The 115,343-nt window shown below is 35.8% G+C and carries 130 protein-coding genes and 7 pseudogenes (1 of these 137 only partly in view); 112 read left to right on the top strand and 25 right to left on the bottom strand.

Features of this window, described 5'->3' with window-relative positions; all coding sequences use genetic code 11:
* The 3 genes from pbpC to QUF93_RS12900 all read left to right on the top strand — a co-directional run.
* Positions 1–184, top strand: the 3' portion of a protein-coding gene (pbpC, locus tag QUF93_RS12890; protein ID WP_289359027.1) for a penicillin-binding protein 3. It extends 1,802 nt beyond the left edge of the window; 184 of the gene's 1,986 nt are visible here — the last part of the coding sequence; its start codon lies beyond the left edge, outside the window; its stop codon occupies positions 182–184.
* 393 nt (positions 185–577) lie between these two features.
* The gene (locus QUF93_RS12895) at positions 578–1,213 is read left to right on the top strand and encodes an FMN-dependent NADH-azoreductase (RefSeq protein ID WP_289359028.1); all 636 of its coding nucleotides are present in this window, start codon (positions 578–580) and stop codon (positions 1,211–1,213) included.
* Between the two features lie 111 nt (positions 1,214–1,324).
* Positions 1,325–2,044, top strand: a complete 720-nt coding sequence (locus QUF93_RS12900; protein ID WP_289359029.1) for a lysophospholipid acyltransferase family protein — start codon at positions 1,325–1,327, stop codon at positions 2,042–2,044.
* Positions 2,045–2,081: 37 nt separating this feature from the next.
* Here QUF93_RS12900 and trhA read toward each other — a convergent pair whose 3' ends face one another.
* Positions 2,082–2,738 carry a PAQR family membrane homeostasis protein TrhA gene (trhA, locus tag QUF93_RS12905; RefSeq protein WP_002118985.1) on the bottom strand — a complete coding sequence of 219 codons (657 nt, stop codon included), beginning with the start codon at positions 2,736–2,738 and terminating at the stop codon, positions 2,082–2,084.
* A gap of 213 nt (positions 2,739–2,951) precedes the next feature.
* On the opposite strand from trhA, the gene QUF93_RS12910 reads away from it, so the two are divergent.
* From QUF93_RS12910 to QUF93_RS12925, 4 genes are all read left to right on the top strand, one after another.
* A complete protein-coding gene (locus QUF93_RS12910) occupies positions 2,952–3,131 on the top strand; it encodes a twin-arginine translocase TatA/TatE family subunit (RefSeq protein ID WP_002012719.1) in 180 nt (59 codons plus the stop codon).
* A gap of 53 nt (positions 3,132–3,184) precedes the next feature.
* Complete coding sequence (gene tatC / locus QUF93_RS12915; RefSeq protein WP_012260868.1) at positions 3,185–3,928, top strand: twin-arginine translocase subunit TatC; 744 nt, start codon at positions 3,185–3,187, stop codon at positions 3,926–3,928.
* Positions 3,929–4,256: 328 nt separating this feature from the next.
* Positions 4,257–4,508, top strand: coding sequence for a DUF2535 family protein (locus tag QUF93_RS12920; RefSeq protein WP_002012715.1), 252 nt, complete (start codon positions 4,257–4,259; stop codon positions 4,506–4,508).
* A gap of 153 nt (positions 4,509–4,661) precedes the next feature.
* Positions 4,662–5,504: a fatty acid kinase binding subunit FakB gene (locus tag QUF93_RS12925; RefSeq protein ID WP_033712202.1), complete on the top strand. Its 843-nt coding sequence runs from the start codon at positions 4,662–4,664 to the stop codon at positions 5,502–5,504.
* 188 nt (positions 5,505–5,692) lie between these two features.
* On the opposite strand, the gene QUF93_RS12930 is transcribed toward QUF93_RS12925, so the two are convergent.
* Entirely contained in the window at positions 5,693–6,667 is a 975-nt protein-coding gene (locus tag QUF93_RS12930; protein WP_289359034.1) for an MBL fold metallo-hydrolase, read from the bottom strand.
* Between the two features lie 335 nt (positions 6,668–7,002).
* Here QUF93_RS12930 and QUF93_RS12935 point away from each other — a divergent pair, with 335 nt between their 5' ends.
* Positions 7,003–7,590 carry an SCO family protein gene (locus tag QUF93_RS12935; RefSeq protein WP_289359035.1) on the top strand — a complete coding sequence of 196 codons (588 nt, stop codon included), beginning with the start codon at positions 7,003–7,005 and terminating at the stop codon, positions 7,588–7,590.
* 35 nt (positions 7,591–7,625) lie between these two features.
* Here the strand turns inward: QUF93_RS12935 and QUF93_RS12940 are convergent, their stop codons facing one another.
* Positions 7,626–8,093, bottom strand: coding sequence for an Hsp20/alpha crystallin family protein (locus QUF93_RS12940; RefSeq protein ID WP_002119002.1), 468 nt, complete (start codon positions 8,091–8,093; stop codon positions 7,626–7,628).
* Between the two features lie 217 nt (positions 8,094–8,310).
* On the opposite strand from QUF93_RS12940, the gene asnB reads away from it, so the two are divergent.
* From asnB to QUF93_RS12990, 10 genes are all read left to right on the top strand, one after another.
* A complete protein-coding gene (gene asnB, locus QUF93_RS12945; RefSeq protein WP_002119005.1) occupies positions 8,311–10,212 on the top strand; it encodes an asparagine synthase (glutamine-hydrolyzing) in 1,902 nt (633 codons plus the stop codon).
* Between the two features lie 91 nt (positions 10,213–10,303).
* Positions 10,304–10,663 carry a GNAT family N-acetyltransferase gene (locus tag QUF93_RS12950; RefSeq protein WP_289359036.1) on the top strand — a complete coding sequence of 120 codons (360 nt, stop codon included), beginning with the start codon at positions 10,304–10,306 and terminating at the stop codon, positions 10,661–10,663.
* Positions 10,664–10,796: 133 nt separating this feature from the next.
* Positions 10,797–11,132 (top strand): hypothetical protein, encoded by a 336-nt coding sequence (locus tag QUF93_RS12955; protein ID WP_289359037.1) that lies wholly within the window; start codon positions 10,797–10,799, stop codon positions 11,130–11,132.
* Positions 11,133–11,238: 106 nt separating this feature from the next.
* Complete coding sequence (locus QUF93_RS12960) at positions 11,239–12,240, top strand: N-acetylmuramoyl-L-alanine amidase (RefSeq protein ID WP_002119010.1); 1,002 nt, start codon at positions 11,239–11,241, stop codon at positions 12,238–12,240.
* A 298-nt stretch (positions 12,241–12,538) separates the two neighbouring features.
* Complete coding sequence (locus QUF93_RS12965; RefSeq protein WP_289359038.1) at positions 12,539–13,501, top strand: ABC transporter substrate-binding protein; 963 nt, start codon at positions 12,539–12,541, stop codon at positions 13,499–13,501.
* A 132-nt stretch (positions 13,502–13,633) separates the two neighbouring features.
* Complete coding sequence (gene dat, locus QUF93_RS12970) at positions 13,634–14,509, top strand: D-amino-acid transaminase (RefSeq protein ID WP_002119018.1); 876 nt, start codon at positions 13,634–13,636, stop codon at positions 14,507–14,509.
* 98 nt (positions 14,510–14,607) lie between these two features.
* Positions 14,608–15,255, top strand: coding sequence for a nitroreductase family protein (locus tag QUF93_RS12975; RefSeq protein WP_289359039.1), 648 nt, complete (start codon positions 14,608–14,610; stop codon positions 15,253–15,255).
* Between the two features lie 260 nt (positions 15,256–15,515).
* On the top strand, positions 15,516–16,004 hold the full coding sequence (locus tag QUF93_RS12980; RefSeq protein ID WP_002119024.1) for a putative periplasmic lipoprotein: 489 nt from the start codon (positions 15,516–15,518) through the stop codon (positions 16,002–16,004).
* 65 nt (positions 16,005–16,069) lie between these two features.
* Positions 16,070–16,324, top strand: a complete 255-nt coding sequence (locus QUF93_RS12985; RefSeq protein ID WP_289359040.1) for a hypothetical protein — start codon at positions 16,070–16,072, stop codon at positions 16,322–16,324.
* A gap of 113 nt (positions 16,325–16,437) precedes the next feature.
* Complete coding sequence (locus QUF93_RS12990; protein ID WP_289359041.1) at positions 16,438–16,986, top strand: cysteine hydrolase family protein; 549 nt, start codon at positions 16,438–16,440, stop codon at positions 16,984–16,986.
* A 37-nt stretch (positions 16,987–17,023) separates the two neighbouring features.
* On the opposite strand, the gene QUF93_RS12995 is transcribed toward QUF93_RS12990, so the two are convergent.
* Complete coding sequence (locus QUF93_RS12995) at positions 17,024–17,473, bottom strand: NUDIX hydrolase (RefSeq protein ID WP_151627906.1); 450 nt, start codon at positions 17,471–17,473, stop codon at positions 17,024–17,026.
* 354 nt (positions 17,474–17,827) lie between these two features.
* On the opposite strand from QUF93_RS12995, the gene QUF93_RS13000 reads away from it, so the two are divergent.
* The 17 genes from QUF93_RS13000 to QUF93_RS13080 all read left to right on the top strand — a co-directional run bounded on the left by QUF93_RS13000 (position 17,828) and on the right by QUF93_RS13080 (position 37,789).
* On the top strand, positions 17,828–18,721 hold the full coding sequence (locus QUF93_RS13000; protein WP_289359042.1) for a mechanosensitive ion channel family protein: 894 nt from the start codon (positions 17,828–17,830) through the stop codon (positions 18,719–18,721).
* 187 nt (positions 18,722–18,908) lie between these two features.
* A complete protein-coding gene (locus tag QUF93_RS13005; protein ID WP_289359043.1) occupies positions 18,909–20,027 on the top strand; it encodes a GAF domain-containing sensor histidine kinase in 1,119 nt (372 codons plus the stop codon).
* Positions 20,028–20,041: 14 nt separating this feature from the next.
* Positions 20,042–20,677 carry a response regulator gene (locus QUF93_RS13010; protein ID WP_289359044.1) on the top strand — a complete coding sequence of 212 codons (636 nt, stop codon included), beginning with the start codon at positions 20,042–20,044 and terminating at the stop codon, positions 20,675–20,677.
* A 190-nt stretch (positions 20,678–20,867) separates the two neighbouring features.
* Entirely contained in the window at positions 20,868–21,722 is an 855-nt protein-coding gene (locus QUF93_RS13015; protein WP_289359045.1) for a MurR/RpiR family transcriptional regulator, read from the top strand.
* Between the two features lie 334 nt (positions 21,723–22,056).
* Entirely contained in the window at positions 22,057–23,094 is a 1,038-nt protein-coding gene (adhP, locus tag QUF93_RS13020) for an alcohol dehydrogenase AdhP (protein WP_000649108.1), read from the top strand.
* A gap of 339 nt (positions 23,095–23,433) precedes the next feature.
* Entirely contained in the window at positions 23,434–24,972 is a 1,539-nt protein-coding gene (gntK, locus tag QUF93_RS13025; protein WP_289359046.1) for a gluconokinase, read from the top strand.
* A gap of 14 nt (positions 24,973–24,986) precedes the next feature.
* The gene (locus QUF93_RS13030) at positions 24,987–26,336 is read left to right on the top strand and encodes a GntP family permease (protein WP_133059332.1); all 1,350 of its coding nucleotides are present in this window, start codon (positions 24,987–24,989) and stop codon (positions 26,334–26,336) included.
* 18 nt (positions 26,337–26,354) lie between these two features.
* Entirely contained in the window at positions 26,355–27,251 is an 897-nt protein-coding gene (gene gnd / locus QUF93_RS13035; RefSeq protein ID WP_002119040.1) for a phosphogluconate dehydrogenase (NAD(+)-dependent, decarboxylating), read from the top strand.
* A 145-nt stretch (positions 27,252–27,396) separates the two neighbouring features.
* Positions 27,397–27,933 carry an NADPH-dependent FMN reductase gene (locus QUF93_RS13040; protein WP_000780366.1) on the top strand — a complete coding sequence of 179 codons (537 nt, stop codon included), beginning with the start codon at positions 27,397–27,399 and terminating at the stop codon, positions 27,931–27,933.
* A 79-nt stretch (positions 27,934–28,012) separates the two neighbouring features.
* The gene (locus QUF93_RS13045; RefSeq protein WP_289359047.1) at positions 28,013–28,570 is read left to right on the top strand and encodes a YdcF family protein; all 558 of its coding nucleotides are present in this window, start codon (positions 28,013–28,015) and stop codon (positions 28,568–28,570) included.
* A 102-nt stretch (positions 28,571–28,672) separates the two neighbouring features.
* Positions 28,673–29,620, top strand: coding sequence for an ABC transporter ATP-binding protein (locus QUF93_RS13050; RefSeq protein WP_289359048.1), 948 nt, complete (start codon positions 28,673–28,675; stop codon positions 29,618–29,620).
* A gap of 3 nt (positions 29,621–29,623) precedes the next feature.
* Positions 29,624–31,135: an ABC transporter permease/substrate-binding protein gene (locus QUF93_RS13055; RefSeq protein ID WP_289359049.1), complete on the top strand. Its 1,512-nt coding sequence runs from the start codon at positions 29,624–29,626 to the stop codon at positions 31,133–31,135.
* Between the two features lie 211 nt (positions 31,136–31,346).
* A complete protein-coding gene (locus QUF93_RS13060) occupies positions 31,347–32,774 on the top strand; it encodes a basic amino acid/polyamine antiporter (RefSeq protein ID WP_289359050.1) in 1,428 nt (475 codons plus the stop codon).
* Positions 32,775–32,850: 76 nt separating this feature from the next.
* Entirely contained in the window at positions 32,851–33,111 is a 261-nt protein-coding gene (locus QUF93_RS13065; protein WP_002119050.1) for a hypothetical protein, read from the top strand.
* A 107-nt stretch (positions 33,112–33,218) separates the two neighbouring features.
* Positions 33,219–35,036 carry a DUF8727 domain-containing protein gene (locus tag QUF93_RS13070; RefSeq protein WP_289359051.1) on the top strand — a complete coding sequence of 606 codons (1,818 nt, stop codon included), beginning with the start codon at positions 33,219–33,221 and terminating at the stop codon, positions 35,034–35,036.
* A complete protein-coding gene (locus tag QUF93_RS13075; protein WP_289359052.1) occupies positions 35,026–36,876 on the top strand; it encodes a hypothetical protein in 1,851 nt (616 codons plus the stop codon). Before QUF93_RS13070 ends, QUF93_RS13075 begins: the two co-directional genes overlap by 11 nt.
* Positions 36,877–37,192: 316 nt before the next feature.
* The gene (locus QUF93_RS13080) at positions 37,193–37,789 is read left to right on the top strand and encodes a hypothetical protein (protein WP_002085820.1); all 597 of its coding nucleotides are present in this window, start codon (positions 37,193–37,195) and stop codon (positions 37,787–37,789) included.
* Between the two features lie 101 nt (positions 37,790–37,890).
* Here QUF93_RS13080 and racA read toward each other — a convergent pair whose 3' ends face one another.
* Positions 37,891–38,424 (bottom strand): chromosome-anchoring protein RacA, encoded by a 534-nt coding sequence (gene racA, locus QUF93_RS13085; RefSeq protein WP_289359053.1) that lies wholly within the window; start codon positions 38,422–38,424, stop codon positions 37,891–37,893.
* A 363-nt stretch (positions 38,425–38,787) separates the two neighbouring features.
* On the opposite strand from racA, the gene QUF93_RS13090 reads away from it, so the two are divergent.
* Together QUF93_RS13090 and QUF93_RS13095 are read left to right on the top strand one after the other, a co-directional pair.
* Positions 38,788–40,143, top strand: a complete 1,356-nt coding sequence (locus QUF93_RS13090; RefSeq protein WP_289359054.1) for a hemolysin family protein — start codon at positions 38,788–38,790, stop codon at positions 40,141–40,143.
* Positions 40,144–40,287: 144 nt separating this feature from the next.
* Positions 40,288–41,712 carry an aldehyde dehydrogenase family protein gene (locus QUF93_RS13095; protein WP_289359055.1) on the top strand — a complete coding sequence of 475 codons (1,425 nt, stop codon included), beginning with the start codon at positions 40,288–40,290 and terminating at the stop codon, positions 41,710–41,712.
* Between the two features lie 35 nt (positions 41,713–41,747).
* Here QUF93_RS13095 and QUF93_RS13100 read toward each other — a convergent pair whose 3' ends face one another.
* Positions 41,748–42,140 carry a YueI family protein gene (locus QUF93_RS13100; RefSeq protein WP_088058600.1) on the bottom strand — a complete coding sequence of 131 codons (393 nt, stop codon included), beginning with the start codon at positions 42,138–42,140 and terminating at the stop codon, positions 41,748–41,750.
* Between the two features lie 239 nt (positions 42,141–42,379).
* Between QUF93_RS13100 and QUF93_RS13105 the strand changes: the two genes are divergently transcribed.
* Complete coding sequence (locus QUF93_RS13105) at positions 42,380–43,513, top strand: BA2291 family sporulation histidine kinase (RefSeq protein ID WP_087946733.1); 1,134 nt, start codon at positions 42,380–42,382, stop codon at positions 43,511–43,513.
* Between the two features lie 33 nt (positions 43,514–43,546).
* On the opposite strand, the gene QUF93_RS13110 is transcribed toward QUF93_RS13105, so the two are convergent.
* Complete coding sequence (locus QUF93_RS13110; RefSeq protein ID WP_088058601.1) at positions 43,547–44,296, bottom strand: DUF4397 domain-containing protein; 750 nt, start codon at positions 44,294–44,296, stop codon at positions 43,547–43,549.
* 801 nt (positions 44,297–45,097) lie between these two features.
* Here QUF93_RS13110 and QUF93_RS13115 point away from each other — a divergent pair.
* The 10 genes from QUF93_RS13115 (at position 45,098) to yodN (ending at position 54,664) form a co-directional block, all read left to right on the top strand.
* Positions 45,098–46,408 carry an aspartate aminotransferase family protein gene (locus tag QUF93_RS13115; protein ID WP_289359056.1) on the top strand — a complete coding sequence of 437 codons (1,311 nt, stop codon included), beginning with the start codon at positions 45,098–45,100 and terminating at the stop codon, positions 46,406–46,408.
* The gene (gene atoD / locus QUF93_RS13120) at positions 46,405–47,103 is read left to right on the top strand and encodes an acetate CoA-transferase subunit alpha (protein ID WP_002085805.1); all 699 of its coding nucleotides are present in this window, start codon (positions 46,405–46,407) and stop codon (positions 47,101–47,103) included. The genes QUF93_RS13115 and atoD overlap by 4 nt, the downstream gene beginning before the upstream one ends.
* Complete coding sequence (locus QUF93_RS13125; protein ID WP_002119078.1) at positions 47,088–47,750, top strand: CoA transferase subunit B; 663 nt, start codon at positions 47,088–47,090, stop codon at positions 47,748–47,750. The genes atoD and QUF93_RS13125 overlap by 16 nt, the downstream gene beginning before the upstream one ends.
* A gap of 15 nt (positions 47,751–47,765) precedes the next feature.
* Entirely contained in the window at positions 47,766–49,034 is a 1,269-nt protein-coding gene (locus tag QUF93_RS13130; RefSeq protein WP_088058603.1) for a peptidase, read from the top strand.
* Complete coding sequence (gene ablB, locus QUF93_RS13135) at positions 49,031–49,930, top strand: putative beta-lysine N-acetyltransferase (RefSeq protein ID WP_289359057.1); 900 nt, start codon at positions 49,031–49,033, stop codon at positions 49,928–49,930. Before QUF93_RS13130 ends, ablB begins: the two co-directional genes overlap by 4 nt.
* 227 nt (positions 49,931–50,157) lie before the next feature.
* Positions 50,158–51,543: an arginine utilization transcriptional regulator RocR gene (rocR, locus tag QUF93_RS13140; RefSeq protein ID WP_087952667.1), complete on the top strand. Its 1,386-nt coding sequence runs from the start codon at positions 50,158–50,160 to the stop codon at positions 51,541–51,543.
* Between the two features lie 210 nt (positions 51,544–51,753).
* On the top strand, positions 51,754–53,175 hold the full coding sequence (kamA, locus tag QUF93_RS13145) for a lysine 2,3-aminomutase (protein ID WP_289359058.1): 1,422 nt from the start codon (positions 51,754–51,756) through the stop codon (positions 53,173–53,175).
* Positions 53,172–53,444 (top strand): YokU family protein, encoded by a 273-nt coding sequence (locus QUF93_RS13150; RefSeq protein ID WP_002119088.1) that lies wholly within the window; start codon positions 53,172–53,174, stop codon positions 53,442–53,444. The genes kamA and QUF93_RS13150 overlap by 4 nt, the downstream gene beginning before the upstream one ends.
* A 72-nt stretch (positions 53,445–53,516) precedes the next feature.
* The gene (locus tag QUF93_RS13155) at positions 53,517–53,732 is read left to right on the top strand and encodes a YozE family protein (RefSeq protein WP_002119089.1); all 216 of its coding nucleotides are present in this window, start codon (positions 53,517–53,519) and stop codon (positions 53,730–53,732) included.
* A gap of 269 nt (positions 53,733–54,001) precedes the next feature.
* Complete coding sequence (yodN, locus tag QUF93_RS13160) at positions 54,002–54,664, top strand: germination protein YodN (RefSeq protein WP_002119090.1); 663 nt, start codon at positions 54,002–54,004, stop codon at positions 54,662–54,664.
* A 4-nt stretch (positions 54,665–54,668) separates the two neighbouring features.
* On the opposite strand, the gene QUF93_RS13165 is transcribed toward yodN, so the two are convergent.
* Positions 54,669–54,824, bottom strand: coding sequence for a DUF3930 family protein (locus QUF93_RS13165; RefSeq protein WP_002018281.1), 156 nt, complete (start codon positions 54,822–54,824; stop codon positions 54,669–54,671).
* A 149-nt stretch (positions 54,825–54,973) separates the two neighbouring features.
* On the opposite strand from QUF93_RS13165, the gene QUF93_RS13170 reads away from it, so the two are divergent.
* From QUF93_RS13170 to QUF93_RS13190, 5 genes are all read left to right on the top strand, one after another.
* Complete coding sequence (locus QUF93_RS13170; RefSeq protein WP_002012644.1) at positions 54,974–55,153, top strand: YozD family protein; 180 nt, start codon at positions 54,974–54,976, stop codon at positions 55,151–55,153.
* 110 nt (positions 55,154–55,263) lie between these two features.
* A complete protein-coding gene (locus QUF93_RS13175; RefSeq protein WP_289359059.1) occupies positions 55,264–55,446 on the top strand; it encodes a hypothetical protein in 183 nt (60 codons plus the stop codon).
* Positions 55,446–56,267 carry a serine/threonine protein kinase gene (locus QUF93_RS13180; RefSeq protein ID WP_289359060.1) on the top strand — a complete coding sequence of 274 codons (822 nt, stop codon included), beginning with the start codon at positions 55,446–55,448 and terminating at the stop codon, positions 56,265–56,267. The genes QUF93_RS13175 and QUF93_RS13180 overlap by 1 nt, the downstream gene beginning before the upstream one ends.
* Positions 56,249–57,004 carry a sporulation protein gene (locus QUF93_RS13185; RefSeq protein WP_289375342.1) on the top strand — a complete coding sequence of 252 codons (756 nt, stop codon included), beginning with the start codon at positions 56,249–56,251 and terminating at the stop codon, positions 57,002–57,004. The genes QUF93_RS13180 and QUF93_RS13185 overlap by 19 nt, the downstream gene beginning before the upstream one ends.
* 77 nt (positions 57,005–57,081) lie before the next feature.
* Positions 57,082–57,717 carry a phosphatase PAP2 family protein gene (locus tag QUF93_RS13190; protein ID WP_289375344.1) on the top strand — a complete coding sequence of 212 codons (636 nt, stop codon included), beginning with the start codon at positions 57,082–57,084 and terminating at the stop codon, positions 57,715–57,717.
* Here the strand turns inward: QUF93_RS13190 and QUF93_RS13195 are convergent.
* The 5 genes from QUF93_RS13195 to QUF93_RS13215 all read right to left on the bottom strand — a co-directional run bounded on the left by QUF93_RS13195 (position 57,707) and on the right by QUF93_RS13215 (position 61,530).
* Positions 57,707–58,588 carry a cation diffusion facilitator family transporter gene (locus QUF93_RS13195; protein ID WP_289375346.1) on the bottom strand — a complete coding sequence of 294 codons (882 nt, stop codon included), beginning with the start codon at positions 58,586–58,588 and terminating at the stop codon, positions 57,707–57,709. The two genes, QUF93_RS13190 and QUF93_RS13195, sit on opposite strands and share 11 nt — an antisense overlap.
* Positions 58,589–59,015: 427 nt before the next feature.
* Positions 59,016–59,330 (bottom strand): thioredoxin family protein, encoded by a 315-nt coding sequence (locus tag QUF93_RS13200; protein ID WP_289359065.1) that lies wholly within the window; start codon positions 59,328–59,330, stop codon positions 59,016–59,018.
* 79 nt (positions 59,331–59,409) lie between these two features.
* Entirely contained in the window at positions 59,410–60,522 is a 1,113-nt protein-coding gene (locus QUF93_RS13205; protein WP_289359066.1) for a site-specific integrase, read from the bottom strand.
* A complete protein-coding gene (locus tag QUF93_RS13210) occupies positions 60,519–61,004 on the bottom strand; it encodes an ImmA/IrrE family metallo-endopeptidase (RefSeq protein WP_289359067.1) in 486 nt (161 codons plus the stop codon). Before QUF93_RS13210 ends, QUF93_RS13205 begins: the two co-directional genes overlap by 4 nt.
* Before the next feature lie 121 nt (positions 61,005–61,125).
* On the bottom strand, positions 61,126–61,530 hold the full coding sequence (locus tag QUF93_RS13215) for a helix-turn-helix domain-containing protein (RefSeq protein ID WP_242214914.1): 405 nt from the start codon (positions 61,528–61,530) through the stop codon (positions 61,126–61,128).
* A 195-nt stretch (positions 61,531–61,725) separates the two neighbouring features.
* On the opposite strand from QUF93_RS13215, the gene QUF93_RS13220 reads away from it, so the two are divergent.
* The 13 genes from QUF93_RS13220 (at position 61,726) to QUF93_RS13280 (ending at position 68,472) form a co-directional block, all read left to right on the top strand.
* On the top strand, positions 61,726–61,977 hold the full coding sequence (locus QUF93_RS13220) for a helix-turn-helix domain-containing protein (RefSeq protein WP_289359068.1): 252 nt from the start codon (positions 61,726–61,728) through the stop codon (positions 61,975–61,977).
* Between the two features lie 29 nt (positions 61,978–62,006).
* Positions 62,007–62,189 carry a hypothetical protein gene (locus QUF93_RS13225; RefSeq protein ID WP_289359069.1) on the top strand — a complete coding sequence of 61 codons (183 nt, stop codon included), beginning with the start codon at positions 62,007–62,009 and terminating at the stop codon, positions 62,187–62,189.
* The gene (locus QUF93_RS13230) at positions 62,186–62,455 is read left to right on the top strand and encodes a helix-turn-helix domain-containing protein (protein ID WP_289359070.1); all 270 of its coding nucleotides are present in this window, start codon (positions 62,186–62,188) and stop codon (positions 62,453–62,455) included. Before QUF93_RS13225 ends, QUF93_RS13230 begins: the two co-directional genes overlap by 4 nt.
* A gap of 10 nt (positions 62,456–62,465) precedes the next feature.
* Positions 62,466–62,633, top strand: coding sequence for a hypothetical protein (locus QUF93_RS13235; protein ID WP_289359071.1), 168 nt, complete (start codon positions 62,466–62,468; stop codon positions 62,631–62,633).
* Positions 62,630–62,950, top strand: a complete 321-nt coding sequence (locus tag QUF93_RS13240) for a hypothetical protein (protein ID WP_289359072.1) — start codon at positions 62,630–62,632, stop codon at positions 62,948–62,950. The genes QUF93_RS13235 and QUF93_RS13240 overlap by 4 nt, the downstream gene beginning before the upstream one ends.
* Positions 62,951–63,145 (top strand): hypothetical protein, encoded by a 195-nt coding sequence (locus QUF93_RS13245; protein ID WP_289359073.1) that lies wholly within the window; start codon positions 62,951–62,953, stop codon positions 63,143–63,145.
* 77 nt (positions 63,146–63,222) lie between these two features.
* Entirely contained in the window at positions 63,223–64,158 is a 936-nt protein-coding gene (locus tag QUF93_RS13250) for a YqaJ viral recombinase family nuclease (protein WP_289359074.1), read from the top strand.
* A gap of 15 nt (positions 64,159–64,173) precedes the next feature.
* Entirely contained in the window at positions 64,174–64,980 is an 807-nt protein-coding gene (recT, locus tag QUF93_RS13255; protein ID WP_289375349.1) for a recombination protein RecT, read from the top strand.
* Positions 64,981–65,151: 171 nt separating this feature from the next.
* Positions 65,152–65,982 carry a DnaD domain protein gene (locus QUF93_RS13260; protein WP_289359076.1) on the top strand — a complete coding sequence of 277 codons (831 nt, stop codon included), beginning with the start codon at positions 65,152–65,154 and terminating at the stop codon, positions 65,980–65,982.
* Positions 65,936–66,745, top strand: a complete 810-nt coding sequence (locus tag QUF93_RS13265) for an ATP-binding protein (RefSeq protein ID WP_289375968.1) — start codon at positions 65,936–65,938, stop codon at positions 66,743–66,745. The genes QUF93_RS13260 and QUF93_RS13265 overlap by 47 nt, the downstream gene beginning before the upstream one ends.
* 5 nt (positions 66,746–66,750) lie before the next feature.
* Positions 66,751–66,936 carry a hypothetical protein gene (locus QUF93_RS13270; protein ID WP_088058632.1) on the top strand — a complete coding sequence of 62 codons (186 nt, stop codon included), beginning with the start codon at positions 66,751–66,753 and terminating at the stop codon, positions 66,934–66,936.
* Positions 66,937–67,502: 566 nt separating this feature from the next.
* Entirely contained in the window at positions 67,503–67,904 is a 402-nt protein-coding gene (locus QUF93_RS13275) for a hypothetical protein (RefSeq protein ID WP_289360976.1), read from the top strand.
* Positions 67,897–68,472 (top strand): sigma-70 family RNA polymerase sigma factor, encoded by a 576-nt coding sequence (locus QUF93_RS13280; RefSeq protein WP_353050843.1) that lies wholly within the window; start codon positions 67,897–67,899, stop codon positions 68,470–68,472. Before QUF93_RS13275 ends, QUF93_RS13280 begins: the two co-directional genes overlap by 8 nt.
* A 488-nt stretch (positions 68,473–68,960) precedes the next feature.
* On the opposite strand, the gene QUF93_RS29035 is transcribed toward QUF93_RS13280, so the two are convergent.
* The 3 genes from QUF93_RS29035 to QUF93_RS13290 all read right to left on the bottom strand — a co-directional run bounded on the left by QUF93_RS29035 (position 68,961) and on the right by QUF93_RS13290 (position 72,409).
* Positions 68,961–69,554, bottom strand: coding sequence for a hypothetical protein (locus QUF93_RS29035; RefSeq protein WP_289359078.1), 594 nt, complete (start codon positions 69,552–69,554; stop codon positions 68,961–68,963).
* A gap of 173 nt (positions 69,555–69,727) precedes the next feature.
* A complete protein-coding gene (locus tag QUF93_RS28875; RefSeq protein WP_353050844.1) occupies positions 69,728–69,874 on the bottom strand; it encodes an exosporium leader peptide-containing protein in 147 nt (48 codons plus the stop codon).
* A gap of 2,256 nt (positions 69,875–72,130) precedes the next feature.
* Entirely contained in the window at positions 72,131–72,409 is a 279-nt protein-coding gene (locus QUF93_RS13290; protein ID WP_289359079.1) for a hypothetical protein, read from the bottom strand.
* A 1,538-nt stretch (positions 72,410–73,947) separates the two neighbouring features.
* On the opposite strand from QUF93_RS13290, the gene QUF93_RS13295 reads away from it, so the two are divergent.
* The 33 genes from QUF93_RS13295 to QUF93_RS13455 all read left to right on the top strand — a co-directional run bounded on the left by QUF93_RS13295 (position 73,948) and on the right by QUF93_RS13455 (position 101,227).
* Entirely contained in the window at positions 73,948–74,121 is a 174-nt protein-coding gene (locus QUF93_RS13295) for a hypothetical protein (RefSeq protein ID WP_289359080.1), read from the top strand.
* Positions 74,122–74,165: 44 nt separating this feature from the next.
* The gene (locus QUF93_RS13300; RefSeq protein ID WP_289359081.1) at positions 74,166–74,543 is read left to right on the top strand and encodes an ArpU family phage packaging/lysis transcriptional regulator; all 378 of its coding nucleotides are present in this window, start codon (positions 74,166–74,168) and stop codon (positions 74,541–74,543) included.
* A gap of 189 nt (positions 74,544–74,732) precedes the next feature.
* Positions 74,733–75,326, top strand: a complete 594-nt coding sequence (locus QUF93_RS13305) for an ABC transporter permease (protein ID WP_289359082.1) — start codon at positions 74,733–74,735, stop codon at positions 75,324–75,326.
* A gap of 473 nt (positions 75,327–75,799) precedes the next feature.
* Positions 75,800–76,069: a hypothetical protein gene (locus QUF93_RS13310; protein ID WP_289359083.1), complete on the top strand. Its 270-nt coding sequence runs from the start codon at positions 75,800–75,802 to the stop codon at positions 76,067–76,069.
* Between the two features lie 78 nt (positions 76,070–76,147).
* The gene (locus tag QUF93_RS13315; protein ID WP_289359084.1) at positions 76,148–77,035 is read left to right on the top strand and encodes a terminase small subunit; all 888 of its coding nucleotides are present in this window, start codon (positions 76,148–76,150) and stop codon (positions 77,033–77,035) included.
* Entirely contained in the window at positions 77,035–78,324 is a 1,290-nt protein-coding gene (locus QUF93_RS13320; protein WP_289360977.1) for a PBSX family phage terminase large subunit, read from the top strand. The genes QUF93_RS13315 and QUF93_RS13320 overlap by 1 nt, the downstream gene beginning before the upstream one ends.
* 10 nt (positions 78,325–78,334) lie before the next feature.
* A complete protein-coding gene (locus tag QUF93_RS13325; protein WP_289375350.1) occupies positions 78,335–79,912 on the top strand; it encodes a phage portal protein in 1,578 nt (525 codons plus the stop codon).
* Positions 79,909–80,904: a minor capsid protein gene (locus QUF93_RS13330; RefSeq protein WP_289375352.1), complete on the top strand. Its 996-nt coding sequence runs from the start codon at positions 79,909–79,911 to the stop codon at positions 80,902–80,904. The genes QUF93_RS13325 and QUF93_RS13330 overlap by 4 nt, the downstream gene beginning before the upstream one ends.
* The gene (locus QUF93_RS13335; protein ID WP_088058656.1) at positions 80,904–81,563 is read left to right on the top strand and encodes a phage scaffolding protein; all 660 of its coding nucleotides are present in this window, start codon (positions 80,904–80,906) and stop codon (positions 81,561–81,563) included. The genes QUF93_RS13330 and QUF93_RS13335 overlap by 1 nt, the downstream gene beginning before the upstream one ends.
* Before the next feature lie 13 nt (positions 81,564–81,576).
* Entirely contained in the window at positions 81,577–81,927 is a 351-nt protein-coding gene (locus QUF93_RS13340; protein ID WP_088058658.1) for a hypothetical protein, read from the top strand.
* Between the two features lie 15 nt (positions 81,928–81,942).
* Complete coding sequence (locus QUF93_RS13345; RefSeq protein ID WP_088058660.1) at positions 81,943–82,938, top strand: major capsid protein; 996 nt, start codon at positions 81,943–81,945, stop codon at positions 82,936–82,938.
* The gene (locus QUF93_RS13350) at positions 82,938–83,264 is read left to right on the top strand and encodes a hypothetical protein (RefSeq protein WP_088058663.1); all 327 of its coding nucleotides are present in this window, start codon (positions 82,938–82,940) and stop codon (positions 83,262–83,264) included. Before QUF93_RS13345 ends, QUF93_RS13350 begins: the two co-directional genes overlap by 1 nt.
* A complete protein-coding gene (locus tag QUF93_RS13355) occupies positions 83,261–83,617 on the top strand; it encodes a hypothetical protein (protein ID WP_088058665.1) in 357 nt (118 codons plus the stop codon). Before QUF93_RS13350 ends, QUF93_RS13355 begins: the two co-directional genes overlap by 4 nt.
* Positions 83,614–84,090 (top strand): HK97 gp10 family phage protein, encoded by a 477-nt coding sequence (locus tag QUF93_RS13360; protein WP_088058667.1) that lies wholly within the window; start codon positions 83,614–83,616, stop codon positions 84,088–84,090. Before QUF93_RS13355 ends, QUF93_RS13360 begins: the two co-directional genes overlap by 4 nt.
* Entirely contained in the window at positions 84,071–84,532 is a 462-nt protein-coding gene (locus QUF93_RS13365; RefSeq protein WP_088058670.1) for a hypothetical protein, read from the top strand. Before QUF93_RS13360 ends, QUF93_RS13365 begins: the two co-directional genes overlap by 20 nt.
* Positions 84,533–84,542: 10 nt before the next feature.
* Positions 84,543–84,734 carry a YqzN/YkzM domain-containing protein gene (locus QUF93_RS13370; RefSeq protein WP_088058673.1) on the top strand — a complete coding sequence of 64 codons (192 nt, stop codon included), beginning with the start codon at positions 84,543–84,545 and terminating at the stop codon, positions 84,732–84,734.
* A gap of 1 nt (position 84,735) precedes the next feature.
* Positions 84,736–86,127, top strand: coding sequence for a phage tail sheath N-terminal beta-sandwich domain-containing protein (locus tag QUF93_RS13375; RefSeq protein ID WP_289359088.1), 1,392 nt, complete (start codon positions 84,736–84,738; stop codon positions 86,125–86,127).
* Positions 86,128–86,140: 13 nt separating this feature from the next.
* Complete coding sequence (locus tag QUF93_RS13380) at positions 86,141–86,590, top strand: phage tail tube protein (RefSeq protein ID WP_289359089.1); 450 nt, start codon at positions 86,141–86,143, stop codon at positions 86,588–86,590.
* Between the two features lie 71 nt (positions 86,591–86,661).
* The gene (locus QUF93_RS13385; protein ID WP_289359090.1) at positions 86,662–87,120 is read left to right on the top strand and encodes a phage tail assembly chaperone; all 459 of its coding nucleotides are present in this window, start codon (positions 86,662–86,664) and stop codon (positions 87,118–87,120) included.
* A 177-nt stretch (positions 87,121–87,297) separates the two neighbouring features.
* Positions 87,298–90,720 carry a phage tail tape measure protein gene (locus QUF93_RS13390; protein WP_289359091.1) on the top strand — a complete coding sequence of 1,141 codons (3,423 nt, stop codon included), beginning with the start codon at positions 87,298–87,300 and terminating at the stop codon, positions 90,718–90,720.
* Positions 90,717–91,361 carry an SH3 domain-containing protein gene (locus QUF93_RS13395; RefSeq protein WP_088058682.1) on the top strand — a complete coding sequence of 215 codons (645 nt, stop codon included), beginning with the start codon at positions 90,717–90,719 and terminating at the stop codon, positions 91,359–91,361. Before QUF93_RS13390 ends, QUF93_RS13395 begins: the two co-directional genes overlap by 4 nt.
* Positions 91,362–91,381: 20 nt before the next feature.
* Positions 91,382–92,368 carry an XkdQ/YqbQ family protein gene (locus QUF93_RS13400; protein WP_434476096.1) on the top strand — a complete coding sequence of 329 codons (987 nt, stop codon included), beginning with the start codon at positions 91,382–91,384 and terminating at the stop codon, positions 92,366–92,368.
* Between the two features lie 8 nt (positions 92,369–92,376).
* Positions 92,377–92,820: a hypothetical protein gene (locus QUF93_RS13405; RefSeq protein WP_289359093.1), complete on the top strand. Its 444-nt coding sequence runs from the start codon at positions 92,377–92,379 to the stop codon at positions 92,818–92,820.
* Positions 92,813–93,268 (top strand): DUF2634 domain-containing protein, encoded by a 456-nt coding sequence (locus QUF93_RS13410; protein WP_088058688.1) that lies wholly within the window; start codon positions 92,813–92,815, stop codon positions 93,266–93,268. Before QUF93_RS13405 ends, QUF93_RS13410 begins: the two co-directional genes overlap by 8 nt.
* Positions 93,268–94,413 carry a baseplate J/gp47 family protein gene (locus QUF93_RS13415; RefSeq protein ID WP_088058690.1) on the top strand — a complete coding sequence of 382 codons (1,146 nt, stop codon included), beginning with the start codon at positions 93,268–93,270 and terminating at the stop codon, positions 94,411–94,413. The genes QUF93_RS13410 and QUF93_RS13415 overlap by 1 nt, the downstream gene beginning before the upstream one ends.
* Positions 94,400–94,963 (top strand): putative phage tail protein, encoded by a 564-nt coding sequence (locus QUF93_RS13420; RefSeq protein WP_088058693.1) that lies wholly within the window; start codon positions 94,400–94,402, stop codon positions 94,961–94,963. Before QUF93_RS13415 ends, QUF93_RS13420 begins: the two co-directional genes overlap by 14 nt.
* Before the next feature lie 12 nt (positions 94,964–94,975).
* Positions 94,976–95,590, top strand: coding sequence for a hypothetical protein (locus tag QUF93_RS13425; protein WP_289375354.1), 615 nt, complete (start codon positions 94,976–94,978; stop codon positions 95,588–95,590).
* Positions 95,590–96,654 carry a hypothetical protein gene (locus QUF93_RS13430; RefSeq protein ID WP_088058698.1) on the top strand — a complete coding sequence of 355 codons (1,065 nt, stop codon included), beginning with the start codon at positions 95,590–95,592 and terminating at the stop codon, positions 96,652–96,654. Before QUF93_RS13425 ends, QUF93_RS13430 begins: the two co-directional genes overlap by 1 nt.
* A gap of 58 nt (positions 96,655–96,712) precedes the next feature.
* Positions 96,713–98,797: a hypothetical protein gene (locus QUF93_RS13435; protein WP_289375356.1), complete on the top strand. Its 2,085-nt coding sequence runs from the start codon at positions 96,713–96,715 to the stop codon at positions 98,795–98,797.
* Between the two features lie 34 nt (positions 98,798–98,831).
* Positions 98,832–99,113 (top strand): hypothetical protein, encoded by a 282-nt coding sequence (locus QUF93_RS13440; RefSeq protein ID WP_088058700.1) that lies wholly within the window; start codon positions 98,832–98,834, stop codon positions 99,111–99,113.
* Position 99,114: 1 nt separating this feature from the next.
* Complete coding sequence (locus QUF93_RS13445) at positions 99,115–99,327, top strand: hypothetical protein (RefSeq protein WP_088058702.1); 213 nt, start codon at positions 99,115–99,117, stop codon at positions 99,325–99,327.
* Entirely contained in the window at positions 99,327–100,337 is a 1,011-nt protein-coding gene (locus QUF93_RS13450; protein WP_289359094.1) for a glycoside hydrolase family 25 protein, read from the top strand. The genes QUF93_RS13445 and QUF93_RS13450 overlap by 1 nt, the downstream gene beginning before the upstream one ends.
* A gap of 377 nt (positions 100,338–100,714) precedes the next feature.
* Positions 100,715–101,227: a ferritin gene (locus QUF93_RS13455; RefSeq protein ID WP_289359095.1), complete on the top strand. Its 513-nt coding sequence runs from the start codon at positions 100,715–100,717 to the stop codon at positions 101,225–101,227.
* A gap of 217 nt (positions 101,228–101,444) precedes the next feature.
* Here the strand turns inward: QUF93_RS13455 and QUF93_RS13460 are convergent, their stop codons facing one another.
* The 3 genes from QUF93_RS13460 to QUF93_RS13470 form a co-directional block, all read right to left on the bottom strand.
* A complete protein-coding gene (locus QUF93_RS13460; protein WP_088058708.1) occupies positions 101,445–103,100 on the bottom strand; it encodes a multicopper oxidase family protein in 1,656 nt (551 codons plus the stop codon).
* A gap of 448 nt (positions 103,101–103,548) precedes the next feature.
* Positions 103,549–104,013, bottom strand: coding sequence for a restriction endonuclease (locus tag QUF93_RS13465; RefSeq protein ID WP_133059337.1), 465 nt, complete (start codon positions 104,011–104,013; stop codon positions 103,549–103,551).
* Between the two features lie 36 nt (positions 104,014–104,049).
* The gene (locus tag QUF93_RS13470; protein WP_088058710.1) at positions 104,050–104,247 is read right to left on the bottom strand and encodes a helix-turn-helix domain-containing protein; all 198 of its coding nucleotides are present in this window, start codon (positions 104,245–104,247) and stop codon (positions 104,050–104,052) included.
* A 140-nt stretch (positions 104,248–104,387) separates the two neighbouring features.
* On the opposite strand from QUF93_RS13470, the gene QUF93_RS13475 reads away from it, so the two are divergent.
* The 4 genes from QUF93_RS13475 to QUF93_RS13490 all read left to right on the top strand — a co-directional run bounded on the left by QUF93_RS13475 (position 104,388) and on the right by QUF93_RS13490 (position 106,734).
* On the top strand, positions 104,388–104,690 hold the full coding sequence (locus QUF93_RS13475; protein WP_088058714.1) for a hypothetical protein: 303 nt from the start codon (positions 104,388–104,390) through the stop codon (positions 104,688–104,690).
* Positions 104,687–104,869 carry a hypothetical protein gene (locus tag QUF93_RS13480; protein WP_088058716.1) on the top strand — a complete coding sequence of 61 codons (183 nt, stop codon included), beginning with the start codon at positions 104,687–104,689 and terminating at the stop codon, positions 104,867–104,869. The genes QUF93_RS13475 and QUF93_RS13480 overlap by 4 nt, the downstream gene beginning before the upstream one ends.
* A 118-nt stretch (positions 104,870–104,987) precedes the next feature.
* Positions 104,988–106,172 carry an FtsK/SpoIIIE domain-containing protein gene (locus QUF93_RS13485; RefSeq protein ID WP_289375358.1) on the top strand — a complete coding sequence of 395 codons (1,185 nt, stop codon included), beginning with the start codon at positions 104,988–104,990 and terminating at the stop codon, positions 106,170–106,172.
* A gap of 31 nt (positions 106,173–106,203) precedes the next feature.
* Positions 106,204–106,734: a replication-relaxation family protein gene (locus QUF93_RS13490; protein ID WP_234812541.1), complete on the top strand. Its 531-nt coding sequence runs from the start codon at positions 106,204–106,206 to the stop codon at positions 106,732–106,734.
* Positions 106,735–106,917: 183 nt separating this feature from the next.
* Here the strand turns inward: QUF93_RS13490 and QUF93_RS13495 are convergent, their stop codons facing one another.
* Positions 106,918–107,118 (bottom strand): DUF1657 domain-containing protein, encoded by a 201-nt coding sequence (locus tag QUF93_RS13495; protein WP_088058722.1) that lies wholly within the window; start codon positions 107,116–107,118, stop codon positions 106,918–106,920.
* 346 nt (positions 107,119–107,464) lie between these two features.
* Here QUF93_RS13495 and QUF93_RS13500 point away from each other — a divergent pair, with 346 nt between their 5' ends.
* The 5 genes and pseudogenes from QUF93_RS13500 to QUF93_RS13520 all read left to right on the top strand — a co-directional run.
* Positions 107,465–108,691: a phospholipase D-like domain-containing protein gene (locus tag QUF93_RS13500; RefSeq protein WP_088058724.1), complete on the top strand. Its 1,227-nt coding sequence runs from the start codon at positions 107,465–107,467 to the stop codon at positions 108,689–108,691.
* 558 nt (positions 108,692–109,249) lie between these two features.
* Positions 109,250–109,558, top strand: a complete 309-nt coding sequence (locus tag QUF93_RS13505) for a gamma-type small acid-soluble spore protein (RefSeq protein ID WP_088058725.1) — start codon at positions 109,250–109,252, stop codon at positions 109,556–109,558.
* 81 nt (positions 109,559–109,639) lie between these two features.
* Positions 109,640–109,906: pseudogene (locus QUF93_RS13510) on the top strand (replication-relaxation family protein); the annotation flags it as partial.
* Positions 109,907–110,079: 173 nt separating this feature from the next.
* Positions 110,080–110,271: pseudogene (locus QUF93_RS13515) on the top strand (hypothetical protein); the annotation flags it as partial.
* Between the two features lie 299 nt (positions 110,272–110,570).
* Positions 110,571–110,819, top strand: a pseudogene (locus tag QUF93_RS13520) (replication-relaxation family protein); the annotation flags it as partial.
* A 170-nt stretch (positions 110,820–110,989) separates the two neighbouring features.
* Here the strand turns inward: QUF93_RS13520 and QUF93_RS13525 are convergent.
* The 3 genes from QUF93_RS13525 to QUF93_RS13535 all read right to left on the bottom strand — a co-directional run bounded on the left by QUF93_RS13525 (position 110,990) and on the right by QUF93_RS13535 (position 112,607).
* Positions 110,990–111,295, bottom strand: coding sequence for a WGxxGxxG family protein (locus tag QUF93_RS13525; RefSeq protein WP_088058729.1), 306 nt, complete (start codon positions 111,293–111,295; stop codon positions 110,990–110,992).
* 172 nt (positions 111,296–111,467) lie between these two features.
* Positions 111,468–111,983, bottom strand: coding sequence for a DUF3231 family protein (locus tag QUF93_RS13530; RefSeq protein WP_002119162.1), 516 nt, complete (start codon positions 111,981–111,983; stop codon positions 111,468–111,470).
* A 270-nt stretch (positions 111,984–112,253) separates the two neighbouring features.
* Entirely contained in the window at positions 112,254–112,607 is a 354-nt protein-coding gene (locus QUF93_RS13535; RefSeq protein ID WP_088058731.1) for a carboxymuconolactone decarboxylase family protein, read from the bottom strand.
* 205 nt (positions 112,608–112,812) lie between these two features.
* Between QUF93_RS13535 and QUF93_RS13540 the strand changes: the two are divergent.
* The 4 genes and pseudogenes from QUF93_RS13540 to QUF93_RS13555 all read left to right on the top strand — a co-directional run.
* A pseudogene (locus tag QUF93_RS13540) lies at positions 112,813–113,222 on the top strand (ferritin-like domain-containing protein).
* A gap of 172 nt (positions 113,223–113,394) precedes the next feature.
* On the top strand, positions 113,395–113,568 hold the full coding sequence (locus tag QUF93_RS13545; protein WP_002119171.1) for a hypothetical protein: 174 nt from the start codon (positions 113,395–113,397) through the stop codon (positions 113,566–113,568).
* Between the two features lie 94 nt (positions 113,569–113,662).
* Positions 113,663–113,818, top strand: coding sequence for a homing endonuclease associated repeat-containing protein (locus QUF93_RS13550; protein WP_232297175.1), 156 nt, complete (start codon positions 113,663–113,665; stop codon positions 113,816–113,818).
* Between the two features lie 137 nt (positions 113,819–113,955).
* Positions 113,956–114,141: pseudogene (locus QUF93_RS13555) on the top strand (Tn3 family transposase); the annotation flags it as partial.
* A 172-nt stretch (positions 114,142–114,313) separates the two neighbouring features.
* Here the strand turns inward: QUF93_RS13555 and QUF93_RS13560 are convergent.
* Positions 114,314–114,418 (bottom strand): annotated as a pseudogene (locus tag QUF93_RS13560) (thioredoxin domain-containing protein); the annotation flags it as partial.
* Between the two features lie 112 nt (positions 114,419–114,530).
* A pseudogene (locus tag QUF93_RS13565) lies at positions 114,531–115,028 on the bottom strand (site-specific integrase).
* Between the last annotated feature and the right edge of the window lie 315 nt (positions 115,029–115,343).

Below are 115,343 nucleotides of genomic sequence, written 5' to 3' on the forward strand. Positions count from 1 at the left end.
TGGTAAAACAGGAACAGCAGAATTAAAAGTATCAAAAGAGGCAGAAGGAAAAGAACTAGGTTGGTTCGCTGCGTTTGATTTAAATTCACCTGATATGGTCATTACAATGATGATTGAAGATGTAAAAGGTAGAGGTGGAAGTAATATTCCGGCTGAAAAAGTGAAACATGTTTTTCAAAAGTAGTAATTGATGAAGACTATCTCCATGAAATATGGAGATAGTCTTTTTATTTGGTTAAAACCTTAATATTTATATACAAAAACTAATTGAAATAATATAACTTATCCCGCTATTTGTGGGCAGTAAGACTCCCACCTCAAATTTCGGTAAATGCGAGGGAGTTAGGGGGGAATCGGACTGCCCGTAAAAGCCCGATTGGTGAAGGCTAATAATCAGTGGGAGATGGACAAAACCCCCACTGATTAAAGTTTCACTTTATTAACTTACGAAAAAAAAGTAACTATTTTTATTGACATCTATTGAGACTTTTTGTATTATACTTACATAAGGTAAGTTATTTACCATAAAATAATAAATCTCAAATTAAAGATAAATTAGAAAAAGGGAGATAATACAATGACAAAAGTACTATTTATTACAGCAAATCCAAATTCAGCAGAAGGTTCTTTCGGTATGGCAGTAGGGGAAGCTTTCATCGAAGCATATAAAAACGAACATCCACAAGATGAAGTTGTAACAATTGATTTATTCAATACAACTGTACCAGCAATCGATGCAGACGTATTCGCTGCTTGGGGTAAATTTGCAGCAGGCGAAGGATTCGAAACTTTAAGTGAAAATCAGCAACAAAAAGTTGCAGCAATGAACAATAACTTAGAAACATTTATGCATGCAGATCGTTATGTATTCGTGACTCCAATGTGGAACTTCAGCTACCCAGCAGTAGTGAAAGCATACTTAGATAACTTATCAATCGCAGGTAAAACATTCAAATATACTGAAAATGGTCCAGTTGGCTTACTAGAAGGCAAAAAAGCACTTCATATTCAAGCTACAGGCGGCGTTTACTCTGAAGGAGCATACGCATCTATGGACTTCGGTCGCAATCACTTAAATGCAGTATTAGGATTCATGGGTGTATCAGACACTGAATATATTGCAGTTGAAGGAATGAATGCAAATCCTGAAAAAGCACAAAACATTAAAGAAGCAGCAATTGTAAATGCACGCGAATTAGCAAAACGTTTCTAATATAGAAAACTTCAAAATGTCCAAACACTTGTTGTTTGGACATTTTTTCTTCTTTTTCCTTCGTTTGTCTAGTATAATGAAGGTCGGAATGATAATAGGTGGGGGTTCTGTATGATTCAAACGTTTTTTAAAATCTTTTATTTAATTTTAATCGTAATTGCGATTACACCAAGATTGTGGCGTATAAAAAGAAAAGCAAATGCGATGTCACCGCAAGAAAAAGATAGTGTTGTGTATAAAACAACAAACTGGTTTGGTAAGAAAATGGTACGTGTAACTGGATCGACTGTAGAAGTAAAGGGACTTGAAAATGTTCCGAAAGACAAGCCGGTGCTAGTTGTAAGTAATCATCAAAGTAATATGGATATTCCTGTTTTACTAGGTTACTTAAATAAGCCAATTGGATTCGTTTCAAAAGCGGAAATTAAAAAGTTTCCGGTTGTACCAACATGGATGGAACTAATGAATTGTGTGTTCATGGACCGTAGCGATCGCCGTCAATCTCTTAAGGCAATTAAAGATGGAATTGAGCTGTTAAAGAATGGACATTCTATCGTAATTTTTCCAGAGGGAACGAGAAGTAAGGGTGGCGAAATCGGTGAGTTTAAAGCAGGGAGTTTTCACCTTGCTGTAAAATCTGGCGTAGCTATCTTACCAGTAACTTTAGATGGTACATATAAGATGTTTGAGGCTAATGGAAATCGTATGAAACCAGCTCATGCAACATTAACAATTTCTAAGCCAATTACACCTGAAGAATATGCAAGTATGGATGCTAAAGAGTTAACCCAGCATACAAAAGATATTATTGCATCTCAATTACATACGTAATAAAAAAAGTTTCAGCTTATACAAGCTGAAACTTTTTTTATGCTGCGGGTAAGACATAAAACAGTACGCAGAAAAACATCATTGTACTACCACCTAGTACGAAGAGATGCCAAATGGCATGATTGAACGGAAGCTTTTCCCAAAGGAAGAATATAGCTCCGACAGAATACAAAATGCCGCCTATTAATAGTAGTGAGAAGCCGTGACCGGTTAAATTTTCATAAAGGGGTTTAATGGCAACGATGATGAGCCAACCCATAATGATATAACATAATGTTGATGTTTTAATAAAGCGACGAACAAAGAAGATTTTGAAAATAATGCCACCAATCGCAAGGGTCCAAATAATTGCGAGTAAAGTCCAACCGAGCGGACCACGCAGTGTAATGAGTAGAAATGGTGTATACGTGCCGGCAATTAATAAATATATGGCGGAGTGATCCAAAATGGTAAATAACTTTTCTACTTTTGGATGATGGATGCTATGTAACAGTGTAGAAAATAAGTATAGCAAGAACATGCTTACGCCATAAACGGTAAAGCCAACAACAGCAGATGCTGTGCCATGTTTGGAAGCATGAATAATTAATATGATTAAGGCAGGGATGCTTAAAATGGCACCGATACCATGGGTAATTGCATTCGCAATTTCTTCTTTTACAAATTGGGTCATTCTTGTGATTTTTTGCGTCATAATGTTAATCCCTTTCACTGTATTGAGATAAGTTATATTTTCCTTAACCATATCATATACAAAAGGAATAGAAAATGATATTTGTATAATTGATTTTATTTTTGAATTTTTTTGACAAAAGACAACGGATACATTGACGTTTACAAAATTTTTTGACAAAATGAACTTATGGAATAGTAGGACAAGGAATCTACTTATGAAGGGGATGGGGAAATGTTTTCAAATATTGGCTTTCCAGGGTTAATTTTAATTTTAGTTGCAGTGTTAATTTTATTCGGCCCAAAAAAGTTACCGGAAATTGGGAAAGCTTTAGGGGAAACGTTAAAAGAATTTAAAAAATCAACAAAAGAATTGACTGATGAGGCATTTCAAGAGAAGGAAAAAAATAAATAAAAGAATATGATGAAGTTTTTCTCGGAATGGATAAATAAAGTGTGGTGAACGAGATGGAAGATCGGGAAATGAGCGTAGTAGAACATATTGTTGAGCTTCGCAAACGAGTAATATATACAGTATTATCCTTTGTATTATTTTTAATTATTGGATTTACTTTTACGAAGGATATTTATTTTTGGCTTGTAAAAGATTTACCAATGAAATTAACTGTTCTCGGTCCAAGTGATGTGTTGTGGATTTTTTTCTCGATTGCTACAGTATTTGCTATCGTTTGTACAATTCCTTTTGCTGCGATACAAATTTGGCTATTTGTAAAACCAGGTTTACATCCCAATGAACAAAAAATGACATTAATGTATATACCGGTATTGTCTATATTATTTATAGCAGGCCTATCTTTCGGTTATTTTATCGTCATGCCATTTTTATTTCATTTCCTAACTACAATTGGTAATGAGATGTTTAATACAATGTTTACAACGGAAAAATATTTTCATTTTGTATTAAATTTAACAGTTCCGTTTGCTGTTATATTTGAATTACCTGTAGTTGTTATGTTTTTAACGAGTATAGGTCTTCTAACGGCAGAATTTCTTCAGAAAATAAGAAGATATGCTTATGTCGTGTTGATTATAATTGCATCATGTATATCGCCGCCAGATTTTTTATCACATAGTTTAGTAGCGGTACCGCTTATTTGTATTTATGAAATTAGTATCGCTTTATCAAAGATAGTTAGTAAACGAAAACAGAAAAGAGAAGAAGAAATACAGTCGAAAAGTGCCTCGTTATAAAGGCACTTTTTAATTTATTTGTTATACTCTAACTATAATTGTATACAATATATAGAAGAAAAAAATTATAGAATCTCCAAAATTTAGACAAACTTTTCATTTTTATAAGTTTATACTGAAGTTATAAAGCTATATATGGGTAATAAGACTCCCGTCTCAAAGTATATATAGGACAGGATTCGAATTAGGTGGATATAAATGAAGTAGTAACTTCTAAACGGGGCAGCTTAAGGATATTTTAGTATTCATAGGAAACCTACACTAAAAAAGGTGTTAAAGAATAAAGTGGAGGAAGTTCAAAAATCCAACGAAAAAGAGGATTGATATTGTGATTACGAAAAGTTTTTATTTCACTCATGCAACAGGGAATTGTATTAAAATATTTGAAATCCCTGTCCTACAAACACAGCATCCATTAGCATTTCTAATTCAGTCTCGTCTTCAATTGTTTATTGCAAAAATTCAAAAACATAAAAACCCAAGATTCTCGTACTCTTTCCGTGAATATTTACAAAGTTGTTTGAAGTGGAATGATTATTCAAATGTATATAAAACAAATACTCTTGAAAAGAATGCATAATACACAGTAGGGACAGAGTTAGGTAGACTCTGTCTTTTTCATTTTAGGTATAAAAATATAATTAATTTGGTGAAATTTATCCGAAATTGTTGAAAGCGTCGGGAATGCTAGTATAATAACAGGGAGAGCGTATTGGAAAGGGAAGAATATAATATGCAAAAAATTAAAATTGTAACAGATTCAACGGCAGATTTATCTCAAGAAGTGATTGAGAAGTATGATATTCATGTTTTACCATTATCTATTTCTGTAAATGGACAAACATACTTAGATCGCGTTGATTTACAACCAGATGAATTTATTGAAGAAATGGCGAAATCAGAAGAATTACCAAAAACATCACAACCAGCTATGGGTACATTTGTAGAAATGTATGAAAAGTTAGGGGAAGATGGAAGTGAAGTACTTTCCATTCATATGACAGGTGGAATGAGTGGTACAGTTGCAACGGCAAATAGTGCCGCATCAATGACAGACACAAAAGTAACGGTTGTTGATTCTCAATTCATTAGCCATGCTCTAGCATATCAAGTAATTGAGGCTGCAAAAATGGCAAAAGAAGAGCGCTCACTAGAAGACATTATAAATCGAATTGATGAAGTGAGAAAAAATACTCGTTTATACGTAGTCGTAGATACATTAGAGAACTTAGTGAAAGGTGGACGTATTGGTAAAGGGAAAGCATTTATCGGTTCTTTACTGAACATCAAACCAATTGCAAATCTGGAAGGTGGAGCATACAATCCAGTGACAAAAGTTCGTAGTCAAGGACAGATTGTAAAGACGTTAACAAAATTATTTGAGCAGGATACAGCTGGGAAAGTTGTAAAGGCTGTTGCGATTCCTCATGCAAAAGCAATTCCTTTAGCAGAAAGTGTAAAAGCTGCTGTTGAAAAAGTGAATGGATTCACTCAATCAGAGATTTTCTATACAACACCAGTTATCAGTACTCATACAGGACCAGGAGCAATTGGTTTTATGTATTTAGCAGAGTAATAAAAAAGCTACTTGAAATGAATTTTCAAGTAGCTTTTTTATCATTTCAGGACAAAAAATAAGAAATGAGAAAGGCAATACAGGCGCTACAGCTAATTATATAGCGAGTCTGTAAATAATCTTTCATGGAAAACACCCTTTTCAATTTTTTAAAGTATATGATAAATTACTCGCAAAAATTAGTTCTATTATACATGAGAGGTTTCTATGATTTTTACTGGTTCTTTATCTGGGACAATAGGGCTATAAGTGAAAGTTTGGCCTAAAAAGAGAACATGTAGTTGTTCCCACGGTAGCATTCGTAAATTCCAGTTGTTTCGTAGTCGTGTTACTGCTTCCCTTGGTGTTTCATCTGCTAAAGCAAAAGTACCGTAGTGCATTGGAATGAAATGTGTAGCTTGTATATCTAGATAGGCTTGCACAGCTTCTTCTGGTGAAACGTGAGACACTTTCATAAACCATTCTGGTTCATAGGCACCAACTGGCATAAGTGCAATATCGATTGAAAACTGTTTGCCGATCTCTTTAAATCCTTGGAAATAACCACTATCACCAGAAAAATAAATGGTTTCTGAAGAAGTCATATTATCAATGATCCATCCTCCCCAGTGAGAGGTGTTCATATCAAATAATGTTCTTCTCGTCCAGTGCTGGGCAGGTACGAAGTGAAAAGAGACGTCATCAATTGTTGTACTTTCCCACCAGTTGTATTCTTCTACATTGGTGAATTTTTTACGAGTAAATAATTTTTTTAGCCCAATAGGAACAAGGTATAAAATATCATCGTTTAGTTGGCGGAGAGATGAAAAGTCTAAATGATCGTAATGACCGTGTGAAATAAGAACGATATCGATTTTAGGCAGTTCTTTTATAGTGAGCCCTGGCTCAGTAAGTCGTGGAACTAACTTTAATTTATTAGCCCATACTGGATCTGTTAAAATATTTAAGCCGTTCGTTTGAATGAGAAAAGTTGAATGACCAATCCATGTGACAGTCGTTTTTTTAAAGTTATTTAGCAAAAATTCACTTTGTTTAACAGGTGATTGTTCTACTAGAAAAGAAAAATCTTTTTTGTTTTGCTTTCTCTCTTTACGCCAGCGTAAGAAGGAGCGAATTGATTTTTTTGTACTTACATTATCCATATTTTCATAGCGCTTAGCCATGAACATCACCTCATTTAAAATCGTTGTAGTTGTATTGTACCGAAATGTTGTAAAGGAAAACAGTGTTTAACATGGATTAATGTTTAAGTAATTGTAAAAAAATAGGGGGAGGTATTTACAAATTTAACAATGAACTTTGTTTCGCAAATAATGTTTAGAGAAATAATAGTAGTAAAATATATTTTGTCTAGTAATTAGCTTGAAATAAAGAAGTAACATACGTAAAATCGTACGATTTCGTGAACAAATGAAGTAAACAATTTTCTCGTAGTATTTACTTTTGTTATGATGTACATAACTTACATAAATTAAGGGAAGAGAAAAGAGGTTTAATAATGAAGCATTATCAAAAGTTAATTGGTCTTATGGTTGTATTTTGTCTCTTTGTACTTGCAGGTTGTAGCAGTTCAGGGTCAAAATTACGTAAACCGTTAAACTGGGATTTAGAAACTTTCCAATTTACAAATCAAGAAGGAAAGCCGTTTGGTACAAAAGATTTAAAAGGGAAAGTCTGGGTAGCTGATTTCATGTTTACAAGCTGTCAAACGGTTTGTCCGCCAATGACTGCTAATATGGCTAAATTACAAAAAATGGCTAAGGAAGAGAAATTGGACGTTCAGTTTGTTTCGTTTAGTGTAGATCCTGACCTTGATAAGCCAGAAAATTTGAAAGCTTTCATTCAAAAGTTTACAGAAGATACAAGTAACTGGAACTTGTTAACAGGTTATTCACTAGAGGATATTACAAAGTTTTCAAAAGATAACTTCCAATCGCTTGTAGATAAACCAGAGAATGGGCAAGTTATTCACGGAACATCATTTTTCTTAGTCGATCAAAATGGAAAAGTTATGAAAAAATATAGTGGCATTAGTAATACGCCATACGAAGATATTATACGTGATATGAAGCGATTAGTGGATTAAAAAGAAGGGTGCCTAGCACCCTTCTTTTTTGTCTTTTAGTCTATGGATAAAATGTCATGCTGTTGTGGCAATTTCGTTGCACGAATTTCTAATACACCGTTTTGATAAGAAGCTTTCGCTGCTTTTTTATTAATTAAATATGGTAACTTAATAATTCTTGACGCTTCCGAAATGGAACGTTCTCGGCGATAATAGTTATGAGATGTTTGTTCTTCTTCTGTCTCTTCAAGTATATCTTCTTTTACAGAGACTTTTAAGTACTCGCTTTGTATTTCAATTTGAATTTGTTCTTTTTGTATACCTGGTAGTTCGGCTGTAACGACGAGTTCGTCACCAACTTCGTATAAATCTACTGGGAATGTTAATAAACGGTTTCCTTTTTGGAAAAAATGATTTAAATCAGCAATTACGCCACGAAGAGGTGTTTGTTCGAAAAAGTCATCAATTTGTTTTAAATAATTACGAACCGGTGGGCGAGAAGAATCTTTTTTTTCTTCACTCATAGTATTCCCTCCTAGAAATCAATTTGCAATATCATATGACAAAAGCGGAGAAAGGTGAGTGCCTAGTTTTCATGTTTTCATAAAAAAATGTTAAAAATGTGAAATGGAGTGAGTTTTTTATAGTTTTTGGTCGCCATATTCAGTTGATTATGCTAGTATAAATAGGGTTGATATAGTAGTATTGAGACAGAATGAAAACTGAAAGAGGGTAAGAAGTATGTGTGGTTTTGTAGGATGTTTATGTGAAAACCCTAGAGAGTTTTCAGAAACAGAAAAACATCAATTTGAAAATATGAACACGATGATTTTCCACCGCGGTCCAGATGACGAAGGATATTTTCGTGATGAACATGTACAATTTGGCTTCCGCCGTTTAAGTATCATTGACTTAGAGGCAGGACATCAGCCGCTAACTTATGAAAATGATCGATATGTAATTATTTTTAATGGTGAAATTTACAATTATGTAGAACTACGTGAAATGTTACTTGAAAAAGGTGCAACTTTTGCTACACAATCGGATACAGAAGTTATTATTGCATTGTATGCACATATGAAAGAAAAATGTGTAGACTACCTTCGTGGTATGTTCGCATTTATGATTTGGGATCGTGAAGAAAAGAAACTTTTCGGTGCGCGTGACCACTTCGGCATTAAGCCTTTATACATCGCACAACAAGGTGATACTACATTCTTCGCATCTGAGAAGAAAAGTATTATGCATGTAATGGAAGACAAAGGGGTAAACCCAACGTCATTACAACACTACTTTACGTACCAATATGGTCCAGAGCCAGAAACATTAACAATTGATGTTAACAAAATTGAGCCTGGTCATTACTTCGTAAAAGAAATCGGTAAAGAGATGGAAATCCATCGCTACTGGAATCCTTATTTCAACGCTTCAAGCGCAACGAAAGAGGAGCATATCCAAGCAATTCGTGATGTATTATACGATTCTGTAAAAGTGCATATGCGTAGTGATGTACCAGTAGGTTCTTTCTTATCTGGTGGTATCGATTCATCTATTATTGCTTCTATCGCAAGAGAAATGAATCCAAATCTATTAACATTCTCTATTGGTTTCGAACAACGCGGTTTCAGTGAAGTTGATGTTGCGAAAGAAACTGCTGAGAAATTAGGAGTTAAAAATCATAACGTATTCATTACAGCGCAAGAATTTATGGATGAGTTCCCAAAAATTATTTGGCATATGGATGATCCTTTAGCGGATCCAGCAGCTGTACCATTGTATTTCGTTGCGAAAGAAGCGCGTAAACATGTAACGGTTGTTCTTTCTGGTGAAGGTGCAGACGAGCTATTTGGTGGATATAACATTTATCGTGAGCCAAACTCTTTAAAAATGTTCTCTTACATTCCTAGCCCAGGAAAGAGTGTTCTAAAGGCATTAAGTGGTGCTCTTAAAGAAGGGTTTAAAGGAAAAAGCTTCTTAGAGCGTGGATGTACGCCAATTGAAGAGCGTTACTATGGAAATGCGAAAATCTTCCGTGAAGAAGAGAAAGCTGAATTAATGAAGTATTACGATGAAAGTGTTAACTATATGGATATCACGAAACCATTGTATAACGAAATTAAAGATTATGATGATGTAAGTAAAATGCAGTACATTGATATGTTCACATGGTTACGCGGCGATATTTTATTAAAAGCTGATAAAATGACAATGGCAAACTCATTAGAACTTCGTGTACCATTCTTAGATAAAGAAGTATTTGACGTAGCATCTAAAATTCCGACAGAATTTAAAATTGCTAACGGAACTACGAAAGCTATTTTACGTGAAGCAGCACGCGGAATCGTTCCGGATCACGTGTTAGATCGTAAAAAACTTGGATTCCCAGTACCAATTCGTCACTGGTTAAAAGACGAAATGCATGACTGGGCTATAAATATTATAAACGAAAGTAAAACAGAGCATTTAATCGAAAAACAGTATGTATTAAACTTACTGGAAGCACATTGTGCAGATAAAGGCGATTATAGCCGTAAAATTTGGACTGTACTTGCGTTTATGGTATGGCATCAAATTTATGTTGAGCATAAATACGATACGAATAAGTTCCACGAAGAAACAAAGCGTGCGTATAGCTTAGTTTAATAAAAAACCTTAAGGTCGCATTCGATCTTAAGGTTTTTTTCATAAATTACATTTATTATTGATACAATAATAGTAAAAGGATGGACAACATATGATTACGTTTGAGAAAGTAAATATAGAAAATAAAAGCGCTGTAAAGGAAATGTTTCACTCACACAGCTTAGATGAGAAAAAGGTTCAGTATTGTGTAAAAGTTGATGATACATATATTGGTGTAATAGATTATAGCGTTCAAGAAGAGAGTGCTATTTTGTCACAGTTAATTATTCATTTTGATTATCAAGGTTATGGATATGGGACAAATACGTATTTTACATTTGAAGAAATGATGAAACAGAGAAATGTGAAAGAAATAAAAGTATTGCAAGAGATGTTTACGGAACAAGCTAAATCTTTCATAGCGGGATCTGGTTTTATTGAGGAAAATGGAATATATGTAAAGAAAATATAGTGAATATTGATTACAGCCCTTTCCGAACGATTAGTCATTCAAGAATCCCATCCATAACTCCGTAAGGATTCGGGCTTGCGACTTTAGTCGTGGGAGTCTCAATTGATGAAATGAATATGGGGTAGGTGAACGTATGACAATGACTGCTGGTCTTGTATTAGTTGGAAGTTGCTTTATTGTAGCAGAGTTATGCCAGATTTTCATTCGAAAAAGAATGTATAAGAAGAGAAGACCATATGAATTACAATATATACCTGTGTTTGTAATTTTGTTTTGCATGTTATTTGTATTACAAAACGCATCTCATTTCCCGCCTCTGTTGAACATCTTTTTGAAGTTTGGTTTGCTATATAGCGGCGTTGGAATATTTCTTTTATTTCTTTTATTTTGCGTACGTTACATCCACTATCAATCATACATATTCATTTTAAATTGGTTAAAAAAAAGTGATAGAAACCCTCTTACATAAGGGGGTTTTTAATTTGTATTTGTAACGGAACTTGTACAATTAACATAAAATAGGACGAGTAGAAATGAAAGCTTATTACAATAAAGAAAGGAACGAAAAAAGATATATGAAACTTGTTATAGACGCAGGGCATGGTGGATATGATTCTGGTGCTGTTGGTAATGGGTTAGTGGAAAAAGAGTTAACACTTCAAATTGCTAGACGTGTGCGAGATATTTTATCTGCAAATTACCCAATCAATATTAAAATGACACGGGATAGTGATGTTTTTATCTCTTTATCAGAACGTGCTAATATTGCTAATTCATTTGGTGCAGATTATTTTATCTCATTTCACATTAATAGTGGCGGTGGCACTGGATTTGAAAGTTATATTTACAATGCGCTATCTAATAGTAGTTCCGCATATGAAAAGCAACAAAAAATGCATGCAGCAGTCAATCCTGTATTAACAAAATACGGCCTTCGTGATCGAGGAGAAAAAAAAGCAAATTATGCGGTACTAAGAGAGACTGCAATGGATGCAATTTTAACTGAGACTGCTTTTATTGATACAACGTTTGATGCTAATTTATTGGGGAACCCACAATTTATTGAAGATTTAAGTCAAGCATATGCAAACGGAATAGCAGCTATTTTTGGAGTAGCTCCAAATCCGAATCCTCCAAATCCACAACCTCCAAACCCTCAGCCAACACCACAAACGAAGGGGATTGCTTATATCCTTGGGAAAAATGTGAATTTAAGAAGTGGTCCATCAACGTCTTCTTCAGTTATTCGTCAACTAAACTCCCCAGAATCGTATGTCGTATATCAGGAAAGTAACGGATGGTTAGACTTAGGAAATGGACAATGGGTGTATAATGATCCATCGTACATTAATTTTGTAAGGACGAGCAATAGTGATGGAAGCGCAATTGGTGTCGCATATATACAAGGAACAAATGTGAATTTAAGAAGTGGTCCATCAACATCTTCTTCAGTTATTCGTAAATTAAATAATCCAGAATCTTATTTAGTATATATTAATCAAAACGGTTGGTTGAACCTTGGTGGAAATCAGTGGGTGTATAATGATCCATCATATATTAAATATAATCAATATTGAAAAGTATAATTGAACATGTCTCCATCTTATTGCTGAGATAATAAGATGGAGACATGTTTTTGTATTACTTATGTTATTTGTTGACTGGAATAGTAATTACTTTCTTATGGTCATTGATTTTTCAAATGTTTCGAATGAAAAAATGTGGGTTAAAGACGGATATATATGTATTTCGAATGGGGACGAGTGTCTAAATTATATATATTTAAAAAGTTTTCTGATATATGTATTGACAATATGTAAGATATGCATTAATCTTTTGAACGTTATTGATAATCACTTTCAACTAGGAGGACGTATGACACGCACTAAAAATATGCTTATACTTTGCATTATGTTACTAATGGTCATAATCGCAGGGTGTGGTAAAGAAGAGAACAAAGAAAATGATACATCAGCAAAAGCAAAGGATTCGTATACGATAAAGCATGCAATGGGTGAAACGACAGTAAATGGTACACCTAAAAAAGTTGTAGTTTTAACAAATGAAGGTGCAGAGGCCCTTCTAGCAGTGGGTGTAACACCAGTTGGGACTACAAAACCGCGTGCTGGTGATGATTGGTATCCTCATTTAGCGAAAGAGTTAAAAGATACGAAAGTTGTAGGAACTGAGCGTGATATTAATTTAGAGGCAGTAATGAAGCTTAAGCCAGATTTAATTATTGGAAATAAAATGCGTCACGAAAAAATATACGATCAGTTAAAAGAAATTGCGCCAACTGTATACGCTGAAACATTACGTGGTGATTGGAAAGAAAACTTTACGCTTTATACAAAAGCTGTAAATAAAGAAAAAGAAGGGCAAAAGGCTCTTGATGATTATAAAAAACGTATCGAAGGAATGAAAGAGAAGCTAGGAGATAAAATAAACTCCAAAGTGTCTATTATTCGCTTCGTACCAGGTGATGTTCGTATTTATCAAAAGAATTCATTCTCAGGTGTCGTATTAAATGATGTTGGATTTAAACGACCACCACTACAAGATAAAGATGAATTTGCGATAAAAGGAATTACAAAAGAGCAAATTCCAAATATGGATGGGGACTACATATTCTACTTCACATCTGATAAAGATGCAGATAAGAATAACGAAGGAAACACGTTAGCAAAAGAATGGACAGAAGACCCACTCTTTAAGCAGCTACAGGCTTCTAAAGACAATAAAGTATTCCAAGTGGATGAAGTAATTTGGAATACAGCAGGCGGTATTAAAGCTGCAAACTTAATGCTAGATGATATTGAAAAATATTTTTTGAAATAAATGAATGGTTGAGTGCATCACTTTAAATAGGTGATGTACTTTTTTTGTTTATTTAAATACAGAAAATTCCTTCTTTTAATTGTGGATAAGTTGTACAATAAAACCAATCATGGAATAAAGGAGTGGGAAGGATTGAAAGCTACTCATAAAGATTGGATTTTGTTTAACGGAAGAATTGTAAATACGAAAGAAGAACAGCCGATGGTTGCGTTAGAAGAGCGAGGACTCCAATTTGGTGACGGCATATATGAAGTATTTAGGCTATACGATGGGAAGCCTCATTTACTAGACTTACATTTGGAACGCTTTTTTAAATCTATGAGGGAAATAAATATTGTTCCGCCGTTTACAAAGGAAGAGTTAGTTGAAGAACTTCATCAAATGATTGAAAGAAATCAATTTCAAGAGGATGGGAATGTGTATCTTCAAATATCACGTGGAGCTCAAGCTCGAAATCATGTGTATGAAAAAGATTTACAGCCAACATATTTTGCGAATATTGTTTCGTTTCCAAGACCTACCGCTACTATGGAACAAGGAATAAAGGTTACTGTAGAAGAGGATATACGCTGGAAGTTCTGTCATATAAAATCTTTAAACCTTCTACCTAATATCATGATTAAAAATAAAATAAACGAGCAAGGGTATCAAGAAGCGATATTAGTACGAGATGGAGTTGTAACAGAAGGGTGTCATTCGAATTTCTTTATGGTGAAAAATAATAAATTAATTACACATCCGGCCGATAATTTCATTCTACACGGCATTACTCGCCACTACGTTATTACATTAGCGAAAGCTTTACATATTGAAGTAGAAGAGCGTGAATTCTCATTGCAAGAAGTATACGAGGCTGACGAATGTTTCTTTACAGCGACACCACTTGAAATATTCCCTGTTGTTCAAATTGGTGATGAGAAGTTTGGAAGCGGCGAAAGAGGACCAATTACGAAAAAATTACAAGCTGCATATGAAGAAAGTATTAGTTTGTTTAAAGTGACAAACTAATAATGAGGAAAAAAGCTGGTATTCCCCCAGCTTTTTTTCATGATATAATTCAACCATAGGACAAGTTTTGAAAACGCTGTAAAAAGGGGATTTAATGTATGAATTATGAAGATTTTAAAGAAGTAATTCACGGTAGACGAAGTGTTAGAAAGTTTACAGAACAAGAAGTATCCACTAGTGATATAAAAGAAATTATTGATTGTGCTCGTTATGCACCGAGTGATACGAACTCACAGACGTGGGAGTTCTTGGTCATTATGAACCGAGAGAAAATTAAAGAAATTGAACAAATGACATGGGATACATTACATAAACTTGCGGCAAAAGCAGCAGAAAATGGAGAAGAGAAAGCAGGGAAATTACTTACACGTTCTTTCGGTCCATATGCGACAGCTTTCTCTGAGGCGCCAGTATTAATCGTATGTTTGGCAACACCATATGAATCAAAGTTTCGTGAAAAGATATTTGATCCAATTGCCTTCGTTCCTGATTCAGTATGGGAAGAGGAAGGAATTAAGAGTAGCTGTTTAGCAGCGCAAAACTTAATGCTGGCTGCACATGCGAGAGGACTGGGTACTTGTCCAATGACGGGACCTGTATTATTAGCTCAAGATGAAATGCGACAATATTTACAAATTGAGCCTCAAAAACAAATTAATATGGTAATTTCACTCGGGTTTCCGAAAGATAAGCCGAAGAAACTTTCTCGAAAAGAAGTTGATGAGATTACAACATTTATTTTCTAAATGTTATGTAGAAAAGACATTGAAATAACAATGTCTTTTTATTTTGAATGGATATTTCTTTAGTGAATTGGGCTAAAATGATGAATAGAGTGGAATTACTATTTATTTCTTTAAAAAAATTAATGTTCTTAAAATGAAAGTATGGTACAGTAATCGTGAGCAAGCTAATATTTGTTCATGAAAGTGTTAAAAACTAGTTTTAAAATTAAGAAGTTATTTTTGTATAATAAATTATAATGAAATAACAGGGGGGATGAATTTTGAAGAAATTCATAATCACTGGATTGTCTGTATTGTTATTAGTAGGCTGTGGTGCTCCAAAAGAAAAAGAAGATGCACAGTCAAACCAGGAAGAACAAGTTGTAAATGCAAGTGATGAGAATATGGTCGTATTTCCTGAAGGAGCAGTGCCAATTGGAGAAGGGAAAGTAAAAATAACTACGCCAGATGGTACTTCTGAAAATGGTAATATACCAACTGTATTCATAAAAAAGGATACTTTAATTCAGCAAGTCGAATTAGAACTTTCCAATTTTCAAAATGATAAAGAAACATTTGTATTTGTAGATCAAATATTTGCAGATAAACATCAAGTAACTAGTACAACACAGACAACAGTACAATTAAAAGAAAAGACGCTTGAGACAGGTAGTCATACGATTACCGCAGTTCAGTTTGAAAACAATGACCCGAAAGGAAAAGTCATTAGCTTTAATCAAGCGACGTTTGAAACGAAGCCTGCGTCTTAATATGAATAAAAGTACATTACTTAAAAAGTAGTGTGCTTTTTTTGTTTGTATTGAATGATCTAACAGTGAATAATTTGTTTTGCGTTCTAGTAGTAATGGGTAATAAGAAATCACTTATTACTACTATGACAGAGAAAGAGGTTGAAGATGTGAATCGGTTTGTTCGTATCGTCTTGATTAGTATGATGATGTCAGTAATTTGGTTTACTATACAAGAGAGTATTCACATGACGCTCAATTATCAAATCCATGACATGATAATGGGAATAGTATGTTTTGTCTTTGTTTATCTGTTTTATGATAAACTCGGATTGAGGTAAGTTTGCAAGAAAAATGTAGGTATTTCATTCGAAATGTCGAATAGTACATACGATGTCGTAATAACAAATTTTCTATTGTTTACTGTGAAACAGAAGAAGGAGAGATTGTAGTTATGAAAAGAGCGCTTATAAATATTGATTATACATATGACTTTGTAGCTGAAAAAGGTGCGTTAACATGCGGGAAACCAGGTCAAGAAATTGAGAAGGAACTTGTAAATGTAACGAAACAATTTATTGAAAAAGGTGATTACGTAGTATTTGCGATCGATAAACATGAAGACAATGATGTACATCATCCTGAAGCGAAATTGTTTCCACCTCATAATATAGCAGGTACAAATGGAAGAGACTTATTCGGTGAATTACAAGATGTATACGAAAAATATAAAAATGCTGAGAATGTATATTACATGGACAAAACGCGATACAGTGCATTTGCTGGAACAGATTTAGAGATGAAGCTTAGAGAAAGAGGAATAGAAGAAGTCCACCTTGTAGGTGTATGTACTGATATTTGTGTTCTTCATACAGCGGTGGATGCTTATAATAAAGGATTTAAAATTGTTGTTTTTGAAAAGGCAGTTGCATCTTTTAATGCACAAGGTCATGAATATGCACTTGGACATTTTAAATCTTGTTTAGACGCAGAAGTGAAGTGAAAAAAAGAGGCCTTTAAAAAAGGTCTCTTTTTTACTTTTAAATTGAGACGACGTTTTGCTCGATTAGTTTTTTTAGGAATGGACTAATTTTTTCTGGTAAACCATTTAAATCAAAAAATTGTACATGTAATGATTCAAATCCATCGGCTTTTAACGTACCACCTGTAATGTCTTTGCAAAGATATGCGATCGTTATGGGGTAAAATTCATCCCCGTTCGGTAATTTCACAAAAAATTCTTTTCCAGAAAATACGTTTATTAACTGTAAAGTTCCTATTTCAATACCTGTTTCTTCAAGTACTTCTCGTCTTCCTGCTTCTTCTGTTGATTCAGCAAGCTCCACAAAACCTCCAGGAACGCCCCAAATACCATTTCGTCTTTGTTGCAATAGTATTTGTCCTTGTTCATTGAAAACAGCTACAGCAACGCCTGCTAAATTGAGTGGTCTTGATCCAACAACTTCTCTTAGTTCTTCGATATATCCCATTGTTTGTAACCTCCGTGAGAAAAAAGTATCAAATGAACTATTCGGTGTTATGTGAATACATTCCTTTGAACGAGTTGAATATTGCAAACTTGTTAATAAAAATTTCTATTGTAATCTCCCTTTAGGCTATTAAAAAGGGTATATTTATAGTAAATAGAAAAGGACAACTAAATGCAAAGATTGACGGAAGGGTTATATTGTTGAAGAGGAACAATGAATACAAATACATAAGTAAGAAAGTGCGATTTAAGGTCAGGGTACAGGGTGTTCCGATAACAAGTCTCGAGATGATAAATATGTATTTATAATAAATCAGCTCTGTATGAAATTTTCATTAGTTAAGGAAGTGGATGAATGAGTGTATTGACGTATACGGAGGAATTTTTTAATTTTGTAAGGGAGTTTTTACTTTTAAGGTTTCTACTATTTGCTTTAGTTCTTCTAATTATTTCTTTTGTCATAAACCGTATTATTGATTGGTTTTTTAAAAAATCAAGCTTTTTTGATGAAGAGGTAGAGCAGACGATACAAAGTGTAATTCGATCTATTTTTAGATATATCATTATCATCAGTCTTATCATATATTTAATTAGCCAATTTGTAGATATAAAAAGTATTATTGCAGGTGCAGGGATAGCTGGAGTTGTCATCGGTTTTGCTGCACAACAGATGCTAAAAGATGTTATTTTAGGATTCGCAAGATTAGCGGACAAAGAGTTTCGTGTTGGTGATTTTGTTACTTTTAATGGAACAAATTCAGGAACGATTGAGGAAATTAGTATTCGTTTTATGCAAATTCGTGAATGGTCAGGAAAACTTCTCACTATACCACATGGAGAAATCAGAACGATTCAAAACTTTAATAAAGGATGGATGCGAGTTATTGAGCGGATCACGGTAAGTTATCAGGAAGATCCTACAAGAATTAAGGAATTGTTAGAAGAAGTATGTGTTAATTGCAATGAAAAATTAGATCAAAGTCTTTATAGAGTAGAGGATGAGGCTGTTGAACCATTTAAATATGTTGGTGTTACAGACTTAAATCCTAACCTTAAATATGTTGGGTACGAATTTTGTATTATAGGTTTGATAAAGCCAGAAGATTATTTTGAAACTTCTAGACAAGTAAGGTTTGAATTAATGTCTATGTTTCATAAGAATCAAGTGCAAATGCCAGCAGCAAATATGTTCGTTACTACTGAAAGTTTACAGCCTATTCATAGAGGACAAACTTCATCGGATAGTTAAAAAACAAGATGAAGTTTCTTTTGCTAGAAAATGATTTTAATACTTGGCGTATATAGTAACAAGAATTACACTACCAAGTTTGGAAGGACAAACATTCATATGGAAGAAAGAGCTGAAGGAGTTCAGTTCTTTTTTGTTTGTAGAATTTAGAAATTTCTTAATGTTATAATGATAATTGGTGATGAGAATGAACTTTGATGAACAAGAGGTATATCGCTTAGAAGCATTAAAAGAAATTGCTGAATTATTGAATGAAGCAACAGATTTACAGGATATGTTAGAAAAAGTATTACATACATTATTACAAGTTATGAATTTACAAACAGGATGGATATTCTTTATTGATGAAAGTGGAGAACATCGAATGCTTGTAGATCAAAACCTACCACCAGCTCTTACATGGCAAGAAAAGAAACCAATGTGTGAGGGGGATTGTTGGTGTGTAGAGCGTTTTGTGAACGGGAGATTGGAAAAAGCGACAAATATTATTGAATGTAAACGAATAGAGGATGCGATTGAATGTAATTGGGGTGAAACAGAAGATGTTACACATCATGCGACAATCCCGTTAAGATCTGGATCGGAGAAATTTGGTCTATTAAATGTGGCTGCGCCTCATAAATCACATTTTGCAGAGGAAGAGTTAGCGTTATTAGAATCGATTGCGTTTCAAATTGGAACGACAATACAACGTATTCAGTTAGTTGAGAAAGAACGTAAATACGTAGTGGTAGCTGAAAGAAATCGACTTGCACGTGATTTACACGATTCCGTTAAACAATTGTTATTTTCTATTATGCTAACAGCTAAAGGTACTCTAAATATGACGGAAGATAAAGATTTGCAAGAGATGTTAAGTTATATTGGAGATTTATCGCAAGAAGCCTTGCAAGAGATGACGCTTTTAATTTGGCAATTAAGGCCGGAAGGATTAGAAAAAGGATTAGCAGAAGCAGTTCAAAATTACGGAAAGCTGTTAGGGATTCATGTGGAAGTTCGAATTGATGGAATGGTCTCAATTGGAGATGAAATAGAAGAAGTATTATGGCGCATTAGTCAAGAAGCAATACATAATTGTAAAAAACATGCTTCGTGTGAAAAGGTGTATGTTCATTTAAAGATAGAAAATAACCAGTTACATTTTTACATAGAAGATAACGGAATAGGATTTATACAAGAGCAAGTAAGAGAGTCCGCACTTGGTTTGAAAAGTATGAAGGAACGAATTGAATTAATGAAGGGATCTTTTCAAATAACAACAGAGCTGAAAAAAGGTACAAAAATAGAAATTCAATTACCGGTTTGAAGGGGAGAAGCTAGGTGAAGATTAAATTGCTATTAGCAGAAGATCATCATATCGTTCGAAGAGGACTTGTATTCTTTTTGAAAACAAGAGATGAATTTGAAATTATCGGGGAAGCAGAAAATGGTGAAGAGGCGTTATGTTTTGTAAAAAAAGAAAAACCGGATGTCGTATTAATGGATGTATCTATGCCGAAGATGGATGGAATTGAGGCGACAAAACACATTAAAGAATACGATGAGACGATAAAGGTACTTATGCTAAGTAGTTTTTCAGAGCAAGATTATGTTTTGCCCGCACTCGAAGCTGGAGCAGATGGTTATCAATTAAAAGAAGTACAACCTGAGCAACTTGTCGCTTCTATCATTGCAGTACATGAAGGAAATGCGAATTTCCATCCGAAAGTAACACCTGCATTATTAGGACGCCCAGCAGTTAAAAAAGAAAAAGAGAATCCTTTTGCTATGTTAACGAAAAGGGAGCAAGAGGTACTTCGTGAAATTGCGAAAGGAAGAAGTAATAAGGAAATTGCAGCAGCACTTCATATTACAGAGCAAACTGTGAAAACGCATGTATCAAATGTTTTAGCTAAATTGGAAGTAGATGATCGTACACAGGCTGCATTATACGCAGTGAAACATAGGGGAAGCTAATAATAAGTATGAATAATTGTGTCATATGTTATGACAGAATACATAGGAACCATTAAAATGTATAGTGATTCCGAATAAAGGTTTTTCTTCTTTCAATAATTAGGTACAATAAAGTGAAACTTTAATCAGTGGGGGGATCTTACTGCCCGTTAATACGGGATAAAGCTACTATGGAAGGGGAAGATACGATATGCCTGGTACAAAAAGTGGGATTGGAAAGATTCAGGCTTCGTTAAATGGTTTATCACCGAAATTACGAAGTATTGCCGAACATATTTTGAAACATCCACAAGATGTTGTACATAAATCGATTACGGAATTAGCGGAAGTTACGAATAGTTCCGAAGCAACGATATTCCGCTTATGCAAACAACTAGGTTTTCAAGGGTTTCAAGACTTGAAAATTACATTAGCTCGTGAGATTGTACATACCCCGATGCAAAATATTCATGAGGAAGTATCGGTAGAAGATAATATGGTCACTGTTGCTAAAAAAGTTTTTCATTCGCATATTACAGGACTGCAAGATACATTGCATTTGTTAAATGATAACGCGTTGGAACAGGCAGTAAGTACGCTGAATGAAGCGAAGCGAATTGAGTTTTATGGAAATGGTGGGTCGGGTATTATTGCGATGGATGCTTATCATAAGTTTATGAGAACGGGTATTTCTTGTATTGCTCATACTGATTCTCATTTTCAAATTATGGGAGCTGGCTTGCTGACAAAAGAAGCGGTGGTCATTGCAATTTCTCATTCGGGCAGTAATAAAGGATTACTTGAAGCATTAGAAGTAGCAAAAGCAAGAGGGGCCAAAATTATTGCGATTACGAGTTATCAAAAATCGGCATTAAGCCAACTTGCTCATATAACGCTATATACTTCGACGCGTGAGACTGAATTTCGTACAGAAGCAAGTTCATCACGATTAGCACAGCTAAGTTTGTTGGATACTTTGTATGTGGGATTATCGTTACAGCGTCAAGAGGTAACACTACAAAATTTACAAAGCATTCGTGAAACGATTTCGATGAAGCGAATATAAAAAAGCTCTTCAAATGAGGAGCTTTTTTATATTCGTTAATAGTTTGTTGATATAGTCACTAGATCTACTCTATGTGCACAATTCCCCCCCAATAAACACCGATATACATATAATAAAATTTCAGGTTTCCTTTCAAATACTTTAAAAAACTATTTGGTTAAAAATTCAAATATTGTTCAATATTTTACAATATGCTTACAAAATTACATGTTATGATGAACATGTAATGATGATTGAACACTTAAATTTGGTGCAATAATTGACCAAAACAGTGAAGACAGAAGTTGTGAGGTAAACTCATTGAAATTCTAAAACACTAAAGGGGAGATCACATATGAAAGCAGTAGTCGTAAATAAAAATAGTAAAGCAAACATTGAAATTGTTGAAAAAGAATTACGTCCGTTACGTTCAGGCGAAGCGTTAGTAGATGTAGAATATTGTGGCGTTTGCCACACTGACTTACACGTTGCGAATCATGATTTTGGTAACACGGATGGCCGTATCCTTGGTCATGAAGGTGTAGGTATTGTTACAAAACTTGCTGATGATGTAACTTCACTTAAGATTGGTGATCGTGTAAGTATTGCATGGATGTTCCAATCTTGTGGACGTTGTGAATATTGTGTAACTGGTAGAGAAACGTTCTGTCGTGAAGTTAAAAATGCTGGTTATACAGTAGATGGTGGTATGGCTGAACAGTGTATCGTAACAGCTGATTACGCGGTTAAAGTACCAGAAGGATTAGATCCTGCTCAAGCATCATCAATTACATGTGCAGGTGTAACTACATATAAAGCTATTAAAGTATCAGATATTAAACCAGGTCAACCTATCGTAATCTATGGTTGTGGTGGATTAGGTAACCTAGCTATCCAATATGCTAAACATGTATTTGGTGCAAAGGTAATTGCAGTAGATATTAATGATGACAAACTAGCCTTAGCAAAAGAGGTTGGTGCCGATATGACTATCAATCCAATTACGCAAGGGCCTGCTGATAAGATTGTACAAGAGGAACTCGGTGGCGCTTATGCTGCTGTAGTAACAGCAGTTTCTAAAGTAGCCTTCAACTCAGCAGTTGATGCGGTACGTGCTTGCGGTAAAGTAGTTGCGGTAGGTTTACCAGTAGAAACGATGGATTTAAACATTCCACGACTTGTATTAGACGGAATTGAAGTAGTTGGTTCTCTAGTCGGTACTCGTAAAGATTTAGAGGAAGCATTTATGTTTGGTGCAGAAGAAAAAGTAGTACCGGTTGTTCAAACTTGTCCGCTAGATGAAGTACAAGACGTATTCAAAGAAATGGAAGAAGGTAGAATTCAGGGACGTATGGTCATCGATTTTAAACAACATGATTGTAATTGTAAATAATTCACTTTGTTTAAATCATCGTTAGTGCGAATCTCTTTAAATAATAGAACGATAGTTTTGAGGCATGAGTCCGGTATTGAACTGGATTCATGCCTTTTCATGTTTCCTTAATCCGTTTGTCGTAGTGAATATAGTTCTTCAATTTTCGTTTCATATCCCATAATCTGTCATGTTAATGAGAGAAATTATGATTGTATGCAAGTGGAAAGAAAGGACTTATATTTATCTGTGAAAAAAATTTTCTTTTTAAAACTTGATTTAAGAAAAAATATTTTATATACTAATTCATGTAAACGGTTTACTAGATTATATTTTGCTAGAAACGAAGGGAAGATTCGTATGGAAACAAGGGGGAGAGTAATCGGGATTGATATCGGTACCACAAGTACGAAAACGGTTGTGTTCACAGAAAAAGGAAAAGTCGTTGCTTCACATGCAATTGATTATCCTATTATTCAGCCGAACGTCGGATGGGCGGAGCAAGATCCTGATGTAATATGTGCCGCTGTATATAAAACTGTAAGCGTTGCCATCGAAAAGGGTAATGTGTTACCAGAGGAAATTTCTTCAATTGGTATTAGTACAGCAATGCATGCATTAATTGCAGTAGATAAAAACGGTGCGCCGTTAACGCGCTCTATCATATGGGCAGATAATCGAAGCACAAAGCAATCAGAAAAATTATTACAACAAATGAATGGTCATGACATTTATAGAAGAACTGGTACACCGATTCATCCTATGTCACCACTTTCTAAATTATTATGGATGAAAGAAGAGGAACCAGAGTTATATAAGAGTGCTTATAAATTTATCTCTATTAAAGAGTATGTTATTTACCAACTATTCTCACGTTACGTAGTTGATTATTCGATTGCTTCTGCTACTGGGTTATTTAATTTAGAAACATTAAACTGGGATGAAGATGTTTTAATGATGTTACAAATGTCACCAGAACAATTATCAGCACCTGTACCAACTACATATATTTTATCGGGAATGAAGCCGGAATTGGCACAAAAGATGGGGATTAGTGAGGATACTCCAGTTGTTATTGGTGCAAGTGATGGAGTTCTTGCAAATGTAGGTGTTGGTGCAATATCGCCTGGATCAGCTGCAATTACAATTGGAACAAGTGGTGCAGTTCGAACAATTTCATCAAGTGTTAATACAGATGAAAAAGGCAGAACGTTTTGCTATGCATTAACAGATGAGCACTGGGTGATCGGCGGACCAACGAATAACGGCGGAATATTACTGAGATGGTTACGTGATGAATTTGGTAGTCCGGAGCAAGAAGTTGCAAGGAAGCTTGGGATTGATCCTTATGATTTATTAATTAAGTATGCAGAAAGTGTACCGGCTGGAGCAGAGGGATTGCTATTTTTACCGTTTTTATCTGGAGAACGTGCACCCTACTGGAATGCAAATGCTCGTGGTACATTCTTTGGAATTAACCTTCAGCATAAACGTGAACATTTCATACGGGCTGTCATGGAAGGAGTTTGTATGAGTGTGTATTCAGTTGCACTTGCCATTCGTGATTGTACGGGGCCACTTTCTGAAATACGTGTTTCAGGAGGCTTTGCAAAGTCTGCATTTTGGAGGCAAATGTTATCTGACATGATGGGGAAAGAATTACTTGTTCCAGAAAGTCATGAAGCATCTGCGCTTGGGGCAGCGGCACTTGCTTTGTATGCAATTGGGAAAATTGATTCTCTTGAAGAGGTGAAGGATTGGATTGATATTGTCCATCACCATGTACCGAATAAAGAAAATACGGCTATTTATTTAGAAATGTTTTATATGTATGAACGACTTTACAATCGATTGAAAGAAGAGTTTGATTGTATAGCTGCTTTCCAACGTAAACAATAGGGGGATTGGGAGAAATGGTAGTTGGAATCGTACTAGCGGCTGTTGTCATATTACTTTTACTAATTACGGTAGTAAAATGGCATCCATTTGTCGCGTTAATTTTAACAGCAATCGGAGTTGGGCTAGCAATGGGGATGCCCTTAATTGGAACTTCACCACAACATCCGGGGATTATCGATTCTATTAAATTAGGTCTTGGTAATACGTTAGGGTTTTTGGCGATTGTTTTAGCTTTAGGAACAATGCTTGGAAAAATGATGGCTGAGTCTGGCGGTGCTGAACGAATTGCTAACACATTAATTGGACGTTTTGGGAAAAAGCGTGTTCACTGGGCAATGATGTTCGTTGCATTTATAGTAGGGATTCCGGTATTTTTCCAAGTTGGATTTGTACTATTAATTCCGTTAGTATTTACAATTGCGTTAGAAACAGGCGTATCACTTATTACAATCGGTATTCCGCTAGTAGCAGGTCTTTCGGTTGTACACGGACTTGTTCCACCGCATCCAGCAGCTATGGCAGCGGTAGGTATATTTAAAGCAGATGTAGGGAAGACAATTTTATATGCATTAATTGTCGGACTTCCAACTGCAATAATTTCAGGTCCGCTTTACGGAAAATGGATCGGTGCTCGTATACATAAAGAAGTACCATTAGATATAGCGGAGCAATTTATTGAAAGAGATAAGAAGAAGGAACTTCCTAGCTTCGGAAATACATTGTTTACTATTTTACTTCCAGTATTTCTTATGCTAGGTGCATCGATAGCGGAAGTAGCATTAAATAAAACGAGTCAACTTGCACAAGTATTGCACTTTATTGGAGATCCTATTGTCGCTTTATTAATTGCAACGATATATTCTTTCTTTAGTCTTGGCTATGCAAAAGGATTTTCGAAAGATAAAGTTTTACAATTTACAAACGATTGTTTAGGTCCAATTGCAAACATACTGTTAGTTATTGGTGCAGGCGGCGCCTTTAATAAAGTATTATTAGATTCTGGAATTGGAACGACAATTGCGGAGATGGCGAAAGAATCACATATTTCACCAATATTATTAGGGTGGGGAATTGCTGCACTTATCCGAGTCGCAACTGGATCTGCTACTGTCTCCATGATGACAGCAGCAGGAATAGTAGCACCGATTGCGGCAAGTACACCAGGAGTAAATGTAGAGTTACTGGCACTTGCAACAGGCGCAGGTTCATTAATATTATCACACGTGAATGATTCAGGATTTTGGATGATTAAAGAGTATTTCGGAATGACTGTGAAAGAAACATTATTAACATGGACTGCAATGGAGACGATACTATCGGTTGTAGCACTTGGACTAATTTCGTTATTAAATATATTTGTATAGAATGGGAGATTGATTAATATGAAACTAGGTTTAATTGGATTAGGAAAAATGGGATTCCCGTTAGCTGAACACTTACATGAAGACAAGCATGAAGTAGTTGTATACGATGTAAATAATGAGCTTGTTGAAAAGGCAGGAAAACTAGGGATTACTGCACGTCATACATTAAAAGAAATGATCGCTGAACTAGAAGCACCTCGTACAATTTGGGTAATGGTACCTGCAGGAGAAGTTGTTGAGTCAGTATTAAAAGATGTATATCCATTATTAGAGGAAGGCGATATCGTTATTGAAGGTGGAAATTCATTCTATAAGGATACGTTGCGCCGTGCTGAAGAAGCGAAAAGCTTTGGCTTACATTACGTAGATATCGGTACATCAGGTGGTGTAGAAGGAGCTAGATACGGTGCGTGCTTAATGGTTGGTGGAGAAAAAGAAATCTATGATCAATTAGAACCGTTATTTAAAGACTTAGCAGTAGAAAATGGTTATTCTTATGCAGGCCGCGTTGGAAGTGGTCATTTCTTAAAAATGGTTCATAACGGTATTGAATATGGAATGATGCAAGCAATCGCTGAAGGATTTGAAGTGTTAGATAAAAGTGATTTTGATTTCAATTATGAAGATGTTGCAAAAGTATGGGCAAATGGATCAGTTATTCGTGGTTGGTTAATGGACTTAACTGAAAAGGCATTTGCAGATGATCCGAAACTTGATGGCATTAAAGGTGTAATGAACTCTTCAGGAGAAGGCAAATGGACTGTGGAAACTGCGCTTGAACTACAAGCAGCGGCACCAGTTATCGCAATGTCATTATTTATGCGTTACCGCTCTCAAGAAGATGATACATTCCATGGGAAAGTTGTCTCAGCTCTTCGTAATCAATTCGGTGGACATGAGGTTGTGAAAAATTAGTTTTGTGAAACTCATACGAAAGTATGAGTTCTTTTTTTATTTCTCATACTATTTTATGAAAGTTTTTACTTCTTTTTACTGTATTCTGTCTAGAAATTTCTGATAATATAAAGGTAGAATTTGAAAACAAAGGGGAGAAATGATTATGAAACTAGTCGTAATTAATGGTACACCAAGAAAATTTGGAAGAACTCGCGTTGTGGCAAAATATATTGCAGAGCAATTTGAAGGGGAGTTATACGATTTAGCAGTAGCGGAATTGCCTTTATATAATGGAGAAGAATCACAACGTGAATTAGAGGCAGTAAAAAAATTAAAGGCTTTAGTGAAAGCTGCGGATGGAGTAGTACTATGTACACCAGAATATCATAATGCGATGAGCGGAGCGCTGAAAAATTCGTTAGATTACTTAAGTAGCAGTGAATTCATCCATAAACCTGTCGCATTGCTAGCAGTTGCTGGAGGAGGTAAAGGGGGAATAAACGCATTAAATAGTATGCGCATTGTCGCTAGAGGTGTTTATGCAAATGCAATCCCAAAACAAGTAGTACTTGATGGATTACATGTGCAAGATGGTGAACTGGGAGAAGATGCAAAACCATTAATTCATGATTTAGTTAAAGAATTAAAAGCATATATGAGTGTATATAAAGAGGTGAAAAAACAATTAGGAGTTGAGTGATAAATCCATCGTTTAAAAAATACTTCTGCCTCCTTTTCTTTTTCTATATAATAAAAAGAAAGGGAGTGTTAACTTATTTATGAACAAATGGATATTACTTATAATCTTATTACTACCTCCGCTATACATCATTTATATGACGTTTCGAATGAATAAAGTTGCTCGTGAAAAATTGAGTAATCACTCTCCATACGTTCTTATATTAGGTGCAAAGTTATTTGGAGAGAGACCGTCTTTATCTCTTCAAAATCGTTTGGATGTAGCGTTGGAATATTTACACGCTCACCCTGAGGTGAAAGTAATTGTTTCAGGTGGTCAAGGGGAAGATGAAGATATACCGGAAGCTCATAGTATGAGAAACTATTTAATGGTACACGGTATAGATGAGAGTCGTATTTTAATTGAAGACCGCTCTACAAATACGTATGAAAATTTAAAGTTTAGTATGGATTTATATGATGTAAAGCATGCGGTAGTTGTAAGTAATACATATCATTTATATCGAACGAAAATAATTGCAAAGCGTTTAGGGATAAAGATGGAAGCTTTGGCTGCTGAAACACCGAGTCGTTCTAAGAAAAAAGCGTATGTGCGTGAATATGCTGCTATTATGAAAACAATATTGTTCGACCGTTAGAGCTCAAATGAGAGCTCTTTTTTTGTATAATAAAGCGTATCATTTGAAATGAATTCTATATTCCATCAAAATAAAGGAAACAACATGAAAGGAGTTGTGTCTGTGATTCAATTTAATCATGTGTCAAAAGCGTATGAAGATGGCACAAAAGCAGTGGATTCATTGCATTTAGAAATTAAAAAAGGAGAATTTTTTGTTCTCATTGGTCCGAGTGGTTGCGGGAAAACAACGACAATGAAGATGATTAATCGTTTAATTGAAACGACGGAAGGATCAATTTTAATTGATGGAAAAGATATTCAAGAATATAACATAAACGAACTGCGTTGGAATATAGGGTACGTGTTGCAGCAGATTGCTTTGTTTCCACATATGACAATTGCTGAAAATATTGCAGTTGTCCCTGAAATGAGAAAGTGGAGTAAGGAGAAAATAAAAACGCGTGTTGATGAACTGTTACATATGGTTGGATTAGAACCAGATGTATATCGTGATCGTATGCCAGATGAATTGTCGGGAGGACAGAAGCAGCGCGTCGGTGTCGTTAGGGCATTAGCTGCAAATCCGAAAATCGTTCTTATGGATGAACCATTTAGTGCGTTAGATCCATTAAGCAGGGAACAACTCCAGCAGGATATAGTGCAATTGCAAAAAAAGATTCAAAAAACGATAGTATTTGTAACGCATGATATGCAAGAGGCTTTATCACTTGGTGATCGCATTTGTGTAATGAAAGAAGGGAAAGTTGTTCAATTAGATACACCAGAAGGCATTATACATAATCCGAAAAATGAGTTTGTAGAGGAGTTCATTGGAAATCGTGGACGACCTTGGTATGAGGGGAAGAGTATAGAGGAGGTATTGCTGCTAGACAATGGTATACGAGTAGAAGGGAATGCTTTATCTTTACATTCGACTTTACAAGAAGCACTAGTCCGTTTACAAAATGAAGAGTCAGTGCCGGTTGAAGAAAATGGTCAATATGTTGGAGCGTTAACAAGTCGTCATATTGTCAATTACATTGTTGAACAAATGAAGGAGAGAGGCTAAACAGTGACTGATTTTATTCAAACGTTTCAAGAACGAAAAGTAGAATTGCTAAGTGCATTAAGTGAGCATTTACAAATATCGCTTATTTCATTATTTTTTGCAGTAATTATTGCGGTGCCTCTTGGCATTCTATTAACGAGAAAAGAACGAATGGCTGAATTTATAATAGGGACTTCTGCTGTTATGCAGACTGTGCCATCACTTGCATTACTTGGACTTTTAATTCCATTAGTAGGAATCGGAAAACTTCCAGCCATTATCGCATTAGTTGTGTATGCACTATTACCTATTTTACGAAATACGTATACAGGAATACGGGAATTAGATGAATCACTTATAGAAGCGGCGAGAGCTATGGGAATGAATAGCTGGAGAAGATTATGGAAGGTAGAGCTTCCTCTCGCATTGCCAATTATTATGGCTGGTATTCGTACAGCGATGGTATTAATTGTTGGAACGGCTACATTAGCTGCTTTAATAGGCGCTGGTGGACTCGGTAAGCTCATACTACTTGGTATCGATAGAAATGATCATGCGCTTATCATTTTAGGGGCCGTACCAGCTGCGTTACTCGCTTTATTCTTTGATATAGTACTTCGCATGCTTGAGAGGCCCAAACGCTCATATAAGCGCGTTATATTAACGATATGTATAGTTGTCGTAATGATCGCTTCGCCATTTCTTTGGAATACACAAAAGAAAGACATAGTTATTGCTGGAAAACTTGGATCTGAACCAGAAATTTTAATTCAAATGTACAAGAAACTTATTGAACAGGATACAGATTTACAAGTAGAATTAAAACCAGGCCTTGGGAAAACAGCATTTGTATTTGAAGCGTTAAAATCAGGTGAAGTAGATATATACCCAGAATTTTCAGGAACAGCTTTATCTACTTTCGTGAAAGAAGAACCGAAAAGTACAAATCGTGATGAAGTATATGAACAAGCTCGCGTTGGAATGGAAAAGAAATATAATATGATTATGTTAAAGCCAATGGAGTATAACAATACATACGCACTAGCTATGCCGAAAAAAATAGCAGATCAAAATAACATAAATACAATTTCTGATTTAGGAAATATTGCACAGGAAGCTAAGGTAGGATTTACATTAGAATTTGCTGATCGTGAAGATGGTTATAAAGGTATGCAAAAATTATATAACTATAAGTTTTTAAATGTTAAAACGATGGAACCGAAACTACGCTATAGCGCAATTCAATCGGGGGATGTTAACGTAATCGATGCATATTCAACAGATAGTGAACTTGAGCAATATGGACTTAAAGTGCTAAAAGATGATAAAGGACTATTCCCTCCTTATCAAGGAGCGCCACTATTAAGAAAAGAGACGTTACAGAAATATCCTGAGCTTGAAAAAACATTGAATAAATTATCTGGAAAGATTACAGATGAAGAAATGCGAAAAATGAATTACGAAGTAAATGTGAATGGGAAAAGTAGTGAAGAAGTAGCAAAACAATTTTTACAAAAAGAGAATTTACTTCGTTGATTTTACAATAAATATACAATTTTATATGTTTGAAATGACCGTTCATTACAAAATGAACGGTTTTTTGTGCATACTTATACATTTTTTCAAAAAAGTATTCCATTTTTCTTCATTTTCTTTTAGAATAAGTAATGTTTTCCTGAAAAAATATAAGAGAAACATCTATTAGAGAAAAGGTGACTTTAATAGTTGAACGAACATAACACCTAGAATGACAGATGGGGTGGTACAAATAGAAAAGAAGTTAGGCTTTTTTCCGTTAATCGCATTAGTAGTTGGAACGATGGTTGGTGGCGGTGTTTTTAGTTTACCGCATGATTTAGCAGTAGGAGCAAATAGTGGTGCAACAATAATTGGTTGGTGTATTACAGCGATGGGAATGATTCCGCTTGCGCTCGTATATCAAACGTTAGCAAGACAAAAACCGGAGCTTGAGGGCGGAATTTATAGTTATGCACGAGCTGGTTTCGGTGAATATATTGGTTTTAACAGTGCGTGGGGGTACTGGCTGGCAGGAATTTTAGGAAATGTCGCAACAATTATGTTGTTGTTTAGCACATTAGGTTATTTCTTCCCAATTTTTAAAGGAGGAAATAATATTGCGTCTATCGTTGGTGCCTCTCTTTTATTATGGACACTTCATTTTCTTATTTTATTTGGAATTCGTGAAGCTTCCATTATGAATGTTATCGCAACAATTGGGAAATTAGTTCCGATCTTATTATTTATTGTTGTGATGGTAACGGCGTTTCGCTGGGATACATTTACACATGACTTTTGGGGCGAAGGAACAATCTCAGTTTCCTCTGTACTAGGTCAAGTGAAAAATACAATGCTTGTAACTCTTTGGGTGTTCATTGGGGTTGAAGGAGCAGTTGTATTATCAGGAAGAGCTAAAAATAGCAGAGATGTTGGAAAAGCGACAGTACTTGGGTTAATTTTAGTTATGTCTATTTATATTTTAATTTCTGTTCTGTCAATGGGAGCTATGACGAGAAATGAACTTTCGGTTTTAGAAACTCCTTCAATGGGACATGTATTAGAACATGTTGTTGGACCATGGGGGGCAGTTGCGATTAACATCGGTTTAGTTGCTTCACTAGTAGGTACGTTAATTGGCTGGTTTTTACTTGTTTCTGAAATCTCTCACGTAGCAGGAAAAGATGGAGTATTTCCGAAAGTCTTTACGAAAACAAATAAGAAGCAAACGCCGCATATGGCACTATGGATTTCAAATATCGTTGCCCAAATTATATTTATAATTGTTCTGTTTTCAGAATCGACATATCAAATTATGTATTTTATTGCGTCAACATCAATTTTATTACCGTATTTATTATCAGCGCTATTTCAATTGAAATTAGTCATCACGAAAGAGCTGAAAGTTGCGAGAGTAAAAAATGGATTGTTAGCATTAATTGCTTCTGTATACTCTGTATGGTTAATTTATGCAGCGGGTTTAAAGAATTTATTACTTGTTTCGATTGTATATGGAATCGGGATTATCGTGTACGTTTTTGCAAGAAAAGAAAAAGGGAATCGTTGTTTTGTAGGTATAGAGAGATATGTGATGTGGGCAATTGTTATTGCAGCTATCACATCACTTTATATGTTACTGACAGGAAATATAAAAATGTAAAAGTCCTTTTAATTTAAAGGGCTTTTTTCCTTGTCTAGAGAATATTTAATACATAAGATATTCAGGAGGGATGAAAATGGAAGAAAAAGAACAGTTGTCTAGAATTATGGATTTAGCTAGTGATTTAAGGAAAGTATTAGTACAAGAATCTTTTTTTAATCATCATCCTGAACTTCGAGGCGTGATTGAAAATTTAGCGAGTTCTGTAGAGAATTTGGCGAATTTGCAACAAAATAAAGATGAAAATGCCGAAGATCGATTACGGTACGTACTTGCTAAAATGAAAATCGCTCATAATGCCATTTTACAAGAAAAAAAAGCATTTCCTTCTCATTAATATACGTTTTAATTTTGAACCTGACGGATGACGTCAGGTTTTTTATTTCTAGTTTTAGATTGTAGTTCATACACTAAGAATAGTATGAAAAAAAGAAGGTGACTACGTTGAAGTTACATAAAGCTCTTCATCCAAGTTTTATAAAGCGAATGTATTATATGAGGTTTATTGGGAAGTTTGTAAAAGCTGAGGGAGAGAAGAATGGGGAAAATTTCTTTGTACAATGTCTTTCTCCAATACCTTTAACTTTACAAGAGTTATTTCCGACTGGAAAATATTTGTTTGAAGGATTATGCAGTAATAAAAAGAATGAAAAAATCTTTACTGATTTAAAGAAGCGTAAATTAGAAAAGCAACTGGTTATGTTTCGTCTTTATTATGATCGTGGAAATTTATTTCTGGAATTAATATGTACAGAAGAGCCTCGGGAAATAGCATCTTCATATAAATTGATTCCTTCACCAAAGGTCTCAAATTATAAAAAGAGAGCGTCTTTGGAACGGAAGTTAAGCAACGGTTACTTATCATTTCTTATGCCTAAATTACCAAAAGACTTTGAGCCCCCAGAATTATTGTGGCATGAAGGCAGGCTATATGGAAATTTATCGTTAAAATCATCAATAAGTTCAATTTCATATTTTGAGCAAAGAAAAGAATGCAAATATATTGAAATAAATGATTGGATGAAACATGTAGAAATAGCAGTAGATGATCATTTATATTTTGTAAGTGAAAATATGTATGACCAACTAAATAAACGAATTGTTGAAGAAGGTAAGTTAGTTGAAGTAGAAGATATTAAAATGCAAAAGGAGGACTGGGAATGGGATGAGCGTGAATCCTCTTTTTTGCAGTATGTACAAAGTATTGTTCGTAATAAAGGGCTATATTTGGATGATACAGATATATATAATTTTCACATTAGTGTTAAAACCAATATGTTAACAATTGTTGGTGGTATACCAGGTGTTGGGAAATCACGCTTTGTGCAAGCTTATGCAGAAGCACTTGGATTACGTTATGGTGAAGAATTAATTTGGATTCCGATTTCACCATCGTATCAAGAACCACATGATATTCTCGGTTACCTTCATCCGAATGGTAATTTTATTGAAAGCGAAACGAAGTTAGTTCGGACATTGTTAAGGGCAAAAGAAAACCCAAATCAATTGTATATAATTGTGTTCGATGAAATGAACATGTCACATATTGAGCATTGGTTTACTCCATTTCTATCCGTTCTTCAACTTGAAAAGAAAAATCGTATTTTGAGTTTGTATGAGAAAGTACAAGAAATAGAAAATCCAATTCCACCTTCAGTGGAAATTGGTGAGAATGTTATTTTCGTAGGCACTGTAAATTTTGATGAAACGACGAAAGAGCTTTCCGACCGATTATTAGATCGAACAAATTTGATTACATTACAAAAAATTCCGTTTTGCGAGATGAGTATAGAACAAGAGAAAGTTGTTCAGCAACCCCCACTGAAAGTAACAACGGGAGAATTTCGACTCAATTGGTTTAGGAATAAAGAGATGATCGAAGTATTTACTGAAGAGGAATTAGAGCTATTGGATAAGTTACATGATGTATTATCATCACACGATATATCAAAAGGAATTTCTTTCCGATGTGCAAGCGCAATCGCTACGTATTTGCAAAATATACCGTTCCAAAATAATCAATCCTATATGATTAGCAGGGAAGAAGGTTTTGATTTGCAAATAAAACAACGTGTATTAACGAAATTAAGGGGGACAGAAATGACAGTGGGCTCTCTACTTTCTGAAGAAGCAAAAAGGGGAGCAACATTGATACCACTTTTACAGTCTCCGCTTGCAAATCGTGTATCTACATTTGAACATTCTTTAGCTTATATAAGACAAAAGCGTAGAGAACTGGAGCTGTATGGCTATGCAAAATGAGGAGCGTTATGAAACAGCAATCGTCGATACGAAAGAAACGCTCCCGTTTGTATTGAAGCTAATCATTGGTACTGAGGGGAAAGGCGATTTTATCCTTTTAAACCGGCTTTGTACGTCTACTACAGCATTAGTTCAATGTATTTATAAAGTACAGGAATTAAAACCACTGAAGTTGCATTTCCATTATCAAAATCCAATGGATATTACATTCATATGGAATAAAGTATATGAGGGACAAAAGAATATAAAAGAGTCACAATATGAATTAAATGAAAAAAAACAAAGAGTATTAGTGTATGAACATGGAAAAACTGAATTTTTTTATCCGTGGCGCTGTGGCTTATATCATTTTGAAGTGCGTATAGAAGACAAAACTTATTATGGTGCGTTTCAAGTTGTTCCTAAAAACTTCTTTGATGATCAATTTGAAATGATTCAAGATTATGTAAAGTCAATTTTAAACGAGTTAATTTTAGATAGAGGTTATTACAAGAAAACTTTCTCAGCACTTAACGATATTGAAGATTCTTCTTATTTGGTATTGTTAAGAAAGTTGCCACAAAAAATGAAAAGAATAAAACAAATTTTTAAGAAAGTAGAATCGAATGCCGAATTTGTACACGAATATGATTGGGAAACGAAAGAGCGGAAGACGACGAGAAAAACTGCCATTATGACAGAAAGAAAGCTTTATGCAAAATATTACAACCGTAAATTTAAGGAGCAAAAAAATAGTGTTGAAAATGCATTTCTTAAATTTAAAACAATGCAATTCTATTATTATTTACTTGAAGCAGAAAGTTTTGTACGTAAAACTATTGAAATACTAGAAGGAGAAAAGAAGAAAAAGTCAGACGAATTTCAAGCTGTTAAAACAATTATGAAAACGATTGAACGAAATGGATCCGTGACGGATAGGGAAAAACAAAAGTATAGAAATCTACATTTACTGAAAGAAGCAGATTTACGGAAAAGTTCTGTGAAAATACAAGAATATAAAATATTAGCTCATATCGTATATGAAAGCGTGCAATACTTTCGGAATTTATTGTATTCTCCATTTTGGAGGGAAGTTTCTGAAACAGCTACCATTAATTCGAACACTTTATCTATACCACATCAACAATTAATCCACCATTTAGAATTGTTACCGCAACATACGGAGCAATCTCCATCTTTATTATTCGTATATAAACCAACGTTTTTAGTGTATGAGTATTACGCTTTTTTTATCGTTATTTCTATATTAGAACAAATCGGATTTGAAGATAGGAATCCTATCCGTGAACAAATACAAGAACATTTTTATTTAGACGGATTACAAGATGGAACGACAGTGATTTTGCATCGAAATGATATAAAAGTACACGTCGCGTTTAATGATTTAATTGAAACGCACCCCCTTATTGCACTAAGCAAAGGAAGTAATTTTTATAACGGAGAGGACACAAAGAAGCCGGATATTCGTTTAGATTGTTATGTAAAGGAAGAAGAGAAGTATGTATATAAATCTTCTATTATTATCGAAGTGAAATACAGCCCTATGTACAATATTTTTCAGCCTGTCGGTAATACGAAAGCAACTGAGCAAATGTATAAATACTGGTCTATTAAGTACGTAGAAGAACAGAATGGCAAAAAAAATTTTAAGCGAAGAGCGATTTATGAAGTGATTTGTGTATATCCAGGTAGCCATATGCATAGTAAAAAAATTGAATCTGGTTGTGGAGTGTTTTTACAACTATATCCATATAAAACGAAACAAGGAGAAGAGAAGTTGGCTGGGAAGCATGGGATGATTCAAATTTTTGAGAAATGGTTAAAAAGTAATAAAATGTAAAAGAAATCCTTTTTAATGAAGGATTTCTTTAGGTTAAGAAGAATTATATGCCATAAGGAAAGAAGCATAACATAGGTTGAACTTGAAATGATAAACATCTTTCATTAGAGGAATTAACTTTCTTTGTATGTATGATTGTATAAGAAAGTAATAAATGGTACATGCGGGGGAAATGAGTGTGAAATAGGAATTTAATTCAATTTGCAAAATATAATAAGACATAAATATTTTTAGTTGCATACGAAGATTTGTTCTTATATGATAGTAAGTGAAAGCGTTATCAAAAACAGAGCGGCGATGGGAAAGGCGGTTAAATATGTTCCAGCGTGTTCAAACAAAGGAAGAACATTTTTGGTTCGAGCAACTGTGGGGAGATTTTTGTGAAGAAAGAAACTTAATGTTTGTAGAACGTAATTTAAATCCATCACGATTTTTATTAATAGAAGATGAACATCATATTGGTACAGTAGAATGTATTAAGTTTACGGTACCTGAACAATCAAATTCTGAGTTTTTCTATCCGTTTTCTAAAAATGATTTAGTGAAAGATTTGAAAAATGTGTATGAAATAGGAAAGTTAAGTATTGCGAAAACGTCTCGGGGGAGAGGACATTTCAAAAGGCTGGCAGCTATTTTATTTATGCATGCGTTAGAGACGAAAGCCGAATGGTATATTGCAGCAGTTACAAAAAGAATGTATATGTATTTACTTACACTCGGTTTTCCAATTGAACCGATAGATAGTCCATTCCAGTTTCATGATACTTTACAAGGTGTACCAGTACGAATTCATGCAAGAAAAGGGGCTACACATTTGTATTCTTTGAAAGAATTCCGTGATATTATTCAAGGGAATGCTCATGCACAGGCACTTATTGCAGAATACAGTAAAAATATTATGTTAACAAAATGAAAGTATATGAATATGTATAGTATGAAGAAGGGGGCATATTACGGTCATCTTTCTTCATACGAAAAAGTAGACCCTTATTTTTGTAATAAGGGTCTAAAAGATTATAGTCCAAATATACTAAAAATCATTTTGCGGCGCTTCGGTTTCTTTTCTCTTTCATATGTTGGTTTTGAATCAGGAGTAATGTATATTGGTTCTTCTTTTTTTAGGGCAGATTCTAGTTTTTGAATTCGCTCTAACATTTCCTCCATTTCGCGGCGATGTTGTAAAAGTTGGTATGTAACGACATCATTTGCTTTATCTTGCATTTGTTCTTCCATTCGATCTAGTCTTCTTGTAATTGTGGTTAATTGAGCTGTTAATTGTTCAAAATCATTCGATGATGTGTTTTGAACAATTGTGTTTACTTGAGTTTTTAATTTTTCTACATCATTTGATGATGTATTTTGAGTAGTTTGAGACTGGTCCATTTGAGAACGATGGTATTCTAACATTTGATCTAAATCACCTTGTGTGAAAATAAAATGACCATATTTATTTTTTTTTATCGTAAGATTTAATTGTTGTGCAATCCGGACAACAGCCTTTGGGCTAACACCTAATTTCTTTGCGATAAATGGTGTTTTATATTCCAAAATAATCCCTCCTATATATATCCTGTTGAATGATTTCTAGTTATGTAGCAAGTTCCCTTCAGGTGTGACAAAAGAAGTGTGGAATCGGCAAAGAAAGTGTTTTTTCACGAAGTTTAGCTGTTTAGTACATATGATTTATATAAATCATTTTCAATTATCGGAAAATTGGGCTTATTATAGTTTGACGATAATAAGCTAATTAGATTATCATAATTATAAATATCTTTTTTATGTATGCATATAATATATAAAAAGGTGGTTACTAATGTAGAATTTTATTAGAGTATAAGAATGCTTACTTCACTTGAATAAATTTAAGTAGGAGGTGGCTTCCTTGCTTACACTGTAAGTAAGGAAAAGTATTTGGACATATATAGTATAAGTATAGTGATTGTTTTAATTGCCTTAACGGCATTTTTCGTGGCAGCAGAATTTGCAATTGTTAAAGTGAGAAGTTCACGAATTGACTATTTAATTGCAGAAGGAAATAATCGTGCACTATCTGTCAAAACAGTCATTACAAACTTAGACGAATATTTATCAGCTTGTCAATTAGGAATAACTGTTACAGCTCTTGGGATTGGGTGGTCTGGTAAACCTGCGCTAAAGCACATGTTTGATGTGTTGTTTACAAATTGGAACGTCCCTACTCAACTCGCAGACATTTTCGCTATAATTTTAGTGTTTTTGTTTATCACATTTTTCCATGTGGTAGTAGGAGAGTTAGCTCCAAAAACATTCGCGATTCAAAAAGCAGAACAAGTGAGTTTCCTTGTTGCTAAGCCACTCATTGTTTTTTATCGTATTGCATTCCCATTCATTTGGCTTTTAAATGGATCAGCTCGGTTAATTACGAAGTTTTTTGGGTTGAAACCACCAAAAGGGCATGATGAAGTGCATTCAGAAGAAGAATTGCGGTTGTTAGTTTCAGAAAGTTATAAAAATGGTGAGATTAATCAATCTGAATATAAGTATGTAAATAAAATATTTGAATTTGATGATCGTATTGCGAAAGAAATAATGGTACCACGAACAGAGATGAATATTTTAAATAAAGAAATGCCTGCTGAAGAGGCTTTACAAAAAATGTCTCATGAAAAATATACAAGGTATCCGGTTGTTGATGGTGATAAGGACCATGTAATAGGTTTTGTGAATTTTAAAGATATATTTACAGATTTTGTGAAGCATCGAGTTGTTAGTGAAAAGACAGTGGAGCAATATATTAGGCCAATTATTTTAGTTATTGAATCTATCCCAATTCATGATCTATTTTTAAAGATGCAAAGAGAAAGAACACATATCGCTATATTAATTGATGAATATGGTGGTACATCAGGCCTTGTAACCGTTGAAGATATTTTAGAAGAAATTGTAGGGGATATTCAAGATGAGTTCGATACTGATGAACAACCGGAAATCCAACAAATTAGTGAGACGAAAACAATTTTAGAGGGAAAAGTACTTGTTAGTGAAGTGAACGCATTATTAGGTTTGACTATTGACGATGATGATGTTGATACGATCGGCGGCTGGATACTAACCAAAAATATTGAGATTGCCGAAGGAGATACCATTGACATTGAAAATTATAAGTTTTGTGTGAAGAAATTAGATGGGCACTATATTAAGAGATTGGAAGTAACGAAACCTTCAGAATCGATTGTTATTGTAGGAGATGAAAAAAAGATTTCGCTCCAAGAACAAATTAGTTCGTAAACTCTGCTTTGTAGCAGAGTTTTTTTTGAGCAAAATGTTTTTTGGTGTATTAGGGCTATGATACAATTACATAAGTCAGACCTTTCACCAGGTGAAATAAATGCAATGTATTATTGTATACATATATTTGGAAGGAGAACCACTATGAAAAAGCATTTATATATAAATGGGGTATGGAAATCAGTAGGGACGTATAAACCATTGTATGCACCATACTCTGAAGAAACATTAGCGGAGATTGCGCAAGGTACAGAAGATGACGTTAAGGAAGCAATAGTTTCGGCTAAAAATGCAATGAAAGAAATGAAAAAATTATCTGCATACGATCGCGCAACTATTTTAGAAAAGGTTGCACAAAAAATGGATGAGAGAAGAGAAGAGTTTGCAGAGATCATTGCAAAAGAAGCTGCAAAACCGATTCGTGCTGCAAGGGGAGAGGTAGATCGCACTGTTCAAACATATAAGTTTGCAGCTGAAGAAGCGAAGCGTATATATGGTGAGACATTACCACTCGACGCAGCACCAGGTGCAGATGGACGTATTGCATATACAATCCGAAAACCAATAGGGGTTATCGGTGCTATTACACCATTTAATTTCCCGCTAAATTTAGTAGCACATAAAGTAGGTCCTGCAATTGCTGCTGGAAATACAATTGTGTTAAAGCCAGCTGATCAAACACCATTATCGTCTTACGCATTAGTGGAATTATTTGAAGAAGCAGGATTACCAAAAGGCGCTTTCAACATCATATCTGGACCAGGATCAATTGTAGGAGAAGCAATAGTAAAGAGCGATGATGTCGCTTCTATTACTTTTACAGGAAGCCCAAAAGTTGGAATTGGTATTAAGGAAAAAGCTGGATTAAAGCGAGTGACGCTAGAATTAGGGTCAAACGCTGCAGTTATTATTGATGAAGACGTGGAGTTAACAGATGAGATTATTGAACGTGTAAAATGGGGAGCTTTTGTTAACAATGGACAAGTTTGTATTTCGGTACAACGGGTGTTTGTACATGAAAAGAAAATGGAAGAATTTCTTACGAAGTTAAAAAAAGCGATGGAAACAGTAGTTGTAGGTAATCCGCTTCATGAGGAAACAGATGTATCTGCATTAATTTCGAAAAAAGATGTAGAACGCATCGATATATGGGTGCAAGAAGCTATAAAAGAAGGAGCAAATGTTTTGTACGGTGGTAAAAAATATGATGCGAGGATTTTTGAACCAACTGTATTAACAAATGTTCCAGAGTATGTATCTGTTCAGTGCCAAGAAGTATTCGGTCCACTTATGACTGTAAATACATTTAAAGAATTTGATGAGGCTTTAGAACAAGTAAATAATTCACGTTATGGATTACAAGCAGGTGTATTTACAAACAATTTATGTAAAGCAATGCGTGCAATTGATGAATTAGAAGTCGGTGGTGTCATGATTAATGATATTCCAACGTTCAGGGTAGATCATATGCCTTATGGCGGTGTGAAAGAGAGTGGCACAGGCCGTGAAGGGATTAAATATGCAATAGAAGAAATGACAGAAATGAAATTAATATGTATTAAAAAATAAAAGGTACACTTCTTTAATCAAGTGTACCTTTTATTTTACTTCATTTCTTGTTTGAAAATATGATCTTCGACATAAATGTGTTCTTTATCTACAGCAGTGCTATGAGATAGTACTAAACCGATTGGTGTTTCTGTTCCTTTATTTTGAACAATTGTAAAAGGAACATTTTTTTCATTTGCTAATTTAATGTATTTTGATAAATGTGGGTAAGCAATGCTACCATTTAGGAATAGCTGTAATGATTGAGAAGAACGTATGCTACCTGTTACTTCTGTATACACATTACTTTGCATTACTTGACCGATTGTTAAAGCGATTTCTACACGCTCACGTAATGTAGTTAAGTACATATTACGTTCTTCTGGTTTGTTTTGCTTTTGGCCATATATGCCTTCTTGGAGATAGTCTTCCACATTTTTATTTACCATATTTTTCACACCTTTCACTTCTTATTGTACGCAAGAATTAAAAAGGATGCAAAAAAAGTAGTTTTGAACAGGAAAATAATTAAAAAAATGAGAAGGAAAAAGGGATATATGAATACAACTTATTAAATTAAGAACGGAAAAATAAATTTTATCAACAGAAATTAACAAAATGTGACAATAATCTATTAACGAAATGTATTTTTTGTGTTAATATTCAAAATATAAAGGGTGTTCGTCGTATGGAAATGGAGGGAATGGAGGTTTTTCCAATCGATAAGGATATTAAAGAAGTATTTTGTTCGCACTTGAAAAACAACAGGCACCAATTCGTAGAGAACTGGAAAAACAAAATGATAATTTCCGAAAAAGATCCATTTAAACAAGAGGTAGTTCAAAATGGAGAAAATTTATTAGAGTTAATTATCGAACTTATTATGGAAGATAAAGACATTGATTATCTTCAGCCATTATGTGAGAAAATTGCCATTGAGCGTGCAGGGGCAGATGTGAATATTGGAGATTTTGTCTACAATGCAAATGTGGGAAGAAATGAACTTTTTGAAGCAATGTGCGAATTGGATGTAAGCGCTCGTGAATTGAAACCGATTATGGCCAAAATACATACTTGTTTTGACAAATTAATTTATTATACCGTTTTAAAATACTCAGAAATTATATCGAGAAATTTAGAAGAAAAACAGCAATATATAAATGAAACACATAAAGAAAGGCTTACGATTTTAGGGCAAATGTCGGCTAGTTTTGTGCATGAATTTCGTAATCCGCTAACTTCGATTATGGGATTTGTAAAGCTATTGAAGACGGACCATCCTAATCTATCGTATTTAGATATTATTTCGCATGAATTAGATCAATTAAATTTTAGGATTTCGCAATTTTTACTTGTATCGAAAAAAGAAATGTGGAATGAATCTGAACGATTTTGGCTGAATGACTTGTTTCAAGATATTATACAGTTTTTGTATCCGAGTTTAGTGAATGCAAATGTTTCGATTGAAAAGAATTTGCTGTACCAAATTCCGCTCGTTGGTTATCGGAGTGAAGTGAGACAAGTAGTTTTAAATATTTTAATGAACTCGATTGATGCCTTGGAATCAAGGAAAGAAGAGCGGAAAATTATCATTGATGTATTTGAAGAGGATCAGGATGTTCGCATTGTTATTAAAAATAATGGGCCGATGATTCCAGCAGAAAATGTAGAAACCATTTTTGAGCCATTTGTAACTACTAAAAAGCTAGGTACTGGTATTGGATTGTTCGTATGTAAACAAATTGTAGAAAAACATAACGGATCCATATTGTGTCGTTCGAATCATGATTGGACAGAATTTCAAATTGCGTTCCAAAAATAAACAGTCTACACCATATGAATGGTGTAGACTGTTTTAATTTGTAAGTATAACGGCCTCTAACTTTGGATCCTTAGTTGAATAACCTACTATTGAAATTGTGTAAATTGTATTTGATTCAACGTTGAATTTCGGAATGGTTAATAGTACTTCTTTTGTATCAGCAAGTGAAACTTCAATATCTGCTGTACCAGGGCTAACTTGTAAAAAATCTGTTATTTGTTTAAAGAGTACATTTTCAAATAAATGATCCCCATCTTTTAAATTTACATTTACAACTGGAGTGTCTGGTGAAAAATGTGCAAACCGTATTTTTGCTTGACCAGATGGTAAATGAGTATTATCAATAATAGGTTGTAATTGGAGATGATTATCGCTATTGACCGCTGCAAGGGTATAAGTGTGATTCCCCATTATTGGTACTAATGCTGAGAATATTGGAGTTTCGTTTCCGACAGGGACAATATCAATACGGTATTTACCTTGCACTAATGATAAATAAGGACTGAATTGTTTAAAAGAAATATTTTTAATAACCTTTTGTCCGTTTATTATAATATCAACTGCTGGTGTATGGGGAGCTGTGTGAAAAATTCTCATATGTGACGGTAAAGTCGCTTCTTGTGAATCTCTCTTTTCATATGCTTGTACAAGTTTTGTAATTGCATCATGGTATTTCATATAGAGTTCTACATATCTTTTAGGATTGCTATATTGATAGTAACGAGCGAGCTGTTCGTAACGTGCAGCTTCTTGTCCGTATTTTTCAATTTCGGATTGAGTCATGAATATTCCTCCTTTATCATCATTACAAATATATGCGAAGCTAGAAAGAGGTTATGCAAAAAACTTGCCTTTCTAGAAGGAAAAGTTAAAATAGGGATTTTTTTATTTATAGGCAAACACACATACAAATCGATAATTGTCCTACATAAATTATAAAGGAAAGGTAGTTTGACTTTGATGGAAGGAGTGGAATCCTTGGGATGTGATATCCCAATAGTTATTGGGAATGAAGTTATGGAGGATTTGGTGCTGTAGGCTGTGGGACGAATTATGGATTTGTATTATGAGTATTTCTATTAATTTTAGTGATGCGTTGGATAAGGTAATACCGATAAAAGAGCGTCGTGCCGAACTGATTAATATGGTTAATCGGTTCTTTTTTTATTGTTCTAAACAGATGATACTATTTTTCAAGTAATAGTTACGATAAATGTGGCGAAGTAAAATGTCGAATTTTGTTTGAAAATATGCAATATAAAGTAGGATAATAGGAAGGATAATAACGGGAGTTCCGTCGAAGTTTACACAATGTCAGCAATTGAGGGAAGCTGATATTATGTTAAAAAAATATTCGATTTGTTGTTATCTTAAATCAGGGAGGGGTATTTAAGCGTAAGGATAAGGGTTGGTCTTCGTTTTAGATTCTGAATTTTCTGTTTTATAATTAATATTTAGCACTCATTTGTATATTTTATAATAGTTTTTTGATAAATTCACTGCTTGTGCAGAGGGTTCTTTTTTATGAAAGAAACGTCAATTTTCTTCATATATATATACAAATTGGAGAAATGGGGGAGCGCTATGCGCGATTACTTAATTAAACCACTTGTTGGTCAGCCGTATCCAATGATTTCACATGGAAAAGGTGTGTATTTGTATGATCAAAACGGAAATAAATATTTTGATGGTTCGTCAGGAGCAATTACGGCAGGTATTGGGCATGGCGTAAAGGAGATTGCAGATGTTATTAAAAAGCAAGCAGAGGAGATTGCTTTCGTTTATAGATCACAGTTTACGAGTGAACCAGCTGAAAAATTAGCGAAGAAGTTAAGTGATTTAAGTGTAGGAGATTTGAACTGGAGCTTTTTTGTGAATAGCGGTACGGAGGCAAATGAAACAGCTATGAAAATTGCAATTCAGCATTTTCAGGAGCGTGGCATTCAAGGGAAACACAAAATTTTGTCGCGATGGATGAGCTATCATGGTATTACGATGGGAGCTTTATCTATGTCTGGGCATCCGCTACGTAGACAACGTTTCGTATCAATTTTGGAAGATTATCCGACTATTCCAGCTCCATATTGTTTCAGATGTCCGATGCAAAAGGTATATCCAACTTGTCAGCTTGCTTGTGCGACTGAACTCGAAAGATCAATTGATCGAATTGGTGCAGAGCATATTGCGGCTTTTATTGCTGAACCGATTATTGGAGCAGCTGGAGGCGCGGTTGTCCCGCCGAAAGAATATTATAAAGTCATTAAAGATATTTGTAGTCATTATGATATTTTATTTATTGCGGATGAAGTAATGACTGGGCTTGGCCGTACTGGTGCATGGTTTGCGATGGAACATTGGGGTGTAGAACCAGATATTATGACGCTTGGTAAGGGATTAGGTGCGGGATATACACCGATGGCAGCGACGATTGTTAGTGACCGAGTTATGGAGCCAATTTTACGTGGGTCACGTTCTGTTATGAGTGGGCATACGCTAAGTGCAAATCCATTGTCTGCAGCAACGGCTTTAGCTGTTATTGAATATATGGAAAAACATAATCTACCTGAAAAAACAGCAGAAAAGGGAGAGTATTTAATAAAAGGTTTACAGAAAGTTCAGCAGCAATCCACAATCATTGCCGATGTGCGTGGAAAAGGATTGCTAATTGGAATAGAATTGCAACCGTTTACAAAAGCGTCGGAACTTATTTCAGTTGCAGCTAAAAATGGACTGCTCTTATACCAAGCTGTTTCAGGGCAAGCAGGGAAAGAGGATAGTGCACTGCTTGTTGCACCACCAATGACAACTACATATTCCGAGTTAGATGAATTACTTTCAATTTTTGTAAAGAGCGTGGAAGAGATGATGCAAAAAGGGGGGCATAGTATCGTATGACAACTATTACAAATACATTCGGTAAATTAAAAGAAATAGAGGAAGTAATTTCTTTGTTCCATGATGATATGACATTAATGTTTGGGGGATTTGGAGGGATAGGATCCCCTCCATCTTTAATTCAAGCTGTTTTAGATAAAGGCATTACAAATTTAAATTTAATAGGAAATGATACTGGATTTCCTGATGTAGGAATTGGTCGTCTTGTTACGAATGAAAGGGTTAAATCTTTAGTTACTTCTCATATTGGGTCAAATCCAAATGCGGGAAGACAATTAAATGAAGGAAGATTGCAAATTGAATTTTCTCCGCAAGGAACACTAGCAGAGCGTATTCGCGCTGGTGGTGTAGGGCTTGGTGGTATTTTAGTTGACGTTGGTGTGGATACGATTGTAGAAGAAGGAAAACGCACAGTTGAAATGAATGGGAAGACATATTTAGTTGAAACAGCTTTAACGGCTGAAGTCGCAATTGTATATGCGAAAAAAGCGGATCCGTTTGGCAATCTTGTATTTGATAAAAGTGCTCGTAATATGAATCCGCACGTAGCTATGGCTGGGGACATAACAATTGTAGAAGCAGAAGAAATTGTTCCACTTGGAAGTTTAGATCCAGAAGAAATTGTCGTCCCAGGTGTATTTGTAAATTATATCGTGCCATCGGAAGGAGTGAATTGGAAATGGGTATGGGCGTAGAAGTGAGAGATAAGATTGCAAGACGTGCAGCGAAAGAAATTCAAAATGGTATGCTTGTAAATTTAGGTATTGGGATTCCATCGCTTGTACCGAATCATTTGCCAGAAGATATGAGTGTTATGTTTCACGCGGAAAACGGTATTGTTGGTATGGGACCAACGCCAAGTAAAGGGAATGAAGATGAGAATTTATGTAACGCAGCTGGGTTACCAACATCTCTTATTACAGGAGCAAGTTATTTCGATAGCTGCACTGCGTTTGGTATGATTCGAAAAGGATTACTTGATGTTACGATACTTGGTTCGTTACAAGTAAGTGAAAATGGTGATTTAGCGAACTGGATTGTACCAGGAAAACGCGTTCCAGGTATTGGAGGAGCGATGGATTTAGCGCAAAAAGCGAAGCGGGTCGTTGTTGTGATGAATCATGTTGATAAATACGGAAATGCAAAAATTGTTTCGGAATGTACATTACCATTAACTTCGAAAAAATGTGTAGATTTAATTATTACAGACATGGCTGTCATGGAAGTGACTCCAAGAGGACTTGTCTTACAAGAATTAATGAGTCCGTACACTGTAGAAGATGTAAAACGACATACGACAGCTGATTTTCACATAAGCTCAAATTTACTAGTAATTGAATGAGGGGAGTTGTAATATATGGAGCAATTAAAAAAACAAGTTTGTGATTATATTGAGAGTCATGAAGAAGAGAGCGTAAAATTTTTAACACGATTAATTCAAGAAAAGAGCGTATCTGGTGATGAAAGTGGTGCACAGGCAATTGTTATTGAAAAGTTGCGTGAGTTAGGTCTAGACCTTGATATTTGGGAGCCTGCTTTTAATGAAATGAAAGATCACCCTTATTTCGTGTCACCTCGTACAAGTTTTACAGATAGCCCAAACATTGTAGCGACTTTAAAAGGAAGTGGCGAAGGGAAATCTATGATTTTAAACGGGCATATTGATGTTGTGCCAGAAGGGGATGTAAATCAGTGGGACCATCATCCGTATAGTGGAGAGAAAATAGGAAACCGCATATACGGACGTGGAACAACAGATATGAAAGGCGGCAATGTCTCACTTATGCTTGCGATGGAAGCGATTATTGAATCTGGTATTGAACTAAAAGGTGATATACATTTTCAAAGTGTAATAGAAGAAGAGAGTGGTGGGGCAGGAACATTAGCCGCTATTTTACGAGGATATAAGGCAGATGGCGTTATTATTCCTGAGCCGACGAATATGAAGTTTTTTCCGAAACAACAAGGGTCAATGTGGTTTCGTCTACATATAAAAGGAAAAGCAGCACACGGTGGTACACGTTATGAAGGAGTAAGTGCAATTGAAAAAAGTATGTTTGTTATAGATCATTTGAGAAAATTAGAAGAGAAGAGAAATGGTCGAATTACAGATCCGTTATTTAAGGGTATTCCGATTCCAATTCCAATTAATGTTGGGAAAATTGAAGGGGGAAGCTGGCCAAGTTCTGTTCCCGATTCATTAATTTTAGAAGGAAGATGTGGTATTGCGCCGAATGAGACTATAGAGGCAGCAAAAGAAGAGTTTGAAGGCTGGATTGGTGAATTAAAAGAAGTGGATAGTTGGTTTGTAACAAATCCTGTAGAAGTAGAATGGTTTGGAGCGAGATGGGTTCCTGGTGAACTAGAAGAAAATCATCCACTTATTACAACGCTTGGGCATAATTTTGTTGAAATTGAAGGGAACGAACCGATTATAGAAGCTTCGCCATGGGGGACAGATGGAGGTTTGTTCACACAAATCGCTAACGTACCCACGATAGTATTTGGTCCAGGAGAGACGAAAGTAGCACATTATCCAAACGAATATATAGAAATTGATAAAATGATTGCTGCCGCAAAAATAATTGCATGTACATTACTAGATTGGTGTGAGGTGAAGAAATGAAATACTATGAATCTTTTAGTGAACAGACAAAGCATTACACAGTAGAAGGGGTATTAGATTATTTTAATAAACGTGTTAGAGTTGATCACTATACAGGAAATGTTGAACGTATTATACAAACAATTGATGAATTAGCAGAGAAACATTCTTTCACTAAATGTATTATTAAAGGAAAGGGAGAGCATGTTTCAACATGGCTCTCTTTCGGTTTCTTACTGGAAGCAACGATACCTCATTATTTTCAAGGACACGATGCGCATTTCTTCGTGAAATATCATAATGATGAAAGACGAAATAGTATTCATTGGACTGAGGAAGATACCATTTTAAGTGGTGTAAAAGCAAAAGAAGTGAAAGAAAAAATAGTCCCAGAAGAATTTGTGTTAAGAAAAGCGACAGAAGAGGATGCGGAAGAATTAGCAATTGTCTTTGGAAAAGTATTTGAAGTTTATCCGACACCTTTAAATGAAGCGAGTTATGTAAAGGAAACGATGAAGGAAGACGATACAATTTACTATGTTTATGAATTCGAAGGGAAAATTATTAGTACAGCATCTGCTGAAATGAACGTGAAAGAAGGTAATGCAGAATTAACGAATTGTGCTACATTACCTGAATATCGAAAACATGGTTTCATGAAAAGTCTGTTAATTAAGTTGGAAGAAGAGCTCCAAGAAAAATCTATTTTTTGTTCTTATACAATTGCTCGCTCGCTATCTTTCGGTATGAATGCAGCCTTTCATCAATTAGGCTATACATATACGGGAAGGCTCGCGAATAATTGCTACATTTTTGATAAGTTGGAAGATATGAATATATGGGTGAAAGATTTATCCAGCTATTCGAAAGCAGTAAGACTCCCGCCTCAAAATTCGGCTGTAAAGCAAAGAAGTTAGGTGGGAGTCGGGCTGCTCGTAAAAGCCCAATTGGTGAAGGTTAATAATCAATGGGGATGAACAAAGCCCCAACTGATTAAAGTTTCACTTTATCTAACCATAAATAAGCAATAGAAATATATGGAGATTTTGTAAAAGTAAGAAAACGAAATCTTCATGCTTATAATCGCACAGAGGGGTGCCGGAAATTCGGCGTCTAATTTGCTGAATTTTCGGCAAAAGGAGGGATGACATTGCTAGCAGTTTCGACACAAGAAGTCATTGAAGCGATTTTGGGCAGTATTGATGAGGCAATACATGCAGTGGATGAAAATGGTATTACAATCTTTTATAATACAGTTGCTGCAAAACATGATGGATCGAAAATTGAGAATGTGTTAGGAAAACATTTATTGGAAGCATTCCCTTCATTATCTAGGGAAACGAGTACGCTAATGAAAGTGTTACATACGAAAAAACCGATTGTACATCAAGTTCAGCATTATCAAAATTTAAATGGGGAAGACGTTTGTACGGTAAATACGACGCTACCTATTTTTATAGATGGAAATATTGCCGGTGCTGTTGAAATTGCGAAAGATTATTCTACAATTCAAACGCTTACTGACACAATCGTAGATTTGCAATCGAAAATAAAACGGTCGACTAGCAAAAAAATGGTGAAAAAGCATGTTGCATTCGAGACAATTGTGACAAATGATTCCCGCTTTAAACAGACGAAAGAGTTAGCTCAAAAAGTAGCCCCAACTGATGCAAATGTTTTAATATATGGTGAAACAGGAACAGGGAAAGAGCTATTTGTGCAAGCAATTCATGAAGCTTCTAAACGGAAAAACAAGCCATTTATTGCACAAAACTGCGCAGCTTTGCCAGAGTCGTTATTAGAAAGTTTATTGTTTGGAACTACAAAAGGAAGCTATACAGGGGCAATTGAACGAGCAGGATTATTTGAACTTGTAGATGGAGGAACATTGTTTTTAGATGAACTTAATTCAATGCCACTCGATCTACAAGCGAAAATGCTACGTGTATTAGAAGATGGAGTTATTCGTCGCATTGGTGATAATAAGACGAGAAAAGTAGATGTTCGCGTTATTACTGCAATGAATCAGCCTCCAGAAGTATGTTTAAGAGAAAATAAAATTCGCACTGATTTATACTATCGATTAAATGTGTTTTCATTATATATCCCGCCGCTTCGCGAAAGAACTGAGGATGTACTGTTATTAGCGTCTTACTTTTTGAAAGAATATAATAAAAGTTATAAAAAAGGTGTACTTCAAATTGATAAGGAAGCGAAAGAAAGGTTACAAGCTTATCAATGGCCTGGAAATGTTCGTGAGTTAAAACATACGATTGAACATGCTGTCATTATTACGGAAGGGAATTCGTTAACAGCAAATTGCTTACCACGAACATTTCGGAAAGAGAAACTTCCAAAGAAGAAAAGTATATTACCGCTTAGGGAAGCTCTGCATCAAACGGAAAAGGAATTAATAGATCAAGCGTTAATTGAAACGGAAGGGAATATTTTGCAAGCAGCAAAAATGTTAGGTATTCCGCGTCAAACGCTTCAATATAAACTGAGCAAGTACGACAAAACCGCCGAATAATCGGCGGTTTTTGTGTGTTTGCACCAATGAAAGAGCGTTTACATATATAACAAGTAATAAATATGATAGTAAATATCGTTTTAGTACAGCACTTAAAAATATTTATTCTCTTATATAATAGGGTATTTCTCGCATTTACTTATTAAGAATATGAAGTTGGCATAATTATTGCTTATATAAAGGATGAGCGTATAAAAAGGGGGAATAGCAATGTTACATGATGTATACAAACCAAATCGTCACTGGAAGGATATTGAATTATGGAAAGATGTTACAGAAGAACAATGGAATGACTGGGTTTGGCAATTAACGAATACGATCAAAACTTTAGATGATTTAAAGAAAATAATTAACTTAACACCTGAAGAAGAAGAAGGTGTTAAAATTTCAACGAAAACGATCCCGTTAAACATTACACCGTACTATGCTTGGCTAATGAATCCTGATGACCCACGCTGTCCGATTCGGATGCAATCAGTACCGATTTCGGAAGAGTTATATAAAACAAAATATGATTTAGAAGATCCTCTTCATGAAGATGAAGATTCACCAGTTCCAGGATTAACGCATCGCTATCCAGACCGCGTATTATTTTTAGTAACGAATCAATGTTCTATGTATTGTCGTTACTGTACACGTCGTCGTTTTAGTGGACAAATTGGAATGGGCGTACCGAAAAAGCAATTAGATGATGCGATTGCTTATATTAGTGAAACACCACAAGTACGTGACGTTTTAATTTCTGGCGGTGATGGACTTCTAATTAATGATAAAATTTTAGAATATGTATTAAAGAATTTACGAGCAATCCCGCATGTCGAGATTATTCGTATCGGTACGAGAGCACCAGTTGTATTCCCGCAGCGTATTACAGAAAATCTTTGTAATATTATTAAAAAATACCATCCAGTATGGTTAAATACACACTTTAACACTTCTATTGAGATTACAGAAGAATCGAAATTAGCATGTGAAATGCTTGCAAATGCAGGTGTGCCAATTGGAAACCAAGCTGTAATTTTAGCTGGAATTAATGACAGCGTTCCAATTATGAAAAAGCTTATGCATGATTTAGTGAAAATTCGTGTTCGTCCATATTATATTTACCAATGTGATTTATCAGAAGGTATCGGTCATTTCCGTGCACCAGTTTCTAAAGGATTAGAAATTATTGAGGGCTTACGTGGACATACGTCTGGTTATGCAGTACCAACTTTCGTTGTCGATGCACCGGGCGGAGGCGGGAAAATTGCGCTTCAGCCAAACTATTTAATTTCACAAAGTGCGGATAAAGTTGTTCTTCGTAACTTTGAAGGGGTTATTACAACGTATCCAGAACCAGAGAGCTACATTCCAGGAAGAGCTGAAGGTTACTTTAAAGAAATTTATCCGAACTACGAAGAAAAACGTTCAGATGTTGGTATTGCAGGTCTTATGAGTGATAAGAAATTTAACCTTGTCCCAGACGATTTACAGCGTATGAACCGTCGTAAAGACTATGAAGATAATGAAACTCATGCATCTTTAAAAGATAAACGTGATAAGCGAGACCAATTAAAAGATAAAAAATATCAATCGCAAATGGCTAAATTAGAAGAAAATGACAAAAAAACTGAGGGTGATGCAGTATGAATTGTATGTGGTGTGACAGTACAGAAGCGAAAGAAAGCTTGAATACTGTATATTGGGAATTACCTGATGGTACGAAAGCCATTGAAATCCAAGAGACACCATGTATTACTTGTTCCTCATGTGGAATGGACTATCAATCAGACCATACTGTAAAAGAAATTGAAGATCAGTTGTTTTTAATTTATACGAAAGATTTGCCAAAACAATTAACATACGAAGAGTTGATGGGAAGACCACGTTTATTAAAAAGGAATTATTTCGACTTTTAACCAGCTTTTATGCTGGTTTTTTTCTTTTTCGCCTTGTATAATGTACCCAAGTTAGAAAGGTAGGGAATATTTTTGAAAAAGACATTTTACCATTATATGATGAAGCACCGTGCAGCTTTATTTAAAAATGAAATATCAGATTTAGCAGAGGCGATGTATGATGATTTAAGTTTTCCGAAGCAATCTGAAGACTATGATGTAATTAGTTCATATTTAGAGTTAAGTGGAATGCTAGAAAGTATGTCTATATTTGATGAAGCATGGGATTTATATATACAAGAGAGATAACGATATGAAGTTTTAGGAAAATGAAAACATAATGAATACATTACTTTGAAAGAAGTGAAGTATTCATTATGTTTTTTATTTACAATACGTCTTGCTGTTAGAACATAACTCAAAAAAGCTAGTTTAAATACTAGCTTTTTTGAGTTATATACAAATTCTACTTTATTTATTGAAAAAATTTATGAATATAAGCTTCTGTGATAAGCGTTTTTATGTAGGTTGCATATACTGTTATCAAAATCACGACGTTTAAAAAAGGAGAGATATAGATGGCAAGGAAAAAACAACCTAAATATAACGTAGGGGACATAGTCGTGATTACGCTATATGGAACCGTTGGAAAAATTACAAATATGAAGATTTTAGATGGAGTTTACGTATACGAAGTAAATAATCATGATGGATTTTATGTAGAACAAACTTTGCAGCATGTAACAGAGCAGGAAATGAAAAAGGGCGACACAGAGTGGATTGAATTAAATTATAACTTTACGTTTGGTGATCTTGTGCAAGTAACTGGATATGATAAAGATGTTTTTCGTATTGTTGGTTTTCGTACAGAAGTATGGAGATATAAAAATGATGCATGGGAAGATACAATATATGAATTGTCACGAATTACTGATGGTGAATGGTTAGAAGCTGATGAATCGGATTTAACATTACTTGCCAATGCCCAAACGGCAAATGCAATTTTGAAGAAAATGAAACAAGATAAAGCTGGTATGAATAAATTGGATTTAGGAAAATTGAAGTCGATTAACAATTCGAAAAAAGTAAGTGTAAAGACGAATCGCCAAGAAATTATTGATGGGTTATTAGATATTTATAATGATTATCATTTATTATTCGATACATTTAAAGATGAAGAATATAAAATTGTTATGGATGTTGTTCAAAATTATTTAGTTAAATTGACAGAGAAAAAATAGTTAACTAGAAAGAGAGAATAAATTGAACAACAACATATGCAGTATAAGGTATGCCTACAATTATTAAAAAAATAAAAAGCCATTTAATAAGAGAGTCTGCCCATTGATCTTCATGCATGAACTCTTCTTTTGTTTGCTCTACTTCGTATTGGTATTCCATTATTATTTCCCCCTTTGGATAGCTTGTACTAACATCGTATGCCCTTTGCCTACATGATATGACTTATACAAAAGAAAAAACTATTTTTCTAATCTCATATACATAATTTTGAGATTTTTTCATAAAACAGAAATAAAGGAGTGATGCTCATGAAGGAGATTGAAGTCGTAATTGACACGGAAGAGATTGCGGAGTTTTTTTATGAGCGACTAATTGAAAGAGGGTACGTTCCAAAAAGAGAAGAAATTGAGGACCTGGCAGATATTACATTTGAGTATTTATTAGAGAAATGCATGATTGATGAAGTTTTTGATGAAGAGGAAGATTGAAAGTAACGGCGGGCTTAACTCGTCGTTTTTTACTCTTTACAAACTTGTCACAAATATAGACAAGAATTGTTGGTATAATTAAAAGAAAATTTTATACAAGAGGTGAAGGGATGTTCAAAAAAATTATTGATTCCTTATTAGGAAGGAAAAAATATCGTTCGTATTCGAGTAGTGATTATCGCCGTAGAGGGCGCTCTTATTCAAGTAGCGATTATAAGCGACGTTCATCTGATTATGGGCATCATCATTATAAAAGAAAACGTAAAAGCCGTAGCTTCTTTTCAAGTAGCTGATGAAATGGCGTCGTGTACTAGCTATATTTGATAGACCACTGCGGAAAAATACAATCGTTGCAGAGCGTTATAAGATTGAATCAGTAATTGGAATGGGCAGTTATGGGGTTACATATGTTGTTAATGATTTGCAAATAAATAGATATAAAGTCTTAAAACAATTAAGACAAAGTAAACAAAGATACGAGTCTGGTAGAAGATCATTTGAACAGGAGAAGATGATTTTACGAACATTAAATCATCATGCAATTCCTAGTCTGTATGATGGTTTCATATGGGAGAAAAAGAGCTTTTTTGTGATGGAGTATATGCCTGGTAAAAATTTCGAAGATTATATTTTCTTAGATGGGCATATATATACAGAACGTAAAGTACTTGAAATTTTATATGAAATATTAGGAATTGTTTCGGTTTTTCATAGTAAAGGTATTATTCACCGAGATTTACGTATTCCGAACATATTATTGAAAGAAAATCAAATTAGTATTATTGATTTTGGTTTGGCTAAATTTAAAGGTGAGGGTGATGAGCGAGCTACAACTTATGAAGGCGAACAAGCTTTGATGCGAGAAGTTCACTTTCGAAGTGATTTTTATGCTCTTGGTCATTTCTCGTTATTTTTATTATATGCAGGATATGAATCTACTGAAAAACATGAAAAACCATGGTATGAAGAATTAACTTTGGAAAATTATAATTGTGAAATACTTATGCGAATGTTACAAATAAAAACACCGTACTATGAGAATGTACAAGATTTAAAAAAAGATGTAGCTTTTGCTTTAGAAAGGATGGAGACTCCATGTTTCAAAAGTTTTTAGCAAGCGTTGGTATTGGTAGTGCAAAAGTAGATACTGTTCTTGAAAAAGATGAGTATATAGTTGGAGAAGAGATAGTAGGGAAGGTTCATATAACTGGAGGTTCAGTTAGCCAACAAATTGAAAGCATTTACTTAACGTTGTCGACGTCATATGTAAGAGAAGTAGATGATAAAAAAGTAACGGCAACGTATGATTTAGAGCGAGTTCGTTTAACAGATCCATTTTCTGTAGAGCCAAATGAAAAAGTGGAAATTCCATTTTCGTTTTTAATGCCAATTGAAGCACCACTAACACTTGGAATGAAAACGGTTTGGGTTCATACAGGCCTTGATATTAAACGTAGTATTGATCCAAGTGACCGTGATTATATTCAAGTGTTGCCGAATGCACTATTGAACAGTGTATTAGATAGTGTAAATCAATTAGGTTTTAAAGTGCGTCATATAGAATGCGAAGAATTACCGTATCGATTACGCAAGCAAGTTCCATTCGCGCAAGAATTTGAGTTTATTCCAGTTTCCGGAGAGTATTATGGGAAATTAGATGAATTAGAATTATTAATTTTGCCAAGTGCCCACGACCGATTAGAAATTATTATGGAAGTAGATAGAAAATCACGTGGATTGGCTGGTTTATTCGCAGAAGCTCTTGATCTTGATGAGAAGGTTATTCGCTTTACAGTAACAAGCGAAGATATCCCGGCGATGCAGCAAAAAATTAATAATTATATTTTTTAATAAACTATGCATAAAAAAGAAATGGAGAGGAAAACTAAAACAACCGCTCCATTTTTTTGCATAGTGAGGTTATGTATGTGAAACGATATCGACATTTATACTTGTTAAGTTGTACACTACTCATTTGTTTTGTCGCACTATCACTTTCGTATCATACCGCTTGTATTGAAAAATTTGATAATGTAGTCGCACACTTTATTCAAAGTTTCCGAAACGAGTATTTGACAACCTATTTTACTTGGGTGTCCTTTATCGGTTCAAAAAGAATATATTTCCCGTTACTCATTATACTTGTAATGTATTTTCTTCTTAGAAAAAAAATATTAAGTGCATTACTTCTAACAATTAATTATTACGGATCACGTTATTTGAACAGTATGCTCAAACTATGGTATGAACGGGCACGACCTGATGTGACGCAGCTTGTTACAGCAACTGGATATAGCTTTCCGAGCGGTCATACGATGAATGCTACTGCTTTTTTAGGATTTATTGCATACGTCACAATTACAGAAGATCGTATTTCATTGCATAAAAAGTTGCTGATTATTTTTATAGCAAGCTTCGTTGTATTATCTATTTCAGTTAGCCGAATTTATCTTGGCGTGCACTATCCATCTGACATATTAGCCGGATGGGCAGCGGGCGGTAGCTGGCTCGTTTTATGTGTTATATTTCATAAAACGTTCATTAAAAAAGAACCTATGTCATAATAGGTTCTTTTTCCATTGGTTCAACATGAATGTGTGCATGGTAAATGCCAAACTTTTTCCGAAGCATAGCCTCGATGTTGTCAGTAATACAATGACTTTCACCAACATCCATACGAGCATCTACCTCGATTGTAATATCAACGTACGTTTGATTCCCGTACATACGAGCGCGAATATCTACGATGTTTTCCACGCCACCAATATGTTCAATAGCATCAGCGTACTCTTCCATCTTATCTGGATCGATTCCATCAGTTAACATATGAGAAGCTTCTACGAAGATCTCCCATGCAGTTTTACAAATAATAAGACCGACAATTAAAGCAGCAATAGGGTCTAAAATAGGCATTTTGAACTGTGATCCGACAATACCTATTACTGTACCAATACTTACGAGAGCATCTGATAAATTATCTTTTGCAGCGGCTTCTAACGACTTACTCTTTGTTTGAATCGCAATCTTTTTCGTATATTTATATACGAAATACATTACGATGGCAGAAAATAAAGCAACCCACGCAGCTAGTATATTAGGCGCTGCTTGTTTCGGAGTTAAAAACGATTGAATTGCACTAATCACAACTTCTAATCCGACCGTTGCCATAATAAAAGAAGCAACAAGTGATGCGATTTGTTCTGCACGCGAATGCCCATATGGATGATCTGGGTCACGAGGCTTACGAGAAATTTTTAGGCCAATTAATATTGCTAAAGAAGCACCAATATCCGTTAAGTTATTCAATCCATCAGCACGTAATGCGCTAGAGAGGGTAATATAACTGATGATGATTTTCAAAGAGGATAAAAATATGTAGGCCATAATGCTGACAATAGCACCTTTATCAGCTTCTTTATGAGAAAGAGAATCCATTTTAATCACTCACCTTCCTATAAGGAATTTCTTTCTATACATAGAGTATCAAACGAAACTCGTGTGGGTCTATACAAACATTGTTGACGTTTTATAGCTTTTTAAGAAGGGGATAACAAAGTTTCGTTAAGGAAAAAAATGTTGAAAAGTACAAAGCGGAAAGTTGTTAAACAATTAACGATGATTATGGCATAGGAGAAAGTGGCGAGAATAATGATTCGCATAATTCCTTTCATATATATTTTTCACAAAATGATCGTTTGTAATTCTTTGTGGGACTTATATATAAGGAATGATAAAAAAATTTCTTGGATAAGAAGAGGAAAAAAGCATTATTATGTTCAATGGCATAAAGAAACGAATACAAAGAACATTTTGAAAATAAATTAAAAAACCTCTGAAAAATTATCAGAGGTTTTTTCGTTTTTTAGTATGCTTCTAAAAACTCAGTAACTTGCTCTTCAGTTTTTGCATTCGCACTATGTAAGTGACCTAATTTTTCACCATTTTGATATACAAGTAGGCTTGGAATACCCATTACTTGATATTCTTCAGCAATACTTGGGAACTCATCTTTATTAATAGAATACCATTCAAACTTATTGAACTCTTCCATTACATCTCCGATAAAGTTGTCCATACGCACGCAATCTGGGCACCATGTAGTAAAGAATTTAACAACTACTGGCTCCTCGCCTGCGATGATGTCTTTGAATTCCTTGTCAGACTTGATTTCTCTCATGTTTTTGACTCCTCTCAATGTCACACGGATAAGCTAGTATTTTTATGCAAAATCCGTAATTGCAAACATTTTGCAAACATTAGTGTTTTTGAAATAGATTGTTTGCAAAATCTTCGACTGCTTTTTCTTGTAGGCCTGGTACAACATGTGAGTAGGTGTCCAATGTGATACCTACTCTTTTATGCCCTAATCGTTCACTGACAATCTTCGGATGAATACCTTGTTTCAACATTAATGTTGCATGGGTATGCCTTAGATCATGGAAACGAATATCAGGAACCCCACTTTTCTTTATAAGCTTTTTCCAGAGCTGTGTCAAACTTCTGAAATTGCATGGGTTACCATTATAGGTTGGGCAAACCAAATCATAATTATTATATCCATCGCCATAACGTTCTTTTTCTTCTATTATTTTTTGAAAATGTTTTTGAAGAGCCAGCAGAGTAATTTCAGGCAAAACAATTAATCTCTTTCCTGAAGATGTTTTAGGTTCATGAAACTCTTTGGTAATATGCGAGAGGGAACGATTAACAGATAAGGTCCGTCTGTCAAAATCAATATCCTTCCATTGGAGCCCTAAAATTTCACCTTTGCGCATGCCACAAGTGATAGCAAGTAAATAAGCAATGTAGTACCGGCTTTCTTTTGCGTTGTCCAAAAAGCAAAGTACATGTTCTTCTGACCAAGTGTTCACGGTTTTTTCTTCACCCTTAGGAGGGCTTACTACATCAGCGACGTTTCTTTTTATAATCTCATGACGTACAGCGTAGCTGAGAGCCGTTCTAACAATTTGGTGAATACTTCGAACTGTAATAGGCTTCATAGATTCAGATAAATCACCATAGAACTTTTCAAGATCTATACCTTTTAACTTTTGCATTGGAATGTTTCCGAGTTTTGGTATAATATGATTGTTAATATGTTTTCGATAGTTGTAGTACGTGGTTTCTCGAAGATTTATCTTCCTTGCTTCAAGATATTGAAGGAAAAACTCACGTACTCTCATTTTTGTGGGCTCAATATATGAGCCTTCTTCTATTTCTACGATTCTTCTAGCCATGTCGGCTTGTGCTTCTTTTTTTGTTTTATACCCAGAAAACCATTTCTGTCTTCGTTTCCCTGTCTCTGGATCAGGACCGATATCAATAATTATTGACCACTTTGTTCCTCTTTTGCGAATATGCCCTTTCATGTTAAACACTCCTTGATTTGTATTTTCCTTTGAATTTGTGTAAGACGCTGCTTACATAATTCAGGAGTAACTTGAAACACTTCAGACATATCAGCGACCATAGTATCCTTTGCAGGATTAATATATTTTAGCATATGGAAGGGGATAGCTGCATATTTGGTAAAACGAACCGCATCCCACTCTTGCAATTCGCGAAAAGCATTAGGCATAATCCCTTGTATACCAGTGTGGCGCAGGATATGGCATAATTCATGGAAAAATACTTCTTTTTGTTTTTCTTTAGATAAGCGTGAATCAATAACAATCATTTTTAAATAATTATTTGCTATGTAGTACGAGTCAATGTCATCTTTTAAAAGTATGATATTACAGAGCTGAGCGATTTTTTCAATACATAAGTCACTTGGCTTTAAAATTCCAAGCTGTTGATAAAATGTAGTTATCCAATCTTCTAGTAGGGTAGTGTGATACGACCAGTCCATGAATTTCACCTCATTGTTAAAAATAGGAACGTTTGTTCTTATTTTACTGTAAAAATAAAAGCCCGTGAAGTGGGCTTTTATTGATTAGTATAAAATTCATTAAAACTTCCATTTATATTTTTTATTTTCTACGTTTTTCCGCTAATTCTACAACCATATCAAAATGACGTTTAATCATTTCCACATCCTCTGGAGAGAGGTTTTTCCACTTTTCTATATCAAAGAATCCCATGTCGTTTATACCAAGTTGTTTGACATGCCTAGAAATTTCGTTAAGGGAATCATAGTGCTTTTCATTTGTTGAAGAAGTGGGTATCGCTTCTTCCTCACCAGTAATTATAAAATGTGTTGAACAACCTAAAATGTTTGATAAAACAACTATGTCATCAGGGTCAGGATATGTGTACTCTCTTTCCCAGTTGGAAATTACTTGAGGTGATACTTTCATGTGAATAGCTAATTCTTTTTGAGTCTTATTTATTCGTTTTCTTCCCTCGCGAATTCTTTCTCCAATTCCATTTTTCAAGATAGTTCACCTCTCTATGCTTTGTATATGAATAACTGTATAAGTTAGTTAGTAACACACCAATACATTAATTTTAACTAAAATTAACGGATTTCGATACATAACTAACGGAATTTGAGAAAATAATAAAAAAGAAATTGACTATAACGGAAATCGTTAGTATATTAAATGTAACGGATAACGTTATTTAAGGTGGTGTTTAAGATATTAGTTATAGAAAATGTAGAAAAGATTCGAAAGGCAAGAAGGGTTACTAAGACTTTTATAGCAAATAAAACTGGTTTATCTCTTCAAGGATATAGACATATTGTAAACAAAGATGTTCGTTTAGATGTAGAAAGATTAAAGAAAATATCGGGCGCTTTAAATGTACCAATATCTATTTTTTTTGACGATGAACTAACGGAATCCGTTATAGAAGAAATGGAAAGTGAGTTTGTAAAGTAACACTGATTTACGAAAGGAGAGCTAATATTATGAATCAAATCCAAGAATTGTATCGTGTTATACATCTTCAAATGAAACTAATGGATATTACCTACGCATTAGATAACGATCCAAATTATAAGAAAGAAGACGCGGTTCAAGAGTTACTGGAACTAATACAAAATTTAGATTGTGAAAAAACACATATTCAAAGGAATGAGGGGAGCAAATGAGTATTGAGGAGCAAATACAACAAGCAGTGACAAAAGCAATCCAACCTTTAATAGAAATTCTTCAAAGCCAACAGTCACAAGTTGTTAACCAAAAGCCTTTACTTACTTTAGAGGAAGCGATGGAGATTTTAGGAGTTGGTAAGAACAGAATGTATGAAATTGTTAAAACTGATGGCTTTCCGGCATTTAGGGAAGGGAAGCGGTGGATGATCATTACTCATAAATTTTATGAGTGGATAGAAAAGCAAGCAGAAAAAATCGTATAGGAGGTATTTAATGAATCCAGCATTAATTGAAAGTCCATTAAGTCTTGCGATGGTTGCAGTGTTTTTCGTGGTATTCGGCGGAGGTTTGGCATTGATAGATTTCATCGTTCAAACAATTGACAAGATCGAACAGCTGGAGCAAGAAAATGAACAATTACGAAAGGGGAAAAGGGTATGAGTAATACAGCACCAGTTCTGCCAAAGGACATGAAAAAGAAAGAAGTACTTATTAAGTTCTTACAATATTGCGAAACAATGCAAATTGAAGCAGTAAAGCAACGTGATCCAATTGCACTTTGTACATGGATTAAGGAAGCACGGTTAGCTAGAAGGGAACTTGCAACACTGTATCGAGCGAAAGAAAAGCACGATACGGAACACGAAAGGGACCGTAAGAACATTCTTAAAATCATTCAGCGGTTAAGGAGTCAGGGAATGGAAGCATCAGTTATTGAACGTACCCATTATATAACCCTTTGTGAGGAGGTGAGTTGAATGTTAGAAAATCCAATTGTAATAGGAAATCACCACGATTCATGCAAAAAAAACTTCGAACATTTTTGTAGCGATTGTGAAGGTGAATTGTACTTTGGAATGACGTATTACGAATTCGAAGGAAGTTTAATTTGTGAAGATTGTGCCGAAAAGTTTTTAGAGCGGCACGCAACGAGGTTTGTTGCAGGGGAATAAAAAAGAACCCACGGCAATGGGTTCCTTTTGAAAAATAAGTCAGAGCTAGTATATCACAGGAAGCGAGTGAATAGAACATGCAAGCAAAAGTATTGGTTAATACACTCAACATGGACCACGCTCAGTGGCTACAAGCACGTACACAAGGTATTGGTGGTTCAGATGTTTCTGCTATCGCAGGTTTAAATAAATGGAAATCAGCAGTTCAAGTATTTTTTGAAAAAACACAAGCGATTGAAAAAGAAGCTATACAAAGTGAAGCGGCATATTTCGGTAACGTTTTGGAAGAGGTAGTTGCGAATGAGTTTGCAAAACGTATGGATTTAAAGGTGCAACGTAGAAACGCAATTTTACAGCATTCTGAATACCCGTGGATGCTTGCAAATGTAGACCGATTGATTGTCGGTGAAAAGATTGGCCTTGAATGTAAAGTAGCGTCGGAATATTTAAAAAAAGAGTGGGAGGATGAAGAAGTTCCAGCGGCTTATCTTCTCCAGTGTCAACATTATATGGCTGTAACAGGATATGAAGCATGGTGGATTGCAGTACTGATTGGCGGTAATAAGTTTGTTCATAAAAAAATCGAACGTGATGAGGAATTGATTCAGTACCTTATCGATATTGAAAAAGACTTTTGGCTCAACAATGTTGAGAAGAATGAGCCACCGATGTTTGATGGTTCGGATGCATCAACAGAACTACTTAAACATTTATATCCAGAATCCATTGCGGATAGCTTTGTAAGTTTAGGAAAACAAGAAGAGCTTTTGATTGAAGCTCGTGATCAAGTGGATAGAGAGATTAAAGTACTCCAAGAGCAAAAGGCAGAGTACGAAAACAAAATCAAAGCAAAGCTCGGTACAAGTGAAGCTGGTGGAACTGAGAACTACACAGTTTATTGGAAGGCATACACTACAAATCGTTTTGATAGCAAGCGATTTAAAGCGGAACACCCTGATTTATATGAGCAGTATGCTAAAGAATCTAAATCAAGAAAATTCACGGTTAAATAAGGGAGGAAATAAACAATGGCAACGAACAAAGATGTGAAAAATCAATTAGCAAATCGTAAAGCGAGCGTACCAGCAACTCCGGAACAAACAGTAGAAGCGTATATGAAGAAAATGGGTCCTAAGATGGCTGCGGTATTACCAAAGCATATGGATATGGACCGTATGAGTCGGATTGCTCTTACAACAATTCGTACAAATCCTAAATTGCTTGAATGCAGCGTACCGTCGTTGATGGGAGCCGTTATGTCAGCAGTACAGTTAGGGCTTGAGCCTGGATTACTAGGGCATTGCTACATCTTACCGTACAAGAGTGAAGCGACTTTCATTATCGGATATAAAGGGATGATTGATTTAGCAAGACGTTCCGGCCATATTCAAAGCATTTATGCACATGCGGTGTATGAAAATGATGAGTTCGAATACGAATTAGGTTTACATCCGCAACTGAAACACAAACCATCATTCGGTGATCGTGGCGAGTTTATTGGAGCGTATGCAGTAGCTCATTTCAAGGATGGCGGACACCAAATGGAATTTATGCCGAAGAGTGAAATTGAAAAGCGCCGAGGTCGTTCAGCTTCCGCTAATTCGAACTATAGCCCGTGGAAGACAGATTATGAGGAAATGGCTAAGAAGACAGTGGTTCGTTACATATTTAAATACTTACCAATCAGTATTGAAGTTCAGTCACAAGCGCAGCATGACGAAGTGGTTCGCAAAGATATCACGGAAGAACCAGTATTCATTGAAGCAGATCCAATTGAAGTAGAACACTCAACTGAAGGTAACGGACAAGCTGAATTTGTGATTGAAGGTGAGTAATACATCAAAGGTGCTTCTCTCTCGCAAGTTGTGGGAGAGAGCACAATCAACAGACGAATTAAAACAGTTGATTGTACGTTATATACAAATTGGTTATCCAGGTTATCGGATAGAGAAAGTCATTAAGGAAAATGAGTTTTACATCGCGATTTGCACAAGGGGGTAGATGGGATGGCAACTTTTAGAGTTAGTAAGGATAAAAATTATACAACCATCAATAATACAGGTCTTCGTGATGATCGTTTAAGTTGGAAAGCGAAAGGTATTTTAGCTTATATATTATCACTTCCTGATGATTGGGTTTTTTACATGGAAGAGATAGCTACACACTCGAAAGATAAAATAAGTAGCTTGTATTCAGGTATGAAGGAACTTAAAGAACATGGATATGTCAAAAGGTTTCCTATAAAAGATGAGAAAGGAAAAATCACTAAGTGGGACACTGTTATATACGAAGTTCCACAAACAGAAAAACCACAAGTGGAAAACCCACATGTAGAAATTCCACGAATGGATTTTCCACAAATGGTCGAGCCACATATGGAAAATCAAACACTACTAAGTACTAATAATTTACTAAGTACTAATCTAACTAATGATGATGTAGATAAGCATCCTTTGATAGATGAAGAATTTCAAAAAAGTTATAACTACCTTTTACAGAACAACATTCCATTAAGTGAAACAGCTATGCAGGACCTTGGAGAATTTAATGATGTATTAGGTAGCCAAATCATTATGGAAGCTGTCGATAGAGCAGTGGATCAGAACGCAAAACGATGGAAATACATTAGCGGTATTTTATTCAACTGGCAAAAAAGTAACGTGAAAACAATAGCAGATGTAATCAAGCTTGATGAGGATTATAAAAACCAAAGAGGTGGTGTAGATAATGCAACACATCGGAAACGCACTGGCAGAGGTTATGGTACGAGCAGAAGCTATGAGGAAGAAAATGCAAGCCGAGAGCGAAACATGCCAAGCTTCATTAAACGAGTATAGATGTTTAAAGTGTCATGATTCGGAAGTGATTTTTTACGAAGAAGTGAATCAGTATGGAATGCGAGTGGCTATGCAAAAGGATTGCGAGTGTAAAGCACAGCGAGTATTAGAACGCAGGTTAAAAAACGCAATGATTCCAGAAGAATTTACAGATGCTCGGTTTGATTCATACAAACGAGAAACAGAAGAACAAAAGCTTTTGTATAGCACGATGGGAAAATACTTGCAGAACTTCAAAGAGATCAAGGAAACAAAACAAAATAGCCTGGGTTTCATCGCGACATTTGGAGAGCTTCGGATTAAACAACTAGAGCCAACAAAGCGCGCGCAAGCGAAGAGAGAACACAATAGCTTCGGGCTTGGTAAAACACATCTTCAAGTAGCTGCAGCAAAGTATCTTATGAAGCGAGGTCATAGCGTACTGCTTATATCAGACGGAACTTTCATGGACGATCTCATTGCAGCAAAGATGATGAACGATGATAAGAAAGAATTTAATCGATTGTTAAATCACGCAAAACAAATAGAGGTCCTCATCTGGGATGACTTAGGGAAGTCAAAATGGTCAGAAGCGAAAGAGAACCTCTACTATCAAATTATTGATTATCGGTATCGACATAATTTACCTATTTTATTCAGTTCAAATGAAGATGATGAAACATTACCTGAAAAGATTGGTTATGCAGCCAAGAGTCGATTGTTCGGTATGAGTAAACATTATTTAATCGCTGTAGAAGGCGAAGATTATCGTGAGAAGGAGTGAATGATATGTGCCCTAAATGCAATAACACAGGCATTATCTATAAAGAAATTTATCCTGGTGTGATTGAAACGAAGGGTTGTGATTGTGAGGTGGCTAAACAGCAAGAAGCTACGCAAAAAGAACGTTGGGAAGCTTGGTTACAAAGGTTTGCAGAATGGGAAAAGGGGTGCAGCGTGAGCAATGTTGTTTGAGGCTAACCAAAAGGAAAGTACGCAGTATAAGTAAAAAAGGACAAGCAGTTGTACCTGCTGTCCTTTATAGGAGAAAAATTAATCTGGATTAGAACTACGAATAACCAGAAAAACGCTTTTAATCAGTGTTGTCAAAGATGTAATAATCTATGCAACAAATGACCTTAGAAGGAATTCAAAACACCAAAATGACTCGTATTGGTATATCGGCTCAAAAGTAGTATATGTAAAAAGAAAATTCTCATACAAAAAGCAGACAACAATTTTGGTTGTCTGCCAGTGAGTTGAATGAGTTAGCTAATTGTGATAAATTGCTTTCCCATTACAAGAAGAGTGAAGCTGCTAGTTCAAACAGCTTGTAAGTAGTTTTTTCGATATTTTAAAAAATATACAGAGAAAGCAGATAAGTGAAGAACCTACCTGCTTACTACTGTAACAAAAGAAAGAAGTATTAGCCGTGGATACGGCGGCTTGAAAATAGTATGTATTGGTTTTGAAAAAATATTCAAGGGGTGAAGAGAAGAATGGCATCGATAGTGAATAGTGTATGTGAAATAATTCGGTTAATGAGTGAAACGAAAGTAGAACGCATCCAAATCACATACGAAATTGGCGATATCATAGAGCAGAAATGCAGACGTTGTTATTACAATCGTTCGGAAAAAGCATGTTTTAGTATCAGTGTTTGTAACAATTGCCCGACTGGTCAAGAATTACGCCAGTTGGGTAGATACCTTGATACAGAGCCGAAAGATCGTGGTGGAAAGCGAAAGGATATACCAATGGGACTTACTCCAGAACGTGTACGCGAATTGAATCAACAAGGTATCCCAGATAAAGATATCAGCATTATGTATGATCGTAGCCCTTCTTATGTCGGGAAAATGAAACAACAATGGAAACAAGCTGGTGTTTGGGAAGGACCAACTTTAATGCGGGAAATTAAAAGGAGTGGGGAGAATGCCTGAAATAGTTGATGTGAAAGCTCTGTCGGATTATGAGTTTATGAAAAAATACAAAAATCTAGTTTATAATTTCGTTTGGAAAAAATACAGTTCGACAGCTGAAGTGATAAAAAGTAATACGGGATTAGAAATAGATGATTTAATTCAATACGGCATGATCGGTTTACTGAAAGCGAGAGAGGGTTTGGACCCTACGTATGGATGCAAATTTTCTACCTACGCCATTCCAAAGATATTCGGCATAATCGCAGTGAACATTAGGGACGCTCAAAAGGTAAAGGTACCACGTGATGTTTATTACTTAAAAGGGAAAATCATGAATCAGGGACTTTTGGGAGAGAAACCAGAAGAAATTAGTAAGCAGTTAGATGTACCCCTACAAGAGATTGAAGAAGCCTTACAGTATCAACAAATAACAAAATCATTACATGAGGTAGCTCATTCAGCTGGGAATGGCGACGATGATTTAACAATAGAACAAATGCTGGTTGATGAATGGTCAATGAGTAAAACAGAAGAGATTGAGGATGAAATGTTGGTTAATTCTTTTGTTCACACTTTACAGGATTGAGAAATGATTGTCTGGGATATGCACTCACAAAATAAGTCACAACAAGAAATCAGTAATCGTGCTGGAGTGAGTCAACCGCATATTAGCCGGATATTAAAACGAATCAACGAAAGAGCTGTAGCGTTCGGCAAGAGTCAGGGGGTGGCGAAATGATTTTAACTGCATTAGGACTGTATCTCATGCTCGGTTCTTTTTTACAGCTATTGGTGCAGGAATAAAGTGGATAAACAAATCAATGTTCAATTAAACTTAAGTTTTTATCTTTCTGAACATGTACTCACCATAAAAAAGAGCTGTAATGATAAGGTTTTGTAGTCCGTAGTGTACAATTTCCCCAGAATGATATGGTGTCCTCTATTATGTAATTAGGATTTTATAAGAACAAAAAAGCCTTTCATGAATAGTCTCAGTCTCAGCAACTCAATTAATAACATGATTGGCTTTTTTGTTATAACTAATGCAAAATAGAAACCTGAGAAAGTATAGTGTTATACAACTGTAGCGATTGTTAGCGACCATCCGCCAGCGATAGTTCCACTATCAGCACCTGCATCGTCAAAAACAAAAAGACGCCATGTACCGTTTGGCTTTGTCCCATTGAATACGTTTAATGCAGAGCCATACGGTGGTGCTGGAGCTGGTGCAGGGAGAACATCACCACCTCCAAGATTTGTCGGCTGATACATACCAGAGACAATTGGAGTTGGTACTTGAGTTGCTGCATCATCGTCAAATGTTAACGTGACATTGACAATATTATTTCCCCCTCCTGCATCTGACATAAGCATAACATTTTGTCCCAGTGGTCCAACTAGCAAGATATCAAGGTCAGCCGGGAAAGTATGAGACATACTGTGTAACGTGGCTGTTACTTTAATAATGGTACCCGGAACGCCTGCAACTACAATATCGGATGGATAAGGGACAGCTGGTCCCTGTGTATCTCCATTGATGATGATCGCAGTTGGGTTAGTAAATTGGACAAAAAAGGTTGCCGGTCCTGGTGGCCCAGCTTCAGGTATTGGCACTGGGGGGAGAAAACATTCACACGGAATATGAAACTTCTTATTAAATTTACTCATTTTCACACCATCCTTATCATTCACCTACTTACACTCTATAACTTATGAATTAGCTAACACACAAGTATAAGGAAAAAGCCCTTATGTCACAAATATAAGGAAAAAGCCCTTATGTCACAAATATAAACCCATTCCATAATATATAAGGAACATGAGTTTACTCCAAACAGCTTTCAATATATATAAGGGGGGCAGCTTCCTGAGTCAATACCGTTGGCCCTGTTGCCCCTGTTGATAAAGTGAATGACGAAAAATAGGCGGGAGTGTGTAGGCCCAATTGAACCCGGATTTAATGCAGCAGAAGATAAAAACTCGTCCAATATAATTCACCTCTTAAAGTTCGTATTACTAATAGTAAATGCAGGAGTAGAGCAAAGTGAAATGGACAAGCGAGGAAATAGACAATGGAACTTTAATAAAAGCGTTATTTTGATACCGAATAAAAATAAAAAAAGCCCTATAAGAGGGCCGTGTAAATGCTATCGCATATCGTATAGCATAGTATATACATGTCTCGGAATAATGTGAACAAAATAGTTATTTAAATAAAAAGAGCGCTTTTCAAGGCGCTCATTGACCAAGAGTCATATAGAAAAAAGGTGCACATCATATTGTATGTATGTTTTTTATGTCTGTGCAGTTTTTATACAAAATCCTTATTTGAATGGCGAAAAAAAGACAACAACCGGAGGGCTTGTTGTCTCAAAAAAAGTGGAATGGAAAATGAAACCAATATTTGAAATGTTAACTGTATCTTGATATGTATACGTAACTTCTGTAGAGCTGGGCATATCGATAAATATAAGGCTAAGTTACTAATTATAAATTTTAGGACTATTCACTTGAACATCTACGTACCCGTCACGTTCCGCAGTTATAAAGGTATCCAACTGTGACGGATATCTGACTTATATTATTGAGGGAACGGGACGGAAGGATGCCACGGTATTGTTGCAGGAATCCAGACGGACCTGCGCGCTTACCCCAGCATTCGCGAGCTGCGTCACGGCATTCAAGATAGCAGATCTTCTGCCAGATTTGACGGCTACGTTATAGTTCACGACTAGGGGACGAACTGGGTCCTGAGGGGGAAATCGATTGAGAATTGCTTGGTGATAGGTTGTTCTTAACGTGACGTTCGCTGTCAGCGTGATACCTTCTATAGTAATGCCAGTCAGCGTTGCCCCGTTAAATGAGGTGAGTTTGACTGTAAGCATGTAACGGTTTTGCATATTTATTTCTCCTTTATTATTAGACTCAATTTATTTTATGCTTGTCTAACAATTTAGTGTAGACCCTTGCATCATAATAAGTTGAAAGATATAAAAGATTATATTTTGACAAAGCGTGAGGATTAAAAGGTATAAATTGAACAAAAACGTTATTAAATAGCAAATCAAAAGAGCATACATATAAGCATGCTCTTAGACAAGAAAGATAAGAATCTTATGAGTGGAGAGTCTCCATACAATAACATATGCTTGTCCAGTTTAAATGTGAAAGGTTTTATACAAAAACGCTATTTGGTAGCTAGATTTAAAAGTAAAAAGAGCTCCGTCTACTGGTCGGAAGCTCTTTTATGAAAACCAGTGAGTTTCGTTCATCAAAACAGTATATGCATAAATTATGTTAGAGTGATGAGTTTAATAAAAAAAGTCCTCTTTTAATAAGAGGACAGATGAGTGAGCACGTCTTATATCTATAAGGTATGTTTGTCTTATAAAATGGTGACAAGCTTATAAGAATTTCATTTTGTAGAAAAAACTAAAAAGAGCACTATCAATTAGTGCCCTTTGTAAAAATAGAGTAAGTGGCTAGCTCACGTTATAGAGAGAGGTAGAATTTAATATATTCAAAACCTGCTTAAATGGTGAAAACAAAAGAACAGTTAGCAAAAGTTAACTGCCCCGTTTTGTAGGAAAACCAATTGTTACAGATTGACGTATTCAAAGTATATACATAAATTGGATATTCATTCAAGCAAAACTAAAAAGAGCACTTTCAAGTAATGCTCTTTTTAGTTGGTTATGAGAGAGCAGTGTGGCATACACGATAATATATGTGAGTTATTCATTGTTGTGCAAATTTTTAATAAAAACTGCATTATGTAGAAAAAAAGAAACTAAAAAAGAGCACCATGCACAAGTGCTCTTTAAGAAAGGAGGTAACTCTATGAACTGGGTCTAGGTTAGAAGTATATGGTGTGAAAAAGAAATAAGAACAAAATTTTATAATCAGACTAATAAAAAAGAGCAGCTAGCAAAAGCTAACTACTCCATGCATAAGAAGAATACAATGGTCATTCATATTTCAACTTGGTGTATCTATAGCATTAACATATTTTTTGAATTTATTCAGCCAGTAAACAAAGCAGTTAGCTACTTAAGCTAACTGCGATGTTCTCAGTACTGTCTTTAAAGGATATGTGATTCGGCACAATTTCATGGGAAAACTAATATGGCTGTTAGCATACCTAAAATAAAAGGGAATCAATGTTACGATTCCCTTCTTTCACTATTGCCTCCGTTAGTAAACAAAATGACTGCTCTTGTTGAGCAATCGTGTCCTTCTAACTGTTACTCTTTAAACAGTGAATTTAAATGTGGGAGAGTATTTCTTAGCTCATCAAATATCTGTCGTTCTTTGGCAAGTCTCTCTTCATCTGAGAATTTTGCCAAATCATCTACTGAACTAACTCGAATACATAATGGACCAATATTTAACCGAATCAATCCCAACAATACTACCGTAGTCGTACAAGGAATGTTTATACATAGTAAATCACTCGCTTCACAAACAGTGCCTTCTGGACATGTAGGACATTCTTCTGTTTGTTGTATCACAACATTTCCCATAGGATCTTCTCTCCTTTCTATGAAGATATTACAAGATATGAAAGAAATACCCTATCTGACATGGACAAGCATCCTTTTTTAGTTAAAGGGGCATTTGATAGTTTATTAATTCATTCTTTAATTAGCATGCAACCGTTAGTTCAATTGAATGTAAAATAATTCATACGTATAAATATATGTATAAGTGAGTTTTTTTAAAATAATTCACGAGATAATGATATTACAAAGTGTAGGAGTGAAACCCTCACTTTGGGATGAAAATTAAATTTTATAATGTAAAACCCAAAAATAGAATAGGTTTTTTATCTTATTACTTTACGTTTGAAATGCTCAATTAACATTATATTTACCCTTTTTAGGTTTGCGTTTTCTATGTTTTTCACCTAATTTTCATTGGAAGTTCCATAGTTTTCTTAATTTTTTGGTGCATCAATCTAATAAAAATAAAAGAGCAGCTAGCAATAGCTAACTGCTTAGCCCCAGGGAAGGGAGAGGAGCGATTTGTTAGGTCTAAGGTTGAAATAAGGGTTTTAGATATTAAGACCTAAATATAGTATGGATTTCAATTTAAAAGTTATGCATATAAACTGTATTCGTACAAAAAATGGTTAACAAACAAAGCAGCTAGCTAATTAAGCTAACTGCAATGTTCTTAGTACTTTCTCTAAAGGATATGTGATTCGCACAATTTCATGGGAAAACTAAGATGGCTGTTAGCCTACCTATAACATCTACAATTTGTGGGAATTAATTCTTGAATTTTATAATAAAGGATCAATGAAAATAAGATGGCAGACAGTTGGTAAATGAACTGCCTGCCAAATGAACGAACAAATGTGATTTGGAAAGATTGAGCTACATCTGTAATAGCTCATGAGTAGTATAGTTAGAAACTTAAAAGTTTATTCATCGGGTAAAGTGAATTAAAAAACTTCATATTGCACGACAAAGTAGCTAGCTCAATTAGCTAACTACTTGTTGTACAAAAGAAAATTAGGCCCTACAAGTAAATGATATGTAACTTTGAGTTACAGCTATAGTAAAAGCAGAATTAAAAATATTATGTGGGAGTGAAAATGAGTTTAATAAAAATCTCATTTTGTAAAGTTCAAATGCATCCAACAGGAGAATAACCAAAGGATGCATTTGAACAGTAAATTTGTTATTAGAAATTTTAGTCATGTATACACATAACTAATGTTTAGTATGGGTTTAAATATAACAAAGTATGCAAAAGAGCAGCTAGCAAAAGCTAACTGCTCCCTACAAGGAGATACAGAGAAAACTACTTTAAATGAGTTCTGGCTAACAGCCTATCTACATTATTGACAGAATATTGAGTTTTATTCAAGAGGGAGATGTATTTAATGAAAGAATATAGCCCACCATATTCCGAAAAATGCAATCCAACCAACGCTAAGTAATATGTATTTCAACATTTTAGTAATTACTCCTTTTAGATACAAATTGCTCAATGAAGATGGATTTTATAAATTTGTTACAAAATAATCCTTTGAATAGATAGCGAGGTTGGAAGAATGGAAGGTAACGTAAAGCTTTTAGGTGATGATGGAATGTTAGGGATGGAGCACAAGGAAAGAACGATCCGTGTATATAACACAGAAGGTAATGTGATGGAATTACTTTCAACAAAAGAACAGGTTCAAGAGGCTATCGATTATTTAAAAGAATGTCAAAAAGAAATGAAGTAATGTCCTAAATAGTAACCAGAACGAACGGAGGGGAACCGTATCGTATGAATCAATTGTCATTTTTTGAGGACATCGATGAAAAGGAGATGCGAAGACTTGTGGTGAAGGAGCTGAAAAACTACAAAGCATTGTGTGTCCGGATGAAAAATCAAGAAGAGCAGGCTCAAGCGGGGGACATCGTTCTTTTTCCGAAAATGAAAGGTGACGATAAAAATCATGAGATACGTTTTAAACAAATTGAAAGGACATTAAAATATGCTCTTGATGAAGATGAGCGTAATATAATTGAAATGAAGTACCTAGGGAATCGGAAGGTTAAAGATTCGTATGTATACAATGAGCTGATGATGAAACGTGATCCGTTTTATGAGAAGAAAAGAAGTGCTATTCAGTTGATAGCTACGGCTTTAGGGATTATATGAACGAGGTTTTGTGCTGGTGATATAGATGGTATATGATGTAAGTGTCCTGGATTCCATATTATAGTATCTCTTTGCCCCACTCTTTGGATGGGGCTTTTTTAATTCTATTAAAAATAGTAACAGCTCGTCCAAACCTTTCTAATCTACCTTACATAGTATGTAGTAACAAATTTAAAGGAGGAATCTAGTATGTCTTATTATTACTGTGACCATTGTAAGGATTACAAAAAGAAATATCATGATTGTCATAAAAGCAGTAAGAGTTATGAAAAATGTGATAAAAAGCATGAGGAAAAACCTTGGGTTAATGTAAAAGTAAATTGTTGTTCTGATGAAGGGGACAATCTTGTAAGAGCGTCTGCTTTTAGAGCTGTGAGCACAGCTAATCAAAATGTGCCAGCAAATACTTTTGTTAAAGTTTTATTCCAAAATGAACAATTTGATTTAGCGAATGAGTATAATCCAGTTACATCAATTTTTATTCCAAAGACAAGAGGTGTTTATTCTGTTATTGGAACGATTGCTTTCCTTCCTGATAATCCAAATGTAAATTATAGAGCGCGTGTAGAAATTCGTGTTAATGGAAATCCAGCGATTGCAATAGATAATGATTTTTTTGGTCCAATAAACTTTGCTAATGTTGTAGCTGTTTCATCAATAATTCAGTTGAATGCAGGGGATTTAGTCGAGATTTTCGCACAAAGTAGCGTAGCTGGAGTTATTTCTAATGTGGAAAATAGTACGCATTTTGAAGCTGCGAGATTCCCGTCTCCAAAAGCATAAGTGATATGAAATCTTGTCAGTAATTTTATCTAAGGACAGTCCCTAATTTATATTTGAGCTGTGTTTATGCAGGTCTATTTTTTCGATAAAAATGGGGATGAAAAAGGGGACGTTTTCGGGGATTTTTCAAAACAGAATCAATATTACGCTATACCTATACAGTTCTTTGAAAAAAGAATAGTGTGGGGATAGCGTAGCCCCTTTATCAAAACGTTACCGAAGAACGGGCAAGGGCGGTAAGAATCCGCAAAAAGGACGAAAAGACCAATTACATTTATATATTCAGCCGCGATGCGTGAGTGTCGTGGCTTTTGTGTTTCTTATTGAGCCTGGTAATGTTGCTGGGTTGATTGGTGACATGAATTTCATTTGGAAGTTTTTAGTGATAAGTTGAAAATTATTGTATTTTGTTCTTGACTTCTCTAATTCAAATGGGTGAAATAGACTCAAATGAAATAGAGGAGGAAAAATATATGCTTAAATCGCCAAAAAATTATTTTAATCGAGAAGAACAATTATGGAATAAAGTAAATGAAAGCTGGGGAGAAGGATTTAAGGGTCTTTCTACTGTTCGGGGTGCGGAAGGTGATAATAAAAAGTGCCGATATTGCGGAGGCGATTGTGAACAGGTTGGGGAATGGGTGAAACAAAAGAAGCTGCATAATAAACAGATGTTTTTCGGAGCAGAATTTGCTTTGCATGTGTGTTGTGATTGTTACATGAAACAAAATGTATATAAGTGAGTGTCAAAAAGCATCCAAATGGGTGCTTTTTCTTTTGCGCAAAACAAACTCGAACGTGAGGTGGCAGGTGAAATGTAGATGGCGAGACAGCGTAGTCCAGACCGTGATAAAGCATTTGAAATATACAAAGCAAGCAATGGTGAGAAGCCACTTGTTGAGATTGCGAAGGAATTAAACTTAAAGCCATCTCAAATCCGAAAGTGGAAATCACAAGACAAATGGGACGAACACTTAAAAGGTAACGTTACTATTGCGAAAAGGAGCGTTACCAATGTTAAAAATCCCAAGACAAAAGCCAAGTTAAAAAAGATGCTAGATGATGAAGAGCTGACAGAACAAGAACGGCTCTTTTGTTTGTATTACGTGAAGTATTTTAACGGAACACAAGCTGCACTGAAAGCCGGTTATGCCAAGAGTAGTGCACATGTTACGAGTAGCCGGTTACTTAGAAGAGAACGTGTAGCATCGTATATCCGAGAGATTAAAGGTGAAATGGTAGAGAATATCTTTGTGGAAGCGATGGATGTATTGAATGAGTATATCAAGATTGCGTTTGCGGATATTACGAATTACGTAACCTTTGGCCAGAAGGATGTAGAAGTTATGGGACCGTTTGGACCTGTAAAAGATGAAGATGGAAAACCAGTTATGAGAACCATTAGTTATGTCGATTTCAATGAATCAGATATGGTTGATGGTTCTATTATTGCTGAAGTGAAGAAGGGGAAAGAAGGCGTGTCTATCAAGCTTGCTGACAAAATGAAAGCACTTGATAAATTGGCAATGTACTTTGATTTAGTACCTGATAATTTCAAACGAAAAATTGAAGAAGAGCGTCATCGTATGCAAAAAGAGATGCATGATGCACAGATAAGGAAAGCTAACGCTGAGACGGAAAACCTAACTGGCAAAGGAAAGAATGAACCAATCGAGATTAAAATCACCAGAAAGAGTGAGCGATCATGATTGTTGAAAAAGAAGTGAACCCACGTTTTGAAGACTTTCTGTTCGATTGGAATCATAAAAATTACTTCCTTGTTGGTGGTTACGGCTCATCCAAAAGTTATCATGTTGCGCTGAAAATCGTTTTAAAGCTTTTGGAAGAGAAGCGCAAATGTCTTGTGATACGTGAAGTATATGAAACTATAAGAGAAAGCTGCTTTGCACTGTTTAAAGAGATTATTGAGGACTTAGATTTAAGTAGTAAAGTTAAACCAACTGAATCACCAATGAAAATCAAATTTCCAAACGGGAGTACAATTATTTTCCGTGGTATGGATAAACCTGCGAAATTAAAGTCTGTTCATAATGTATCGATGGTGTGGCTAGAAGAAGCATCAGAAATCAAATATGAGGGCTTTAAAGAAGTAAAGAAACGTATGCGTCATCCATCATTAAAACTACACATGATTCTCTCAACAAACCCTGTTAGCATCGATAATTGGGTTTATTTGCATTTCTTTAAAGATGAAGTGAATGAGCGGATTGTGTTAGATGATGAGGACCTATATGAGAAGCATACGGTGGTTGTAAAGGATACGTATTACCATCACAGTACAGCGGATGATAATTTATTCTTGCCACCATCGTACATCGATGAATTGGAAGAAACGAAAGAGTATGACCCTGACCTGCACCGTGTTGCAAGATATGGGAAGTTCGGTGTCAACGGTGTCAAAGTATTACCGCAGTTCGAAATGATGGACGCTGAAAAGATGAATGACATCATTAAGAAGCAGCACAAGTTGATGCTCCGTGTTGGAATGGACTTTGGTTTTGAAACATCATATAACGCAGTAGTGCGCATGGCGATTGACCATGAGAAGAAGTATCTCTACTTGTATTGGGAGTACTACAAAAATAAGCAGACGGATCCGCAAACTGCAAAAGATTTAATTGAATTTAAAGAGTCAGGTGAACAGATTAAAGCGGATAGTGCAGAGCCGAAAACAATTGCTTACTTTAGGCAAAAAGGATTTGAAATGAGTGGGGCCAAGAAATTCCAAGGTTCACGCCTAGCAAATACCAAGAAAGTAAAGAGATTTAAAAAGATATTCTGCTCCACTGCTTGCCCGAATATGAGGCGAGAACTCAAGAATTTAACATACAAAAAAGATAAAAACGGAAATATCATCTTGGATGAATTTAATATAGATCCACATACTTTCTCTGCCATTTGGTATGGCTTAGATGGCTATGAAGTATCCGACTTGAAAGAGCTTAGTCATGCTAGTGCATTTGAACGTGTATTCTAGGAGGTGCGTTATGTTCGAACGCTTAAAAGAGTGGTTCCGCACCCTTTTTAAACGAAAAGGAGGTGTGAGTGTGCAGGAGAATTATACAGAAAAGTTAAAGCAGAAGGATTGGGAATTGCTGAATGAAATATTAAAAGAGCATGATAAGCTTCTACTGGATGTAGAGAAAAGGCAGAAGGTATTTGATGGTGACTTTGATATTTTAGAGCGAAAACCGAAACGTGCAGATGATCCAAACCATCGAATTGTAGTCAATTACTCCAAGCTTATTTGCGGTATGCCAGCTTCTTATATGCTAGGGAAGCCGGTAAGTTACGATGTTCCTGATACAGTAATCGATAAAGGTGCAAGTAAAGAAGTAGTTGAACAATTTAGAGATGAACTAAAGTATGTATTAGAAGAAAATGATGACCATGCAGTTGATTATTTAAATACGAAACGCGGATTGATTGCAGGTGCTGCGACAGTCCTTTTTTATTTCGATGAGATGGGTGAGATTAAGTACAAATCATATCCAATCAATGAATGCTTCCCAGTATTTGATCATAAGGGTGACATGCTTGCTGCTATTCATCGTTATAAAACAAAAGTTGGCGATGAGGAAATTGAGCATGTGGAAGTATACGATAACGCAACAGTAACGTATTTAATCAATGAGAACGGTACTTTTAAATTGAATAGTGATTATAAAATTAATCCAATGCCACATTCCATACCAATTGTACCTGCTGCATATTTTCAAAATGGAGAATTCGCTAAACCAAGAGGTGGTATGGTTCAATATGGCCCAAGTAATTTATCAGATGATATTATTTCACAACTAGAAGAACTAGCACGATTGATATCGGACAACTCAAATAGATTAGATGTATTCTGTGACCTGTATTTACTGTTTAATGGGGTTAAAGTCGACCCAGAAGAAGGAATGAAAATGCGTCAGAGTCGTGCTATTAGTATAAAAGGGGAACCTGGAGAACCAGTCGATGCTAAATATTTAATTGCTGATATGAAGAACGAACCGATTGAGTGGCAAGCAAAGACCATTATCGATTCTATTTTTGAAACATCGCAGTTACCGAAAATATATAAGCAAGAAGCACTTGGTGATTTGTCAGGTGTAGCAATTGATCAGTTATACGCACCGCTTGATTTACAAGTGAATGAGAAGGAAATCTATTTGTTACGATACATCAGACGTAAGTTCATGATTATTACTTTAATGATCAATGCACAGAAGTTGATTGAGAATGGTCATGAGAACCCAGCAGAAGCGTTAAAAGAAACATTGAATCCACGGAATGAGAATGATGTTTTATACAATCATAAGTGGATCTGGTGGGAAATCCATCGTAATAAGCCGCAAAACTTAAAAGAACTAATTGATATGCTCAACAAGTTGGAAGGTCGATTGTCAGAATTCACATTACTTCAATTGAATCCGCTTGTAGAGGACGTTCAAGAAGAGATGGAACGTTTAGAACAAGAAGCAGCAGAGAAGAAAGAAGTGGATTTAACTAATATAGAGGACCACATAAAAACCCGTGATAAACGTATGCAGAAGAGCGATAAAACGGATGATGAGCTATGAATCATGAAGAACTGAAAAAGCTTCAAGAAATGGCAATAGAACAGCAGAGAAAACTCATTCGTTTTAAGGATGAGCGTATTCGTGTGTTACTTGAAGTGTATGCAGAGTTCCTGCAAGACATAAACAAGGAGATTTCCTACCTTTATACAAGAACAAGCTTGGGTTCGCCAGAAGATTCATGGGATTGGGACGAAATCAGAAGAGGAAAAGATTTAGAAGCAATCCTAAAACAGATGGGAATGAGTATTGATCGCATAAATGAAGAAGTAACAGGAATAGTTACTAATGCTATAAAAACTGTAGGTGCTGTTGATTATGCATTTGCTTCTTATATCACTGCTGCTCATATACAAGGTTACATTGTTGTTCCACCAGTCATACCGGAACGTGCCATAAAAACACTGTTAGAAAAGGATTGGGGGCACGGTCACTTCTCGGACAACTTGTGGGGGCAAACAGAAAACTTTAAAGAGCATTTACGTACAACATTAGTTAATTCCATGCAACGTGGGGAGAGCTTCCGTACAACTGCAGTTAAGTTGCAGAAACGAATTGGTCAAGAAGCATATAAGAGTGAACCCCTTGTACGTTCTGAAATTATTACGGCCAGTAATGAAGCAAAGAAAGAATACATGACTGATTTTGATAAGCGTAGTAATGAGATGGGTATGGACTTACTCAAAGCTATGAAGGTACTTGAAACATTGGATAACAGAACGTGCAAAAAATGCCAGGCGATGGATGGTAGAGAGTTTTCTGTTGAAGAAGCAAAGAGTATACCGGCTACAGAGCATCCAAATTGTAGAAGAACATTTGTAGCGGTAATAAGAGGGTTTAATAATGCAAATCGTCAACGTGCTGCAAGAAGCATGAGTACTGGTAAAACGTATCGTACTGATGCGAAGAACTTTGAAGAGTATGCAAAAGAACAAAACTTGGAGTCTGCTGCTAGTTATAGTAAGCAGTACAAGAAACAGGAGAGTGAAGAATAATGAAATTACATGAAAAAGTAAAACCAACATTTAGATTACGTTTAGGAAACCTCCGATACTTTTCAGACCCGAATCCGCCAGCTGATCCACCACAAGACCCACCACCAACAGATCCGCCTAATGACCCACCTGTGACCTATACGCAGGAGCAACTGGATACACAACTTGGTGATGCAACGAAAGAAGCGAAGAGACAAGGTAAATTAGATGTGTATAAGCAGTTAGGCGTTGAATCATTAAAGGATTTACAAGATAAATTAGCTGCTGCAACTGGTAAAGAAGAAGCAGATGCAACATTACGAGTCTCAAACGAAACACTTACAACCAAAAATAAGTCATTGGAGACTGAACTTGCGTTTGTTAAAGCTTCTATTGGACACAAACCGCATGATGCAGATCTCCTTTTTACTGCGGTTCAACCGTTATTAACGACTGACCCTGACACTGGCGAAATTACGAATATGAAAGAAGCAATTGAACAGGTAAAGGCAGAGAAGCCATTCCTGTTTGAAAGTGAGGAAGCAGCACCAGGCGGTCAAGGAGGTGGTGGCCAACAAAGACCAGGAAGCACTGCACCAGGCGGTGGAAATCCACCTGCATCGAAAACAGACTACGACAAAGGTGCAGAATTAGCGAAAAGACGTAGTCAAAAAAATTAAGGAGTGAAGCAGATTGAATCTATATCCACGTAGTGAAACCATTGTTGCTGGTAAAGAAATTTTACGTGATATTGTTGGTGCAAAGAAAATCACGGTTACATTAGACTGCAAAACATTTACGCCAGGTGTTGTTCCTGCTGGTACATCATTAGTATTTGATGCTACATCTAAGAAGACGCGCCCTTTCGATAAAACAAAGGATGCAGCTACTACAGAGCAAGTATCATTGCTATTACGTGATATTCGTATTGGAGAGAACGATGTGCAAGGAGTAGGGCTTGTTGGTGGTTATGTAAATGAAGCAAAATGTCCTGCAATTACAGCAGAGTTTAAAGCAAAAGCGAAAATGCTTGATATTCGATAAGGAGAGTGAAACTGAATGGGAACATTTCTACAATTAGATGAATTTAAACGCGAAACGTTAATTGGTTATGTTGAATCGTTAGAAATACCGTTTACGTCAACAACGCTGCAATTTTTACCACGTGACAAACAAATTTTTTCGTTAGATTTCGGGATGGATATCTACGAAAAACATAACGTAGTAGCGGCCAATTTAAATGAGTTTGGCACTCCTGCTCCATTACGTGATAAACAAGGACTAGCGCGAGTGTTCGGTGAAGTGGCGAAAATGAGTCATAAATACCGCTTTGACGAAAGAGACGCATTAACAATTATGAATCCTCGTCATGATAAAGAACGTCAACAAGTAATCGATAAAGCTTTTGATTATGTCGATAATCTTAAAATGGGTGTTGAAGAAACAGAAGAGTACCTACGTACATCCATTTTGTACAAAGGTAAAATTGATTACAATATCGATGGATTTACAGTTGAAATTCCATTTAATGTACCGAAAGCGGTTAAAGTGATAACAAAATGGAGTGACCATGAAAATTCCAATCCAATTAAAGATTTAATTGATCTGATTGAGAAATTCAAAAAGACAAATGCAGGTCGTAAGCCATTAGAACTGCACATGTCTAATTTAGCTTATTTAGACATTCTTCAATCTAAATCAATTATTGGCAATATTAAAGGATCAGCTGGTGGAATGGTAACGCCTGAGGAACTAGCAAACTTCTTAACACGTTGGAAAATCCCACCGATTGTAACGAACGATTTAGAGATCACGTTTGAAAATGGAAAAACAGAACGTTATTTACCTGAAAACCGTATTGTTTTCTTAGGTATTGATGGTAAGAGTTCACTTGGATCTACAGTAGAAGGTCCTACAAAAGCGAAAAAAGGACAACCAGGCGTTTACGTGAAAACGTGGGAAGAAGATAATACAGGTGATGAATTCATTGAAATCGGTAAAGCTGCATTCCCTGAGTTGAATTATCCATCAGGCGTAATGCAAATTGATGTGTGATGAAAAGCTTAATTACAGCAGATGAAGCGAAAAGCTTATTTGCGGAACTAAATAACGTGAATGATCTGGAAGCCGCATTGTTACGAGCTTCTATTTTTGTGCGCTCAAAAGTGAAGAAAATAGATGAGCAAGTTCCTGATGATATCAAACTTGCCGTCTGTTATCTTGTGAAAGACGAGAAAGAACCGCAACAGGTGAAAAGTATTGAACGCTCTGATTACAAGGAGACATTCGCCGATAAAGGTACATCCTATCGTACTCTTGCAATGGATCTACTTGAACCATACATGCAAACAGGGAACGAATCAGGGGTGTTTTTCTTTTGAGTAGATATGAATCGATACTATTTCACCGAATGACGGTTTCTCGTATTGAATCCGATGGGAGCGAGTACGACAGTAAGCAAGTATTACAAGAAATTGATACTGATCTTCCTTGCGCTCTTGTAAAGAAAAACCAAAGCAAAGTGAATGAAGTGTTAGGTCGAGTAGAAGTAGACACTGTAGTTTTCATTCACACGCTTTATCCTGGCATAAAAGCAGGAGACACAATTGATGTATACGATCCTGAAACGAAATATAATTTAGGCCGTTATATTGCTTCACAGCCATATCCAGCATTTGGCCGAGAAGGCATTCATCATTTTGAGATTGACCTAAAAGGTGAGGTAACGGTATGAGTGGCGGCATGGAAGGTGGATTTATTCTCGAGGGATTCGATGAATGGATGCACCAAATGAAAAGCGTTATACAAGGTAGGTTGCCAAGAATGCTCGAATTGTGGGCAGAAGCATTGGCACTACAATTAATGTCAATGGTGGCAGAGAAAACGCCAGTTGATCAAGGGGCACTACGAAACTCATTCTTATCTGCCGGTGCAGGTGTAAATGGTGACGGTTCTGTTTTCTTAAAGGTTGGTATGGGAGAGGGAATCGAAATCGTTGTTGGTTCAAACTTAGAGTATGCTGAGTACGTGGAAGCAGGGCATCGTACAAGGAATAGTGGAATGAGCCGAGAGACCGCTAAACAGGCAGGGAAATGGGTAGAGGGTGCTCATATGTTAGAAGACTCTTGGCATGAATTCGAGCCGGAAGCATTACGATGGCTTGAGGACAGAGTGGGAGAGATTATGAATGAACTTGGTTTCGTGTGATTTAAATAGTGTACTAAAATTCATTCAAACTACCACTGGCATAAAAGGACATACGACAAGAAGGAGGCAGGAAACAGAGCCTCCTTTTTTCTATTTACAAACGCCAGTAGGTAAACCGTATCAGGATTCAGTTGGCTTTCATCGATACAGACCACTGATCCACGGTACATTGTTTCTGGATAAAGAATCGCCAGAAACACAAGCACTGCAATTTCAAGCGAAGTTGCAAGATGCACTTATGCGGTGTCGTTATGACATTCCGCTAGTAGATGAGAATTACAACCCAACAAAAGCTCGTTTAGAGGATGTTGAGTTTGAAATAAAGCAAGCTGATGTTGATGTGTGGACTTTCACTGTAAAAGGTGAGCGTTTCATTGAGCTTGTTGAGCACCATGAAATCCTGCGGAAAGTTCATAACAATATCAGAGTTAATGAGAAATGAGGTGGCTGTGATGGCAAGCAAAGAAGAAAAACAAACTGCTCCTGTTGTTCTTTACCCTGTAAAAGAGGTAGTTGAGAAAGCAGAAGCGTTATTTCATGTTCCGAGTTATGTTGCTGGTGCTGCACTTTTTGGTTTAGAAGAAGTAGATGTGGAAACAGCACAAAAGAGAATTGCCGCATTTTTAAAAAGAGAGGTGAAGTAACATGGCAAAACCGTTTAAAGATGGGAAACACGAACTGGAAACAGGGTTTTATTCCTATGCAGAGCTTACTGTAAAGGGTGCAGTTGATAATACGGCTCGTGGTACTTTAATCATGCCAATTAAAGCAGATTGGGGACCTGAGAATGTAATGGTTGAATTAAATTCATTCGATGAGAATCCATTCTATGGCCAAACTGCACACTTAGTGGATTTAGCGCGTAAAACGAAGTTGAAAACATTAAAAGTCATGCGTTTAGCAACTGCTGATGCAAAGAAAGCGACAGTTGCGCTAGATACAGTTAATGTTACTGCGAAGTATGTAGGAACTCGTGGCAATGGTTTTAAAGTTACGGTTCGTCCACAGTTAGGCGAAACAGGAGTAAAGCAATTAATTCTAACAGAAGGTACAACTGAGTTAGAACGTACAAGCTTTGCAACGATTGATGAACTCATTGCAAAAACAAAGTTCAGTTTATATATCACCATTTCCAAAATTGAAGGGAAAACAGAAACGACAGTTGGGGATGCGAATAATATCCCTCTTGTTGGTGGGAACAGCGGCGAAGTAATAAAAACAGAAAATTATAGTGATTTTCTCAATTTAGCAAAAGCAGAAGTATTTGACGGAATTGTATTGGACGGCATTGCAGATACATCGTTAAGAACCATGTTAGTCCAATTTGTTCAAACTTCTCGTATAGCTGGTCGTCTAATTACAGGTTATACAGCAGGAGAAGGTTCAACAGATATCGATTATTACGGTATTGCGAACTGCGTACAAAAAGCAAAAATTGATGAGCGTTTATATACGCCATATGAAGTTGCAGTATACATGGCTGCTGCTCTTTTATCATGCCCACTTAATGAAAGTGTGGCACAGAAAGCAACACCGTTTACGTGGGTTGAGAAGCTTTCTGTTGAGGAAACAAAAGGACGCATTGCGACTGGTAATATCGTGTTCTTCCAAGAAGGAAAGAAAGTTCGTTTCAATACGCCAGTTAATACGATGACGACACTGAAAAATCTTGATGCAGTTATTGGTATGTCGGAAGAGTCTGATCCGGCTGCTACCATTCGTACATTGCAAAAGGTGAAAGTCGTACTTGGTATTGATTACATTACGAATGCGCAAGAAGTTATCTTTAACCGATACATTTCAAAAGCGAACACGCAAGCGAAACGTATTGCTGCAGCACAAGCAATTAAAGATGAGCTGTTAGAAAGATTAGCGCAAGAAGAAGTGATTGAGTTAGGATCATTTAATTGCTATGAAGATCCACGCCATACGCAAGACCTTGGCAAGCCAGTATACAAAGATGAAGCGTTCTTTATCACTGAGTACACAATCGTTGATGCGATTGAAAAAGTGTACAACAAAAACAAGGTATCCTAAGGAGGTCTGCTAGATGTCTTTGTATGATAACAATTTACCAGTCGTAAACCCTAGAAATATTGTCCGAGGGAAGTACGGTGCAGTATATGATGATTCGGGAGAGCAATGGGCAGGAGTATCAGAATTTGAAGGTAAAATCAAATTCGATAAAAAGAAAGTAGAGCGTGCAAATGCTTTCTTAGATGGAAATCGTATTATGGGTGGTTCTGGTTCAGGGAAAATGAAAATGTATCACACAGAAGATGCGAAAGCCTTGACTATACGTATTTTAAAGAATCCAGATCAAACATTTACATTGATTGGAGACTATCATGATCCTGATGAAATGGCGCAGGGTGCAAATATGAAAGTTGCTTTTAAAGGTATGAGCTTTGATGAGGTAACTTTACTAGGCTTTAAAGTGAAAGACTTAGTTGATGATGATTTTCCGTTTACGTTTGATGATTTTGAGATTATTGAGTAAAGAGAGGGATAACCTCTCTTTTTTCTTTGCACATAAAATAACGCGTGAAAAACGCTAGGAGGAATACTTATATGACTGAATTACAGAAAAAACAATTTGCGAGTTTAGATGATTTATTTGGAGTAAATACAGATGAGCGTGTTCGTGGGAAAGTGAAAGTGCAAACGATCGATGGGCAATACATTGTGCTACCTATGAAGTCCCTTGATGCTGATACAGAACAAAAAATCCGTAAAACATCTACAACGAAAATTCCTCAAAAGAAAGGCATGCCACCATTAGAGCAGATGAATGAAGCGAAATACAACGCTTTAATGATTGCAGCTGCTACAGATGAAACAAGAACAAATATTGACTGGAGCTCACCAGAACTACAGAAAAAAGTCGGTGCACCTGTACCGAACGCTGAATTTATTGTACCTAAAATCTTATCGTTAGGCGGCATTGTAGCAGCTGCACAATACATTATTGAGCTATCTGGTTTAGGTCAAGATTCAATGGAAGAAGAGATTGAAGCGGTAAAAAACTAATTAAAACCGACCCTATGGCTTCATGGGCCCACAGGCTTTTTCAAACAAAAAATATTGATCCGGAAGACTTTTTTCTTATGAAACGTGAGAAGAAAGTCTTTTTTATTGCGTCTTGTTTGTACCAAGACGAGATAGATGAAAAAGCTGCCGAGGCCCAATAATTAAGGGCGGTGACGTATGAGTGAAAAACAAGTAACCGGTAAGATAAGTTTAGTGGATGCGATGTCGGCTCCGTTAAGAGCTATGACACAACACATGGAGCAAACGTCAAGAGCAACAAGGGAATTAGATACTGCGCTAAGATTTCAAGGAACAAATATTGTACCGCTTCACCAGGCAACGCAAAGTACAGAACAGTTGGATCGTAACGTTATACAATTAACAAACCATTTACACCAATCCGCACAAGGAACAACGCAATTTGGTAATAATCTGCAACATTTAAACACAGATTTAAGCCAATCTACACAACGAGTAAATCAGCTTGAGCACGAAATGCAACAATTGCGTCAAGAGTGCCAACAATCTGCACAACAGGTAAATCAATTAGAACAACATTTGCAGACGATGGAAACGAACTTACAAGAATCCGCTCAACGAGTCAATACTCTAGAAACGCAAGTGGAACAGTTGACTAGGGAAATGAAACAAGCAACCACTCAAATTAATCAATTGAATGCTGCATTAGAACGACAAAGAACACCAGCTGATGATGCAGCTGCAAGAATGCAAAGGTTACGAGAGAGGTTTGGTGGTGTTAGTGAACAAAATGCTTTAATGCTACAAAGTTTAGAAGGTGCGAGTGGAGCTTTATTTGCTACAGGTGCAGCTGCCACGATTGCAGGTGGAGCAATTGCAATGGGGCTTGGTTCAAGTGTAAAAGTAGCAGCAGACTTTGAATCCCAAATGTCTAAAGTAGGTGCGATTTCTGGGGCAACCGGTGAACAGTTAAGCAGTTTAACGGAAACCGCAAAAGAACTAGGAGCATCCACCACAAAGTCAGCAAGTGAAGTTGCAGTAGGTATGCAGAACTTAGCCGCTTCAGGATTCGAGGTAAACGATATTATAGGTGCAATGCCTGGTATTATCGCTGCTTCCGAAGCCGCACAAGAAGATATGGCAATGACCTCTGAAACTGTAGCAGCTGCTTTAAATGCGTTTGGTATGGAAGCGAAAGAGTCCTCTCATATAGCTGATGTACTCGCGCAAGCAGCCAATCAATCGGCAGCTGGTATTAAGGACATGCAGTACAGCTTTAAATATGCTGCACCAGTTGCGAAAATGCTTGGTATTTCGTTAGAGGAATTATCAGCAGCTACAGGTATCATGGCCGACTCTGGTATCAAAGGTGAACAAGCCGGTACATCGTTACGTGCTGCATTACTACGTTTAGCTGATCCACCTAAGTCTGCTAGAACTGCATTGTCTGATTTAGGGATTACCATTCAAGATTCATCAGGGAAAATGCTTCCTTTCCACGATATTATCGGTCAAGTTGGTAAATCGACAAAAGATATGGGAAATGCACAGAAAGCAGCCGCTTTATCAGCTATTTTCGGTACAGAAGCTGTATCAGGTATGTTAGCGGTAGTTGAAGCAGGACCAGATAAATTGCAAAAGCTGACGCAAGGATTGAAAGATTCAGGCGGCGCAGCAGCTGATACTGCGAAGAAAATGCAAGATAACTTAAATGGATCCTTGAATCAATTATCCGGTTCATTTGAAACATTGCAAATTTCGATGGGTAATGCGCTCATCCCTGTCATTCGTGTTGTTGCGGATGGACTTGGCATGCTAACTGATGCATTTAATGCGTTACCAGGACCCGTGCAAACAGTGTTAACGGTCATGCTTGCATTAGTAGGTGTTACTTTATTAATCGGTGGTCCTCTTATGATTTTACTTGGATTTTTACCGGGTATTATCGAAGGATTTGCCTTACTAGCTGGTGCAATGGGAATGACTTCTGGAGCATTACTAGGTGTAGCAGGAACCGCCTTAACCGTCATCGGGGTAGTCGCCGCAATAGCCATAGGAATAGCATTGCTTTGGTCATATAGTGAAACCTTTAGAAATATTGTTCATGCAGCGATAAACGGTGTGAAGTCAGCGTTTGATTCCTTGATGGTAAAAGTGAACCAGGTCAAAGCATTCCTTGTAACAACTTGGTCAGGTATAAAGGCGATTTTCGGAGGGAACGAAGGTAAGGGCGTTTCTATCTTAAGTCGCTTAGGATTCACACCTGAAGCAACGAAAACCATTGTCACTGTAACGAATGGGATTAAAAATGCTATCAACCAGATCAAACAACAAATGGCTAACTTAGGACAATTTACAAAAGGAATCGGAGCATTGTTTGGAGGAAACACCGGTAAAGGTGTATCCATCCTGACTTCACTTGGACTCTCACCACAAACCATTCGTAGTGCCGTTACTATTATAAATGGTGTCCGAACGGCTGTTACTAATGGCATGAGAGGAATCATGACAACAGTCCGAACAATCGGTGCTGGCATGAGCCGATTCTGGTCGCAACATGGTCAACAAATTGTTCAATTTGCATCTCAAGCATATAGCGGACTGAAATCGATGGTGGGTACGGTTCTAAATGGGGTCGGTACGGTTGTTCGTAGTCTTCTAACTGGAATCGCTAATTTCTGGTCCCAACACGGTACGCAGATCATGAATTTTGCATCGATGGCGTGGCGCGGAATTTGGACGACAATCACCACGGTAGCTGGCGTTCTATGGAAAATCGTGAGTACTTGTCTATCTACAATCTCTGATTTTTGGTCCCAATACGGCTCACAAATTATGTCGATTGCAAGTAAAGTTTTTGATACAGTCGCCAAAATCGTTGGAAATTGCTTAGATTTTATGTCTGGGCTTTTCCAAACGGTGATGCCGATCGTGTCTGGAGCAACGGAAATTGCCTTCGCATTAATAAAAACAGCAGTCGAAGTTGGCGGTCGTATCATTGAGGGCGTTGTTAAAGTTGTATCACATTTATTTCGTGGAGAATGGCGGGAAGCGTTTGATGCTGCATGTCAAACGGCAGTTGATATTTGGAATATTATCGTTGATACATTTAAGGGAATCGACTTATTCCAAATCGGTAAAGACATTATCAACGGATTGATTAATGGTATTTCTTCTATGGCTTCAGCGGCTTGGGATGCAGTAGGAAACATTGCAAGTGGAATCGCTGATGCGGTAACTGGATTCTTTGATATGCACAGTCCTTCACGATTAATGTTTGAAAATGGAGAATTCGTTACAGAAGGGTTAGCACTTGGTATTGTTCACAAAACAGATATGGCCGTTAAAGCTGCAGAACATGTTTCAGAAAAAGCAAGTATACCTTTTGCAACTGACGGAAAAGGCAAGTCTTACACATCAAACAACGTAAGCAATTCTAATAAGAGCAGCGTAATGAATAAGTTCGATGTAACTATATCAGCCGATACAGCACGAACAATGAATGAAGATGATGATACATTTAAAGAATTAGCAGATAAATTTATCAACTATGTAGCGGATAAATTGGATGATGTAAGTAATGCAAGAACAGATGTAAATTTAGGGGTGATGGAACAGTGATTTTTATTTTAACAAAGGATGCAAAGCTGACCTTCCCTGTAACCCCTTCAGGCATTGGACCAAAAGGAGGGGACACCCAAATTACAGAAGTACAAACATTGCATCGGGGTGTTATTCCTTTTATCGATGGAATTGGATTAGAGGAAGTCGCCTGGACTTCCTTTTTTTCATTTAACAAGGTGTATGGCGAAGAAGTTCGGCATGATCCATACAAAGCAATAGCTGCACTTGAAAAAATAAAGAAAGCAGAAGAACCGGTTATTCTTTGTATTACAGAGCTGAATTACCAAAAGGAAATGTTATTGAAAACTTTTGATTACTGGATGGATAAGCCAGGTTTTATTGAGTTCTCAATTGCGTTTAAAGAAAACAGGGATATCAAACTTGGTGTACTAAACGGAAATGGTGAAGTTATTCGGCCACCATCCAATAATATGGAAAACTACGCATTAAAAACGGCAAAAGTATCAGGTGATGCGTATATGGTAGCAGTGCGTGACATTCCTTCACAAAACGGAAAAGTTATTGGAACCGTAAAGAAAGGTGATACTGTTACACTTGCACGTAATGGGCAAGGAGAATGGTTATACATTCAAATGAGCAATCTTAATGGCTACGTATTGGCTAGTAATTTGAGTTAGGAGGGATTTTATTGCTTCAAGTGTTAATCGGCAAAATGGACGTAACAGATGCTGTTATCCCTCCTATTTCATTTGATGATGATTATGAATCAGGACCCGTAAAAGTAGATGTCAATCTTGTATATCAAAAAGAGTTTGAAGATATTGAAGGGGAACCGATTCGGATCAAGGCTGGCAATGTGATTTGGTTTGAAGGATTTGTTCGTGCTCATAAAAATGCGAAGAATAGAGATTACTCTATTACGGCATATGATCCACTATTTAATTTAGTGAAATCGGATGAAGAGTTCGTATTTCAAAATCGAACGGCTACACAAATGATGCAGTCCATTAGTGGGCAATACGGGCTTCCAATCAAAGAAATAACTAGTATCGATACTGTATTTCCAATCATGTATTTTGATAAAAATAACGCTCAAAATATTTTTGAAATCTATGTCATTCTTCTTTATGAAAGTAAGAAGAGAACCGGAAAAAAGTATTGGATTCGGTATGAGCCGGGTGGAATTAGGATATTTGATTGGGTTCCTCCTAATAAAGTTCTGGTACTTGGTGCAGGACTGACCGAAGTTGAAACGACTGTATCTGTTGAAAATATAAAGAACAGTGTAAAGGTTGTTAATCGTGAGAAAAACATAATGGCCGTACAAGTAGATAATGAGTCAATTAAGAAGTATGGTCTGTTTACAACAACTGAAGAACATGGAGCAGAAACAGAAGCAGCTGCACAAAGTCATGCAAATACTACACTGAAATTATCAGCTTTACCTGATGTATCAAGGCAAATCAAACATGTTCATAGTATTGACGAACCGCGTTTGTGGTCAGGTGATTACGTGTATGTAGAAGACCTAACAAAAACAATTCTTGGTGGATATTATATCCGCAAAATATCTTATCAATTATATAAAAATCGTGTGGAAATGAGCGTGGATTTATCAAAAACAGCTACATTACCAAATAAAGCGTATGTTCCACCAGAAGAAACACAAAAAGAGGAAGGGTAGGTGAGGAAGTGAGAGCAGCTGAACGGATATTTACTCATATACAGGATGCGAATAACAACAAAAAGGAAGAAAGCATGTTTGCGCTTGGTCAGGTCATTACAGGTGAACCGAATGTAACAATTCAAATACACGGTTCATCTAAGGCTTTACCTAGTGCATTTTTTGTGATGCCATATACAAAGTTTAAAAAAGGCGAAACAGTACTTGTGCAACGTATCGCTGGAACAAGGCCAACTGATCGGCAGTATGTAGTGAAACCACTGCATGATATGGTGTCTGTTTGTAATTATACGGGTTCTGATTATGTTTTATTGGCAGACAGTTCTATTAAATATCCTGCTTCACAAACATTTTGCCCCTGGCCGATACCGGCTGGAATGAATGTGTTATTACTTCCGAACCGATTCCCTACAAAAGATGCAATATGGGTGGTGGTGAACGCGTATGTCTAGAATGTTGCCTGAAATTAACTTACAAACTGCATTTGATGAGGATGTAAACAGTGAAGAGATTACCGGTTATTTAACACCCTTATTCGACTTCCGAGCAGGTGAATTTGTAGCGGATAGTAATGGGGTAGTAAAGGTAGATGATGGTCAAATTGGCATGGCAAATCTCATTGAGAAAATTCACCTCGTTCCTAGAAACGCTTATCGTGTTTATACAGACGCTTACGGTTCTGATGCACGTAATGTGTTAATTGATAAAGAACTAAACGAGGAAGCGAAAATACTACGCTTAAAAGAAGTGATTCGAGATAGTTTGATTTACGATAAACGGGTTGTGGATGTAGGTGTCATTGAAATTGAGCGACAAAGTGATGAGAATGATGTATTTGTTGCTTCTTACATCGTCAATACCATTTACGGAAATATCCCTGTGAGAAGGGAAGTGAGGTAATGAGTGTACCTGCATGGTGGAATGAAACAGAAGACGATATTATGAAACGCTTGCTCGGTAAGATTGATAAGAAATGGGACAAGCGACAAGGTGGTTTCATTTACGATGTGTTAAAACCAATTGCAGTTGAACGTAAAGTGGGACGAGAAGAGTTTATGAAATGGCATCAATCCAATTTTGCTCAATATGCGACTGGCATTGATTTAGACATAGTTGTTGCTGATAAAACACCTCTTACTCGTTACCCTGCAAGAAAAGCAAGAGGACCAGTAGTTGTAGAAGGAAACGAAGGAACGAAGCTTATTAAAGGCGCTACTTATATATCGATTCGATATGAGTTGAATAACAAAATCATCGAATATAAGCAACTTGAAGAAGCTGTAATTGGTGCAGATGGAACAGCAAAAGTAGAAGTCGAATGTGTCACGCCTGGTATTATTGGAAACACCGAGATTGGGACAATTGATTTAGGAGAGTCCATATTCGGTGTATCTAGCGTGAAAAATCCTGAAAAAATGACAGGTGGAGAAGAAGCAGAAAGTGATGAGGATTTTAGATCTCGTTACTTTGCGTATTTAAGAGAGTCCTCCAATAGCGGCAACATCGGTGATTACATTCGTTGGTCACTTAGTGTCAAAAATGTAGGGGGCGTATTGGTATTTCCAATAGCAAATGGAAAAGGAACAGTGAAAATTATGCTATGTGATTATAGTTTCGCTCCTGCTCCACCAGAACTGATTCAACAAGTGCAGCAAGTCTTAAATCCAACAATTGAAATGGGAGATGGAAAAGCACCTGTTGGAGCAAGTGTATCTGTAGTTCCTGCAATCCCTGTGAATATAAATATCACGGTGAAAGTATCGCCAGGAGGAAATACAGAAGAAAATAAGCAAAATTTAATTAAAGAAGCGAATGAGTATTTAAAAGAGTGCAACAAAGTATATTGGCGTGATGATGCAAGCAGACAATCGATTTTAAAAGAGTCTTATGTCGTCAATTATTTAAAACTTGGAGCAGTTGCGGTAGATGTATTTAAGCAGTCAAGAGTTAATGAAATGGTGATCAACGGACTACAGAAAGATGTTGTTCTCACTTCAGGCCAAATTGCAGTGATAGGCGAGGTAATCATAAATGAGTCGCCGTGATGAAATAGTAGAGCAACTGCTCGAATATTCCATGAAAGAATACCGCAGCTCGCATTTATTCAATAGCTTAATGCAAATCGTTGCTGATGAGAAGATTTCAGAAGAACAGGAATTTGTGGATACAAAAGCTCAAATGCGTGTAGAAACGGCAACATGGGGGATTGATGATTGGGAGAGAGAATATAGCATTCGTGTTGATGAAAATAAGCCTCTGGATCAAAGGGTTTCATTCGTATTGAGTAAACAGCGTAGTGCTGGTGTCACAAGAATTCCTTTGATTAAAAGGGTGGCAGAGTCGTTTGAATATGGCGAAGTGGATGTACAACAGGATATACCGAATTACACGATAACGATTTCCTTTGTTGGTAAACTCGGTATGCCGCCGAATATAAAGGATATTCAATTTGCGTTACGGAGCATTATTCCAGCTCATTTAGACATTAATTATATCTTTACGTATACAACATGGGATGAATTAGAATCACACCGTATGAAGTGGGATCAACTAGGAGCATTCACTTGGGATGAAGTCATGGTTTATAAAAAGTAGAGAGGTGAAAATATGCCTACAATTACAGATCGTTTGAAATTATCACTACCTCTTGGGAATGAGTTTGTTAGTAGGGAAGTGCTTGTACAGGCATTCCAAGATATTGATCGTTTAGTTATGATAAGTGGAAATCTGGATGAATTAAAAAAAGCAGTTAACACCTATACAGATGATGCGATTAAAGTATTAAAACAAAATACGCAAGATAAAATTGGTAAAGTTAATGGAATTGCAACTCTTGATGGAACTGGAAAAGTACCTACTTCACAGTTACCAAAGAGAAACGCAGCAGATATTAACTTGTCTGATTTGAAAAATTACTACACGGAAGATAACGTTGAAGCTGCCCTGCAACAAATAGGTGATATATTAAAGAATCTACAACTTAAAGTGAGTGTGTATCGTTCTAATAAAACAACAAGTGGTATTTTTGCAACAGTGGAATGGAAGACAAAAGGTGGTGTACTAGCTAGGAAAGCCGTGCTAAGTGATCCAGATACAAATGGGAATTACGGAAAACAAACCATTACGTTTTATGCGGAAAACGGAACAACAGTAATTGGAACGGATGTATATGTCATTACTTATGATGCTGATGGCGATGTGACAAGTGAGGTGCTGCAATAGTGCCTTATTTAGATGTACATTTCGGACATAAACAAGTGTCGGAGAATTTGTTTCCACATGGACTTGGTAATAAGGAGAGAATGTGGGACTTACAATTTATTTATCCTAACCATAGAATATACGATAAGAATATGCAGTTAGTACTCAGTGAGGGACGAGAATTAATACCACAAGCTCTAAGTATGTCTGTTGCACCATTTGTGAATCTTGGTGTTTTTGAAGCGTATGAATCAGGTAGTGAATTTCTCAAATTACATCTCATCGATATGAAGAAATTCACTAAAATAAATGTAATTCAAGAATCATTACTTATACCAAACACAAGTCCTGCATTATACGGGAGCTGTGATTACTCTGCATTTCCAAATGGAGATATCGTAGTCATGAACTACCCAAAAGATACTATGACTTTGTACAATAAAAAAGGGGAATATAAAAAATCCATTACTGGCGTTGTAAATGTAACAAATCAAAACAAAAATTATATGGAAGTTCATCAAAGAAAAGGTATCATTGCACTTCAATATGAGACAGGATATAAGTTTTATAATAAAAATTTAGAGTTTTTATTTCAAATTGGTACAAATGATGTTAGAAATAGTTTCAGAGGTGCAGGGTTTTATCCGAATGGGGACTTGCTAATAGGTAAGCAGAATCAAACATATACAAGATTAGTGATTGATTACACTAGCAAAACTTTAGTAACAACGTATTCGACACCATTAACAAGTGATCAAAGGGATACAATTTACCTGGTCAGAATAGAGAAAGATAAGTCGTTCTTCCAGAGAGCATACAGAGGAATAGGGAAAAGTACTCTTTTAGAATTTGATAAGAACATGCAATTAATTTCTGAAACAACTCCACCATATAATTTAACAAAATTAGTTTCTTGGGATGGTAAATACTATCATACAAAAGAGGAAAATGGCGCAGGTGGATTATATAGATCGTATGAAATAGCAACGAATAAACTTGTACTTGAATATGATATGAGATCCGTATCGCCTAGTGTGTATGGATCGTTACGAGGACAAAGTGAAACATATGGGACATATCAGTAAAAAGAGTTAAGCGCACAATAGTGGGCTTTTTTATTTTGCTTGAAAATGAGGTGGTTTTTTGTATCAAATATATCCTACTGGCGCAAAAGCAAACGGTTCAAATGACAGTCCTGCTTTTGATGTAATGCTAGAGAAAGCAAGAACTTCCCAAGTGAAAACAATTTTTGTACCAGATGGTGTGTATGGGATTCTAAAGACAATTGTAGTCCCACCGAGAGTCAGAATGATTTTCGCGCCTAATGCCGTGTTAAAGCCATTGGCAGATATTCATGTCATTCAAATGAAACCAGAAGCTTATTTAGAAGGTGCAACTATTGATTTGAGAAATATGAAGGTTCCATTTACTAAAGCAGCTATTTATTTTAATGCGACAGATATTTTTCAGTTCTATGAGCAAACGCATATGCTCAAAGACATTAATATCCGTGGTAAACATGCAACGAGTGGATGGACAGGCACAGGGATTCTCATGGAAGCCACAACACCAATGTCCTATATCGATAATGTGAAATGCAACAACATTACGATTACAAACATGCAAAAGGGCATTCATTTACGTGTGGATCCAAAAATAACAAAAGAATCCGATATGGCTTGGGTGAATGCGAACTTCTTCCATCAAATCACGCTCATGAATTTCGAATACGGTTTGTATTTAGAAGGAGATTCAAAAGTACCGCGTGATGTAGGAGGGAACTTGTTTGACCAGGTGCAATTCCAAGCGGAAGCAGGGACGAAACGACTCATCTACTGCGAAGGTGGTACAAATCGTTTTGACATTTTTGGTTGGGATATACACAAATTAAAGCCTACAGAAGCTGCATATGAGTTTACTAAATCTGCAAGGTTCAATCAAATTATCAGTCCGATGGCCGCTGAAATTACAGAAGCATGGATTGATAATGGATATTTGAACAGTCTTCCAAGTCCGAACAACTATGTATCGGATAAAAGAATCAATGCATTACCAATTAGTTTACCGTATGTGCCTAACTTTATCGGGAATCAGGATGACTACTTAGTAAACGGTCATAAACGTGGATATACCGTTACGCAAGTTTCAACGCATCCAATTGTAGATGGTGAATTAACGGATATTTTTACATTCGATACAGAAGCAGGAATTACATTCGATGCGAAAAATGCAACGTATGAGAATCCAATTGTACTTGAAATCAACACGTTTTCTGATCCAATCTTGTATGCTGCTTTCCTTACTGTCATGAGTGCATGGGGAAGCCAACCGCAAGGATATGAAATGGAGATGTACGATGAATTAAGTAAGCAATGGATTGGTGTACATTGGACCAAAAACAACAGGAGTCAGGCAATTGCAGTATCTGCTCCTTGGGCAATGGCTGATAAGTGTACAAAAATTAGGATTAAATGTTGGGGAAGTAACCTAGCTAATAAACAAATTGGTATTAGTCGAGTGATGATGACAAGCACAAAGTATGGTGGGAAAGCCTATCTTCCTTATACAGAATATCAACGTGAGCTACCTGAAGTTTCATTCCCACCAACATTACCAAATAAAAAAATCATGGTGGGAGATCAAGATGATGTCCTGTTACTTACTGATAAACGATACAAAGTAAACTTACCTGGTGCGCCTAGATCATCCGGTAACATTTGGGCCATGTTTAGTATGAGAAGAGAGCAATTCTGTCGTTGGACAAATCCCACGGCAGAGACACCAGCTATTATCGAGATAGATTTCGGAACAACTCCAATGCAATTCCTTGAATCAGTAGGGATTGAATTTGGATGGACTGAAACACCGAAAAATATAAAGATTGAACGTGCTACAAGCTCAAACGGTGCATACGTTCAATTATCAAATATTAATGGGAACAAATCTGATGTCATTCATGTCGCAGCAAGATCAGCAAACACATTTAAACTACGCTTTACCATTTCCCTTTCTAATAACGAAAACACTCTTGTCCGGGTGAATCGAATTTTTGCCACGAGTGGAGATGATTACCCGAAAGTATTTGTAAATACAGAATCAGACAATACCGTGTATGGAGATTTCCGATTTGGTGATAAAGCAAAAGGACCTGTCTTACAAGCAAACGATGGTTCTTTTTGGAGAGTAAGTGTGGATAGTACAGGAGCGCTCAAAACGACTAAGTTATAAATGATCGTTTTTTATTTTGGAAAGGAGTTAACATATGACAATTGAAATCGGTTTACTTATTGCAGCTGTTTCACTAGTTATCGGGTACCTTTCTTACGCTTTAAATCGTTCAAGAGAAATTAAGTCAGATGGTCAACAAAGCGCGGAAATGAAAGCTGAACTAGGGTATATCCGTAAGGGTGTTGATGATATTCGTATCGATCAGAAGGCAAGTGAAAGGCAGATGGTTTCGTTTGGTGAACGTATTACACGGGTAGAAGAAAACTCCAAACAAGCGCATAAAAGACTGGATACGTTAGAAAAGGAGAATGATTGATATGAAAGAAAAACTAAAAAATCGTGGATTATGGGTGGCATTATTCGCATTGTTAGGGATGGTCCTTATGGATACCATCCCTCATTTTAATTTAGGACGTTATCAAGAGTATGTGGATATACTGCTCTTTATTTTAGCTGCTGCTGGTGTCATTTCGAATCCGAACGCAGGTAAATGGTTCGCTGATCAAGATAAAAAAGGAGAGGATCAATAATGGGTCACGTTGTAGATATTTCAAAATGGAACGGTAATATTAACTGGCCAGTTGCAAAACAGTACTTGGATTTTGTTATTGCTCGTGTGCAAGACGGCTCAAATTACGTAGATCCACTATATAAAGGATATGTACAAGTTATGAAGCAACATGGCATTCCATTTGGCAACTATGCTTTCTGTCGCTTTATTTCCATTGCTGATGCGAAAAAAGAAGCGCAGGATTTTTGGAATCGTGGTGACAAGAGCGCTACAGTTTGGGTTGCAGATGTAGAAGTAAAAACGATGGGTGACATGAGAGCAGGTACACAGGCTTTTATCGATGAGTTATACCGATTAGGAGCTAAGAAAGTAGGTTTGTATGTAGGGCATCATATGTACGCTCCATTTGGTATGGCGAATGTGAAATGTGATTTTGTATGGATTCCACGTTATGGCGGTAATAAACCAGCGTATCCATGCGATATTTGGCAATACACTGAAACAGGGAATGTACCTGGGATTGGCAAGTGTGATTTAAATAAATTAGTTGGAAGCAAACCTTTAGCCTGGTTTACTAATCAATCACAAACTTCTAAAAAGGTACAAGAACAAGGTAAGCAGGAACAGGAGAAACAAGAAGGGATTGGAATCGCAACTTCAAAATACGCAGATGGTTATGGCGTGAATTTATATGAGAATCCTGCTGATCCGCAATACACAGGAAATATCACGAAAAAAATCCCGTATCTTGTTTTTAAAGGATATTGGGGTGGCGATGATAAGGATATGATTTGTTTAGGTAGCGAGAAACAGTGGGCAAAATTAGAGCATTTCGATGTGGAATGGTTCCATGCTTACTCTAAATATCCTCCAGGTTACGGGATTGCGGTCCATAGCGAACCTGAGTGTATAAATCACATCGATAACATCGATGGAACGGTTCCGTACCGTGTTTGGGGTAAATATTTGGATGCTATTGATATCGGTGGAAACAGATGGATTAAAGCGGAACATGTAACAATTAAATAGTGTAAAAGCCGGCTCTTATTGAAGCGAGTCGGCTTTTTAGTGTTTTAATAAACAAGAAATTGAACAGACTTTCGAGCAGTACGAATTGCATAAAGTATTTTGTCATTAGTAAATCTAATTCTGGAATCAGTATGCCTGTCGATATATTCTAAAAATTTCTTGTCTTTTAAGATTACTGCTGGTTCTCTAGAATCGTTATAAAAATCTAAGTTTTATTCAACAATAGCGCCCTTTTATGGAATAACTGAGTAGCTTCTATTAGCTGAGTCCGTAGGGACTACAGGGATACCTAATCAAATAGAAACCTTAGTTATTAACCGTATTAAAAATAGTTTCATAAGATACTTTGTGACAAATAACTAAAAGGTGTGATTCAAATGATTAAGGAAGAAGTTCAAAAGCTGCTTAATAATTTAATTCAACTCGAAAATTTATCGTCTTCCATCTATTTAGCCATGTCTGCCGATGCGAATCGTAAAAACTATACTGGTATGGCACATTGGTTAAAGCTTCAGTCGGACGAAGAGCGAACACATATGTTAAAGCTTATTGATTACTTAGCAGGAAAAGATGGAATCGTACAAATACTTGCAATACCAGCACAACCTACAGATTTTGGTACACCACTAGAAACTTTTGAGAAGGCGTTAGAACATGAACGTTTTGTAACAAACGCATACCAGCGAGCTTATGATTATATTACTCAAGTAGATTCTCAAACCCTGATTATTATTCTAGATTTTTTAAGGGAACAAATTGAAGAGGAAAATCAAACCTTAACCATTGTAGAACGGTTAAAAATAGCAAAGGATAATCCAGCTGCTTTATTGTTATTAGATCAAGAGTTGGGGCAAAGGAAGAACGTTGGAGCAGTAGAAGCAAACGGATAAAAAGCAAATATTTCTTTTGAACATTGGAAATGACTCAAACTTCATGTGTAAATATAGCCTGCACATTGAACAGAAGAAGTCAAAAAAACGCTATTTTTCCTGTATATTTCTACAGAGAGAATAACGTTCTTTCGTTTTGGGGATATTTCAAAATCTTAGCTTGATGGGCATGGCTACCCCTTATAGACAAAATAAAAAAGAAAAGCTTGTGTTGTGATCAATCATCGTCGTCATTATCACAGTTGAAACACTGAGCGAACGAATCATCTGGACATTCTCCAGGGATCGGTTCACACGGGTTAAAGTTTTGATTATCGAGAACTTCGTATGGTCTCATCATATCATGGTCTTCGTGTTCAAGGATGTGGCAGTGCCACGGGTAGATTCCTATAAATGGCCCAAAACGCGCAATGATACGGGTGACCTCCCCAGGATTGGCACGAACGGTATCTTTCCAACCCATCTCGCTTGGATCGGGTGGTTGTGGCGGTCCAACTATAAGGTCGGGACCATTTGGATCACCAGTAAACGTAGCACGATTCAAAATTTGAAAAGTAACAAGGTGCAAGTGAATCGGGTGAGTGTCAGGTGTAGTATTGTAAAGCTCCCAAATCTCTATCGTCCCATTATATGGGGTTTCTGTAAGGGGTAATTGATGCCAATCTAGGTTATTTAATAAAAGTTTTAAACGCCCAAATTCATCAGTAGTTTCAACTAAGAGATTTTTTCGTACGATTACAGCATCATTAGGATCCAGGTGTTCTAAGCAGCTTAACTTTTTTGGGATTTTACTGTTGTCAGGTTTGTGCAATTTTCGTTTGACACAAAATTCCATAATTTGCATAAGGTCTGAAGAAGGGGGGGCACCGTTAGGGAATGGAGCTGGTGCGTCATTTGTTAAGATAATATTTTGACCTTTATGGTTTGAAAAATCGATAATAACATCGACACGTTCAGCTGGTGCAAGGATGATTTCGGATACGATGATTGGTGTTTCCAAAAGTCCTCCTTCTGTGCCAATTTGGACAAAATTTTGTCCAGAACTCAACTTTATACGATAAAAACGAGCGTTAGAGCCATTAAGGATGCGGAACCGGTATTTCCGTGGCTCGACTGCAAGATAAGGCCATACTTTTCCATTGACTAGGATGGTGTTTCCAAAAAATTCTGGTACAACTGATGGATTTGGTAATGTTGGATCTATTGGTGGGGGTGGTTGTGGCGCTGGAGGTGGCTCATGTCCTGGCTGAGTTGGATAGAACAGTTCACCATTAGGATAAAATGAACGATCTTGTATGACTAGTGGAATTTCAAACTTTCCATTTGGTAAGTTCAATTCTTCCTCTTTCTTATCTCGAAGGAGATAAAACCCTGCAAGTCCTGCATAAACGTTCAAACGAGTGATCCCAAGAGCATGGTCATGATACCACAGAGTCGCAGGTCGTTGACAGTTTGGATAATAGTAAACTTCATGCACGAATTTCGGGCCAACATTTTCAAAGTTTCGTGTAAACCATGCTTCTGGATATCCGTCATTTTCTGGTCTAACCCGACCTTCATGCAAATGTACAACTGTCCTAACAGAAGGTTTGTCTGGTTCTGCTCCATGAATAGTTCGATCTACGGGTAGCAGATGTTCAAAAGGTAATTTATTTTTCCATTTGACTAAAATAGGGTGATTTCTTTGTACTTCGAATGTAGGACCAGGATACATACCGTTGTAACCCCAAACAGTAGTTGGTGGCAAATCGCGATGTAACTTCTGTTTGACTTCCTTCATAGTTACCTCATAGAATGGGATGTTATCATGCTTATCTTTTGCTTTTAAGACCGATGGAATAGGTAATGCATCTACAAACTTTTCTAAAGACATTTATCTGCCTCCTTTTTAAATAATCAGAATATCTCTTGATTCTATTTTTTTATACTTAATCATTTTATGTGAATAGAGACTTGAACAGAACTCACATTAGGAAAATGTAATGAATCGTTATTTATATAAAAATCTATAATGAAAAAAGTGAACTTAATTCTCATAAATAAATATAGTAAGAAACAAAATTGATGAAAAGAACAAGCATGTAATCCCCATTAACAAAGAAAAGAATCGACCTATTTTACTTTTGCTAGAAGAATTCTGACGAGTCACTTCAATAATAAAATTGTTGCCATCAGCTGTTGTTCGAGTTTCCATTTTTTATCTCCTTTAGTTTTTTAACACAAGTATATCAGAGTGTAGTTATGTTTAATGTGAAAATTCAGAAAAATAAATAAATGAAATAAGCAAGCTAACCCTTTTATAGAATCAGCTTGCTTGGTAATTATGAATTCATCATATGAATGAGTTTATCGCCATCGATTAACTCAATGTTTTTATTCGCAGCGTATAGTCTTGCGTTCTTATTGAAATGACTCAATGTAACGAAATACCCTCCAATAGCATCAGCATCCACAATGGCACTATGAAGCTTCTGGATAAACGGCCTACCAATGGAGCTTTTTGTATAGCGTTTCACCTCAACGAATTTCATTTCTTTTCCTTTACGAAGAATAATATCTTTACCGCCATCATTAGAACCAGAAGTTACTTGGACTTTATAGCCAAGTGAACGAAAGAAGTCGGCCATAAAATATTCGAATTCTCTAGGGTTCATTACTTCTAAATTATTACGAGTCGCAGCTTTCATAATTTGATTTGAACGAATTTCTTCAGGTGTAACATTAGGGGTACTAATTATCGTACCGATGAAAAAAACAATCAAAAGCAATGCTATTGCCCAAATCATGTAATTCACCTCATTATGAGTATGCCCTAATGGTGATTATTCTACTTCTTCTTCAATCCATATTTCTTCTAATTTCATTTCCAGTGTACGAGCAATACGATAAGCGACAGGGAGTGTCGGAAGTCCACCTTTCACTAAATTTGTCATTGTTGATGTTGCAATCCCAGCTTTTTTAGCAATAAAACTGTATTTAATTCCACGTTCATCCAAGATTTCTTTCAAACGACTTTCCATATCCTCACCCTTTTTTTAGTTGTCCTACGAATTTTTTCTCGAAGGACAGGCAAAATCCTTCTTTCTAGGTCATATACCTTTATCAAGACCACGAGGAATACCAAGTGGAATCAAGGACATCAAGAAGGGAGAGGGCGCGCATGCGTTGGCAATATTCACATTTAAACGAAACACCTTACCTGTATCCATCAAAGGAATTGAGAAATATGTATAAAGGTTCTAGTGGTAAAAAAGAAACAAATGCGATCGTGGATCACATGGAAAGACATGAGGTTTTTAATAACCGCGAATATAAAGGATATTACCGTTTATCAAACGATATTATGGATGATCTATATGAAGATGAGGACGAAGTGTTGGAGTGGGGAGATGTTATAAACGAGTATCTACCTGTAATGACTCCAAAGGGATTACAACTCATTCGAAAAGAGGGATTCAAATGACAATCCTAGGAGAAGCAGTAGTGGTATGGACGGCAACTGGCTTGTCAGTTATTACGATGAAAGTCGCAGAGAAAATGGGGGAGAGTGTTCCACATTGGCTTCCACGTATGACCATGTACACAACGCTTACAGGCTCGTTCTTGTATCTTCTACGTTATGTTCTTTTCGCGTTTCTATAAGGGAATACCAACATGGAATTGTAGGACATTTACATGTCAGTGAGAAAAAGCATGTATCGCTATGTTCCGAAAATAAGGGATATATACCCATATAAAGGGTATATGGGGAGTGGAAAAAATGATTGAATTATTACTTGTTCCAGCTGCAAGTTTAACAGTGGCATTATTCGGTGAAAAGTTCAAAAGTAAAAATGATGATAAGCGAAAGATACAAGTATTCTTTGAGGTATCTGGAATCGCGATAAAAAGAGAAGATAAGCTGCACTATCCGAAATTTCAAAAGCAAATCGATGATGATCGTAGTACGACTTACGTGTACACTTTACCAGTCGGAATGCCGAGTAAAATTATTCAAAAAGTCGAGGATGTTGTGAGTGAGGGATTAAGTAAGCCGGTACGGATCATGTACGATAATTATAAATTGAACATCCGTGTGTTCAGAAGAGAAATTCCAAAGAATTGGTCATGGTCTATGAACTTAGTAACGAAAGGGAAATGGCTTGTTCCAGTTGGCCAAAGTTTAGAACGAATTATCTATCATGATTTCGATGAAACGCCGCATATGGCTGTTGGTGGATTAATTCGTATGGGGAAAACCGTGTTCCTTAAAAATCTGTTCGCTTCTTTATCGTTAGCGAATCCAAATCATGCTCATTTTTATTTGATTGATTTAAAAGAAGAAGGCCTTGAATTTAGTGAATATAAAAAACTGAAACAAGTCGAACAAATCGAAGAAACATCAGAGCAAGCGCACGGCATGTTGTTAAAGGTGATGGAGAAAATGCATGAACGAGGAAAATACATGAAAGAACGCGGTATTAAAAATATCGTTCATACAAAAGAGAGAGACCGGTACTTTATTGTAGTGGATGAAGGAGCAGTACTAGCCCCAGCAAAAGGATTACCGAGAGCTCATAATAAAATGCTTGAGGAGTGTCAATACATGCTAAGTCATATCGCGCGTGTTGGAGGGGCACTTGGATTCCGTATTGTCTTCTGTACGCAATATCCAACTGGTGATACATTGCCAAGGGTTATAAAGCAAATGGCGAATGCAAAACTCGGCTTTCGTTTGCCGACTCGTACCGCTTCCGAAGTAGTTATTGATCAGTCCGGGTTAGAACAACTACCATCTATTCCAGGAAGAGCTATATATATGAAGGAAAACTTCACAGAACTGCAAGTGCCGTATATTGATGACAAGGTCATGTGGGAACATCTAAAAGAATACGAGGTGGAAAAACATGAACATCCAGAGTCACATGAAAATCAACCGTCAGATGGCGATACTTGCGACGATTAGAAAGCTACAGTTTGCAACAAGAAGACATGTAATGAGTGTACATGATATGGGTGGTATCCGAAATGCAAATCGCATTATGGGAGATTTAAAACCATACGTGAGCAAGACGATGCAAGGAAAGGAATATGTGTATTATCTCAATAAAGAAGGGCACGCCATGTTTGGTGATGACGGGAGGGTTGTATCAAGAGGGAAATTAGCTCATGCATTATTACGGAATGAAGCATGGCTGCATTTATTTTGCCCGGACGATTGGCAGATAGAAACGGATATACGTTATAAAAAAAACGGTGAGAAAAAAAGAATCATTCCTGATGTAAAGTTTCGTGATGAAGAAGGGATACTTCATGCAGTCGAGGTAGATCGTTCACAGAAAATGAAAGTGAATGAAGAGAAGTTAAAAAAGTATGAAGAGCTTACGCAGATTTATAAACAGAAGCATAATGGAAAAATGCCGGTGATGCATTTCTTTACGGTAACGAAATACAGAGAAAAGAAATTTGAAGAGTTAGCAGTAAAATATGATATATATGTGAAGGTCTATGTGATTCCGAGTATATAAGAGTGTAACAAAAAATAACAGCCTTTACATAGAATTGTTATTTTTACATTCCAAATAAGGCTGTTTATTTCTTTAATTTAGAGATTTTTACATATTACGTGTAATAATTGCATTTTGATAATCGTTATCTAAGCTGAGCACGCTTCCATTTGGTCGATATTCTATGTGAAAGGTATTATGTTATTACTTATACTCAGGCTCTTCTTGTTCAATTAGCTGAAGACGAGGATTTAAAGATTCAATAATTTCTTGAGTTTGTTGTGCTGCACATTTATATAATTGTTTTGCTTGCTGGTTATCAGTATCAAGAACAAATCCTTCTAGGCATGCTTGAGCACCCTTTAATCCAGCGATAGTTTGTTTAAGTTTAGTGCTTACTGTCATGTAGTTTTTCCTCCTTGTAAATGCACTTCAAAATATAGAATGCCTATTTTGTAATCATAGTACGATTTCCAATTTTAGGGTTATTAGAAATGATAACCCTAAATTAGAGGTATGTGAATAAGAAATTTTACAGTTAATTATTTGAAGGAGGATTTTTTTAGCCAATAGATACATGGAATACCGTTAAGCGGTGTTATATTAACCTGAATAGAAAATTCATAGTAAGAACGTAATTGATTTACATATTCTAGGGCAAAGATTGGCTTCATGGATGGATATGGAATAGTTTTGTCCCGATAACAAAAACTAACAGAAAAAGAACGATAATATATAAAGGAGATTAAATATGCTGAAAAAGATGGGGAAAATTCTCCGAGCACTCCTCTTTGTATTTATTGGCGGATGTTTTGTTTTACTTGTTTGGGGTAAAATCGACAGAACAATAGCTGAAAAAAGTGGGAGATTTGACCAGCAGCCTAGCCAATACCCTATTCGTCAGAGTGATATTACTATGTATACAGACGGGAAACAGTTAAACAATCAATTATTCTCAGATATAAAGAAAGCAAAACATTACGTACATATTAACTTTTTCTCTATTGCTGATGATAAAGTAAGTCACCAGTTTCTAGAGTTATTGAGGCAAAAAAGTCAGGAAGGTGTAGAAGTATACTATGCAGTGGACAGGCTAGGTGGAGTTTTACTAAAGAAGAAGGAAAGAGAATTATTAGTTAAAAGAGGAGTGCATTTTACGTATTATAATAAGCCAGCTTTCCCTTATCTTGTTTCTTCTTTTGATCATCGGAATCATCGTCGTATTTCAGTTATTGATGGGAAAATTGGGTACATTGGTGGATTTAACATTGGAAAGAAATATTTAGGAGAAAAAGAAAAACTTGGTTACTGGAGAGATTATCACCTTCAAATACGAGGAGAAGGCGTTCAAGATCTAGAACACCAATTTGTGTTAGACTGGAAGAAAAACTCAGAGGAACCGATTCCGATACACAGTGCGATAAAGGAAAAGGGAGCAACCTCGCATCGATTTACTGCATATTATAGTGGAGAAAAGCTTGGGCAAGATTATGCAATGCTGTTTCAACAAGCAAAAGAATCCATCATTATATTAACACCTTATTTTATACCCAAAGATAGAACTATTTGGAACGCATTAGTAGATGCAAGAAAGAGGGGAGTCCGTGTCAAAATTCTGTTCTCACCTCATTCGGATGCACTGTTAGTTAAAGAAGCAGCATATCCATATATTCGAAAAGCATTAAAACAAGGGGTGGAAGTATATGGTTATAAAAATGGAGTGTTACACGGTAAAGTATTTTTGATTGATGAAAAAGTATTGATGGTTGGGACCGTGAATTTTGATTCGCTCTCGTTTCATTTAAATGAAGAAATGAACTGTTATATTCATGACCCTGTCTATATTTCGAAAATAAAACCAGTGATTAATGCAGACTTACAAAATTCAAAACGAGTAACATCCTCTGACGTCAATCAATTATCTATAAAAGAAAAAATGAAAGAAAAGGTTGCAAAAATGTTTGAGTATTATTTGTAAAAACAAAGGATTTTTATATTAAGGAGTAGTAAACTGCATTTTATTAGAATAAATTAAATTACTGACATTAATAAAGAAAGCTATGGAGAGGGAACATTGTTTTCTTCTCTTTTTTATTTAGATTATGTTAAAGGAGAATGTTGGTAATCATTTTTTTAAGAATATTTCAAATGTTAGTTTTGATATAAGGTGCATAATAGTAAAGGGAACACATACTATATAACAGCAAATAAAGTCTATGTGTATGTGAAGTAAGGAAAAGAAGTGAATTTATAAGATTAAGTTACTTGTCCAGCCATGGTGTACTTAACCGAAATACAGTGAGGAAAAAAATAAAATGAGAAAAATTAATGTTTTACCTAATAATCTATTGAATAAATATAAAGGTATAAAGAGTGGCCTAGCGTAATGTTTTTGTGATTTTTTGTGAAAGGTCTTTCCTTGTGCATTTAAATAAGGGATTATTGCTGCAAGAGATATATGTGTCAATTTAAAAAAATCTGTATGGATATCTTCTTGATAGGTTGGTTATATTAACGGTTGTGGAGGTGACAAATAATGGATAAAAATCAACAAGGTCATAATAAAACAATTTCTGGTGCTAGTATTCAAAGTGCAAAACAACAAAATGCTGGCTATGGTACAGAGTTTGCAACTGAAACAAATGTAAACCAAGTAAAACAACAAAATGCCCAATCAGCAGCGAAAAAATCACAAGCTGCTAGTGCTGGTGTTCAAAATGCAAATGCTGACTATGGTACAGAGTTTGCAACTGAAACAAATGTAAATCAAGTAAAACAACAAAATGCTCAATCAGCAGCGAAAAAATCACAAGCTGTTGGTAAAAATCAGGGCACTGATCAATAACAAAGAAAAATACTCCTCGATTCAAGAGGAGTATTTTTTATGCTGTTTTAATGGGAGTGCCGCTAAATAAAAAATAAATAGAAGAAAAAGACTATTCCAGATGTGAGATATCGAGATGAGGAAGGAGTACTTCATCCCATTGGGGTAGAGCGTTCTCAAAAAATGAAAGTAACTGAAGAGAAATTAAAAAAGTACAAAGAGTTCACGCAAATTTATAAACAGAAATACAACGGAAAAATGCCAGTCATTTATTACTTTACGATTACAAAATACAGAGAAAAGAAACTGGAAGAACTAGCAGCAAAGTACGATGTGTTTGTGAATGCGTATATAATAGAAGAAATATAAAAAAGTGCTAACAAGTTTGCAAACGAACTTGCTAACACCTATACGAAATAGACATAAAATATCGCTGATATGTCATTTATAAAAACTAGCTTATCCCAGTAGATAGCAATAAATAAAAACAGTTATAACTACACATAGTATACAAGGAATATTAATTTTAGGAGGTGCTTTAATTGAAGTGTAAAAAAATGCTTTCTATATGTATGACAAGCATATTTACAGTAGGACTGCTATTTGGGTGTAATACAGCTCAAAAGGATGAACAGGAGCCAGACCCAACGGAGGAACCTTCTGAGCAAAGACAACAGGATAAGAATAAACAGAAAGATCCTTCTGAAGAACGAAAGGAAAAAGAAAATAAAAAATAAGGAAAAGTAAAATGTACCTTCAATTATTAGAATAAGTCTAATAGTTGGAGGTATGTTTCATTTCTAAGTATAAGAAAAATAGAGTTTTTTGTTGAGGAGGGCAGTAACTTAATTTTTATTAAGATTAATGTTATATACAGAATTAAAAGCTATAAAGATGTTTAGAATATCTTAGATGCTATGTATTTGTTATCTTTATTTTTTAGTTTTTGCTAGTAGATTGTTGTTTTCTTTTATATATCAGTACGAATCTTAGCAGCCAATAAATGTGAAATGACAATGTTATTTCGCATCTAGATGTAAAGTTTCGTGATGAAGAAAATATACTTCATGCAGTTGAGGTAGATCGTTCGCAGAAAATGAAAGTGAATGAAGAGAAGTTAAAAAAGTATGAAGAGCTCACGCAAATTTATAAACAGAAGCATAATGGAAAAATGCCAGTCATTCATTTTTTTACGGTAACAAAATACAGGGAAAAGAAACTGGAAGAGTTAGCAGCTAAGTATGATGTGTTTGTGAAGGTGTATGCAATAGTAGAAATTTAATCACGGGTAAATATATGGTGAAATATATGAATTAAACATTTTGACTTACAATAATAACTAATTATAGGTATTAATTTCAAGAAATGAATAAATCGCCTTTTTAAAGGCGATTTATATTTGTTTCATTCTCTTGATAAATAAGTACTTGTTTACTAAAAAAATGTTCTACATTAACGTGTTTCTGGATCTTTGTCTTTTTTTCTAAGACCAAATAATCCTAATAGTCCTAATAAACCAAGCCAAGTCCAATTATTATTTTTATCACGATTATCATTTAGGTCATTTGTCGTATTTACATTTCGAGTTCTCACATCATTATTAACTCTATTCATGTTATTGTCATTAACTCGAGTTGAAATATCAGTATTATTAACTCTATTCATATTATTTCCATCGTATTCAGCATGGGCATTTGTACCTAAAAACATAATAGCTAATACTAAAACGCTTAAAATAGATGATAATTTCTTCTTCATAGTTTTCCCCTCCTTTCTTATGTATTAATTTCTCCAGTTATTTTGTACATTATTCGTTTAACAGTTTCTAAACCTTAAGGCTAAAATTATGAGAAATATCTTTAATCTCCAGTATTAAAAGTACAGGTAAATACAACGAAGCGGTTAACAAAAGTTAACCGCTTACTCCATGTTATGCTTGATCAGATTGAAGAACATGTAAAGGAGGAGGAATAATCCAACCTTTTTTCTTATTTAATCGTAGTAAAGTAGCACCTGCTTGTGCTTTTTTCATATGGAATTGTCCAAACATCATTCCTACATCTTCTCGAAGAGATTGTCCCATAGCTTGACTACATGCTACTAATCCAGCAGCAAGATCCATAGAAACTTTAGCTGCAATTTCTGCGTCATTAATACGAGCACCAGGAGGAATTGTTTCAATAGATGCAACTGGGCGTTCTGGAGGTGCTGGTGGTAATGCCACCCCATTTAATTTCAACAAGTTTTTTAATTCTTCAACTTCTGATTGGATATCATTTTCTATAAGGTTTTCTAAAAATTTTTTTAAGTCCTCGTCTCCGGTATGATTAACGAGAACTTGGTAACCAGCAATTGCACCTTGCGCCCCTGCAAGATAACTCCAAAGCGCAAAAACTTCTCCGTAATGCATTGGTTCATTTTGGGGATTGCCACTTAGTACTCCCATTTTAATATGCCTCCTTAAAATGAATAAATTTTTTGAAAGACTTTTTATCAAAGAAAAAATGGTTTTAAAAATGTTCCGTAATAAAGAAAATAGGTTTCTAAAGTTCATTTGGAACACCCTAACTACAAATAATACTTTCTCAAACTATAATGTACAAATGTAAAGAATATATACCATGTAATTTAGGATAGAAATATTAATTCGATTTAGTTTATAGATTATTGAATTTAAAAGATGAAGTGAAAGGAAAAGAAGCTGTAACCATTCCTTTTACCGTTTTAACTCTTGCATACACTCTTGTACAAGAGTTACCTGACTTATAGTAGCACCACCACCAAATGCAGCTGTCACTCCCACCGCCTCAAAGATCTCCTGTTCTGAAGCTCCTTGATCTAGACATCCTTTAATGTGATAAATGATACAATATTCATCCTGAGAATAAAGGCTAATACCTAAAGCAATTAACTGTTTTTGTTTTTTTGATAAGGTGCCTTCTTTAAAGCATTCCTCTGTAAAGGAATTAAATTGTTCGGCAAGTTTAGGCATCTTCTCAGTAAATAAACCCAAACCATACTTATAATGAAGAAGTGCAGATTCTGTAGAATTTTTACCTTCAAATTCCATATTTAATCCAACCCCATTTCTCATATTTTTAAACAAAAGTTAGTATGAACCTATTGGGAATGGATTAAACAAAAATGATATTTATATCAAGGTGAGTGAAAGAGGAGAGGGGAATTTAGAGGCATGATATAAAAAAGAAATTAACTAATAGTATTACACACACGATATGGATAATCCATCGACTTCTGTAAAAGGAAATGATGATATGGAAAAACAGAGTGTAGTCAATATATTAAATGCCTTTCTAAAAGAACAGTACATGGGTATTCATGCCTATGAGCATTATATAGAGAAGTTAAAAGATTCACAAATAAAACGGGGATTTCAAAGAATACAACAAGATTACAAACAACATGCCTTAAAAGTAGCAGAAAGAATACAAAATCTTGAAGGAGTACTGGTTGATAATGAAGGAATCGTTGGCTCTGTTCAAGGTTTGATAAGTCAACTTACAGTACCAGATACAACAGAAGGAATTGTAAGTAGCGCGTTAAAGGGCGAAGGTTATTATGGCGTCAAATATCAGAAGAAATTGTACAAGGTGATTTGGATCCAGAAAGTTTTATGTTAATACATGATATTTTAGATAAAGATAGAGAACATGTAAATGTATAAAAACAACTTACGCATTAATATTTTTAGTTACGCTGTATCATAATTAAAAGAAGATAATTAAAATAACTCCACATATTTTCACAAGGAAGGAAAATACTAATACGTGTTTTAGTACTTTAATTCCAAAGTATTAAAGCAGGATTACTAACTGCGATACTAGGAGGACGTTACTATGAATATTCGTGAAGGATTAATTCCAACTACATTAGGTACAGCAGTTACAGCTGTGGGTTATGCCTTAAAGCAAACTCGTGGATCTAATAAGATGATTGCAAATACAGTATTTGGATTTGGTTTAGCCCACGTTGTTTTAGGTGTAATTGATCTTGTGGAACATCGTCGTTAGAAGAAAGGGCAAGCACATTTTGATGCTTGCCTTTTCATAGTTCTTAATTTAATTCATAAATTAAGAACTATGAAAAGGCGGTTACATGCTCAATATGTATACAAGAAGGATTTTGTTATCCAGGCTAAAGGAATGGGCTCATTCATTTCAAAAATTACCGACTGCCAAAGGAATATTAAAAGATCCTAATATGCCTGCCTTATCCACATATGTAAGGCATTTTGGTAGTTGGAATGAGTCTCTAAGGTAAGCTGGGTTCCAACCAAGAAAAAAAGGTAGATAAAATGTGAAAAATAAACAAAGCAGTCAGTTCAATAAACTGTCTGCTTTGCCCACTTGCTATGAAATTTCAGGTATTTATATGAGCTTTTTAACGGATTATATGTATTACTGAATACGGTATATTTATCACGTGCAGTAGATGCTTTACGTACAAAAAGCGTGGACATTCCAGAGGAATATTTACAACATATATCGCCACTTGGATGGGAACATATTACATTGACAGGTGATTATGTGTGGAATTTAAACCCAAAAACAAATTGTAATAATTTGTGTCCAAATTTATGGTGACCCCTATGTAGAAGAAATATAAAAAAGTGCTAACAAATTTGCAAACAAAAATGCAAACTAAACGAATACTTCTTAGTAATGGTAAGAGGGAAATGGTCGCTGATATGTCCTCTAAACCCTTATATATTAACGATTATTAACGTTGCATAACAATGCATAAAACGTACTACTTCACCCGCACGCAATCCGGGCACCATGTAGTAAAGAACTTAACAACTACTGGCTCCTCGCTTGCGATGATGTCTTTGAATTCCTTGTCAGACTTGATTTCTCTCATGTTTTGTTGCTCCTTTTTCACTTATAAGTTTTGGGATAATTTAGGTGGTGTTTTTGCTTGGAAACGAAAACTTCTAACGAGAGTTTTTCTTTCCGAATAATTCGTTTGCAAATTAATCCACCGCAGTTTCCTGAAGTTCTGGTACACCATGTGAGTAGGTGTCCAGTGTGATACCTACTCTTTTATGTCCTAATCGTTCACTAACAATCTTCGGATGAATACCTTGTTTCAACATTAATGTTTCGTGGTTATGTCTCAGATCATGGAACCGAATATCAGGAACCCCACTTTTCTTTATAAGCTTTTTCCAGAGCTGTGTCAAACTTCTGAAATTGCAGGGGTTACCATTTTAGGTTGGGCAAACTAAATCATAATTAGTATATCCATTGCCATACCGTTCTTTTTCTTCATTTATCTTCTGGAGATGTTCTTGAAGAGACTGTAAAGTAATTTCAGGTAGAACAATTAATCTCTTTCCTGTAGATGTTTTAGGTTCATGAAATTCTTTGGTGATATGAGAGAGGGAACGGTTAACTGATAAAGTTCTTCTCTCAAAATCAATATCCTTCCATAAGGAAAGTACGCAGTATAAATAAAAAAGGACGAGCAGTCGTACCTGCTGTCCTTTATAGGAGAAAAATTATTCTGGATTAGAACTACGAATAACCAGAAAACGCGCTTTTAACTAGTGTTGTCAAAGATGTAATAATCTATGCAACAAATGAACTTAGAAGGAATTCAAAACACCAAAATGACTCGTATTGGTATATCGGCTCAAAAGTAGTATATGTAAAACGAAAATTCTTATACAAAAAGCAGACAACAATTTTGGTTGTCTGCCAGTGAGTCGAATGAGTTAGCTAATTGTGATAAATTGCTTTCCCATTACAAGAAGAGTGAAGCTGCTAGTCAAACAGCTTGTAGA

The organism is Bacillus hominis, assembly GCF_030348325.1.
In the GTDB taxonomy this organism is placed as follows: Bacteria; Bacillota; Bacilli; order Bacillales; family Bacillaceae_G; genus Bacillus_A; species Bacillus_A hominis.

Excerpts from the sequence above, each read along its gene's own strand:
- QUF93_RS12895 (WP_289359028.1), top strand. The coding sequence starts at position 578 with ATGACAAAAGTACTATTTATTACAGCAAATCCAAATTCAGCAGAAGGT.
- QUF93_RS12900 (WP_289359029.1), top strand. The coding sequence starts at position 1,325 with ATGATTCAAACGTTTTTTAAAATCTTTTATTTAATTTTAATCGTAATT.
- trhA (WP_002118985.1), bottom strand. The coding sequence starts at position 2,738 with ATGACGCAAAAAATCACAAGAATGACCCAATTTGTAAAAGAAGAAATT.
- QUF93_RS12910 (WP_002012719.1), top strand. The coding sequence starts at position 2,952 with ATGTTTTCAAATATTGGCTTTCCAGGGTTAATTTTAATTTTAGTTGCA.
- tatC (WP_012260868.1), top strand. The coding sequence starts at position 3,185 with ATGGAAGATCGGGAAATGAGCGTAGTAGAACATATTGTTGAGCTTCGC.
- QUF93_RS12925 (WP_033712202.1), top strand. The coding sequence starts at position 4,662 with ATGCAAAAAATTAAAATTGTAACAGATTCAACGGCAGATTTATCTCAA.
- QUF93_RS12930 (WP_289359034.1), bottom strand. The coding sequence starts at position 6,667 with ATGGCTAAGCGCTATGAAAATATGGATAATGTAAGTACAAAAAAATCA.
- QUF93_RS12935 (WP_289359035.1), top strand. The coding sequence starts at position 7,003 with ATGAAGCATTATCAAAAGTTAATTGGTCTTATGGTTGTATTTTGTCTC.
- QUF93_RS12940 (WP_002119002.1), bottom strand. The coding sequence starts at position 8,093 with ATGAGTGAAGAAAAAAAAGATTCTTCTCGCCCACCGGTTCGTAATTAT.
- asnB (WP_002119005.1), top strand. The coding sequence starts at position 8,311 with ATGTGTGGTTTTGTAGGATGTTTATGTGAAAACCCTAGAGAGTTTTCA.
- QUF93_RS12950 (WP_289359036.1), top strand. The coding sequence starts at position 10,304 with ATGATTACGTTTGAGAAAGTAAATATAGAAAATAAAAGCGCTGTAAAG.
- QUF93_RS12955 (WP_289359037.1), top strand. The coding sequence starts at position 10,797 with ATGACAATGACTGCTGGTCTTGTATTAGTTGGAAGTTGCTTTATTGTA.
- QUF93_RS12960 (WP_002119010.1), top strand. The coding sequence starts at position 11,239 with ATGAAACTTGTTATAGACGCAGGGCATGGTGGATATGATTCTGGTGCT.
- QUF93_RS12965 (WP_289359038.1), top strand. The coding sequence starts at position 12,539 with ATGACACGCACTAAAAATATGCTTATACTTTGCATTATGTTACTAATG.
- QUF93_RS12975 (WP_289359039.1), top strand. The coding sequence starts at position 14,608 with ATGAATTATGAAGATTTTAAAGAAGTAATTCACGGTAGACGAAGTGTT.
- QUF93_RS12990 (WP_289359041.1), top strand. The coding sequence starts at position 16,438 with ATGAAAAGAGCGCTTATAAATATTGATTATACATATGACTTTGTAGCT.
- QUF93_RS12995 (WP_151627906.1), bottom strand. The coding sequence starts at position 17,473 with ATGGGATATATCGAAGAACTAAGAGAAGTTGTTGGATCAAGACCACTC.
- QUF93_RS13000 (WP_289359042.1), top strand. The coding sequence starts at position 17,828 with ATGAGTGTATTGACGTATACGGAGGAATTTTTTAATTTTGTAAGGGAG.
- QUF93_RS13005 (WP_289359043.1), top strand. The coding sequence starts at position 18,909 with ATGAACTTTGATGAACAAGAGGTATATCGCTTAGAAGCATTAAAAGAA.
- QUF93_RS13015 (WP_289359045.1), top strand. The coding sequence starts at position 20,868 with ATGCCTGGTACAAAAAGTGGGATTGGAAAGATTCAGGCTTCGTTAAAT.
- adhP (WP_000649108.1), top strand. The coding sequence starts at position 22,057 with ATGAAAGCAGTAGTCGTAAATAAAAATAGTAAAGCAAACATTGAAATT.
- gntK (WP_289359046.1), top strand. The coding sequence starts at position 23,434 with ATGGAAACAAGGGGGAGAGTAATCGGGATTGATATCGGTACCACAAGT.
- QUF93_RS13030 (WP_133059332.1), top strand. The coding sequence starts at position 24,987 with ATGGTAGTTGGAATCGTACTAGCGGCTGTTGTCATATTACTTTTACTA.
- gnd (WP_002119040.1), top strand. The coding sequence starts at position 26,355 with ATGAAACTAGGTTTAATTGGATTAGGAAAAATGGGATTCCCGTTAGCT.
- QUF93_RS13040 (WP_000780366.1), top strand. The coding sequence starts at position 27,397 with ATGAAACTAGTCGTAATTAATGGTACACCAAGAAAATTTGGAAGAACT.
- QUF93_RS13045 (WP_289359047.1), top strand. The coding sequence starts at position 28,013 with ATGAACAAATGGATATTACTTATAATCTTATTACTACCTCCGCTATAC.
- QUF93_RS13060 (WP_289359050.1), top strand. The coding sequence starts at position 31,347 with ATGACAGATGGGGTGGTACAAATAGAAAAGAAGTTAGGCTTTTTTCCG.
- QUF93_RS13065 (WP_002119050.1), top strand. The coding sequence starts at position 32,851 with ATGGAAGAAAAAGAACAGTTGTCTAGAATTATGGATTTAGCTAGTGAT.
- QUF93_RS13075 (WP_289359052.1), top strand. The coding sequence starts at position 35,026 with ATGCAAAATGAGGAGCGTTATGAAACAGCAATCGTCGATACGAAAGAA.
- QUF93_RS13080 (WP_002085820.1), top strand. The coding sequence starts at position 37,193 with ATGTTCCAGCGTGTTCAAACAAAGGAAGAACATTTTTGGTTCGAGCAA.
- QUF93_RS13095 (WP_289359055.1), top strand. The coding sequence starts at position 40,288 with ATGAAAAAGCATTTATATATAAATGGGGTATGGAAATCAGTAGGGACG.
- QUF93_RS13100 (WP_088058600.1), bottom strand. The coding sequence starts at position 42,140 with ATGGTAAATAAAAATGTGGAAGACTATCTCCAAGAAGGCATATATGGC.
- QUF93_RS13105 (WP_087946733.1), top strand. The coding sequence starts at position 42,380 with ATGGAAATGGAGGGAATGGAGGTTTTTCCAATCGATAAGGATATTAAA.
- QUF93_RS13110 (WP_088058601.1), bottom strand. The coding sequence starts at position 44,296 with ATGACTCAATCCGAAATTGAAAAATACGGACAAGAAGCTGCACGTTAC.
- QUF93_RS13115 (WP_289359056.1), top strand. The coding sequence starts at position 45,098 with ATGCGCGATTACTTAATTAAACCACTTGTTGGTCAGCCGTATCCAATG.
- atoD (WP_002085805.1), top strand. The coding sequence starts at position 46,405 with ATGACAACTATTACAAATACATTCGGTAAATTAAAAGAAATAGAGGAA.
- QUF93_RS13125 (WP_002119078.1), top strand. The coding sequence starts at position 47,088 with ATGGGTATGGGCGTAGAAGTGAGAGATAAGATTGCAAGACGTGCAGCG.
- QUF93_RS13130 (WP_088058603.1), top strand. The coding sequence starts at position 47,766 with ATGGAGCAATTAAAAAAACAAGTTTGTGATTATATTGAGAGTCATGAA.
- ablB (WP_289359057.1), top strand. The coding sequence starts at position 49,031 with ATGAAATACTATGAATCTTTTAGTGAACAGACAAAGCATTACACAGTA.
- rocR (WP_087952667.1), top strand. The coding sequence starts at position 50,158 with ATGACATTGCTAGCAGTTTCGACACAAGAAGTCATTGAAGCGATTTTG.
- kamA (WP_289359058.1), top strand. The coding sequence starts at position 51,754 with ATGTTACATGATGTATACAAACCAAATCGTCACTGGAAGGATATTGAA.
- QUF93_RS13150 (WP_002119088.1), top strand. The coding sequence starts at position 53,172 with ATGAATTGTATGTGGTGTGACAGTACAGAAGCGAAAGAAAGCTTGAAT.
- yodN (WP_002119090.1), top strand. The coding sequence starts at position 54,002 with ATGGCAAGGAAAAAACAACCTAAATATAACGTAGGGGACATAGTCGTG.
- QUF93_RS13165 (WP_002018281.1), bottom strand. The coding sequence starts at position 54,824 with ATGGAATACCAATACGAAGTAGAGCAAACAAAAGAAGAGTTCATGCAT.
- QUF93_RS13170 (WP_002012644.1), top strand. The coding sequence starts at position 54,974 with ATGAAGGAGATTGAAGTCGTAATTGACACGGAAGAGATTGCGGAGTTT.
- QUF93_RS13175 (WP_289359059.1), top strand. The coding sequence starts at position 55,264 with ATGTTCAAAAAAATTATTGATTCCTTATTAGGAAGGAAAAAATATCGT.
- QUF93_RS13180 (WP_289359060.1), top strand. The coding sequence starts at position 55,446 with ATGAAATGGCGTCGTGTACTAGCTATATTTGATAGACCACTGCGGAAA.
- QUF93_RS13185 (WP_289375342.1), top strand. The coding sequence starts at position 56,249 with ATGTTTCAAAAGTTTTTAGCAAGCGTTGGTATTGGTAGTGCAAAAGTA.
- QUF93_RS13195 (WP_289375346.1), bottom strand. The coding sequence starts at position 58,588 with ATGGATTCTCTTTCTCATAAAGAAGCTGATAAAGGTGCTATTGTCAGC.
- QUF93_RS13200 (WP_289359065.1), bottom strand. The coding sequence starts at position 59,330 with ATGAGAGAAATCAAGTCTGACAAGGAATTCAAAGACATCATCGCAGGC.
- QUF93_RS13205 (WP_289359066.1), bottom strand. The coding sequence starts at position 60,522 with ATGAAAGGGCATATTCGCAAAAGAGGAACAAAGTGGTCAATAATTATT.
- QUF93_RS13210 (WP_289359067.1), bottom strand. The coding sequence starts at position 61,004 with ATGGACTGGTCGTATCACACTACCCTACTAGAAGATTGGATAACTACA.
- QUF93_RS13225 (WP_289359069.1), top strand. The coding sequence starts at position 62,007 with ATGAATCAAATCCAAGAATTGTATCGTGTTATACATCTTCAAATGAAA.
- QUF93_RS13230 (WP_289359070.1), top strand. The coding sequence starts at position 62,186 with ATGAGTATTGAGGAGCAAATACAACAAGCAGTGACAAAAGCAATCCAA.
- QUF93_RS13235 (WP_289359071.1), top strand. The coding sequence starts at position 62,466 with ATGAATCCAGCATTAATTGAAAGTCCATTAAGTCTTGCGATGGTTGCA.
- QUF93_RS13240 (WP_289359072.1), top strand. The coding sequence starts at position 62,630 with ATGAGTAATACAGCACCAGTTCTGCCAAAGGACATGAAAAAGAAAGAA.
- QUF93_RS13245 (WP_289359073.1), top strand. The coding sequence starts at position 62,951 with ATGTTAGAAAATCCAATTGTAATAGGAAATCACCACGATTCATGCAAA.
- QUF93_RS13250 (WP_289359074.1), top strand. The coding sequence starts at position 63,223 with ATGCAAGCAAAAGTATTGGTTAATACACTCAACATGGACCACGCTCAG.
- recT (WP_289375349.1), top strand. The coding sequence starts at position 64,174 with ATGGCAACGAACAAAGATGTGAAAAATCAATTAGCAAATCGTAAAGCG.
- QUF93_RS13260 (WP_289359076.1), top strand. The coding sequence starts at position 65,152 with ATGGCAACTTTTAGAGTTAGTAAGGATAAAAATTATACAACCATCAAT.
- QUF93_RS13265 (WP_289375968.1), top strand. The coding sequence starts at position 65,936 with ATGCAAGCCGAGAGCGAAACATGCCAAGCTTCATTAAACGAGTATAGA.
- QUF93_RS13270 (WP_088058632.1), top strand. The coding sequence starts at position 66,751 with ATGTGCCCTAAATGCAATAACACAGGCATTATCTATAAAGAAATTTAT.
- QUF93_RS13275 (WP_289360976.1), top strand. The coding sequence starts at position 67,503 with ATGAGTGAAACGAAAGTAGAACGCATCCAAATCACATACGAAATTGGC.
- QUF93_RS13280 (WP_353050843.1), top strand. The coding sequence starts at position 67,897 with ATGCCTGAAATAGTTGATGTGAAAGCTCTGTCGGATTATGAGTTTATG.
- QUF93_RS29035 (WP_289359078.1), bottom strand. The coding sequence starts at position 69,554 with ATGAGTAAATTTAATAAGAAGTTTCATATTCCGTGTGAATGTTTTCTC.
- QUF93_RS13290 (WP_289359079.1), bottom strand. The coding sequence starts at position 72,409 with ATGGGAAATGTTGTGATACAACAAACAGAAGAATGTCCTACATGTCCA.
- QUF93_RS13295 (WP_289359080.1), top strand. The coding sequence starts at position 73,948 with ATGGAAGGTAACGTAAAGCTTTTAGGTGATGATGGAATGTTAGGGATG.
- QUF93_RS13300 (WP_289359081.1), top strand. The coding sequence starts at position 74,166 with ATGAATCAATTGTCATTTTTTGAGGACATCGATGAAAAGGAGATGCGA.
- QUF93_RS13305 (WP_289359082.1), top strand. The coding sequence starts at position 74,733 with ATGTCTTATTATTACTGTGACCATTGTAAGGATTACAAAAAGAAATAT.
- QUF93_RS13310 (WP_289359083.1), top strand. The coding sequence starts at position 75,800 with ATGCTTAAATCGCCAAAAAATTATTTTAATCGAGAAGAACAATTATGG.
- QUF93_RS13315 (WP_289359084.1), top strand. The coding sequence starts at position 76,148 with ATGGCGAGACAGCGTAGTCCAGACCGTGATAAAGCATTTGAAATATAC.
- QUF93_RS13325 (WP_289375350.1), top strand. The coding sequence starts at position 78,335 with ATGTTCGAACGCTTAAAAGAGTGGTTCCGCACCCTTTTTAAACGAAAA.
- QUF93_RS13330 (WP_289375352.1), top strand. The coding sequence starts at position 79,909 with ATGAATCATGAAGAACTGAAAAAGCTTCAAGAAATGGCAATAGAACAG.
- QUF93_RS13335 (WP_088058656.1), top strand. The coding sequence starts at position 80,904 with ATGAAATTACATGAAAAAGTAAAACCAACATTTAGATTACGTTTAGGA.
- QUF93_RS13345 (WP_088058660.1), top strand. The coding sequence starts at position 81,943 with ATGGGAACATTTCTACAATTAGATGAATTTAAACGCGAAACGTTAATT.
- QUF93_RS13350 (WP_088058663.1), top strand. The coding sequence starts at position 82,938 with ATGAAAAGCTTAATTACAGCAGATGAAGCGAAAAGCTTATTTGCGGAA.
- QUF93_RS13360 (WP_088058667.1), top strand. The coding sequence starts at position 83,614 with ATGAGTGGCGGCATGGAAGGTGGATTTATTCTCGAGGGATTCGATGAA.
- QUF93_RS13365 (WP_088058670.1), top strand. The coding sequence starts at position 84,071 with ATGAACTTGGTTTCGTGTGATTTAAATAGTGTACTAAAATTCATTCAA.
- QUF93_RS13370 (WP_088058673.1), top strand. The coding sequence starts at position 84,543 with ATGGCAAGCAAAGAAGAAAAACAAACTGCTCCTGTTGTTCTTTACCCT.
- QUF93_RS13375 (WP_289359088.1), top strand. The coding sequence starts at position 84,736 with ATGGCAAAACCGTTTAAAGATGGGAAACACGAACTGGAAACAGGGTTT.
- QUF93_RS13380 (WP_289359089.1), top strand. The coding sequence starts at position 86,141 with ATGTCTTTGTATGATAACAATTTACCAGTCGTAAACCCTAGAAATATT.
- QUF93_RS13385 (WP_289359090.1), top strand. The coding sequence starts at position 86,662 with ATGACTGAATTACAGAAAAAACAATTTGCGAGTTTAGATGATTTATTT.
- QUF93_RS13390 (WP_289359091.1), top strand. The coding sequence starts at position 87,298 with ATGAGTGAAAAACAAGTAACCGGTAAGATAAGTTTAGTGGATGCGATG.
- QUF93_RS13410 (WP_088058688.1), top strand. The coding sequence starts at position 92,813 with ATGTCTAGAATGTTGCCTGAAATTAACTTACAAACTGCATTTGATGAG.
- QUF93_RS13415 (WP_088058690.1), top strand. The coding sequence starts at position 93,268 with ATGAGTGTACCTGCATGGTGGAATGAAACAGAAGACGATATTATGAAA.
- QUF93_RS13420 (WP_088058693.1), top strand. The coding sequence starts at position 94,400 with ATGAGTCGCCGTGATGAAATAGTAGAGCAACTGCTCGAATATTCCATG.
- QUF93_RS13425 (WP_289375354.1), top strand. The coding sequence starts at position 94,976 with ATGCCTACAATTACAGATCGTTTGAAATTATCACTACCTCTTGGGAAT.
- QUF93_RS13440 (WP_088058700.1), top strand. The coding sequence starts at position 98,832 with ATGACAATTGAAATCGGTTTACTTATTGCAGCTGTTTCACTAGTTATC.
- QUF93_RS13445 (WP_088058702.1), top strand. The coding sequence starts at position 99,115 with ATGAAAGAAAAACTAAAAAATCGTGGATTATGGGTGGCATTATTCGCA.
- QUF93_RS13450 (WP_289359094.1), top strand. The coding sequence starts at position 99,327 with ATGGGTCACGTTGTAGATATTTCAAAATGGAACGGTAATATTAACTGG.
- QUF93_RS13455 (WP_289359095.1), top strand. The coding sequence starts at position 100,715 with ATGATTAAGGAAGAAGTTCAAAAGCTGCTTAATAATTTAATTCAACTC.
- QUF93_RS13460 (WP_088058708.1), bottom strand. The coding sequence starts at position 103,100 with ATGTCTTTAGAAAAGTTTGTAGATGCATTACCTATTCCATCGGTCTTA.
- QUF93_RS13465 (WP_133059337.1), bottom strand. The coding sequence starts at position 104,013 with ATGATTTGGGCAATAGCATTGCTTTTGATTGTTTTTTTCATCGGTACG.
- QUF93_RS13470 (WP_088058710.1), bottom strand. The coding sequence starts at position 104,247 with ATGGAAAGTCGTTTGAAAGAAATCTTGGATGAACGTGGAATTAAATAC.
- QUF93_RS13475 (WP_088058714.1), top strand. The coding sequence starts at position 104,388 with ATGCGTTGGCAATATTCACATTTAAACGAAACACCTTACCTGTATCCA.
- QUF93_RS13480 (WP_088058716.1), top strand. The coding sequence starts at position 104,687 with ATGACAATCCTAGGAGAAGCAGTAGTGGTATGGACGGCAACTGGCTTG.
- QUF93_RS13485 (WP_289375358.1), top strand. The coding sequence starts at position 104,988 with ATGATTGAATTATTACTTGTTCCAGCTGCAAGTTTAACAGTGGCATTA.
- QUF93_RS13490 (WP_234812541.1), top strand. The coding sequence starts at position 106,204 with ATGAGTGTACATGATATGGGTGGTATCCGAAATGCAAATCGCATTATG.
- QUF93_RS13495 (WP_088058722.1), bottom strand. The coding sequence starts at position 107,118 with ATGACAGTAAGCACTAAACTTAAACAAACTATCGCTGGATTAAAGGGT.
- QUF93_RS13500 (WP_088058724.1), top strand. The coding sequence starts at position 107,465 with ATGCTGAAAAAGATGGGGAAAATTCTCCGAGCACTCCTCTTTGTATTT.
- QUF93_RS13505 (WP_088058725.1), top strand. The coding sequence starts at position 109,250 with ATGGATAAAAATCAACAAGGTCATAATAAAACAATTTCTGGTGCTAGT.
- QUF93_RS13525 (WP_088058729.1), bottom strand. The coding sequence starts at position 111,295 with ATGAAGAAGAAATTATCATCTATTTTAAGCGTTTTAGTATTAGCTATT.
- QUF93_RS13530 (WP_002119162.1), bottom strand. The coding sequence starts at position 111,983 with ATGGGAGTACTAAGTGGCAATCCCCAAAATGAACCAATGCATTACGGA.
- QUF93_RS13535 (WP_088058731.1), bottom strand. The coding sequence starts at position 112,607 with ATGGAATTTGAAGGTAAAAATTCTACAGAATCTGCACTTCTTCATTAT.
- QUF93_RS13545 (WP_002119171.1), top strand. The coding sequence starts at position 113,395 with ATGAATATTCGTGAAGGATTAATTCCAACTACATTAGGTACAGCAGTT.
- QUF93_RS13550 (WP_232297175.1), top strand. The coding sequence starts at position 113,663 with ATGTATACAAGAAGGATTTTGTTATCCAGGCTAAAGGAATGGGCTCAT.